Consider the following 115,343-nt stretch of genomic DNA (forward strand, 5'->3'; position numbering starts at 1 on the left):
GTCGATGGTGAGAACCCGCTTCGGTGGCTGGGAAACGATCCAACTCCGCTACGTGAAGAGGAGCGGGACCGCCTGGTGCAAGCCCCACTGGAGCCGAAGATCGACTCCCTGCTCAGTGCGTTGCTTCGGCGGTTCGGATTGTTCGCGACGACGGCCAGGTTGTCGGTGCGGCGGATCGCGTGCGACGAGATCGAGATCGAATGGCGCGAGTCGCCCACCGTAGAGGCGGTGGCGGCAAGGCTGGTGCATGCCGTCGCTGGTCTCCCCAGTGATTTTCCTGTTGTCCTGCAGGGTGATCGGCTGAAGATAGCTGACCTTGATGAGGGCTGGACCGTTGTGCTCGGCAGGATGCGCGTCGACGACATCGGTCCTCTAGACGAGAATGCGGCCGAGGCTTCGGCAAGGTGGTTGGCCTGGAGTAGGGAGATGTCCCGGCCCAACCCGACCTGGCCCCGGTCTCTTGCCGTCGAGCGCTGGGTCATCACCGCGCAGCAGAGTTGAGGCGGAAACCCGCGCTTGCGGCCGATTCGCTGGCGGTAGCATAGCTTGCGTCCTGTGGGCGGAATAGGTACTTGACCTGTGGATTCGTTAGTCAAGAGCGCCAAATGACGTTTCATGGAGGCGCTGTCCGCGCGCGACGATGAACCACTTTGTGACGGCGAGCCCGCCGGCAATCCACCGACGGGCAACCAGACCCAGCGTGCGGGTTACGCGAGTTCCCACAGCCCGGACAGAGCCGACAGGAGCTCTTTTTGCCTGTGGCTGAGCAGATCAGGTGTCCATTGCTGCTCGGCGAGTACCTGGGTCGTCAGGACGAACGGCGACACGCCGTTCTTGGTCGTAAAGTACCGCTGCTTCTTGATGTCGAAGTCGTAGTTACTGGCCTGGGAGTTCTTCCGGCGAGCCAGAAGCGTCAGGTTGGCCAGTCGGTGGACCCAGTACCGACGCTGCTCATCGGTGAACCAGGTTCGCCAGATGCTGTCGGTCATGGGGGACTGCGGCAGGACGTGTTCGACCGTGATGAGCGGGTGGTCGTAGCTGGCGCCGCCGGAGGAGAGAGCGGAGTCCAAGCGCAGCAGCACATAGAGCCGGATCCGGGTGACCGTGTAGATCTCGCCGTCGAGACGGCGTCGCGTGTCCTCACGTTCGTGCTCGTCCAGTCGCAGTGGGGACTGCGGACCGTACAGGTCTGCGTCTGCCTCGATCGCATCGAGCACTCGGCCGTACCGTTCGATCCTGCGGGTGACGTCCACGCGGCGGATGAGCATGCTTGCCGCCAGTCGTTCGAGGTGCACGAGGAAGCGATACACAGCGAAGGTGTCGGTAGCCGGTCGGCTGAGGTAGCTGATCGCCGGCGGGATCCAGTCGGTGTTGTCCAGCATGTTCAGCCAGCGCAGCATGTCGTTGACCCTGTCGGCGCCGGCCGCTGCACGATAGTCCGCGCGAGTGACGACTTCGAAGGCGTCCGAAAGCGGAACGAGCACCTCATCGATGAACCGCTTGCGATCGGGCACCTGTGACAGGACCGAGGACCTGAACTCCTTGAGGATCGACTCGCGGGCTTTGGTCTTGGCGAACACCATGCGGATGTGCGAGAAGAGGTCGGCGAAGTCCGTGCGTCCGAGGTCCTCTTCCTCGGACTCCCACTTGGCGGTGTAGGTCTCTTGGTCCGGTTCGGCGATCGCGCCGATGATCTCGGACTTGAGGATGTCGGTGTGGGTGAGGTCGAGGCCGCGTTCGTTGAGGACGGTGAAGATGCGATAGGCGGAGTCGAAGTCTTGGGTGGAAACCACCACCAGGTAGGTGTTTTGGTAGATGAACGACGCGAGCCGGTGGCAGTCCTCGATGGGGAGCTCACCGAGGCGGTCCAAGAACAGGACCGTGTTGTGCACTAGATTGCGCTGGCTGTCCGGCAGCGTGTCTGTGGCCAGGTTCTGCAGTCGCTCGATCCCGGTCCGTGTTTGGATGTGCTTGTCGAAGAATGGCTGGTCGCGTTCGCGCAAGGTGAGTCTGGGCTGGTCGATCGTGCCCTTGATCGGATCGCCCTTCTGGAACACCCGACTGTCTAACGACGTCGCGAACCCGGCATCGACGTATTGGCGCAGCGCGCTAAGCAACAGCGTCAGGGTTGTCAGGCGTTGCTGACCGTCGACGACCTCCGCTGCTGCGTCGTTCTCCGCCTTCACCAACACGATGCTCCCGAGAAAGTACGGGTCGGTCGTGCCGTCGGACGCGGCCGCGAGCAGGTCGTCGAACATCTCCCCGGCTTGCTCCGCGGTCCACGCGTACGGGCGCTGGTAGCGCGGGATGGTGAAGCGGTATTCGTCGCTGAAGATGTCGCCGACAGGACGCTCGGCAGCTTGGATCTTCGTACCTGACATGAGGATCATCCTTGCACCACGGGCGGAGCCTGTGGGGACATTGGTGCACGGATCGCAAGCGGTGGTGGCCGCATGGCGGTGCTTCACCCTTTTGCCGGAGCAATAAGCCTGGCTGGATCGCCGCTGATGGCTATGGACAGTTGCTGTTGGTGCTCCGGGACCACGGGGCAGGAGGTGCCTCCGTCGGTGACCTTTTGCGCTCCGCGAGGCACGGTAGGTAGTCGCCATCGAAGTGGACATCTGCCGCAAAGGCGGACCACCCGAGCGTGTTGTGGACATCAACCGGGACAAGAGCGTTCGGCCAATCGAGTGTATCGAGGGGGATGGCCGTAACGAGGAGAGCGGCTGTTTCCGACTAGTCGATGACACACAGACAGAAAGCGAGCGCTGGACCTCCAACACGCAGGTTCCCGTCGCTCGCTTGATTGAGCCCCGCCGCTGGTATGGGGCACGATCCGCGGGGGCGATGTGGACGCTTTTGGCGTGCTCGGCGACGTGCTGGAGGACTACAAGTCCTATGTGGAGGGCTTCCTCAACATCAGAGACCCGACCATCCTGGCGAAGGTTGAGCAGGAGGTCGCCAACGGATTGATGTGGCCGGAGCCGTGGCTCGCCCTCAACCCCGCCTTTCAGTCCGGTGGCTCGGTCAGCGACTTGGTAGAGGCAGGGCTTCTCCATCCCGGCTGCCGCGAGATCTTCCGCCGCCGGACCGCCGACGATCCGTTCGGCAGTGAGGTCGTCTTCCACCAACATCAGGCTGACGCCGTACGGATCGCGGCACGCCTCGAGTCGTACGTGTTGACCACCGGCACTGGGTCGGGAAAGTCGATGTCCTACATCGTGCCGATCGTGGACCGTGTCCTGCGTGAGGGTTCAGGGCACGGCGTGCGCGCCATCGTCGTATACCCCATGAACGCTCTTGCCAACAGCCAAGTCGGCGAGTTGGAGAAGTTCCTCGGCCACGACAAGCGCAAGGTCAGCTTCGAGCGCTACACCGGGCAGGAAAGCCCCGCTAAACGCGACGAGATCCTGGCGAGCCCACCGGACATCCTGCTGACCAACTACGTGATGTTGGAACTGATGCTCACCCGGCCCCGCGAGCGCTGCAGCCTCATCAGTCGAGCCGAACACCTGTCCTTTCTCGTACTCGATGAACTGCACACCTACCGCGGCCGCCAAGGCGCCGACGTCGCCATGCTCATACGGCGCCTCCGCGGAGCCATCGGTGCCGAACAGCTCCAATGCATCGGAACCAGTGCAACGCTGGCCGGCCCGGGCACCCGCGAGGAGCAGCGGGCCGAGGTGGCCGCACTGGCAAGCCGCCTGTTCGGAACATCGATTCCCACCACCAACATCGTGGGAGAGTCACTGCGACGGACCACTAGTGGCGAGTTGGACATCAGTTCCCTCGCCGTGAGGCTGGTGTCGCCACCACCGACGACATTCGACGCGCTACGCATCGACAACCTGGCCATCTGGATCGAAGAGACCTTCGGGCTCTGCACGGACGACGAGGGCAACCTGGCCCGCCAGAGCCCTCTTCGGCTCCGCAGCGCGGCTTCGCGGCTGTCTGGCCTCACCCACGCGGATCAGGCCGTATGTGAAAGCGCTATCCGGGACACCCTCCTCGCCGGCTCGCGGGCCCGCGACAGCGGCGGGCGCGCTCTGTTCGCCTTCAAGTTGCACCAGTTCATCGGCAAAGGCGACACCGCCTACGTCACTCTCGACCGCCCCGGGACCCGCTACCTCACCACCCAGTACCAACGCAGCGCACCGCACGGCCCCGCTGGCCAACCTCTGTTCCCGCTGGCCTTCTGCCGCGAATGCGGTCAGGACTACCTCGTGGTCAACCGCGAGAAGGGCGGCGAGCAGTTCACACCACGAGTACTCAACGGTGGAACCGGCGAACAGGCCGAAGCCGCCGGACTGCTGCTGATCACCGACACCGACTGGCCCGACCGGTCCTCACCGGACCTGCTTTCCCTCGTCCCCGACGACTGGATCATCGAGTCCGGGGGAACCCGAGAACTGGACAAGGCCCGCCGACCGCGGCTGCCCCAGCCTATGCGGGTCGACACCTTCGGCACCGTCACCGAGGACGGCATTAGCGCAGCGTTCTTTGAAACGTTGCACTTCTGCCCGACATGCAAAACCAGCTACGAGAGCACCGCCCAGTCCGAGTTCTCCCGCGTCGCCAGCCTGGGCACCGAGGGCCGCGCCAGCGCCGTGACCGTGCTGTCACAAGCAGTCGTGCGCGCTCTGCGTGAGACCGGCGACCTCGATGCTGACGCCCGCAAGTTCCTCGCGTTCTCCGACAACCGCCAGGACGCCAGCCTGCAAGCCGGCCACTTCAACGACTTCGTACTGGTCGGTCTGATCCGCTCAGCGGTCTACCAGGCAACCCTGGGCCAGCAACGGAAATACCCAGACGAGCCGCTCACCGATGACAACCTCGGCCGCAAGGTCGTCGAGTCCCTCAAGGTCGACATCGCCACCTACGCCCGCAACCCCGAAGTCGAGTACGCCGCGAAAACCAAGGTCACAAGGGCGCTGCGCGAATCAGTCGCCTACCGCGTGTGGGCTGACCTGCGCCGGGGATGGCGCATCACCATGCCCAACCTAGAACAAACCGGCCAACTACTGCTGACCTACGCAGGCCTGGATCAGCTGGCTGACGACGACAGCCGGTGGGCAGCGGCGGGCCAGCCGCTTGCCGGCGCCGAACCGGAGACTCGTCAGCTGATTATGCAGACTCTCCTGGACGAGATGCGGCGCAACATCTGCATCGAATCGGCTTATCTGACCGAAGAGCGCTACGAGGACATCAAACGAGCCAGCCAGGAATGGCTGCGAGCACCATGGGCGCTCACCGACGAGCAGGGGGTCTATGCCGCCACCTGCTACCCCGGCGCGCGACCACGCGCCACCCCCGGCATCGGCCGTGACCTCTATCTCTCCGGTCTCGGGCAGTACGGCCGGTGGCTACGCCGGCCGGGCCGCTTCCCGCTTCATGACCATCACCTGACCGTGCGGGACGCCGATGGCCTGATCACCACGCTTCTCACGGTGATGGCGAACGTTGGCCTGCTCGCCAGGATCGAGGAACGCAACCGGCGGGTCGGCTATCGGATACAGGCCGGCATGATCGAATGGCACGCCGGCGACGGCCGACGACGCGCGACGGACCCGATCCGCACCAACGCCGCCGATGGCAGGGTCAATCCCTACTTCCGTCGCTTCTATGCGGAAACCGCTACCGGACTCGCCGGCTTGGAAGCCCGGGAGCACACCGCGCAGGTGCGGCAAGAGGACCGTCAGGAACGCGAGCGCAGGTTCAGCGAGGCCGAACTGCCCGTCCTGTACTGCTCGCCCACCATGGAACTGGGCGTCGACATCAAAAGCCTCAACGCGGTGGGCATGCGCAACGTCCCCCCGACACCGGCCAACTACGCCCAACGCTCGGGCCGCGCCGGCCGGTCCGGGCAGCCCGCCGTGGTCCTCACCTACTGCGCCACCGGCAATGCGCACGACAACTACTACTTCGGCCGCAGCCAAGACATGGTGGCCGGCGCCGTGGCCCCGCCGCGACTCGAGCTAGGCAACCAGGACCTGGTGCGCGCCCATGTCCACGCGATCTGGCTGGTCGTCATCGATCTCGACCTCAAGGCGAGCATGACCGACCTGCTCGATGTCGATCTGCCCGGTCAGCCGTTGCGGGATGAAGTGACATCGAAGATCGCCAACACCGCGATGGCGGCGCGGGCAACAGCCGCGGCGCGCACGGTTCTTCTTGCCACATCTGAAGTGACGAGTGCGCCGTGGTGGCGCGCGGACTGGATCGACGTCGCAGTCAGGGAAGCGCCTCGACGCTTCCAGCTGGCTTTCGAGCGGTGGCGTGGGCTCTACAACGAGGCCCAGGCCGAACTCGACAGCGCCAACGAGGTCCTCAAGACTATCGGTGCATCCGAGCCGGCCAAGAAGCGAGCTCGCGGGCAGATCTCGGAGGCACGCGCGGCGCTGGATCTCCTCAAGGGCGACATCGACGATGTCAACCAGGGCGACTTCTACACCTACCGATATTTCGCCTCCGAAGGCTTCCTGCCCGGCTACTCCTTCCCGCGGCTACCGCTGGCCGCGTTCATCCCGGCCGAGCGTAAGACCCGCCACGGGCAAGGAGATTACGTTCAACGTCCACGGTTCCTGGCAATCAGCGAGTTCGGGCCAGGAGCGTTCATTTACCACGAAGGCGCTCGCTACGAGGTTACCCGAGTAAGCCTGCCCGCTCGTGATGACGGCAGCGGCATCAACCTCACCGAGATCAAGCGGTGCGAAGCGTGCGGGTATCTGCACGATAGCAACGGTGCCACCAGCCACGAGTTCTGCGAGCACTGCGACTCGCCGAGGCTGCTGACGATGACCCGGATGATGAAGCTGCTGGCCGTGAAAACCCGCCGACGTGACCGCATCAGCGCCGACGAGGAAGAGCGCCAGCGGGCCGGGCACGAGATCACCACCGCGATCCGCTTCGAACCCTACGGTGAACGCACCAGCAAGCTCACCAGTCGCCTACTGGCTGTCGACGGCACACTGCTCGCGGAGCTGAGTTACGGAGACACCGCGTTGATCCGCAGGATGAACGTCGGCTTGCGGCGCCGCAAGGACAAGGACGAACGCGGCTACCTCCTCGACACACTCGACGGCAGATGGGCGCGCACCGCAGACTTGACCGCTCAAGACGGCACAGCCACGCCAGGCGGCCCCGACGAACGCATCCAGCGCGTGGTTCCCTTCGTCGAGGACCATCGCAACGCCCTGCTCATTAAACTCGCCCCGCACATCTCCACCGAGCAGCGCATGGCCACCATGTACACGCTCAAACGCGCGGTGGAGACAGAGTTCCAACTCGAAAGCAATGAGCTAGCCGTTGAACCCATGCCCGGGCGGACGGGGAGCACGCCTGGTCGGTGCTGCTGATGTTCGAAGCCGCCGAAGGCGGCGCCGGCGTCCTGCGCCGACTCGCGACCGAAGAGGAACCGATCCGCAAGGTAGCTCGTCAGGCCATCACACTGCTGCACTACGACCCCGACACCGGAGCTGACCGCGGCAAGGCCGAGCACGCAACCGAACCCTGCGCACAAGCCTGCTACGACTGCCTGCTCTCCTACGGAAACCAGTGGGACCACCAATCACTGGACCGCCACCTGATCATCGGCCTACTCCAGGAGATGACCACGGCCACCCTGGACGTCGGCGGCAACGCCGGCGAGGACCGGGCCGAAGTGCTGGCACGGCTGGTACAGGGAAGCAACGAGCTGGAGAAGCACTTCCTCCACTTCCTTGATGAGAATGGCTACCGGTTGCCCGACGCGGCCCAGCAAACTGTCGACGACTTTTACGTCCGCCCCGACTTCACCTTTCATACCCCCGGGGGCGATGTCGCGATCTTCATCGACGGGCCGGTACACGACACCGCCCATCAAGCCAGCAAGGACAAGATCGACCAGGTCAAACTCGAAGACGAGGCAGGCTGGATGGTGCTGAGGTTCCACCACGAAGACAACCGCACCGACGCCTGCGGTACGCACCCCAGCTGGCGCGAAGTTGTCACCGACAATCCCAGCGTCTTCGGGCCAGGTAAGGCGATGTCATGACCAACACCGACTTCCGCCCCGGAACCCTGGTGGCCGCCCGTGGCCGTGAGTGGCTCGTGCTCCCCGGCGGCCCAAGTGGAACGTTGCTGGCCCGACCCCTCGGCGGCCGAGACGACGAGACTACAATCCTGCTGCCCGCACAGGACAACCCAGCCACGGCGACCTTCGACTTGCCGACCGTCGACGACCGAGGCGACGCGGCACGCGCACGGCTACTGCGCGACGCGCTCCGGCTGTCGTTCCGCTTCACCGCAGGCCCATTCCTTTCCTTTGCACAACTGTCAGTGAGCCCCCGCAACTACCAACTCGTCCCACTGATGATGGCCGCCGCCCAGGACACCACTCGGCTCCTCGTCGCTGACGGCGTCGGCGTAGGAAAGTCTGTGGAGGCAGGCCTCATCGCGGCCGAGCTCCTTGCCAGCGGGGAAGCCCAGCGGCTGGCTGTGCTGTGCTCCCCGCAGTTGGCACAGCAATGGCAATCCGAGCTGCGCAGCAAATTCGGCATCAACGCCGAACTGCTGCTGCCCTCCACCGCGAACCGACTCGCACGGTCCGTGCCGTTCGGCTCGACGGTGTACCAACACTATCCGCATCTCATTGTCTCGACCGACTACATCAAGCAGCGCAGTCGCCGCGAGGAGTTCGCGCTGCTCTGCCCCGAGTTGGTCATCGTCGACGAGGTCCACACCTGCATCGCGCCGTCTACGGCGCGCACCTCCAAGGCCCACCAGCGGTACACGCTCCTGCGGAAGCTTGCCGACGACCCGACCCGCCATCTGATTCTGCTGACCGCAACTCCACACAACGGCGATGACGGGGCCTGGCAGTCCCTCATCGGCCTGCTTGACAAGCGTCTCGGCGCACTTCCCTCGGACCTGTCCGGCCCAGACCATGAGGAGAACCGCAAACTACTCGCCCGGTTCCTCATCCAACGCCAGCGCGCCGACATCCGCGAGTACCTATCGGAAGACACTCCCTTTCCGACCCGAGAACACGCCGAGGAGAGCTACACCCTCACGCCGGAGTACCGCAGACTGCTCGACCGAGTCCTAGCCTACGCACGAGAGCATGTCACGGATCCGTCGCTGAGCCGCGTGCGTCAACGCGTCCGCTGGTGGTCGGCCATCGCGCTGCTACGGTCGATCGCCTCCAGCCCCGCCGCCGCCGAGCAAACGTTGCTCAACCGCTCCAAACTCGCTGACCTGGACACCGTTGATGCAGCCGACACCATGGCCAGCCCCCAGGTCTTCGACGTAGACCTCGATGACGCGGCCGAAGGCGAAGACACCGCGCTAGGCGCCGACACCTCTACCAGCGCCAGCCCGGATCTCGCTGCCCGACGACGCCTGCGTGGCTTCGCAGACGAAGCAAAGGCGCTGCGCGGCGTGAAAAGCGATGGCAAGCTCAAGCGCCTCATCGCCATCGTCACCTCGCTGATCAACGACGGATACCACCCGATCATCTTCTGCCGGTACATCCCGACCGCCGAGTATGTGGCCGAGCACCTCGCGGCCGCTTTGGCCAAGCCGTATCCGACTGCACGCGTAGAGGCCGTGACCGGCACCCTCCCACCCGAGGAGCGCGAGTCCCGCGTCGACGATCTCACCATCCACCGCGGACCCCGCGTCCTGGTCGCCACTGACTGCCTCTCCGAGGGCGTCAACCTGCAAAACGGATTCACCGCCGTCGTGCACTACGACCTCGCTTGGAACCCGACCAGACACGAACAACGCGAAGGTCGGGTCGACCGCTTCGGACAACTCGCACCGACAGTCCGCGCAGTCACCTACTACGGGGCCGATAACAAGATCGACGGTGTTGTCCTCAACGTGCTCATTCGTCGCCACGAAGCCATCAAGCGCAGTACCGGTATCTCTGTGCCGGTACCAGTGGACTCGACCACGGTCATGAACGCGATCTGGGAATCCCTCCTTCTTCGCGCCACCGAGCCCGACCAGCTGACGCTCGACCTCGGCGCAGCAACCTCCAGCCAGACCGCCGACGCCGTGCTGACCCAGTGGGTCGACGCCGCTGAGCGGGAGAAAACGTCTCGGTCACGGTTCCGTCAGGCCACTCTCCGGCCCGACGAGGTCGAGGCCGCACTCGCCGACGTACGGCGCTCACTCGGCGGCCCTGCGGACACCGAGCGGTTCACCCGCGACGCGCTGGCACTACTGTCCGGCCAACTCAGCGACACCGCCGACGGATTCACAGTCCGCACCGACACCCTTTCCCGAGCTCTAGTGGATCAACTGCCACCTACCAGGGCAGCGACCCTGACCTTCCACCGATCCCTGCCGGCACCGGTGGGCGAACCACTGCTGACCCGCACCGATCCCACCACCGTGGCCATCGCCCGGTACGTCCTCGACGCCGCGCTCGACCCACTCCCGCCCGACACCGTTCGGCCAGCACGCCGTGCCGCAGTCATCCGGACCACCGCTGTGCACACAGTCACCACGCTGCTGGTGGTGCGCTTTCGCGTCGAGCTCGTGGTGCCCGGCTCACGCGCCACCATCACCCAGGTCGCCGAGGACGCCCAGTTCCTCGCTTTCACCGTCAGCGACGGACACATCACCTGGCTCGACAACACGGACACGGACGAACTCCTCGTCGCGCGCCCCACCAGCAACGTCAGCGATGACCTCGCCCGCCATCAGCTCCAACGCGCCCTCGACCGCATCCCAGCACTGCACGACCACTTCAATGCACTTGGAGCCGAGGCCGCCGCAGCGGCAGTCGAGGCCCACCGCGCTGTCCGCCGCAGCAGTCGCATCGGACTACGCGGGCTCGACGCACGGCACCTGCCACCCGCTGATGTCCTCGGCGCCTACGTCTACCTGCCCGACCGAAGTGACAGGAGCCGGCCATGACCACGCTCTCGGCCTTCCGCTCCGTCCGCACGGTCGGGTCGGTGCTGCCCAGCGACGCACTCGCACGCGCCGTCGATCTGCGCATGCCCGGCCAAGGCGCCGAGGACTACCAACTCACTCCTGGGATGGCCCTCAACGCCGCTGTCGCCCGCGCCTGGGAAGCATCCCTGGGAGCGCACCAGGCGTGGAAGGAAGCCCTCCAACGCCTGCCCGCGGGAGACCCCGCCACGAAACTGACCCGCGACAAATGGCTGCTGCCCCTGCTCTACGAGCTGGGCTATGGCCGTCCTGAGTTCCTGGCGGGAGGCATCGACCTACCCCCGGACTCGGGGAGACCGAGCCAGCGCACTTTCCCATCTCGCACCAGCTTTCCTGGCGTACCGAGGAATCCGCTCCCACCGTGGCAGTGCCGCTACACCTGGTCGGCGCAGGCGTCGCCCTCGATAACCGCACCCCAGGTGTCGCCGCCCGCGCACCACAGTCAATGGTCCAGGACTTCCTCAACCGAGCGCGCCGCTGTCTGTGGGGCATCGTATCCAACGGCCACAGCCTGCGCGTGCTACGTGACGCTTCCAGCCTCACCAAGCAGTCCTACGTTGAGTTCGACCTCGACGACATCTTCGACAACCAGCGCTACGCAGACTTCCGCCTCTTCTTCCTCACCATCCACGCCAGCCGCACCGCCCCCATCCCCGCCCAAACCTCAGCAGCCACCAGAGCAGATGACGACGAAGCGACGACGGACGCTGAGGCCCTACTGCCGGAGAGCTGCTGGCTGGAGCTGTGGCGCACCGCAGCCATCGCCGACGGAGCGCGAGCCCTCGAAGCGCTGCGCGAAGGCGTCGCGGAAGCATTGACACACCTCGGCACCGGCTTCGTGTCCCACCCCGCGAACTCGGCACTTCTGGCGACACTCGCCGCCTCACCCGACGCAGACAAGGACCTGCACCGCGCGTTGCTGCGTATCGCTTACCGCTTCATCGTGTTGTTCGTCGCGGAAGACCGCGAGTTGCTCCACACTGCCAACACCGACATAGCCGCCCAAGCCCTCTACACCCAGTACTTCTCCACAGCCCGCCTGCGAAATCTCGCCACGAGTCGAACCGGCACGCGACACTCCGACCTGTGGGAAGCCCATCAGATCGTCACTGATGCACTAGCCGGCGATGGACTCGACGCCCTCGCCCTGCCCGGACTGGGCGCCACCCTCTTCGCCAGGGACAGCCTGGGAGTGCTCGGCGGGGCCACCTTGTCCAACCGGAGCTTGCTCGCTGCTGTGCGTGCTCTCGCCGAGATCACCGACCCGAAGACGGGTCTGCGGCGGCACGTGGACTATCGCAACCTCGACAGCGAAGAACTCGGCGGCGTGTATGAGGGCCTACTTGCCTATGTTCCTCGTTTCGACCCCGCCGCTCGCACGTTCGAGCTCACTCCCGCGCCCGGCAATGAGCGCAAGACCAGCGGCAGTTTCTATACCGGCGATGTGCTCATCAGTCTCATCCTGGACGAGACGCTGAACCCACTCATCGACGAAGCCCTACGCGTAGAGGATGCCGAGGCGGCATTGCTTGCGCTGACCGTTTGCGACCCGGCATGCGGATCTGGGCACTTTCTTGTCGCAGCAGCTCGACGGATCGCACATGCCCTCGCAGCTGTCCGAACCGGCGAGGCTGTGCCGTCGCCGAAGCATTTCCGATTCGCTCTGCGCGACACAATCGGTCGTTGCATTTACGGCGTCGATTTCAACGATCTCGCCATTGAGATAACGAAGGTTGCACTGTGGCTTGAGGCTTTCGACGGTTCCCGTCCATTCCCTTTCCTGGATGGCCATCTCAAAGTCGGCAACGCCCTCCTGGGTGCAACACCAACGCTACTTCAGCTCAACATTCCCGATGCAGCTTTTAATGCCCTGCCCGGCGATGACAAGCCACGGACAACTGCACTCCGCAAGAGAAATATGATGGAACGTCAGACCGGGCAGATGAGTCTGCTCGACCCTAGCCGTCTGGACGTAGCCACACCCGGCGTCGCCAAGCGGGCACTGGAGTTCGAGGCTGTACCAACCGACACACTAGAAGCTGCCCGCGTGCGGGCCGATGCGTGGCGCCGACTGGAGCATGGAGAGGAGCTTGCAAACGCCAAGCATCTTGCAGACGCATGGTGTGCCGCGTTTATGCAGCCAAAGAGCCGTGACGCCGAATCGAGCATCACGCACGCCACCCTCGTCCAAATCCAGGACGAACCCGACCAGGTTGCACCTGTGACCACTAACCTCATAAAGCGGATCGCGAGACAGTATCGATTCTTCCATTGGCACCTAGAGTTCCCGACCGTCTTCCAGGCACAGGGAGTCGACGTGGTCGACAGCCCTACCCGGCGACCTGGCGGCTTCTCGGCAATCATCGGAAATCCGCCATGGGATACGCTCGGTCCAGACACTCGGGAATTCTTTGGCGATCTCGTTCCAGATATTCGCAGTTTGCCTAAGGTGGACAAGGATGCTCAAATCAAGTCTCTTCTCCAGGATGAGAATTACCAGCTCCGATGGAATCAGCGCCGGCGCGAACTGTCCGCAATTGCCCACTTCCTTAAAGCCAGCGGACGCTACACGATGTACGCTAAAGGCAATCTAGGAAAGGGGGATTTTAACGTTTATCGCTCGTTTGTCGAGTTGGCCCTAACCCACACTGCGGTCGGAGGGTACGTCGGTCAGATTCTCCAATCCGGCATCTATGCTGGCGCAAACGTGAGCGCAATCCGTAAGCAGCTCCTAGATCGTCATAACTGGACCGCAGTCTACGGATTTGACAACAAGGGCGGAACTTGGTTTCCTGGCATTACGCTCGAAAATTTCGGTGCGTACGCCGCGCAAGTTGGCTGTGAAGCCCCAGCGGGGCATGCGATCCGCGCCGCATTCGGCCTGCGTCGACCCGAGGCGCTTGCGAAGGATTTGATAAGTAAAGGCCTAACCGTCACGCCGGCTGATATACGTTTGCAAAACCCTGAGACATACACAATTCCGGATGTTCGCAACCCGCGAACCGCCCATCTCTCAAGCCATCTCTACCGTTGTTGGAAGCCATTTGGAATGAAGCTTGAGGGCGCGCCAAACCGCGACTGCAGCCGCGAGCTGGACATGACTAATGACAGCTCACTATTCCGGTCGAAAGCCCCGGGATTGCCGGTCTATGAAGGTAGAATGATCGACTACTATGACCATCGGGCCAAGGAGTACGTCGTCGGACATGGAAATAGTAGCGTCTGGAGCGAGATGCCGTTCGGATATGCACAAAAGAAGATTTCCCCTCAATGGTACGTCAAGGCATCCGATCTACCTTCCAAGCTTCGTTCCCGATCGGAAATATATCGGATCGGTTTCATGAATATTGCCGACCCGGGAAGGCAACGATCATTCTGTTCGGCTATAATTCCGCCAGGCTCCGTTTGTGGAAACAAGGTCCCAACTCTCTTTTTTCCTGATAATGACTGGTACTTGCCTGTTTATCTTGCAGTCGCCAACAGTGTAGTCATCGATTTCATAGCTCGACAGAAGCTGATGAGTAAGACGATGACGCACAACATTCTTGATAGCCTACCGATCGCGCGCCTGGCCCGCACCGATCGTCGGTGTTCATGGTTGGCGGAACGTGCGTTGACGCTCACCTGCACTAGTATAGAAATGACGCCACTCTGGAACCAGATGGCAGAACTTGGCTGGGTAGAGCCCTGCTCTTCAGCTGAAATACCTGGCGAGAGCAATATTAACAAGAGGCGTCTACTGCGCTCCGAAATAGACGCGTTTGTTGCGCGTGAAGTGTACAAGCTCGGCCGCCTCGATCTGGAGCTAATCCTTGACTCCTTTGTGCAGCTCGCAAGTATAGAGAGGAAAGTTCATGGCGAGTTTCTGACTCAACGGCTTACCTTAGAGTCATACGACCGCATGGCCACTGCAATCGTGCCCTTGGTGGCCAACACCTGATATGACGGTACGACAGACAACACTCTGTGGTTGTCAAGGATATCTGCATGTATTGAAACTCGGTCGCCGTGTACCGTGCCAAAAATCGATGCATAGGCGGTGACCTGTGGAGTTCCAAAAGCGTGCCACCGGTGCTGACCAGAAGTTTTATGCGGCCTGTTCGTACTCGTTAATCAGGCCTCCGAGGAGCCGCTGTCGCTTGATCCGCTGGGAGTTGAGGTGCGCCATCGGGTAGGTCGGCCGAGGTTGGTGAAGCTCGCGAGACCGGTGCGGCCGTCGACTTTTGTCATGTCGGACGTACTCGGCCAGCGTGGCCTGCAGATGCCGCTGGCTCAGGATCAGCATTCCGTCGGTGAACTCGGATCTGACGGGGAGTACGAACCGTTCGGCATAGCAGTTCGCCCGTGGGCAACGCGGAGGAATCGTCACCGTCGTGACGCCCGCGGCCGCCAGGACAGCGTCGAATGAGGCCGCGAACTGGCTAGCCCTGTCGCGGACAAGAAACCTTAACTTACCGACTCGATCACCGAGATCCATCACGAGATTGCGGACCTGCTACGTGGTCCACCTGCCGCCCGGATTGGTCGTCGTGCCGAGGACGTGGAAGTAGCGGCTGCCGACCTCCAGTACGAAGAACACGTAGATCCATTGGAGGAGGAGCGTACAGTCGACCTGGTTGCTTCGGCGCAGCACGGTGGCCTCGGGGTGTAGCACCAGCAACTCGGCGTCCTTGGACGCCAATGAGCGGCCGAGCAACACCGGCAGGCCCACTAGCGTGAAGGAGATCAGGTAGGGCAGACGCGACGCCATGGCTGGCGATCATGCCCTGACCGTTGAACGTGCCCGTCGCTGCAGGTCGGATGCACGAACTGAGTTCCGGAACCCCCGCAGGTGGTAACGGGGCGCCGTTGCTGTCTGGCGATCTAGTATTCTTCGATAGCGAAGAAAGCAACATCGTACACGTCGGGATCGCCATCTCATCCACTAGGATGATCAATGCCCCGAACGAAGCGCTTCGCCGCGCGAGCACGGCACTGGTTAACTGGGAATTAGGGGTAGTACAAGCTGGGTTCGTCAACCATTCAAGACGCTGCGGCCAGTCGGCCCCGAAATATTTGTTCAGAAGGAGCGCCAAATTGTCGCCATCGATGCACTCGAATCGATCATCGGCATTGGCTAGCTGATGTACACCTCGAGTGCAACGACCCGTCGTTACCATAACGCCGCCGCTAGCGTTCTCGTGGCCAACCACGCCGAGTAGGGCGCGCGCTGCCTTCACTGTCACCGGGCGTCGGTACTGCTTACATTCGATGAGCAGCTTTTGCTTTTCGCCAGGATTGGACTTTGTGACGATGACGTCTCGGCCGCCGTCCCGTGTCGGTGGAGTTATTGTGACTGTGAATCCCATTCTCTTGTATAGGTGGGCAACGAGTAGCTCGAATTGTCGAGGACTAATGTTCATTAGTGCTTCCTGGCGCGTCTCTTCGGTTCGATTTATATAATATCCATAAATGACGTCAATAGCATCTCGTAGTCCATCCTTACGTCCGCTCGTTAGGCTGGTTATGTGAGCGCTAATATAGGAATTGATGACGGTTATGGCCTGTCCGGGTGAGTCTGGTAGTAGATCGAGCGCCCATCGTGCGCCTGGTTGCGCGTTAATCGCTCCGAAAGCTGTCAATGGTAGGCGACGGAAGTACTCGTAGCGTTCTTGCAGCTCGTTCAATTTCTCGGGCCAATAGTTTAGCGACCAGAGAATCTCCTGGTCGCTCACGAATGTCGATGAGTCGAACAAGAAGTGGCGGAGCAGTATCCTGACCTCGCGTTCATCGCGGTTGGTGACCGTTGCAAGGTATTCTTGTTTGAGTCTAGGGGTTGGGAATGACCAGGTTTGCAGATTTTCGGGTTGCTTCTTGCTGTCCGGGTCGGTATTGATAACCTCGGTTAGCCAGTCGTCTAGCCGGCCTGTCCAGTACTCTTCAGCGCGAGGTTCTTGGTTTATGTGTACGCGCCTCATTGCTCGGGTTATCGGAGACGTGTCATAGGTCATTGGGGAAACTTCCTGCCTATCTCGGTGCGGGTTTGTAATGGAGTACACCGTTGGGTCTGGCGATTGGTTTCGGGGTTGTCCACGGGATGAAACTCTACCCGAACTTCGTGTACATGCTCGATCTCGCTGAGTGTGGATGTGGCCTACAGTAAGTTTCGTGGAGATTCCGGCGTGTCCGGACACGGCCCACGAGGAGGCGGTGCGGGCGCGTGCCGGCTGGTCAACGACGTCAATGCTGAACATTAGGGCTACAGTGCGACGCTGGGCCTGAGTCGGTTAGACGTATTTCGGAAGGTTCTCATAGTAGCGGTAATGGTCAGCGTCATAATTGTCAAGGGTTCGGTGAACTTGACGTAGTGTGATCTCGAAGCTGTCCCACTGTCCGTCGCTGTACTTGCCCCTATTATCACCGAGCATCGAGGCCAACTGATCCATGGTGTGCGGAGGCTCTTGCACATCCCTACCCCACGGCGGAGCCGCACCGTAGAGGTAGTCAAAGTACCAGGTGAATGCACCGTTCTTATCGTCACAGAACATGGCGCGGGGCCGAATCTCGTGTCCATGTGGGAGGGGGATCGCCGCAACCGCATCCAGCCGCTCGTCGATACTGTTGAGCTGGTACGAAAGCTTGCTTCCATGGCGGTTGGTGAGGCGGATGTAGAACCCGCGCGTGACACCTACGAAACGGTTCGGCGAGTCTGTGGCGAAGACGCGCCACCCGGCGGCGTCGGCGCTCTTGGGCATGAACCGCTGGGCGATGGGCCACCCTCGCGGGCTGTTCAGCATCCTCTCCAACTCCACGCCGTCCCATACATGAACCGGAATTCCCCGGTTCTGCTCGATGGACTCAAGGCGGGTTATCAACGAGCTCGACGGCTGGGTTGAGCACACCAGGAGGTACCCAGCAGCATTGTGCTGCGAGACGGCGTCGACGACGCCACCATCTGCGCCGATGTCCTCGCCGTTGACCGAGCGCCCCGCACCGCCGTTGGCACGAGCTGTGTGCTTGCACGACACGAGCCAACGGCGAACCTTCCTACCCAACAAGGGATCCCCGGGCTCCTCCAGGATTAGATCTCGACCGCCGTCTGCTCCTCTGCCGGACCAGCTGACGCGATAGTCCAGAGCGAGGCACAGTTCGCGGACAAGCTGTTCCAGATCTTCTCCGTCAGCAGACAACTCAGCAAAATCCAGCACTTGCCCAGTCTCTCACCGGACCCCACGTTGGCTTCACCCAGGAGACACCTCCGGCGCACAAGTCTTTCAGTGGTGGCAGGAGGTCCGCTGGGAACGCGAGCACGACCGGGTGTGGCGGATCGAGCACGTCGTCGTCGCGGTCGACCAGATCGTCAAGCTGATCAGAGGACGACATGACAGGGGCCTTGCACACCGATACCCGCTCACCTGGAGGGGACGCGGCTGTCCGCGCAACTCGGCTCGCCCAGCAGATACTCGATGAGGCGCACGGGCCGAAATCACACCATGCCCGCCTCGGACGAGGCGTATACCGGTTCCAGCCGCTTCGGCCGTTCGCTACGGCTGCGCGGGCCGCCGATGGCGGGCGGCAGGTACGCGGCCTGCCGCCACCTGCGCAGCACCTTCCGGCCGTAGTTGTTCGTGCCCGCGATCCGGTCCAGTTCAGCGCCTGTCGGTGTACGGCCCTTGGCTTGTTCGTTCACGTAGTACGCCCACATCCGCTGCTCGGCGGTCGGCTCGGCGGACGGGCGAGCCTCGTCCGAGGCCACCGCGAGACGCACCACCGCCCCGTTCTCGGCACCGGTCTCGCCCGTCTCGGTGCTGGTCTCGCTCGTGCTCTCGGCGCGGTGCCGCTTGAGCGCGTGGTTGAGCAACTCGACCGCCAGCAGCAGCGCCAGCGGCGGGCACGCCGCCACCGCAACGGCGAACACGCTCAGTTCTGGCGCGGCGGCGATGTTCGCGCACAAGGACAAGCAGATCCCGAGCGTGAACGCCAACCACGCCGCCCACCGGCCACCCGCGTGGCGGCCACCACCGGACTTCCACAGCTCGACCGTGGCCATCGTCAGCAGTCCGTCCACGATCAATGGCCAGATGGCGGCTGTGGTGGGGTCCGCGCCGAACCGCAGCGCGAACTCTCGAACATGTCGGTAGGAGGCGTAGGCCGCGCCGAGCGCGACCAGCGCGGTGCAGGCGCATTGCACCCACAGCGTGCGATCCGGCCGAGCAGGTGTTGCCGTGGCGCTCATCGCCGCACACCTCCCGCCGGGCGCCGCGCGTCGTCCGAGTAGCAGCCGACGCAGGCGAACACCTGCGAGCCGGTCACCGACCGGCCCACTGGCACATGCGGAACTCGGACGCGGAGGTAGTCGGCTCCGCAGGCCACGCAGGCCAGACCGTCGGCCTGGACCGGGGTCAACCCGGCGATGATGTTGTCGCCGCTCATCGGGAACCGCCTGCCGCCGGACGGCGGGTGCCCACCGGGCGGATCGTGATCTCGGGTCCTTCGACCAGCACCGAGCGGTTCGTATGCTGATGCGTTTGGCCTACTCGCTCTGGGGACGTGTGTTCGCGGAAAGCGCGAACCGCGTCGCTCGTCATGTCTTCTGGGGACGACCCCCAGACGCCCGCAGGCTCAGGCGCTGCGCGCCTTCGCGGCTCGTGTGCTGATGCGTTTGGCCTGCAGAGAAACGCCTGGTCAGCGTGGTGCGGCCAGGCTCGTCGCCATCAGGCAGCCTGGATCAGGAGCTGAGGGCCTCGGGATCTGTGCCGTGTTCGCGGTCGCGGAAGGCGCGAGGGGTGGTGCCGGCTTCGCGGAGGAAGAACTTGGTGAAGTTGGTGGCCTCGGTGAAGCCGAGGCGGTGGCCGATGGTGGCGGCCGGCAGGGTGGTGTGCACGAGTAGGCGCTTGGCCTCCAGGGTGACGCGGGCGTCGATGAGGGCCTTGGCGTTCTGGCCGGCGGCGGCCTGGCAGAGGCGGTTGAGGCTGCGCGGGGAGTAGCCGATGCGAGCGGCGTAGTCGGCGGTGTTTCTGGTGGTGGAGAAAGACCGCTCCAGTTCGTGCTGGAAGCGGCGGAAGGGCTCGGCGGACGGGGCGGTGGGGCCGTCCTCGGTGGACGGCAAGCGGCGGACGCGTAGGAGCAAGGCGCCGAGTAGTTGCCGGAGCAGCTCGACGGTCAGGGGCGAGTCCGGCTCGGTCACGGCCCGGAGATACTCGGTCTCGAGTTCCTCGACGGCCAGCTGCAAGCTGCGGCGGTCGGGGTCCGGCACGGTCCAGATGGTCGGCCCGAAAGGGCCCAGCAGGGGCTGCGTCCCCTCCAGTCGGGGTGGGAAGGACGGGGCGAAAAGGATCAGGTGGGCGTCCACTTGGCCACGCGGGAGACGCAGGATGCGGCCGGGGGTGACATGCAACAGCGTTCCTGCGGCGCAGTCGTGCTCGACGAAGTCGATGGTCATGGCGCCGGCTCCGCCGGTGACGACGAACAGCTGGTGAAAGTCGGTGCGGTGCACGGCAGTGGCCATGGTGGCGGAGAGCCGGCCGCGCAGCGCGGCGTACTCCACGACCTCGATGCCGAGCTGGGCCCGGTCCGGGTTGCTGAATCCGAACTGGGCGACCGAAGCTTGTCCACTTTTGACCATGGTGGTTCCTGATCCTACCTCGTGCCCCGGCCCCGACGACGCGATTGTTGACGAGTCACCGGGCGGGCACCCAGCCCGCCGGACCGGTTCGAAGGACGACATCGTGAACAACAAGCAACTGGTGCTCGAAGCGGCCGGGGAGCTTTTCGGCAAGAAGGACCCGTCCGCGGTGGACCGCTGGGTTTCCCCCGACTACAAGCAGCACAGCGCACTGGCGGCCAACGGGCCGGAAGCCCTGCGCACCCTCGTCGCGAGCCTGCCGGACGGCTTCCACTACGAACTGGCCCGGGTCGTCGCCGACGGCGACCTGGTCGCCCTGCACGGCACCTACCACGGCTTCGGCCCGACGCCGCTGGTCGCTTTCGACCTCTTCCGCGTCGAGGACGGCAAGCTCGCCGAGCACTGGGACGCGCTGACTCCGGTCGTGCCCGAGACGGCCAGTGGCCGCTCCCAGACCGACGGGCCGACGGAGCCGGACGCCGCCGCGGGCACCGAAGCCAGCCGCGCCCTGGTGGTCGACTTCGCGCGGCGGATCCTCCAGGACGCCGACTACTCGGTGCTGACCGACTACATCTCCACCGAGACCTACCACCAGCACAACCCCGAGGCGGCCGACGGCCTTGACGGGTTCGGCGCGGCGGCCGCCCGCTGGGCGGAGGCGGGCAAGAACCTCGTCTACAAGACGATCCACCGTGTCGTCGCCGAAGGTGACCTGGTCCTGCTGCAGTCCGAGGGCGAGTTCGGCGAGCCCGTCGCCTACTGGGACCTGTTCCGCGTCCAGGACGGCAAGATCGTCGAGCACTGGGACGTCATCGCCCCGATCCCCGGCGAACTGCCCCACGACAACGGCGTCTTCTGACCACGCCACCCGTCCTGACGTACGGAGTGTGGCGTGAACAACGACGATCCGCTCCCGCTCCAGGCCTATCGAGCCGCGATCGACCTGGACCGGCCCTTCGTGCCCGCCGGCCAACCGGTTCCGCCCGACCAGTTGGCCGGACTGGCCGAGACCGCGCTCGCACTGCTCCATCGCCAGGGTGCGGCCCAGCCGAGGGAGGCGCTGCGAGCTGCCCTGACTCGCCGCCACCCCGTGCCGATGCGGCCCGAAGTGCTCACGCTGCTCGACTCACTCCTAGCCGGCGAGCGCGTATCCAGACCGACCATAGCGCCGGAGGCGTTGCCTTCAGTCGCCGAAAACCACCCTGGCAGCGGCTACCCGGCCGCGAAACAGGTCAGCACCTGGCGTGGCGACATCACGACGCTGGGTGCCGACGCGATCGTCAACGCCGCCAACGACACCCTGCTCGGCTGCTTCCGCCCGAACCACCCGTGCGTCGACAACGCCATCCACGCCGCCGCCGGTCCCCGCCTGCGCGCCGACTGCCACACGATCATGACCAGGCAACGGTTCCCGGAGCCGACCGGCACCGCGAAGATCACCCGCGGCTACCACCTCCCGGCCCGGTTCGTGCTGCACACCGTGGGCCCGATCGTCCGTGGGCCCCTACGACCACAGCACGAACACGCTCTCGCCGCCTCGTACCGGGCGTGTCTGGACCTGGCGGCCCAGGTGCCCCAGATCCGCACCATCGCCTTCTGTGCCATCAGCACCGGTGTCTTCGGATTTCCGCCGGCGCCGGCGGCACGGATCGCACTGACCACGGTCGCGGAATGGCTCGACGAAAACCCGGCACGGTTGGACCGCGTCATCCTCGTCTCCTTCAACGCTGCCGCCGCAGCCCTTCACCACGAACTGTTGGCCACATGGACACGATGAACACCTTCCGCACCTGGCTCGACGAATCGAGCCATGTGCTCGTCGCCGCCGGAGCGGGCCTGTCTGCCGCGGCCGGCTACGACTACGGGGACACGCGCCGCTTCGCCGAGCTGTTCCCCGCGCTGCAACGGCTGGGCCTGCGCGCGCGGTACCAGCTGATCGGCCTGCGGCTCCCACCGCCGCTGCTGTGGGGCTACTGGTCGGTGCATGTCAACGACATCCGGTTCGGTGCGGAACCGAATCCGCTCTACCGGCGACTGCGCGCCCTGATCGGCGACCGGGAGTACTTCGTGCTCACCTCGAACGTCGACGGTCTGTTCGCCCGCAACGGTTTCGCCGAAGATCGCGGCTGGACCCCGCAGGGTGACTACGCCCGCTATCAGTGCGAGACGCCCTGCACGGAGGAGACCTGGGCCAGCAGTTCGATCATCAGCCGGGCGCTGGCGGCGTACGACCCGCGCTCGGGCATGGTCGTCGACGACACCGCGATCCCGGCCTGCCCCAACTGCGGCGGCCCCGTGTTCCTCAACGTCCACAAAGGACCCGAATTCGTCGAAGCTCCCTACCGGCAGGCCCATGCCCGCTTCGCGCGCTGGACACATGACCTCGCTGACGACGCCCGTCTGCTGGTCATCGAGGTCGGCGCCGGGCTCTCCACACCGGGTGTCGTTCGCCGGCCCGCGGAGTACATCGCGTACCGCACTCCGGGCGCCCGGCTGGTCCGGATCAATCCGCAGCACCCGGAAGTGCCCGGTGCGCTCGGCGACCGCGCGCTCTCCATCGCCGCCGACATCACGCAGGTGCTCGATCACGACCAGGCCGGAAAGGCGAACCGATGAAGATCACTGCCGCGGTGGTGGAAGAGCGACACGGCGCGTTCCTCCCGCAGGAGGTGGAGCTCGACGAACCCCGCAGCGGCGAGGTTCTGGTCCGGATCGTCGCCACCGGCATCTGCCACACCGACTCGATCACCCGGCACGGCGACCTGCCCTTCCCACTGCCCGGAGTTCTCGGCCACGAAGGAGCCGGCGTGGTGGAAGCCATCGGTCCCGACGTCACCGAGGTTCGCGCCGGCGACCACGTCGTGCTCGGCTGGCCCTGGTGCGGAGCCTGCCGCAACTGCCTCGACGGTCAACCGCGCTACTGCCTGCGGCTGGCCGACCTCCTCGTCGGCGGCGGCCGGCCCGACGGGTCGACCGCGCTCCGCAGGCTCGACGGCACCCCGCTGGCCAGTCACTTCTTCGGACAGTCGTCCTTCGCCACGCACGCGATCGTGCCGCAGCGCGGGCTCGTCCGGGTCGATCCCGGGCTGCCGCTGGAACTGTTGGGGCCGCTGGCCTGCGGTCTGTCCACCGGGGCCGGCGCCGTGCTGAACGTGTTGCGGCCCAACGCCGGCTCCGCCCTGGTTGTCTACGGCGCCGGCTCGGTCGGCCTCGCCGCCGTCATGGCCGCCCGCAACACCGGCGCGACACGGATCATCGCCGTCGACCGCCATCCCTCGCGGCTGGCCCTGGCTCGTCGCTTCGGCGCGACCGACACCATCGACGTCACCGAGCACGATCCGGTCGCCGCGGTGCACGAGATCTGCGACGGCCCAGCCGATTACAGCCTGGAATGCACCGGCGTCGTCGACGTCTGCCGGCAGGCCGCCGACTCGGTCGGCATGCGCGGCGTCTGCGCGCTCATCGGCGGTGCCCCAGCCGACGCGCGGATCCAACTCGACCACCTGTCAACGCTCTGGGGCAAACGAGTGATCGGCATCCTCGGCGGCGAAGGCCGCAGTGTCCCGCTGATCACCACGCTGATCGACCTCTACCGGCAAGGCCGGTTCCCGTTCGACGAGCTCGTCACCTTCCATCCGTTCGCCGAAATCGAGACCGCACTGGCCGCGGCTCATGCCGGCGACGTGCTCAAACCGGTCCTCCGGATGCCCTGAGCTACACCGGTGCGTCCAGGTCGACGGTGATCGTCACGCCGGAGGTCGACACCACGGTCAGCGCCCGGTCGAGGACCGTCAGTTCGCCGATCGGGTTCGACTCGGACAGGTAGCAGACCCAGACGAGTTTCCGGTCGGCGTCCAGCCGGGCGAAGAATCCCTCCGAGCCGTGCGACCCCTCGCCGGCGCAGACGAAGCCGCCGGGCGCGGGGGCCTCCCGGGTGATGTCGATGGACGTGAGCCAATCCGGGTCCTCGGCGAGGAGCTCCGCGAGGTCGATCTCCTCGACCACCCGCAGGGCCGAGCCGTCGACGTCGACCGCGTACGACCGGCCGTCGGCGAAGAACACGCCGTCCTCGATCGGCAGCCGCCCGGCCCGCCACAGCTCCTCGATCTCGCTCATCGCCTTCTCCTTCGCCGGCGGCCGCCGCCACAGGAACCCGGTGGCATCGCGGTCGGCCGCTCGCTGAGCCCGGTGTTCGGCACCGGTCGTCCGTCCAGCCGGTTGCGCGGATCGGTGAACCGCTCCTGGAACTTGTCCGCCCACGTCTTGCCCGTGGTCGACTCCGGATGCGGGTCGTCGGGCCGCACCCGCACCACGCCGACCGGGACGCCGGCCTCCCGAGCCGCGTCGAGCCGCCGGTTGTCGTAGCTGACCAGTTGCCCGTCGATCTCCATGACGTGCACCGGTGACCGGTTCCAGTCCCACTGCCCGGCCCGCATGGCGTCGCTGTAGTCGTTCTCGGTGATCGACCGCTGCGAGAAGTTGATGTCGTTGGGATCCAGGAACTCGATGTCGTCCGAGCCGGTCAGGCCGAGCGCGTCGGTCCACCCGGTCGGGTTGTGCACGTAGCCGTGTGGTGACGGGCCGCCGAACAGGCCGAGCGGGTCGGGGCTGGCGTAGCGGCCCGACACCGGGTCGTAGTAGCGCAGGTAGTTGTAGTGCAGCCCGGTTTCCGCGTCGAAGTACTGCCCGGGGAACCGCAGCGGCGTGTCGGCGCGGCCGGCCAGCGTGCCGATGGCCTGGCCCCACAGGGTCGACTCCTGCCGCCAGGCGATCTCGCCCCGCTCGTCGACCAACTCGGTCGGGGTGCCGACGATGTCCGTGACGATGGCATAGAACCGCTGGTCGACACCGTGCTGCTCGGTCTGGGTGAGCGGGCGGAAACTGGCCGGGTCGAATTCCCACGTCGTGGTGGCGCCGTCGGAGCCGGTCTGCTCGGCGATCACGGCGCCGTCCCACACGAAGTCCACCCGCTCGAGGACCGAATTGTCGGCAGCCAAGCGGAGTTTGGCGATCCGGCGACCCAGCGGGTCGTACAGATAGGACCACCGCGTGCCATCCGGCGTCACCACGGCGACGAGACGGTCGTCGGCATCCCAGTGGTAGCGCCAGGTATCGGGCTTGCGCGACAGCCGTTTGCGTTGCCGCACAACGACCCGCCCCTGCGCGTCGTGCGAGTACCGCGCGTCGCCGGCGGTGAGCGCGAGAGTGCCGCTGTACGCTCGGTCCGGCGAGACGAGCTCGCCGTCGGCGTCGTAGGCGTACTGCTCACGCCGGTTGGCGCCCGCCACGTCCGTCACGCGACCCATGACATCGACCTGGTACCGCTGGGAATTCCCGGTCACGTCGTCGACGGCGACGAGATTGTCGTCCGGTCGGTAGTGGAAGCCCCGACGGGTCACGCGGTCGCCGGACCGCAGCGCCTGCGCGGTCAGCCGGCGGTTGGCGTCCCAGGCCTGATCCAGGACGACGCCGTTGCCCAGGGTCCGGGTGGTCTCGTTGCCGACGGCATCGTGGCCGAAAGACAGCGAAGTCGTGCCGGCGATCAGCTGCGTGGGCCGCGAGTTGCCGTCGTAGCGCCACACACTGTCCATTCCGGACGGTGTGGTCCGGCGGATCCGGCGGCCCGCCGGGTCGTACACCGAGCGGACGGCTCGACCGTTGACCGACTCGGTGAGGACCCGGCCAAGGGCGTCACGGGTGTAGCTCAGGTCGGCGTCGGCGTTGCGGGCCCGGCTCACCTGGCCGACGAGGTCGTACTCGATGGTGGTGACCTGGTCGTTCGAGCGCCGTTCGACGATCCGGCCGAGCGTGTCGCGGACCAGCGTGGTGACCTGCCCGGCGCCGTTGGCCTTGCCGACCAGCTGCCCGGCGGCGTCGTACTGGTACCCGAGCACGCGACCGTTGAAGTCCGTCTCCCGCACCAGGTTTCCGGCCGCGTCGTACTCGTAGCGCCACACCAGGCCCTTGGCGTTGGTGACGGAGGCCAGCCGCAGCGTCGGGTCGTAGCCGAACACCAGACGGCTGCCGTCCGCGCGGCTCTCGACCGCGGGCAGGTTGAAGTGGGTGATCTGCGTGCGGGTGATCCGCCCCATCGGATCGACGTGCTCGACCGCGTTGCCCTCGGGGTCGTGACGCCACCGCTCGGTCGCGCCGTCCGGGCGGGTCCGGCTGAGCATCGTGCCCTCGACGGTCCACGAATAGCGCGTGACGCCGCCGAGCGGATCGGTGATCGCCGACGCGCGTCCGAAGGCGTCACGCGTGTAGCGCGTCGTTGCCCCGGTGGCATCGGTGATCGCGAGCGGGATCCCCACGGCGTCGGTCTCGATACGCCGTGTCGCCCCGGTGGCGTCGGTGACGGCAATCCGATGTCCGCGTTCGTTGTACGCGTAGCGGTTGACCGCGCCGGTCGGATCGGTCTCCGCCACGAGGTTGCCGCGGTCGTCGAACTCCTGCCGCCACACCGCGCCGTCCGGGCCGACGAACGTGGTCACCTGGCCGTGCTCGTCGTATTCGGCCAACGCCTGCGCGCCGTCCGGCCGGGTGGTGGCGATGAGGTTGCCGGCCTCGTCGTAGGTGTGCCTGGTGGTGTTGCCGAGTGGATCGGTCGTCGCCACCAACCGGTCGGAATCCCACTGCTGCGTGGTGGTGTTGCCGAGCGCGTCGGTCCGGGCGACGACCTTGTAGTTGTCGTCGAAGCCGTACGTCGTGGTGGCGCCGAGCGCGTTGGTGAAGACGGTGCTGTGGTCGCCGTAGTCGAAGGTGCCGTTGAGGAAGCCGCCGGAGCCCTCATTGGCGACACACCGGCCCTGCGCGTCGTACGAGTAGCGATACCAGAGGCCGTTGCGGTCGATCCACCGCGTGATGCGGTCGGCGTGGTCGTACTCGAGCTGGAGCGGCCGGTCCGAGGAGTTGAAGATCTCGGTGAGCCGGCCCTCGGCGTGGCCGTACCGCACGACAGTGACGTTGCCGCCGTCCAACCGCATCCGCACTTCGATCGGCCGGTCGTCCTCGCTGAGCACGTCGAGGTGGTATCCGCCGGAATGCCGTACGGCGGTGACGTTGCCCGTGCTGTCGCGGTCGAAATCGATCCGGTTGCCGTTGCGGTCGGTGATCGCGACCAGCGCGGCGACCTCGTCGGAGCCGGCGAAGTGGAGCGTGCGACCGGTGCCCTGCTGAGCGATCGCGAAGCCGGTCTCGGTGCGGGACAACGGCCAGCGCGGGCCCAGCCTTGGCGGCACCGGCTCGTCGGGGTGGGGATAGGCCAGGATCATGCCGTCCTCGGCCAGGAAGACGGCGCCCTGCTCGTCGAACTCCAGCCGCTGGTCCAGGGTGGATGCCCAGCTCGGACCGAACGACCGGCCGGCGCGGTAGCTGGAGATGTGCGTGCGCCGCAGCACCAGCGGCAGCACACCCGGCAGTTCGAGGTCGACGTGGGCCAGCACGACATCGCCGCTGACCACGTCGATCGGGTCGTTCTCGCAGACCCGTTCCGGTTCGGGCGTCTTGGTGGCGTGCAGGTTCTTGGGGCGATGCCGGGTGCCCGGCGCGTTCGTCGTGCCGACCGGGTGCTTCGCGGCCGTCGTGCCCTTGGGCAGATGACCCGGTTCATGGCCCCGATGCAGCTTCTTGAACCCGTTGGCGCCGTTATGATCGGCTTCCTCGTGGAGGTTGGCCGTGGTGTGCAGCCGCTTGCCGGCGCCCTCGACGACCCGGCCGCCCTCGCTGAACACCTTGCCGGTGACCTGCACGCCGCGCCCGAACAGCTTGGAGACCACCGAGCCGATGCCGGAGCGGTCGCCGCCGGCGTGGGAGACGAGGCGCTGGCCGGCGGTCTCCAGTTTCTGGCCGCCCTCGGCCAGCTTGCCGCCGAACCCGCTGAGCTTGCCGCCGGACCGGCGCAGGTGATCAGGATTCGTATGGATCTTGCTCACGGCCGCTGCCCCCCACTGTCCCCGATTGGCGTGCCGAGACTAGCGAACGGCCGGGCCCACCGCCGTCGAGTCACGCCTGGACGAGCGAGGTGGCGGCGGTGGCGACGACGGAGCGAGCGGCGGCGGCGAGGGCGGGGGAGTCGAGTTTCCACTGCTGCCAGAACAGGGGGACGTCCATGTGGCGGGCGGGGGCGAGGTTGACGAGGGTGCCGGCAGCGAAGGCGGGGAGGGCGAGGGGGAGGGGGATGAGGCCCCAACCGAGGCCGCAGAGGACGGCGTCGAGATACGCGGTGGACGAAGGCATCTGGTGGCGGAAAGGGCTGGCTCCGTCGGCGAAGCGGTCCTGGAGCTGGTCGTGGCGGTCGAAGACGATGACGGGGGAACCGGTGAAGGACTCGAAGGGGAAGGAAGGGGAAGCGCAAGCGAGGTAACGGAGGGAGCCGAGCGGCGTGACGGAACAGCCCTGGACGGGGTCGGGGGTGGAGGTGACGGCGGCCATGACGAGGCCCTCGCGGAGGAGCCGGGCGGTGTGGCCCTCGTCCTCGCGGTGAAGCTCGAAGCAGACGTCGGGGAGGCCGAGCAAGGCGGGGAGGAACCACGTGGCGAGGGAATCGGCGTTGACGGCGATGGACAGCCGGGTGGGCTCGCCGGGGGTGGTCATGCCGAGCTCGGCCTGAGCGTCGAGGGAGAGCTGCGCGAGCTGGCGGGCGAAGCGGACCAGGACGGCGCCGGAAGGAGTGAGCTGGACGGGCTTGGTGCGCATGAGGAGGACCCGGCCGGTGCGCTGCTCGAGGGCCTTGATGCGCTGGCTGACGGCGGACGGGGTGACGTGCAGGGCAGCCGCGGCGGCGTCGAAGGTGCCGGCGTCGACGACGGCGAGCAGGGTCTGGACGTGGTCGGAAGGAAGGTCGGCCATCACGGGATCTAATGATACGTAAGAATCATTAGCTGGACTGTCGGCAACCGTCGATTTAGCGTCCGGGGCATGACCAACGTGGTGCTCGTCGTGGCGGCGGGCTTCGGCACCTCACTGTCCCTGATCATGGCGATCGGCGCGCAGAACGCATTCGTGCTGCGCCAAGGGATCCGACGAGACGCGGTGCTGACGGTGGTGGCGATCTGCGGCGCGTCGGACGCGGTGCTGATCGGGCTGGGCGTGGGCGGGGTGGGGGTGCTGGTGCAGGCCTGGCCGGCGGCGGTGACGACGGTGGCGATCATCGGCGGGATCTTCCTGCTGTGCTACGGATTCCTGGCGGCGAAGCGGGCGCTGAAGCCGTCCGGCCTGACGACGGAAGGCATGACGACGGGCTCCCGCCGCCGCGCGGCGCTGACCTGCCTGGCCATGACCTGGCTGAATCCGCACGTCTACCTGGACACGGTCCTGCTGCTGGGCTCGATCGCGGCGGGCTACGGCGCTCTCCGCTGGGACTTCGCCATCGGCGCGGTGCTGGCCAGCCTGTGCTGGTTCACGGCGATCGGCTTCGGCGCCCGGCTGCTGAGCTCCTTCTTCACCAAGCCGTCGTCCTGGCGGCTGCTGGACGGCCTGGTGGCGGCGACCATGGCGGTGGTGGGGATCGGGCTGCTCGTGGGGGCCTGAATTAATCCGTCGCGACGGCGACCGACGTCGATCTAGTATTACGAAGCACTCCCGGTGCGAAGTCCGACGGTTACTTCCTGGTAAGAAGAAATCACACCGCCGGACACGGTGAACTCGGGAGTGCTGATCGCGGACGTGTCCGGTGCGCAGGCGACGGTTACTTCTAATTCACGGGCCGCGGGTTCGAATCCCGCCCGGGCATGCCCGGTAGCTCAGCTGGGAGAGCAGTGACCATACCGTCACCGACTCTGATCTCGGACACGTCCGTGATCGCCGAAAGGGGGTAGGAACAACAATGGCCAAGTTCAACGTGCTGCGTCGGCCCAAGACTCACGAAGGCGGCGTGGCGGTCAAGCGCGACGTCAAGCGGGAGCTGTTCCTGCTCGCCGTGGCGAACATGGTGGGCGAGCAGACCTTCTACGAGACCGCTGACGAGCGCGACAACCGGTTTGCGCAGCTCGTGCGGTCGGCGACGGTCGCGGACCCGGAGTGGACGGCGCGCCTGCTCGGCTGGCTGCGAAACACGGCGAACATGCGCTCGGCGTCGATCGTCGGCGCGGCGGAATTCGCGTACGCGCGGAACGAGCCGGGCCTGACGCGCCAGGTCGTGAATTCGGTGTTGCAGCGGGCGGACGAGCCAGGCGAATTCCTGTCCTATTGGCTTACGGCTCATGGTCGCGCGATTCCGAAGCCGGTCAAGCGCGGTATCGGCGACGCCGTGAGACGTCTTTACGACGAGCGGGCGCTGCTGAAGTGGGACAGTGAGGCGCGCGGCGTGCGAATGGGTGACGTGCTGAATTTGACGCACCCGAAGCCGGTGGAAAGCTGGCAGGGTGCCCTGTTCGCACATGCCCTCGACCGCCGCCACGGAAACGTCGGGGAAATCCCGGCCGATCTGTCGGTGCTGCACGCCCGGGACGAGCTGATGTCCTGGCCGGTGGAGCGCCGCCGCGAGCTGTTCACGGGCGACGCGACCGCGGCGCTCAAGCTGGCCGGCATGACGTGGGAGTCGGTCGCCGGCTGGCTTCAGGGCCCGCTGTCGGCGGAGGTGTGGACGGCGCTGATCCCGACCATGGGCTACATGGCGCGGCTGCGCAACCTGCGCAACTTCGACCAGGCCGGCGTCTCCGACGAGGTGGCGGCCACGGTCGCGGCCCAGCTGGCCGACCCGGAGCAGGTATCGCGGTCGCGGCAGCTGCCGATGCGGTTCCTGTCGGCGTTCCGCGCGGCCCCGTCGCTGCGCTGGGCGTGGGCGCTGGAGCAGGCGCTGAACGCGAGCCTGGCCACCGTGCCCAGCCTGCCGGGCCGCACGCTGGTGCTGGTCGACCGCTCGGGCTCCATGTTCTACAGCACCGTGTCCGCGCGATCCGACCTGACCAGGGCGGATGCGGCCGCGCTGTTCGGCACGGCGCTCGCGCTGCGGGCGGCGAACGCCGACCTCGTGCAGTTCGGCAGCACGGCCCGCCGGGTCGAGCTGCGGGCCGGCGAGTCGGTGCTGCCGGTGGTGCGGGACCGGTTCGCCGATTTCGGTGGCACGAACACGATCGGCGCGCTGAAGCAGTTCTACCGTCGCCATGACCGCGTGGTCATCGTGACGGACGAGCAGCACAACGGGTCGTCGCTGCCGAGCTCGGTCGTGCCGAAGGGTGTGCCGGTCTACACGTGGAACCTGGCCGGCTACGAGTTCGGGCACACCGAGGGCCGCTACACCTTCGGTGGCCTGAGCGACGCGGCCTTCGGCATGGTGCCGCTGCTGGAAGCCGGCGAGCGCGAGGCCTGGCCGTTCTGACCCCCGCGAGTCCCGCTCACAGTCACATCGAATGCGTGAAACGGATTCACGCATTCGATGTGACGCTAGGCGGGACTCGCGGGGGTCAGGGGGTGTCGGTCGGCGGAACTGACGGGTGGTGACCCACAGTGCCAGTGCCAGCGCGCCGAGCATGGCGGTGGCCAGGATGCGCATGTCCACAATGGACGAGTTCACCGCGCCGCCGCCGAAGCCGCCGCCCCCGAACCCGCCGGAGCCAAGGCTGCCGCCACCCGGCCGACCACCGAAGCCGCCAGAACCGTTGCCGCCGCCGGGAAAACCGCCGGTGGGCGGCGTGCCGGAACCGCCGGTGCCGCCGCGAAAGCCACCGGTGCCGCCGGGCCGCTGACCTCGGCCGCCGCCGAAGCCGCCGCCCGATCCCAGTAGGAACGGCAGGTAGGCGAAGAACGAGGCGAACTGCTCCAACACGGGCAGCGCCCACAGCTTGCGCGGCAGGTAGAACGCCGCCACCACGGTCAACGCGTCGGCCAGGAAGAAGTACCGCTCGTGCATGGCCGGCAGGAAGTACGGCACCAGCAGCACGGACACCGTGGCGGCCAAGATGATCCGTGTGGACGACATCTCCACCCGACGCCACCACACGGCGACGATCAGGGCCAGCACCAGGAATCCCGTCACGAGGATCCCGGTGATCCGGATGGCGGACGACGTCACCGACGTCCCGAGGTACTGGTACACGTTGGGGGCATTCAAGGTCAGCAGGTCGAAGGTCCCGGTCTGGGACACGTAGACCTCTAGAAGCTGCGACGGACTGGTGCCGATGAGCAGCGCCGGAATGTCCAGGACCACGTACACCAGGGGAATGGCCAGCAGCGTCTTCCACGGCATGAAACGCAACAGCACCAACAGAAGTAGCAGCGGGAACAGGAACACCGTCTGGAGCTTCAAGGCGAACGCTATGCCGACAAAGACACAAGCCAGCCAGGGACGCCTGCGCAGCACGAAATACACGCCGCCCACGGCGAAAGCGGCGTACATGGCGTCGGCCTGACCCCACATCGAGGCGTTCACGACCACGGTCGGCAGGAACAACGTCAGCGCCCCGGCCAGCACCGGCCACCACTTGCCCGGATAGCGCAGCGCCACCAGCCGGTACACGAAGTACCCGAGCAGGAAGTCGAAGGCCGCGGACAGCACCTTGATCCCGATCAGCGGCGTCACCGGCAGATAACTCAACGCCGCCAACAGATACAGGTAGGTCACGTTGTAGTTGGCGAAGCTGATGTCCTTGAGCGCCGCGAAACCGCCGTTGGAGGCGATGTGCTCGTACCAGGACAGGAAGATCCGGGCGTCCCCCGTCTCGTAGGACAGGAACGCCATCCGCAGCGCGGCGGCGGCGATCACCACGACCGCCACCACGCCGATCCGCGGCAGGGATCGGCGTGGCGGGGCCTGCGGTGCAGCGAGAGCGACCATGCGCTCAAGTGAAGCGGGCGTGACTGAGTACAGCCTGTGAGCGGAAGACGGTTAGCTGGGAACTGTGTGTGAGAGGCCTACACGTTGGCCAGGGCCAGGCTGGGCAGCTTGGCCACGGCGAAGCTGCGCCGCTGGTAGAACCACCAGGTGACGGCGAAGCACAGCACGTAGAACCCGATGAAGCCGTAGAAGGCGTTGTCGGCGACCTTGGTCGCGGCCACCGAGCTGGCGATGATCCGCGTGACGAAGAAGCCGCCGAAGGCGCCGATCGCCGACACGATGCCGATCGCCGCGGCCGCCTCGCGCTTGCCCTTGCGCACGGCCTCAGCAGAATCGACACCTTCAGCGGTGTCGCGTCGAGCCTGGGCCACGAAGATCGCCGGGATCATCCGGTAGGTGGAGCCGTTGCCGACACCGGCCGTCACGAACAGCACCAGGAACGCGCCGAAGAACAGCCCGAAGCTGCCGGACCGCTCGCCGGCCACCACGACCGCGGCGGCCACGCCCATCAGCACGAAGTTCCACAGCGTGACCCGGCTGCCGCCGACCTTGTCCGACAGCCAGCCGCCGGCCGGCCGGGCCACCGACCCGACCAGCGCGCCCAGCCAGGCGAAGTAGGTGCCGTGCACGGTCGGGAACTGGGTCTTGATCAGCAGCGGCAGCGCGGCCGAGAAGCCGATGAACGAGCCGAAGGTGCCGATGTACAGGAAGGACATCACCCAGGTCTGCGACCGCTTGACCGCGGCCGCCTGCGCCGGGAAGTCGGACTTGGCGGTGCTCAGGTTGTCCTGGAACAGGGCCGAGCAGATGGCCGCCGCGATCACGAACGGCATGTAGAACAGGCCGGCGACGGCCAGCCCGACCCCGGTCGCCGCGGAGATCACCAGCGGGATGACCAGCTGCACCAGCGCGGCGCCGAGGTTGCCGCCGGCCGCGTTCAGACCGAGCGCGAAGCCCTTGCGGCTCTCCGGGTAGAAGAACGAGATGTTGGTCATCGACGACGCGAAGTTGCCGCCGCCGAAGCCGGCGGTGGCCGCCGCGAACAGGAAGAAGCCGAAGCTCGCGTGGCTGGTCACGGCCACCGTGAGCAGCGCGCACGGGACGAGCAGCATCAGCGAGCTGACGATGGCCCAGTTGCGGCCGCCGAAGCGCGGCACCGCGAACGTGTAGGGCAGCCGCAGCGTGGCGCCGACCAGGTTGGGCAGCGCGGTCAGCCAGAACAGCTGGTCGACGCCGAACTTGAAGCCGGCGCCGGGCAGCGACAGCACCACCACGCTCCAGATGGACCAGAGCGAGAAGCCCAGGTGCTCGGAGAAGATGGAGAAGATCAGGTTGCGGTTGGCGATGCGGCGGCCGGTCGCCGCCCAGAACCCCGCGTCCTCGGGGTCCCACTGCTGGATCCACTTGTGTCCACCGCGAACGGGTGCCTCGGTTGTCGTCGTCATGTCGCGTTGCAGCCCAACTTCTCGGGTTCGGTGACGGGGTCCTGCTCGGCCAGCCAGCGGGACAGCGCGCAGACGCTGTCCCGGCAGCCACCGCAGCCGGTGCCGGCCAGGGTGGTGCTGACCAGTGCGTCGAACGACCGGGCGCCGGCGTGCCATGCGCCGACCAGCCGGCCCTTGTCCACGGTGTTGCAGCGGCAGATCAGCGCCGACGCCGGCAGGGTGCCCGGGTCGGTGGTCTCGCCGGCGGGCATGGCGCGGCCGAGCAGCAGCGCCATCCGGTCGGCGGGGGCGGGCGTGCCCCGGTCGTGCAGCTGCGTGACGGCGGCGGCCACATCGGGCGCCCCCAACACGATCGCGCCCGTGACCCGGTCGTCACGCAGCACGAGCTTGGTGTAGCGGCCGCGGCTGGGATCTTCCAGCCGGACCACTTCCGCGTCGCGGTCATGCGGTTCCACGTGCACCTCGCCCATCGCGGCCAGGTCCACGTCGCGGGTCTTGAGTCGGGTCACCACGGGGGTGCCCGTGTACCGGATGTCCTCGCCGGTGAGCCGGCGGGCCAGCACCGCGGCCTGCTCCCAGGCCGGCTGCACGAGGCCGCTGACGGTGCCGGGATGCGTTGCGCAGTCACCGATCGCGTACACGTCCGGTGCGCTGGTGGCGAGGAGGTCATCGATGATCACGCCGCGGTCGACGGCCAGCCCGGCCGCCTCGGCCAGCTCGGTCGACGGCCGCGCCCCGGCCGAGACGACGACGAGACCGGCGGCGACCACCGAGCCGTCGTCGAGCAGGAGTCCCTTGCCCGGCAAGTACTTCGTGGCCAGCTGCCCGAGCCGGAACTCGATGCCCTTGGCGCCGAGGACCCGGGCCAGCACGTGTCCGCCGGCCGGATCCAGTTGGCGTTCCATGAGATGCCCGACGGGATGCACGACGGTCACCGCGCAGCCACGGCCGGCCAGTCCACGGGCGGCTTCCAGACCGAGCAAACCGCCGCCCAGCACGGCCACCGGGCCGAAGTCCTTGGCCTGGTTGACGATCTGCCGGCAGTCGTCGAGATCGCGGAAGGCCACGACACCCGGTGCGAGGACGCCGTCCTCGATCAGGCCGTCGGTCGGTGGGATCCACGGCGTGCTGCCGGTGGCCAGCACCAGCGCGTCGTAGTCCACAGTGGATCCGTCGGTGAGCACGACCCGGTGTTCGGCGGGCAGGATCTCGGCCGCCGCGACGCCGAGCCGCAGGTCGATCCCGTTGTCCCGGGGCCAGTCCGGTGAATGCAGCAGCACGTCGTCCGGCGTCATCGAGCCGGCAACCACGTTGGACAGCAGGATCCGGTTGTAGGCCGGGTGTTTCTCCGCGCCGATCACGGTGATCGACGCGCCGGAGCCGCGCAGGTTGTCGGCCAGCCGGGCGCCGGCCATGCCGTAGCCGATGATCGTGATCCTCATGCCGCCCCCAGCCGCACGGCGCACACCTTGAACTCGGGCATGCGGCTGGTCGGTTCCAATGCCGGGTTGGTCAGCAGGTTGGCCCGCTGTGCGCCGGGGAAGTGGAAGGGGAGGAACACGGTGTCCGGCCGGATCGTCGTCACGCAGCGAACCCGGGCGCGAACGGTGCCACGGCGGGATTCCACGAGCGCCCACTGTCCATCCTGGACGTCGAAACGCTGGGCGGTGTCGGGATGCACCTCGACGAACGCCTCCGGACTGGCGTTCATCAGCGCCGGCACCCGCCGGGTCTGCGCGCCGGACTGGTAGTGCTGCAACACGCGACCGGTGGTGGCGTGCAACGGGAACTCCGGGTCCGGCGGCTCGGCCGGGCCGACGTGGTCGACGGCCTGGAAGCGGGCCAGCCCGCCGGGATGGGCGAAGCGGTCCAGGAAAAGTCTTGGGGTGCCGGGATGATCGGCCGTCGGCACCGGCCAGTGCAGTGCCTCGCCGGCCCGCAGCCGGTCGTAGCTGACGCCGGCGTAGTCGGCCGGGCCGCCGGCCGAGGCGCGGCCGAGCTCGGCGAACGCCGTCTCCGGATCGACCGGGAACCGCTCCGCCGGCTGGCCCAGCCGGACGGCAAGGCCGTGCAGCACGTCGAGATCGCTGCGTACGCCGACCGGCGGCGTGATTGCCTTGCCGCGCAGCAGGATCCGGCCTTCGAGGTTGGTCATGGTGCCGCTTTCCTCGGCCCACTGCGTGACCGGGAAGACGACGTCGGCCACGGCCGCGGTCTCCGACAGCACGAAATCCGAGGTGACCAGGAGTTCGAGGGAGTCGAGCCGGTCGGCGATGTGGCCGGCGCGCGGGGCGGAGACCACGATGTTGCTGCCGAACACCAGCAAGGCCTTGGGACCGTTGGCGGTGCCGAGCGAGTCCAGCAGCTCGTAGGCCGACGGTCCAGGGCCCGGCAGTTCAGCGGCGTCGATACCCCACACCCCGGCGACGTGTGAGCGCGCGGCCGGGTCGTCGATCTTGCGGTAGCCCGGCAGCTGGTCGGCCTTCTGTCCGTGCTCGCGGCCGCCCTGCCCGTTGCCCTGGCCGGTCAGGCAACCGAACCCGGAACCGGCCCGGCCGCAGAGGCCGAGCGACAGGCACAGGTTGATCCACGCCGACACCGTCGCCACGCCGGAGGCGTGCTGCTCGGTGCCGCGGGCCGTGAGCACGTATGCGTTGCGCGCGCGGGCAAGCAGCGCAACTGCGGCCCGCTGGTCGGCGGCCGGCACACCGGTGATCCGCTCCACCCGCTGCGGCCACCATGCCGCGGCGATCCGCCACACCTCGTCGAAACCCGTTGTGCGCTCGGCAATGTACTGGTGATCCACATGTCCGTCGGCCACGACCGCGTGCAGCATGCCCAGGGCCAGTGCGAGATCCGTGCCGGGTGCGGGCTGGAGGTGCAGCGACGCGGCCTCGGCGGTCGCGGTGCGCCGCGGATCCACGACGATCAGGCCACCCTTGTCCGCCGCCGGCCGCACGTGCCGCATGAACGGCGGCATCGTCTCGGCGACATTGGCCCCCACCAACAGGATCGCGTCGGCTGCGGCCAGGTCGGCCACCGGGAACGGCAGCCCGCGGTCGATGCCGAACGCCTTGATACCGGCGGCCGCGGCCGAGGACATGCAGAACCGGCCGTTGTAGTCGATTTTCGACGTGCCGAGGGCCACGCGGGCGAACTTGCCCAGCAGATAGGCCTTCTCGTTGGTCAGACCGCCGCCGCCGAACACGCCGACCGCGTCCGGACCGAGCCGGTCCCGCAGCTCGTGCAGGCGCAGCGCCACGTAGTCGAGGGCCTCGGTCCAGCCGACCGGCCGCAGCGGCGCGCCGCGATGCTCGCGCAGCAGCGGCGTGGTGAGCCGGCCGGGGGCGTTGAGCAGGCTCGCGGACGTCCAGCCCTTCTGGCACAGGCCGCCGCGGTTGGTGGGGAACTCGCGTGGCGCGACGGTGGCCTCGGCTCGCTCGTCGCGGACGACCATCCCGCACTGCAGCGCGCAGTACGGGCAGTGGGTGTCGACCTCGACGCGGGCGTCGACAGGCATGTTTACCTCCGACGGATCGCGAGGCTTCGGCGTGGCTCGAAGCCTCTCAACGACAGGGGCGCGACACCGTGAATCCGGCGTAAAGGACCTGTTCCGGCGCCCTCACTGGGGGTGATTGGGGACTGTGCGGCGCGGGCGCACCAATCCCGCCGCCCTCAAGCTAGCAGACCGCACAGCGTCGGAAAAGGGTCCGTGAGGTCTAGATGAAAAGGTTTACATAAACTTGTGTCGGCGTCCGATTTAGCGACAAGAACCAACGCTGGCATGCGTGTTTGTGATTTCCGTCCACAGTTGGCGATCGGCGACCGGCCATTTGTCATTACGGCCATGACTATGTGATGCCGCTAGCCCGTTCGCTCTATTGACAGTGCTTGTGGCCGTGTGGAACCTTCCCTGCACTGGGGCTGGTAGGCGCATTCGCAAGGACGCGGTGCGTTTTCTGCTCCCGTATGCGCGTTTCAACGACAGGAGCACGTGGTGAGCGCACGGCACCGGCCGGCCGACGGTGCGGCCGACGGCCCCGAGTCCGCTGGCGGGCTCGCGACACTGATCCGGCCGGGCACCATTCGCGGCCGGCTGGCGCGCATCCTGGTCTTCTCCCTGGTCCTCGTGCTGGCGCTACTGGGCGTGACGATCGCCGGCCAGGTCGGCACCTACTTCGCCGCCGGCGACACGGTGAGCTCCGTCTCACTGGCGCTGAAGGTGCAGGACTTCGTGCAGGAGGTGCAGCGCGAGCGCGGCCTGACCAACGGCCTGCTCGGCGGCGAGACCCGGTTCCAGCAGTCGGTGCTGTCCCAGCGCACGGCCACGGACAAGGCGCAGACGGCGCTGAACCAGGCGTTGGCCGACGACTCCGCGCCCGGCGCCGCCCAGGTACGTGATGCTTTGTCACGTTTGTCCGGCCTGACGTCCACAAGGGAGAACGTCGACGCCGGGCGGGCCGACCGCAACACCACTTTCCAGTACTACACCACCGGTGTCGCCGCGCTGAACGGCTTGCAGCTCGGGCTGGACCAGGCGCAGGACCCGCAGCTGCGCCGCGGGTTGCAGGCCCTGTACGCGCTCGGCGACGCCAAGGAGTACACCGGCCAGGAGCGAGGATTCCTCAACGGCGTGTTCGCGGCCGACAAGTTCGGGCCCGGCGAGTACGTGCACTTCACCGAGATCCGCGCGAGCAAGCAGGCCGGCCTCACCGAGTACGCCCGCTACGCCACCCAGCCGCAGCAGGCGGCGCTGGACGAGGCGCTGCGTTCCGACAACGCGACCAAGGCCGCCGCGTCGGAGACTATGGCCATCGGCTCCACCCGTGGCCCGATCGACACCAAGACCGACGCCCTCACGTGGTGGAACCAGATGACCTCGGTCATCGACGCCGAGCGCAAGGTGCAGCAGTCGATCGGCGGCGACCTGACCACGCGGGCCACCGACCTCCAGGGCCAGGCCAGTACCACGCTCATCGTCTTCCTCGGACTGGCCCTGCTCGCGGTGGCGGCCGAGGCGCTGCTGGTGATCACCAGCATCCGCTCCATCGTCCGCCCGCTGGCCGCGCTGGCCACCGAGGCCGACGACGTGGCCGGCCGCCGGCTGCCGGCGGCGATCGCCGCCTGGCACCAGCCCGGCGACGTCGAGCCCCAGCGGCCACAGCCGGTGGCCACGCCGCCGAAGGCCGGCGCCGAGATCGCCTCGGTGGCCCAGGCCCTCGACCGGGTCCAGACCACGGCCTTCGAGCTGGCTTCCGAGCAGGCCCTCGTCCGCCGCAACACCACGGAGTCGCTGGCCAACCTGGGCCGCCGCAACCAGAACCTGGTGCGCCGGCAGCTCAACTTCATCAGCGAGTTCGAGCAGGAGGAGCTGGACCCGTCGGCGCTGGCCAACCTGTTCGAGCTGGACCACCTGGCCACCCGCATGCGCCGCAACGCCGAGAGCCTGCTGGTGCTGGTCGGCGAGACCAGCCCGCGCCGCTGGGCCGAGCCGCTGTCGCTGTCCGACGTGATCCGGGCCGGCCTGTCCGAGGTCGAGGACTACCGCCGGGTCGTGCTGCGCCGGGTGGACGAGTCCATGATCATCGGCGCGGTGGTCAGCGAGCTGGCCCACATGCTGGCCGAGCTGATCGAGAACGGCCTGGCCTTCTCGCCGCCCGACCTCGAGGTGGAGATCTACGGCCGCCGGGTCAGCGCCGGCTACATGCTCGCGGTGGTCGACCACGGCGTCGGCATGGCCAAGGAGCAGCTGGCCAAGGCCAACGCCCGGCTGCGCGGCGAGGAGGACTTCATCGTCGCGCCGACCCGCTTCCTCGGCCACTACGTGGTCGGCCGGCTGGCCCAGCGGCTGGGCATCGAGGTCGAGCTGACGGTGTCGCCGGTGAGCGGCATCGTGGCCCGGCTGCTGCTGCCGCCGGACATCCTGGCCGAGGCCAAGACCGACGCGCCGCCCAAGCAGGCCGAGATCACGTGGCCGAGCACCGAGCCGGAAGCCGCCCCGGCACTGGCCTCGACCGGCGTCGGCCAGATCCCGCCGATGCGCACGGAACCGCCGGCGACGCAGCAACAACCGCAACCGGTGCAGCAACCGCAGCCGGTGCGGCAGCCGCCATCGGGGCAGCAGCCCCAGGTTCCGGTGCGCAGCCGGCAGGAACGCCTGTCCGCCACGGTGGTCACGGCCCCGCCGGCCGTCCACGAGCCGCGCGCCGACGCCTCCGTGCAGCGCACCAAGAACGGCCTGGTCAAGCGCAGCCGGAACCGGACGGAGGAGCCGTCCGCCCGGCCGTCCGCGCCGAGCCGCCCGCCCGCCGCGGTGGAACAAGCGCCAGCGACACGGAGTTCACGGTCGCCCGAGGAGGTCCGCTCGATGCTGTCCAGCTTCAGATCGGGCCACCAGCGCGGTGAGCGCGGCCCACTGCCCGCACGAGTCAACACCGTTCCCGAGGAGGAGCCCCGGTGACCGCCGAGGTGCAGCACGCCGACCCGCACACCTTCAACTGGCTGCTGGCCAACTTCGTCCGCGGCACGGACGGCGTCCGCGACGCGGTGGCGGTCTCCTCGGACGGGCTGCTGATCGCCATGTCCGAGGGCCTGGACCGCACCTCGGCCGACCGGCTGGCCGCCCTGGTGTCGGGGCTGTCCAGCCTGGCCAAGAGCGCGGCCCGCAACTACGACTTCGAGGCCCTCAAGCTGATCATGATCGAGATGAAGCGGGGCTTCCTGCTGGTCTCGGCCATCGAGGGTGGCAGCTGCGTCGGCGTGATCGCCGACAGCCAGTGCGACATCGGCCTTGTCGGCTACGAGATCGCCGTGCTGGCCGACCGGGCCGGCGTGCTGCTGACGCCGGCGCTGATCACCGAGTTGAGAGAGACGCTGCGGCGATGAGCGACCAGCCGCGGCTGCCCGACCCGCGCATGATCCAGGTCAACCAGGCCCCGGCCTGGTTCGCGCCGAACACCCCGGTGCCGCCCGCGCCGCCGGCCGAGCCGGCCGACGGGTCGTTCGTCCGGCCGTTCATCGTCACCGGTGGGCGCACCATGCCGCTGCGGGACGACCTGCGGATCGAGACGCTGGTCGTGGCCGACCGGGCGGCGCTGACCGCGCCGCTGCGCTTCGAGCTGCAGACCGTGGTCCGGCTGTGCCAGAGCCCGCAGTCGGTGGCCGAGGTCGCCGCCCACCTGCACGTGCCGCTCGGCGTGGCCAAGGTCGTGATCGGCGACCTGATGGCCGCCGGGCACGTGACCGTGCACCAGCCAACCGAGCTCGCCGTCAGCACCATCGAGAGGATCAGGGACCTTGTCCGGGCGCTCTGACACATCCGTGCACGGGCCCACGTCCGTGAAGATCGTCATCAGCGGCGGCTTCGGCGTCGGCAAGACCACGCTGATCGGGGCCATCTCCGAGATCGAGCCGCTGGTCACCGAGGCGGCCATGACCGAGCGCTCGGTCGGCGTCGACGACCCGGGCAGCCGCAGCGACAAGCACACCACCACGGTGGCGCTGGACTTCGGCCGCATCACGCTGGACTCCTCGCTGATCCTGTACCTGTTCGGCACGCCGGGGCAGGACCGGTTCGTGTTCCTGTGGGACGACCTGGTCGAAGGCGCGCTGGGCGCGGTGATCCTGGTCGACACCGGGCGGATCGAGGACTGCTATCCGGTGCTGGACTACTTCGAGCGCCGGGACACGCCGTTCGTCGTTGCGGTCAACCACTTCCCGGGGCAGCGGGAGTTCGATCTGGACGAGGTGCGGGAGGCGCTGGGCTGTGACGAGTCCGTGCCGCTGATCGCCTGCGACGCCCGCGACCGCGAATCCGTCAAAGAGGTCCTGGTCACGGTCATCGAGCAGGTACTGTTGGCCCGGTTGACAGCTCCACCCCAGGTCAGCGCCACACACTGAGGCAGGTGCCGCATGCGGTACGGGATTCTCGGCCCACTGGAGGTCACCCGTACCGGGGAAACGGTCACGCCCAGCACGCCGCAGCAGCGCACGGTTCTGGCCCTGCTGCTGGCCAACGCCGACAGCTGGGTCTCGCTGGGCACCATGGTGGACGAGCTGTGGCCGGCGCGGACCCCGCGCAGCGCCAGGGTGATCGTCCAGGTCGCGGTGTCCAAACTCCGCAAAGTGTTGCCTGTCAAGGCAATCCGGACAGGACCGTCGGGCTATTTGTTGACGGTTGACGGCGCCGAGTTCGACCAGTCGGAGTTCGTGACGCAGGCGCGGCGCGGGCGTGAGCTGATGGGCGCCGGGAAGTTGGGGCCGGCGCGGGAGTTGCTGGCCGCCGCGCTGGGCCGCTGGCGTGGGGACGCGCTGTGCGATGTGGCCGGTGGGCCCGTGTTGGAAGCGCATGCCCGGTGGCTGACCGAGCTTCGATTATCCACCGTGGACAGCAAGGTGCGGATCGACCTGGCTGCCGGGCGGTGTCACGACGTGATCGCCGAGCTGACCGTGTTGCTGGCCCGTGACCCCGGGCAGGAAGTGCTCGCCGGTTCGCTGATGGTGGCGCTGCACCAGGCCGGTCGATCCGCCGAGGCGGCGGACGTGGTCGACCGCGTCGCCGCTTTCGTCGAGGCCGATCCGGGGCCGGTGCTTCGCCGGCTGGTGACCGATCCCTCCGCGTGGGAGCTGCCGCGGACCGTGGTCCACACTGCCCAGCTGCCGCCCGCGGTGCCGGATTTTGTTGGCAGAGCGGATATTCGGTGCTCGTCGTTGACCGTCCTGTGTGGACCTTCTGGTGGTGGCAAGACCGCGTTGGCGGTGCGGATCGCCCATGATCGCCGTGACGAGTTCCCGGACGGCCAGCTGTTCGCGCAGCTTCGTGGCGTGGCGACGGCCGAGGTGCTGGGGTCTTTCCTGTCGGCGCTGGGCTGCGAGGTGCCGCATGGTCTGTTGGAACGGCAGCAGCTGTTCCGGAGCGTGACCGCCGACCGGCGAATCCTGGTGGTACTGGACGATGCCGCCGGCGAGGCGCAGGTTCGGCCGCTGCTGCCCGGCGGTGCCGGGTGTGCCGTGCTGGTGACGTCACGCAGTCGGTTGTCCGGGCTGGAAGGCGCTGCCGTCGCCGAGGTCGCCGAGTTGACCGAAGCCGAGTCGCTGGCGTTGCTCTCGGCCGTCGCCGGGGCGGATCGTGTTGCCGCGGAGGAGGAATCGGCCAGGGAACTGGTCCGGTTGTGCGGGCAGCTGCCGCTGGCCGTGCGGGTCGCCGGGGCCAAGCTGGCGTCGACCAAGTACTTGCTGGTGCGGGAATTAGTTGAGCGGATGGCCGACGAGCGCCGCCGGCTGGCCGAGCTCAAGGTCGGCGACCTGGACGTGCGGGCCGGCGTCGAGATCGGCTACTCCTCGTGCGATCCCTTGCAGCGCAAGCTGTTACGGCTGCTGGGCTGGTTCGACTCGGTCGACCTGCCCGAGTGGGCCATGGCCACGCTGCTCGACGGGGACCCGTCGGCCGCGCTGGCCGGCTTGGTCGAGGCCCAGCTGGTGGCCGTGACCGGCCGGGATCGCCTGGGACAGCTGCGTTATCGTCCGCACGAGCTGATCCGGGTCTTCGGCCACGAGCGCCTGCTGGTCGAGGAGCCGGCCCGCGAGGCGGCGCTCGACCGGCTGCTCAAGTCCTATTTGGACGTGTCCGTACGGGCCGACCGGCGGCTGCCGACCGGCCGTTTTCCCTTGTCCCCGGCGGAGAAGGCCGCCGATCCCGCCGTGGTCCGGCGGGCCGAGGCCGATCCGCTGGGCTGGCGGGACGCCGAGTCCGCCATGCTGCGCTGCCTGGTCCGGCTGGCCCACCGGCACGGCCGCTGGGCGCTGGCCGGGCGGCTGGCCGAGGTCTGCGCGGCCCGTCCCGGCGACCGGCGGATCGAGGTCATCGGCCTGGTTTCCGCGCGGCACACCGGTGATCGCCGGGCTCAGGCCGTCAGCCTGTGCCGGCTCGGCGATCTGCACTGGAACGCGCACGGCCGGGCCAACCGGGCCCGCGTCTACTACGACATGGCGTGCCGGATCTTCACCGGGCTCGACGACCGGGCCGGGCTCGGGCGCGCGCTGGCCGCCCGGGCCGACATCGACGTGGAGCGCGGCGACATCGAGCGGGCCCAGGTCTGCCTTGAGGACGGGCTGGTCATGCTGCGCCAGGTCGACGACCAGACCGGGCAGGCCGATGTGCTGCGGCAGCTGGGAACCGTGCTGGCCGACCGGGACCGGCCGGCCGAGGCCATCCGCTGCTTCGAGGACAGCGTCCGCCTCGCCCGTGGTCTCGGCGACCGGCGGCGCGAGGCCCATGCCGGCAAACAGCTGGCGGATGTGTTGCGGCGCAACGGTGACCACGATCGGGCCGGCGCGTTGCTCGAGGACGCCCTCGCCGCGAGCATCCGGCTGGCCGACCGGCACTGGGAAGCGCACGTGCTGCGCAGTCTGGGCGAACTGTCCGATGCCGAAGACCCGTTGACCCGGTCACTGGAGATGTTCCAGGAGTCGGGCCATGAGCACGCCACCGCGTATGCCTTGCGGTCGCTGGGGGAGTGGCACCGGCGGCATGGGCAGGACGATCGCGCCGACGCCTTGCTGCGGGCCAGCCTGGTCGTCTTCGAGGGCATCGACGACCGGCGCGGGCGGGCCTACGCCTTGCTGGGGTTGGGGCAGCTCCGACACCGCGCCGGCGACTCCGCGGCCGGCCGCCGGGCCGTCCGGGAGTCGATCACGTTGTTCGCCGGCCTCGGCTTCACCGGCTGGCAGGCCGAGGCCCGCCGCACCCTGCGCCGATTGACCCCCGCGAGTCCCGCTTAGCGTCACACCGAAAGTGTGAAACGGATTCATGCAGTTCGGTGTGACTGTGGGCGGGACTCGCGGGGTTTGGCGTTTAGCGAGTGTTTAAGGCTTCCGGTTTCACTGGCCGCCCCTGCTCGTACCGGAGGAGTGTGCTCATGAAAGCCGTTCTGGTCGCCGCGGCCATCGCCGGATCCCTGCTCACCGGCGCCGGTGCCGCGAGCGCGGCGCCGGCCGTGACCAAGCTGTCCCAGTCGACCGCCGCCTCGGAGCTGCGGGCGGCCGGCATCACCTGGTCCTCCAGCGGCAACTGCACCGACCGCACCAACTCGCACTGCACCTCGTTCGACCAGATCAACGCCAGCACGGTCGACGGCGTGATCACCCTGCGGCACGCCAGCGGCTGCGCCATCAACATCACCGGCGGCACCGAGGTCGGCCACGCCTCCGGCACCTACAGCCACTACAACGGCTACAAGGTGGACATCTCGCACAACAGCTGCATCGACGGCTACATCAAGCGCAGCTTCACCTACATCGGCCTGCGCGGCGACGGCTACCCGCAGTGGAAGGCGCCCTCCGGCAACCTCTACTGCGACGAGGGCAACCACTGGGACATCACCTACTTCTGACCGGTTCGTACGCCGCCCGACGCGGAGGACCGGCCTTCTCGGCCGGTGGGCGGCGCACTCGGCCCCTGCGGCGCAGTCGCGAGCCACGCGGCCGCCGCAGGGGCCATACGCCTTTGTGGTAGCCCGAACTGGACCTCGTGGTGACGACGTGGCACACCGGTAGCGGCGATCTTTGTGGTCACGGGAGCCGTGGCCATCCGGGCCGCGGCCGGACCGCGAGGTTGTGAGCGGATGATCGTCGCGCGCGGACTGACCAAGCGCTATGGATCGGTGACAGCGGTGGACGACCTGTCGTTCACCGTCCAGCCCGGCGTGGTGACCGGCTTCCTCGGCCCCAACGGGGCCGGCAAGTCCACCACCATGCGGCTGATGCTGGGCCTTGACCACGGGGCCGGCCGCACCGAGTTCGACGGGCGCAGCTTCGGTGAGCTGGCCCACCCGGCCCGGACCGTCGGCGTCATGCTCGACGCCCGCGCCGTGCACCCGGGCCGCACCGCCCGGGCCCACCTGCGGATGGTCGCCGCCGGCAGCGGCCTGCCGGCCGACCGCGTCGACCAGGCGCTGGACCGCGTCGGCCTGCTGACCGTGGCCGACCGCCGGGCCGGCGGCTTCAGCATGGGCATGTCGCAGCGGCTCGGCCTGGCCGGGGCGCTGCTGGGCAACCCGCAGGCGCTGATGCTCGACGAGCCGGCCAACGGCCTCGACCCGGAGGGCGTGCGCTGGCTGCGTGACCTGCTCAAGGCCCTTGCGGCCGAGGGACGAACGGTGTTCGTGTCCTCCCACCTGCTCAACGAGATGGCCGTGCTGGCCGACGCCCTGGTGGTGATCGGGCAGGGGCGGCTGGTCGCCGCCGAGACGACCGACGCCTTCGTCGCCCGCAACTCCCGGCCCGAGGTGCTGGTCCGCCCGGCCGACCCCGGCCTGCTGGCCGACCTGCTGGCCCGGGCCGGTTTCGCGGTCGCGCCGCAGCCGGACGGCTCGCTCGTCGTCGCCACGCACGACACCGACGCCATCGCCACCATCGCGATGCGGGCCAGCATCGTGCTCCGTGAGCTGACCGTCCGTCACAGCAGCCTGGAGGACGCGTTCTTCACCGCGACCGCCGGCGCCGCGCAGTACCGTGGGAGGGCCTGACCCGATGCTCGACGCTGTCCGCTACGAACTCGTCCGACTCCGTTCGCTGCGCTCGACGTGGGTGCTGCTGGCGACCGGGCCGGTGATCCAGTTCCTGTTCGCCCTCATCTGGGCCACCCACCACGACATGCCGGTGCAGACCCGGTTCGACAACGCCTTCCTCGGCCTGTTCCTCGTGCTGGCCGTGCTGCCGGCGGTGACCGTCGGCGTGTCGTCGTTCGGCCACGAGTACCGGTTCCGAACGATCGTCACGACCACGCTGACGCTGCGCACACCGACCCGCATCCTTGGCGCCAAGGCGATCACCGTCGCCCTGTTCGGGGCCGTCACCGGGGCTCTGCTGGTCGCCGTGACGTTGCTGGCCGACACCGTCGGCGGCAACCCGTACACCGACGGTGCCGCGATCGGCCAGGCCTTCGTCGGTGCCATCGTGTTCGCCGCGCTCAGCTGCCTGGTCGGGCTCGGCGTGGCCGCCCTGTGCCGCAACTCCGCCGTCGCGCTCGTCGCCATGATCGCGTTCCCGACCATCATCGAGACGCTGCTGCTGTTGGCCAAGGTCGATCCGGCACTGATCCCGTTCTCCGCGGCGGAAAAGCTGGTCACCACCGCCAGTTGGACCTCGCCGCTGGCGCTGCTCGGGCTGGCCGTGGTGTTCCTGGCCGGCAGCTGGGTGACGCTGCGCCGCCGCGACGCCTAGGGTTGCCGGTGTGCTGAGCAAGCTTCGGTCCCGATTGGACAGTCCGTGGGTGGTGATCGCGCGGGACGCCGTGCTCGCCGCGCTTCTCGTGACCCCGACTGTGTCCGAGGCCCACACCACCGGCATCGGCCTTCTGCCCGACGGTCCCGTGGCGGCCGGTGTGGCCGTTGCCGCGGCCGTGGTGGTGGCGGTACGCAGCCGTTTCCCGCGGGCCGTCGCCCTGCTGACCTCGTTGACCATGGTGTTGGACGGCGTGTTCTTCCCGCTCGTGTTCGCCGTGTGGTCGCTGGGCGTGCGGCGGGGCAACACGCGGGACACGTGGCTCATCGCCGCTTGGTGCGCGGTGGCCGTCACCGTGCCGTGGCGGCCCGGGTTCCGGCTGTACTTCACCGACTGGGACCCGCAGTTCCTGCTCCTGCTGCCCGTCTTTCCGGTGATGTTCGTCGGCTTCCCGCTGGTGCTGGGGCTGTGGGTGTGGCAGCGCCGGCAGCTCGTGGCCAGCCTGCGGGAGCGGGCCGTGCAGGCCGAGGAGCAGCGGGACATGTTGGCCGCCAAGGCCGTCACCGACGAGCGGGCGCGGATCGCCCGCGAGCTGCACGACGTCGTGGCGCACCGCGTCAGCCTGCTGACCGTGCAGGCCGGCGCGGTGTCGCTGTCGCCCAACCAGGAGCTGGCCGACTTCGCCGAGGGCATCCGTCAGCACGGCGCGGCGGCGATGGAGGAGTTGCGGGAGATGCTCAGCGTGCTGCGCCGTGAGGACGGCGAGGCCCCGAAACACCCTCAGCCCACGCTCGCCGCCGCGTGCGAGCTGATCACCGAGGCGGTGTCGGCCGGCCAGCACGTGCAGGCTTCGTTGCCGGAGGAGTTGCCGGAGGTGCCCGGTTCGACCGCTCGGGCCGTGTACTGGCTGCTGCACGAGTCGTTGATCAACGCCGGCAAGCACGCCCCCGGTTCGGACATCTCGGTCAGCCTGCGTGATCATGACGGCCGGCTGGACGTGCGGGTCGCCAACACCGTCGGCCTGCCGCGGGCCGTTCCCGTGCCGCGGTCCGGTTTCGGCCTGATCGGCATGCGCGAGCGGGTCGCGCTGTCCGGCGGGACGCTGACCGCTGGTCCGCTGCTGGACGGCGGGTTCGAGGTGGCCGCCACGTTTCCGAAGGAGCCCCGGTGATCAAGGCCGTGTTGTTGGAGGACGAGGAGCTGGTGCGGCTCAGCATCAAGATGATCCTGGAGAGCAGCGGCCGCGTCGAGGTCGTCGCCGACCGTGGCGACGGGGTCGACGCGGTTGAGCTGGTGCGGGAGTTCCGTCCGGACATCGTGGTCACCGACATCCGGATGCCCACTGTGGACGGTCTCGAGGTCACCCGCCGGTTGCAGGCCGCCGGCGACGCGCCGCCCATTCTGCTGCTGACCACTTTCGACCTCGACGAGTACGTCTACGAGGCGCTCGGCGCCGGCGCGGCCGGGTTCTTGTTGAAGGACACCCCGCCGCGTGACCTCATCCGTGGCGTCGAGATGGTCGCCGCCGGCAACGCCGTGCTGGCCCCTTCGGTGTTGAAACGCATGGCCGTCCGGTACTCCGGCGGCATCCTGGCCAAGGAGGCCGCCGCCCAGGCCCGATTGGACACGCTCACCGACCGTGAGCGCGAGGTCGTGCTGGCCGTGGCCACCGGGGCCGGCAACACCGAGATCGCCGCGCGGCTGTCGGTCAGCGAGGCCACCGTCAAGGTGCACGTCAGCCGGGCCATGACCAAGCTCGGCCTGGACAACCGGACCCAGTTGGCCATCCTGGCCTTCCAGGCCGGCGCAGCCGGGTGACCCTTGGTGACTGATTGACCGTTGCCGGGTACAGTCCGTCGACAAGGCCCCCACGCGGGTGCCGCGCGGCGTCGCTCCCCGGCTTCGGTGGCGCTTCTCGCCAGAGGGTTTGTCTTCAGCCCACCGCGTCCCCATTGGAGCGCCGTGCCGGGGCGGCTCGTCCCGAGGACGCCCCCATGCCCCGTCACTCTCCGTTGGTCGCCGCCGTCGCCCGTCTTCGCCGGCCTTACACCGGTGAGCCCCAGTGGGCCGTCGAGCCCGAGGTCGGCGGTGCGTTGGCCGAGCTCAGTCCCCTCGAGTTGGCCCACCTCCTCGGCCAGGCTTCCGGCCCCGTCCCGCCCCGCGTCCGTCGCACCGTCCTGCCCGATGCGCACGATCCCGTCCAGCAGTCCTTGGAGGCCGCCGTCTTCGCCGCCGCCGCCACGATTGCCCGGCCCGTCTTCTGGATGGTCCAGCCCCGTGTGGACCAGCTCCGTCTCTCCGTCATGCCCGATGTGGCGGCTGGGCTCGTCCAGGCCTTGTTCTCCTTGGTGCCGGGGTTGATCGCCCGCCCCATCGGCATGCACGTCTTCTTGGCTCATGGTCCCGGAGTCGTCGTCCTCACCGGCGTCGGCGCCGACCGTTGGGCGTCCTTGATGGACGGCTTTGTTCCTTCCGCCGTCCCGCCTCTGCCGGTTGCGTTGGACCCTTTGCTGAGCTCCCTGCTCCGGCGAGTCTGCCTCTTCCCGTCGCCGCCCAGCGTCGAGGCCGGCGAACTTCGGTGGCAGGACGGCCCTTCCATCGAGTGGATCTCCGCTGCCCTGTCCCACCCCATCACCGGGTTGTCCGTGCCGTTGACCTTGAAGCTGGCCGCTCAGTCGCCCACGAACATGAGATAGCTGCCCGGTGTCCCGGCACATTCCGCGAGCATCCCTCGCAGCGCCCCCACCGCTTCCCGCTCCCCGTCCGTGGTGCACAGGTCCTCCAGCTGCCGCACCTCTTTCAGCGCCGCTTCCGCCTGCTGCTCGTTGTACAGCGTGTCGCCGTAGGGGTCGATCGCCGCCAGCCGGCGATCGCCCCCGAGGCGGCTCAGTGCCGTCGGCAGGTTGTCCGCCGGGTCACCCCAGCGCCGGATCACCCTCGCGGGCCGCCTCCGATGCCCCGGCGGCCGCTCGGTGTACAGAATCAGGTCAATCCCCATGCCGCCCTTCTACCACTCCGCGCGGCCGTCAGCTGCCGGCCCGGATCAAACCGGTCCGCTTCACGGTGGTCAGGATCGGGGTGACTTCGGTGCCGACGCTGCCGTCCAACCCGCCGCCGGTCAGGAAGGCGTACAGCTCAGGCAGATCGGCGGCGGCGACGGCTACCAACAGGTTGGCGCGGCCGGTGGTGGCGGCGGCGAAGCGGACCAGAGGGTGCTGGCTCAAGGCCTCGCCGGTGGCGTCGAGGTCACCGGGGGCGACGTTGAGCCAGAGCAGGGCCTCGCCGTGGATGCCGAGCAAGCCGAGGTCGACCTCGATGGCGAGGCGAAGGCTGAGACCACGGACGAGGGCGTCGAGGCGGCGGCGGGCGGTGACGGGGGAGGTGTCGGCGTGGAGGGCGAGGTCGGTGTAACTGGCCCGCCCGTCGGCGACGAGAGCGGCGATGAGGGCCTCGTCGATGTCGTGGTGAGTGGGCGGAAGCTGGTACCCGACAGGGAAAGGAGGCTTGACGGGCTTGCCGTTCCACAGGAAGGCAGTGGGGAAGACACGGAGCATGGTGTACGAGGTCCACGACTCGACGGCGGCGGTGGCGGGAAGGTCCCGTAGCAGCAACAGGTTCCGGGCCTCGGCACCGGCGAGCATGAACTGGACGCAGATCTCGTCGCCGCCGCCGATGATGTCGACGGCGACGGTGTCGGGTCGGCGGGCGAGCACGGCGGCGACGGCGCGGATGCGGTTGGGGGCGCAACGAATCCGTAGGGCCATGGGCACGATGCCGGGGAAGTGCATGGGATTCCGGACGACGGTGGCCCGGAGGGTGCCGTCCTGGAACAACGGCAGGGCCCGACGAACGACGGTCCGCTCGGAGATCCCCAGCTCCAAGCCGACGGCCCGCCACGAAGCCCGCGGCGAAGCGAGCAACACGGAGACGATACGGCGCTCGGTCTCGCCCAGGATCTGTCGCATAAACGCTAGAATAGACCGATTCATGTCCTAGAACCGGAAGAAAGCTACCCGAGAAAGACCGTATACCTCTAAACCACACCTATGGACGTGAACACGACGACGGGACCGGTCCGAGGCGTCACGACGGGCCAGGTCGAGGCATTCCGAGGCATCCCCTACGCGACGGCGGCAAGGTTCCAACCGCCGACGCCGCCCAAAGCCTGGACGGAGCCCCTGGCAGCCACGAAGCCGGGACCGGCGGCCCCGCAGACGGCGTCCCGACTCGCCTGGATCATGGGGGAACGGGAGCTGGACTGGGCCGAAGACGGCTGCCTGAACCTGAACGTCTGGACCACGGGCCTGGCCACCAAGAAGCCGGTGCTGGTCTGGTTCCACGGCGGTGCCTTCACGAGCGGTTCCGGCGGCTGGGACTGGTACGACGGCGGCAACCTGGCCGGCGACAACGACATCGTGGTGGTGACGGCCAACTACCGCCTTGGTGCCCTCGGCTACCTCTACAAGCCGGAGATCGGCGCGGACAATCTCGGCGCGCAGGACCAGGCGGCGGTGCTCCGCTGGGTGCACGACAACATCGCGGCGTTCGGCGGCGACCCGGGCAAGGTGACGGTCGGCGGCCAGTCGGCGGGCGCGTATTCGGCGCTGTACCTGGCGATCGACCCGGCGACGAAGGACCTCGTGCACCGGGTGGTCCTGCAAAGCGGACCCTGGGCGCTGCCGCCGGCCGATCCGACCGTCGCGAAGGCCAACGCCGACAAGTTCCTGAAGCTGCTCAAAAACCCCGACGCCCCAACGGAAACCGTGCTGGCCACGCAGCAGAAGCTGCCGACCGACGGCCTGCCGTTCCTGCCGGTGCTCGGCGGCGCCGGCTACCCGAAACCGTGGCAGCAGGCCGATCTGTCCGAGCTGGACGTCCTCATCGGCCACACCAAGGACGAAATGGTGGCGTTCGGCAACACACCGGACGTCTTCCAGCCGGGCGTGCACGAGATCGCCAAGGCCAGCAACGGTTTCGCCTATCGGTTCGACTGCACGGGACCGCTCGGCGCACCGCACTGCGTCGAGCTGCCGTACCTGTTCGGCACCTTCGAGGCCTTCAAGGACAGTCCGATGCTCGGTGACGACCGCAACACCGATTTCGGCACGGCCGTGGCCAACTTCACCAAGACCGGGGAGCCCGGCTGGCCCCGCTACCCGGAGTGCCGCCACTTCGTGTGACCCCGCACACCACCCCCGTTCCTGGCACATGCGGTCCGGACTTGCCTCTGGGAGGCAAGTCCGGGCCGCATGTGACTTTTAGAGGGGCGCGTGGGGTGTGTGGGGCTGGTGGGGCCGCCAGCTCTGATAGTTGTGCGAAGCAACAATATCGGTTAGCCTACGTCAAGCAAGTTCCATGCGAGGGGAGGACCAGTGTCCACGGCTCAACACGCCAAGGCGCCGACCAGGACCACGGCCGAGTTAGGGCCCAGATACAAGTGGATCGCACTGTCCAACACCACGTTGGGCATGCTGATGGCGACCATCAACTCGTCCATCGTGCTGATCGCGCTGCCGGACATCTTCAAGGGCATCGGCATCAACCCGCTGTCCCCGGACAACACCAGCTACCTGCTGTGGATGATGATGGGCTTCCTCGTCGTCACGGCCGTGCTGGTGGTCAGCTTCGGGCGCCTCGGCGACATGTACGGCCGCGTGAAGATGTACAACATGGGCTTCGCGATCTTCGCGATCTCCTCGATCCTGCTCAGCGTCACCTGGTTCGACGGTCCGAACGCGGCCCTCTGGCTGATCGGCTGGCGGGTGGTCCAGGGCATCGGCGGCGCCTTCCTGATGGCCAACTCCAGCGCCATCCTGACCGACGCCTTCCCGGCCAACCAGCGCGGCACCGCGCTCGGCCTCAACGCCGTCGCCGCGATCGCCGGCTCCTTCCTCGGCCTGGTCCTGGGCGGCGTGCTGGCCCCGGTGGACTGGCACCTGGTCTTCATCGTGTCCGCCCCGTTCGGCGTCTTCGGCAGCATCTGGGCCTACCTGAAGCTGCACGACAACGGCATCCGCCAGAAGGCCAAGATGGACTGGTGGGGCAACATCACCTTCGCGGTGGGCCTCATCGTGGTGCTGGTCGCGATCACCTACGGCATCCAGCCCTACGGCGACTCCAGCATGGGCTGGGGCAACCCCTGGGTCTACGGCTCGCTCATCGGCGGCGTCGCCGTCCTTGTCGCCTTCGGCATCATCGAGACCAAGGTGGCCAACCCGCTGTTCAACCTGAGCCTGTTCAAGATCAGGGCGTTCACCGCGGGCAACGTGGCCAACCTGCTGGCCTCCCTCGGCCGCGGCGGCCTCCAGTTCGTGCTGATCATCTGGTTGCAGGGCATCTGGCTGCCGCAGCACGGCTACAGCTTCGAGTCGACGCCGCTGTGGGCCGGCATCTACATGCTGCCGCTGACCGTCGGCTTCCTCGTGTCCGCCCCGCTGTCCGGTGTGCTCTCGGACCGCCTGGGCGCCCGCGCCTTCACCACCGGCGGCATGCTGATCACCGCGGCCAGCTTCGTGGCCCTGATCGTGCTGCCGGTCGACTTCAACTACTGGGTCTTCGCGGTCATCCTGCTGGTCAACGGCCTCGGCATGGGCCTGTTCTCCTCGCCCAACCGGGCCGACGTGATGAACAGCCTGCCCACCAACGCCCGCGGCGTCGGCGCCGGCATGACGGCCACCTTCCAGAACTCCGCCATGGTGCTGTCCATCGGCATCTTCTTCAGCCTGATCATCGCCGGCCTGTCGGCCAGCCTGCCGTCCACGTTGTCGACGGGCCTGGTCTCCAACGGCGTGCCGCAGGCCGCCGCCAACCAGATCGCGCAGCTGCCCGCGGTGGGCGTGCTGTTCGCGGCGTTCCTCGGCTACAACCCGATCCAGCAGCTGCTCGGCCCCACGCTGCAACAGCTTCCGGCCGACAAGGCCAGCTTCCTGACTGGCCGCAGCTTCTTCCCGAACCTGATCTCCGGGCCGTTCCAGGAAGGCCTTCAGGTCGTGTTCTGGTTCGCGGTCATCGCCTGCATCGTCGCGGCGGTCGCGTCCTGGCTGGTCGGCAAGCGCAACAAGGCGATCGTGTCGGAGTCGGCCGGCGCGGAGCTCGCGGCAGTCGCCGGCGAGGGTGCTTTCGGTGACGTGGAACTGGTCGAACCGCTGGCGCGCATCGTGTTCAGCGGACGGGTGCACACCCGCAGCGGATCGGGCGTCGGCGGCGCGGTCATCACGGTGACCGGCGCGGACGGGTCGCAGGTGGACCGGGTCCCGGTCGACGGCGACGGCCGCTACGAGCTCAACGACCTGCGCAACGGCAAGTACACGCTGATCGTCACGGCGGCGGGCTACCGGCCGGCGGCCGGCACGGTCGCCATCAACGACGTGCCTGGCGCGCAGGATTTCGAGCTGGCCGGCGGCGGCCTGGTCAGCGGCATGGTCCGCTCGGACGGCATTCCGGTGCCGCTGGCGGCGATCGTGGCCAGCGACGTGGACGGCCACATCCTGGCCCAGGTCGCGGCGGACGAGGCCGGCCGGTACCGGATCGAGGGCCTGCCCGACGGCGACACCGTGCTGACGGCCAGCGCCACTGGCTACGAGCCGACGGCCGAGCCGGTGGGCGTCTCGGCGCTGCGACCGTCCATTGTGGACCTCAACCTGCCGGTGCAGGCCGTGGTGCACGGCGTGGTCACCGCGCCCGACGGCCCGGTGGTGGCCGGCGCGACCGTGACCGCGGTGGACGGTGACGGCCGGGTGGTGGCGACCGCGGTGACCGGGTCGGACGGCAGCTACCGGCTGACCGGGCTGCCCAGCGGCGACTACACGGTCGTGACGAGCGTGTACGAGCCGGTCGCCGTGCGGGTCAGCGCCCGCGCCGGTGAACTGTCCACGGCAGACGTGGTTTTCGGGCGGTGACGTCGTGACGCCCAACGTAGTGCGTTCCAACGACGACATCGCCGGCCGGCTGCAGATGGCGATCAGCGCCATCTCGCACCGGATGAAGACACGCGCCGCGAGCGACGAGCTGACGCCGACCCGGCTGGTCACCCTGGCCACCGTGGCCGAGCACGGGCCGCTGCGCATCAGCGACCTGGCCGACCGGGTCGGCATCAGCGCGGCCACCATGTCCCGCCTGGTGGACTGGCTGGTCGAGCACGCGTTGCTCACGCGCACGTGCAGCACCAAGGACCTGCGGGTCAGCAATGTCGCGCTGAGCCCGCAGGGCGAGGCCCTGCTGGAACGGATGCGCGGCATCCGCACCGGCTACCTCGCCGAGCGGATCAGCCGGCTGCCAGCCGATCAGGTGCGTGCGCTGGCCGACGCGCTCGAGGTGCTGGAGGATTTCGCGACGGGCTCGGAACAGGAGCGGCACTGATGGACTCCTCGCTCATTCGCGGCAGGGTGGTCGGCGCGGACGGCGCGCTGATCGGCCGGGCCGCGCTCACGCTGATCGACGCGGCGGGGCGGCAGGTCGGCCGGACCTCGTCCGAGGTCGACGGCACGTACCACTTCAACGTGGCGGCCAGCGGCGGCCACGTGCTGATCGTGACGGCGCCGGGACACCAGCCGCAGGCTGTCACGGTGATGGTGGCGCCCGACGGCGCCCGCATCGACGTGACGCTGACCGGCACCAGCGGACTGTCCGGCCTCGTGCACTCGGCCACCGGCGCGCCCGTGCCGTCGGCGGCGGTCACGCTGGCCGACGGCCGCGGCGAGGTCGTCGCCTCCCGCGTGACCGGCGCGGACGGCGGCTACTCGTTCGACGACCTGGTCGCCGGCAGCTACACCCTCGCCGTCAGCGCCCCGGCGCTGCGGCCGGTCGCCATGACCGTCACGGTGCCGGCCACCGGCCGTGTTACGCAGGACGTCGAACTGGCCGGCGGCGCGAGGGTGCGCGGTGTCGTGCGGACCAACGGCAGCAGCCATCCCGTCGAGGCGCGCGTAACGCTCGTCGACGCCGCCGGCACGGTCATCGCCGCGACCAGCACCGAGACCGACGGCAGCTACGCCTTCGAGGACGTGCCCGAGGGCGACTACACGATCATCGCGACCGGCTACCCGCCGGCCGCCAGCGCCCTGCGGATCGGCGGCGGCAACCAGAGCCGGCACGACATCGAGTTGAGTTTCTAAAGGGGATTCGCCATGAGCCAAGGCGTCAACGCGCTGGTCCGCACCGGCGACGGCTGGGCCGTGCAGCACGCGGTGCTCACCGTCACCGACCTGTCCGGCAACCAGGTCGCCCGCAGCGGGGCCGACCAGGACGGCGCGGTCAGCACCGCCGCGCTGCCCGCCGGCACGTACACCGCGATCCTCACCGCCGCCGGCTACGCGCCGGTCGCGCGCACCGCGATGGTCACCGCCAGCGGCTCCGCGCCGCTCGGCACCGTCACGCTCAACCGTGTCGGCGGCGTCGAGCTGCCGCCGCCCGGCGTGTGGACCATCGACCCCGCGCACTCCTCGATCAACGTCTCCGCGCGGCACCTGGGGATGTCCAGCGTGCGCGGCCGTTTCGACGCCTTCAGCGGCACGGTCGAGGTCGCGCACCCGGTTGAGCATTCCTCGGTCAGCGCCGTGATTCAGGCCGCCAGTGTCGACACGAACAACAAGATGCGTGACGATCACCTGCGCTCCAAGGACTTCCTGGACGTGGAGCAGCATCCGGTGATCACCTATCGGAGCACCGGTCTCTCCCAGCTGTCCGAGGAGCGCTGGACCCTGGACGGGGAGCTGACCCTCAACGGCATCACCCGGTCCGTGCCGCTGGACCTGACCTATCTCGGCACCGGGCCCGACTCCTGGGGCGGCACTCGGGCCGCGTTCCACGCCGTGACCGAGCTGCACCGCGACGACTTCGCCATCACCTACAACCAGGTGCTGCGGGCCGGTATCGGGGCCATCGGCGCGACGCTGCGCGTGGAGATCGACATCCAGGCGGTGCAGGGCGACACGCTGCCCGGCGCCTGACCGTTCGACCGCGAAGGCCTTCTCCCGTACGGGAGAAGGCCTTTTTCGCACGCCGTGTCGACTACCCGGTGTCACATCGAGTTGGCCTTGCGTAAGACTGCGGTGAGTGACCTGGTGCTCCGACATTCGTTACAGGGCAATCGGTTTATGTCACCTGTAAGTGTGGTCGACCGGCCGAGCACTAGCCCTTGTTGTGACATTGAGTTAGGAATGCCGCCTGATCGAGTCGAGGAAGTGATTGAAGTTGACCCCCTCCAGTGGGCGTCACGAACTGGCGATTCGCGCGATCGGCTGGCGGCTGCGTCGGGTTGCGGACTGGCCGCTGCGCACCAAATTGGCGGTGGTGTTGCTGACGCCCACCGTCGTCGCCGTGGTGCTGGGCGCGACGCAGGTCAGCGCCGAGCTGAGCCTGGCCGGCCAGTCGGCCCAGCTCGCCGGCCTGGTGGCGGTGCAGGGCCGGGCCACCGCCGTCGTGCATGGCCTGCAAGGGGAGCGGGACCTCGCGGTCGTGCCGGGCGCGGCCCGTCCGGACGTGATCGCCGCGCGGGCCCAGGTCGACGGCGCCATCGCCGCGTTCGACACCGAGCTGACGGCCAACCCGGACGTCGCCGCCACGGACGAAGTCGTGACGGCCGAATTGAATCTCGCCAACCTCACCGCGGCCCGGAAGGCCGCCGACACACCCGACACCGGCCGCCTCACGTCGCTGGACAACTACTCCGTGATCATCGCGTCGCTGCTCGCGGTCGGCGTGACCGAGCCCAACGACGCCGGCGATCCGCTGGTCAGCACGGCTGCGGCGGCGCTGGCCGTGGTGGGCAAGGCGATCGAGCAGGTCCAGGTGGAGAAGACCGTGCTGGCCGCCGCGACCGCCGGTTACGCCCTGCCGGCCGGCGGGACCGGCCGGATCCGCGTCGCCGGAGCGTTGGCCGACAACGCGCTGGCCGAGTTGACGCGGGAACTCACGCCCGAGCGGCGGGCCGCCTACGCCGACACGGTCGGCACAACCGCCCTGACCCAGTTGGCCCAACTCCGCGACGATGCGGTGACCCGCATGGAATCCGGGCGACCGCCGGGCTTGGCGACATCGGCGTGGCAGCAGGCCGCCCAGCTGGTGACCAGTCGCCTGACCACGTTCGAGGGCTCGCTGTCCCAGTCGCTGCGCGGCGCGGTCGAGGGCCTGGGCGTGTCGTCACGCACGAGTTCGTTGCGCGACACCGCACTGATCATCGGGGCGCTGCTGCTGGGACTGGCCATCGCGCTGTACTTCGCCGCGACCATGGTCCATCCACTGTGGACACTGCGGCGGCGGGCGCTGGAGATCGCCGAGCACGAGCTGCCCGGCGTGATCGACCGGATCGCCCACGACACCGCCGAGGTCGGCCGGCTGCGGCCGGCCCCGGTCGAGGTCACCACCACCGAGGAGATCGGCCAGGTGGCCCGGGCCTTCGACGAGGTGCACTCGGCGGCCGTGCGGCTGGCCGTCGAGCAGGCGGCGCTGCGGCACAGCGTCAACGAGATCTTCGTGAACCTGTCGCTGCGCACCCAGAGCCTGGTGCAGAGCCAGCTGAAGATGATCGACGTGATGGAGGCCGACGAGCTCGATCCGGACCAGCTCGGCCGGCTGTTCAAGCTGGACCACCTGGCCACCCGGATGCGGCGCAACAGCGAGAACCTGCTGGTGCTGGCCGGTGCCGGGCTGCGCCGGTCGACCAGCCAGCCGGTGTCGGTCACCGACCTCGTGCGGGCCGCGGTGTCCGAGATCGAGCAGTACAACCGGATCACGCTGGCGCCCGCGCCGGACGCGGTGGTGATCGGCTCGGCGGTCAGCGACATCGTGCACCTGCTGGCCGAGCTGCTGGACAACGCCACCTCCTACTCACCGCCGGACACGCCGATCACCGTGGCGTGCAGCGAGGATCCCGACGGCACGCTGCGCATCCGGGTCGCCGACGAGGGCGTCGGGCTGCCGCCGGCCGAGCTCGCCGGGCTCAACCGGCAGCTGGCCGCCGAGGCGCCGCTCGAGGCCGTGTCGTCCCGGCGGATGGGCCTGTTCGTGGTGAGCCGGCTGGCCGCCCGGCGGCGGATCGCGGTGCGGCTGACGGCCAACGTCGGGGCCGGCACGGTCGCCGAGGTCGAGCTGCCGGCCGACCTGCTGCGCCCGGACGAACCCCCGACCGAGCCGGCATTGTCGCCCGGCACCATGGAAGTGCCGCGGCAGCGCAACTTCGCGATGGCCACGGTGATTGCCGCCCGTCGGCACTTCGCCGAACGCCGGTCGTCGCCGGAAGTGTCGGCCGAGCCGTCCGAGGAGCCCGTGTGGCCGGTGGACGAGCCGACCGAGGGCACCCCGATCTACGAGTCCGTCGCCTCGGCCTGGTTCCGGTCGACCGGGCGGCAGCGTGACGACCGCACCTGGCGTACCGACACCGACTCGATCTGGCGCACCGGCGACCCACTCGACAAGCCGGTCTCCGCCGGCCTGACCGCGGCCGGCCTGCCGCGGCGCATCCGGGGTGCGCTGCTGCTGCGCGGCAGCGCGCCCAAGGCGGCGGAGCCGCACCACACCACTGGAAAGGCAACCCCGTGACCTCCCTGAATCTGTCCACATCGGACGAATTCACCTGGCTGCTCAGTTCGTTCACCAGGGGCACGCCCGGCGCCGCGCACACCGTCGTCGTCTCCAGCGACGGGTTGCTGCTCAGCGGCTCCGACTCGCTGCCGCGCGACCGCGCCGACCAGTTGGCCGCGGTCGTGTCCGGGCTGCAGAGCCTGACCAACGGCGCCGCGAACCTGTTCGAGGGCGGCGAGGTCGACCAGACGGTGGTCGAGATGCGCCGCGGCCTGCTGCTGACCATGACCGTCAGCGAGGGCTCCTGCCTGGCCGTGCTGGCGTCGCCGGACAGCGACATCGGCGTGCTGGCCTACGAGATGATGGCGTTGCGGCAGAAGGTCGGGCGGCTGCTCACCCCGGAGCTGAGAGCGAACGTGGAGTCGGCGCCGTGACCGCCAAGATCATGGTCACCGGCGGGTTCGCCGTCGGCAAGACGGCTTTCGTCGCGGCGGCGTCGGAGATCGAGCCGCTGACCACCGAGGCCGAGATCACCGGGCCGGTGGCCGGGTCGTCGGCCGCCAAGTCCACCACCACGATGGCGCTGGACTTCGGCCGGCTCACCCTGGACGGCTCGGCGCTGTACCTGTTCGGCACGCCGGGGCAGCGCCGGTTCTGGTTCATGTGGGACGGCATCGCCACCGGTGCCACGGGCGCGGTGGTGCTGGTCGACTGCGCCCGGTTGGAGGAGTCCTTCGCCGCCGTGGATCACTTCGAGCAGTTCGGCGTGCCTTTCGTCGTCGCCGTCAACGGCACCGGTGATCACGACGAGATCCGTGCCGCGCTACGGCTTCGGCCCTCCGCACCGATCGTGGACTGCGACGTCCGCGAGCGTTCTGCCGTGCAGGACGTGTTGATCGCCCTCGTCGAGCACGCGAGTCAGGTGACGTCATGACCATGAACATGCAGCAGATGTCGATGGGCGCGTGGACCCTCGTGTTGGCCGCCCTCACCTCGTTCGCCGGCTCGTTGATCGGCCTCGCCTGCGCCGCGCGGGCCCATCGCCACCGTGGCCACCGCGTCGCCGTGGTGTGGACGGCGTGCGCCGCCGTCGCCATCGGCGGCGTGGCCATCTGGCTCATGCACTTCATCGCCATGTACGGCTTCGCCGTCGACGGCAGTCCCGTGCGCTATTCGGTGTGGCTCACCGTCGTCTCCGCCGCCGTCAGCGTCGGCGTAGTCGGCCTCGGGCTCTCACTCGTGACCTTGCGCCGAGCCAGCACCCCTCGCCTGATCTGCGCCGGGGCGCTGACCGGCATCGGCGTGGCGTTCATGCACTACCTCGGCATGGCCGCCGTCCGCTTCCAGGGCGACATCGGCTACGACCCCTTGTTGGTCGCCGTGTCCCTGGTCATCGCCGTAGTCGCCGCCACCGCCGCTTTGTGGTTCACCATCGTCGTCCGCGCCACCCTCGCCCGCCTCGGCGCCGGCGCCGTCATGGCCGTCGCCGTCACCGGCATGCACTACACCGGCATGGCCGCCGTGCACGTCGTCATGATCCCCACCCAGACCCTGCCGCCCGCCGTCGACGGCTTCGACCTCGTGTTCCCCGTCTTCCTGGCCAGCGGCCTGATCGTCGCCGCCCTCCTGTGGGCCCTGTTCACCACCGGCACCCCCGGCCTCGACCGCCCGTCGACTCACGCCGTCCGCTGACCCCCGCGAGTCCCGCTTAGCGTCACACCGAATGCCTGAATCCGTTTCACACATTCGGTGTGACGCTGGCCGGGACTCGCGGGGTGGTTAGGCGGGGGCCAACAGCACTCGGAACCTGGTGCCCTGGCCGGGCTGGCTGAGCAGCTCGATGCGGCCGGCGTGGGCCTCCAGGATGGCGGCGGTGATGGCCAACCCCAGGCCGGAGCCGCCGCTGGCGCGGGAACGGGCCTGGTCGGCGCGGTAGAAGCGGTCGAAGACGAGTTTGCCCTGGTCCTCGGGGATGCCGGGGCCGCTGTCGATCACTTCCAGCACGGCGAAGCGGGAGGTCCTGGGGAGGTCGCCGCCGGCTACGGCGACGGCGTGGGTGCTGGGGCGGGTGCGTTCCTGCCGGACGGCGACGCGGACGGCGGCATCGGCGGGGGTGTGGGTGACGGCATTGGTGACGAGGTTCATCACGACCTGGCGGAGCTTGTCCTCGTCGCCGATGACGCGGACGGCGCCGTGCGGGGCCTCCAGGACGATGTCGCGTTCGGGGGTGGCGGCGCGGGCGTCATGCACGGCGTCGGCGGCGACGACGAGGAGGTCGACCTCGGCGAAGTCGAGCGACCGCTCCTGGTCGAGGCGGGCCAACATGAGCAGGTCCTCGACCAACAGCCCCATGCGGATGGCCTCGCTCTCGATACGGGCCATCAGCCGCTCGACGTCGGCCGACGACGGCGCGCCGCCCCGCCGGTACAGCTCGGCGAAGCCACGGATGGAGGTGAGCGGCGTGCGCAGCTCGTGCGAAGCGTCGGCGACGAAGCGGCGCAGTCGCTGCTCGGAGCGGGCGCTGTCGGTCAACGCGGCCGAGATCCGGGCCAGCATGACGTTCAAGGAGGCGCCGAGGCGGCCGGTCTCGGTCCGCTGATCGGTGTCGGCGACCCGCCGGTCGAGCTCGCCGGCGGCGATGGCCTGCGCGGTGTGCTCGATCCGGGTCAGCGGCCGCAGCCCTACGCGTACCACGACCAACCCGGTCAATCCGAGCAGTAGCAACAGAACCGCGCCCGAAGCAACCTCGATCCACGCCGTGTTGACCACAGTGGACTCGGTGTCGCTCAACATTGCCGCCACGGCAACGGTTCCGCCGCCCGGCTGCCACGGGTTCGGCGCCTGCACGGCGACGATCACCCGCCACGTCGCGTTGCCGCTGACGTCATCGGTGGTGAACGGCTGCTGGCCGTGCTGCTTCACCGAGGCGATGGTCATCGTCGGCAGCTGAGGCATGGCGGTCTCGTTGCGGTCCGGCGTCTGGGCGAAGCCGGCGCTGCCGTCCGGATCGAAGAAATAGACCCGGAAACTCGTCGGCAGCGACGGGAAGTTGTTGGTGGGCAGCGGATGCGGCGGCGGCCGGTTGCGGTCGACGCTCTTGGCAACGCTCTCCTGCAGCTGGGCGTCGATCCGGCCCAGCAACGACTCACGCAGCAGGATTCCCGTCACGGCACCGAACAACGCCAGCCCGACCGCGGCGAACGCCAGTAGCGACACCAAAAGGCGGGTGCGCAGCGTCCAGGGGCGGCGGGCCATGTCAGACTTCGGCCCGCGGCAGCCGCAGCGTGTAGCCGACGCCGCGGATGGTGTGCAGCAGCGGCTGACCCGAGCCGTCCACCTTGCGCCGCAGGTACGAGATGTACGACTCGACGATCCGGCTGTCGCCGCCGAAGTCGTAGTTCCACACGCGATCCAGGATCTGCGTCTTGCTGACCACCTTCTCCGCGTTGACCAACAGGTAGCGCAGCAGGTTGAACTCGGTGGGGGACAACCGGATCTCCCGGCCGTCGCGGCGCACCTCGTGCGCGTCCTCGTCCAGCTCCAGGTCGGCGTAGCGCAGCCGGCCGTCGTTGGGCTCGGGATCGTCGAGGGCGTGCGTGCGGCGCAGGATGGCCCGCAGCCGCAGCACGACCTCCTCCAGGCTGAACGGTTTGGTCACGTAGTCGTCGCCGCCGGCGGTGAGGCCGGCGATACGGTCCTCGACGGAGTCGCGGGCGGTCAGGAACAGCACCGGCACCCGGTCGTTGCCGGCCCGCAGCATGCGCGCCAGGGTGAACCCGTCGTAGTCGGGCAGCATCACGTCCAGCACCACGATGTCCGGTCTGACCTGGGCCGCCGTGGACAGCGCCGCCACGCCGGTGTCGGCGGCGTGCACGTCGAAGCCGCTCAGCCGCAGCGCGGCCGACAGCAGCTCCAGGATGTTCGGCTCGTCGTCGACGACCAGGACGGTCGGCGGCGGCGTCACGCTCGGAGTGCCCACCGGCCCAGCATGGTCGGCCAACCTGTGAGGTCGCTGGGAAGAACCTGAGAACAGCGGTGGGACCACCCGAACCGGGGATCCCACCGCGTGTTCTGTCCTATTTGGTCAAACAGTCGTACAGCGTCTGCGTGCCGCCGCCGTAGGCACTGGCCGGCACCACCTTGCAGTTCTGCTGCACCCACTGCGTGCGTTCCTGCGCGACGCCGCCGCCCCGGCCGCCGAAGCCGCCCGCGCCGCCGGCCAGCACGAAGCCGAGGCTGCCTTCGGACTGCCACTGCTTGAGCAGGTCGACGCTGGGCGAGTTGTCGGTGCCCATGAAGCCGCCCATGCCGATCACCGTCACATCGCTGTTGACGATGAACGTCTCGGACGCCATCGCGCCACCCTCCACGGCCAGCTTGATCTTGGCGTTGGGCGCGTTCTTCACCACGTAGTCGAGGATCTTCTTGTCCTCGGCCGTGAGCGTGCTGCCGCCGCGCCCACCGCCGCCGCGGAAGCGCTGCTCGAGTTGCTCCAGCTGTTCGGGCGACAGCTGCTGACCACCGGGGAAGCCGCCGGCACCGCCCTGGCCGCCGGGGAAACCGCCCTGGCCGCCGCCGCGACGGCCGCCGGGCGCGCCGCCGAAGCCGCCGCCAGGCGGACCCGCGGTCGCGAGGCCGCCGGGACCGCCGGCGCTACCCGAGTCGACCGCCGCGGCCGCCGACCACACACCGGGCGCGAGCAACACGGCCACGATGCCGAGCACCGCCGCGACCCGCGCACCGGCCGCGTTCAGCAGCTTGGCCAGCACCAGACCGAGCACGGCGATCGCCGCCACGGCCGCCACCGCGTACCGCAGCCAGCCGTTCCACGACGTGTCCCGCGACACCAGCACCCACGCCCACACCGCCGTGATCACGATGCCCGCCGGCAGCAGCAGCCAGCTGAAGCCGGTCGGCTGCCGGTAATGCCGCCACAGCAGGGCCAGTCCGGCCCCGGCCAGCGCCGCGATCGCCGGGGCCAGCTGCGTTGTGTAGTACTGGTGGAAGATGCCCTGCTGGAAGCTGAACACCAGGCTCAGCACGATCAGCCAGGTGCCCCACATGAACCAGCCCGCGCGCCGCTGGTGATCGGCCGGCAGTTTTCGCCGCCAGGCCAGCACTCCCGTCACGGCCACGACCGCCAGCACGAACAAACCCAGCGGCATCAGCCAGCTGATCTGACCGCCGACCTGCTCGCCGAACATGCGCGTGATGCCGTTGCCCTCGGCAAAGCCACCGAAGCCCCCGCCACCACGGCCGCCACCCGGGAAACCACCGCCGCCGGGGAAGCCACCGCCGGCCGCACCACCGGTTCCGGCACCGGGGCCCGCTCCGCCTGGGAAGCCGCCCGCGCCCGCCCCGCCACCGCGGCCGATGTTCTCACCGAACACCCGGCCCAGCCCGTTGTAGCCGAAGATCAGCGACAGCTCGCCACCGTCCGTGCTGCCGCCCACGTAAGGCTTCGGGCTCGGCCACACGACCGTCAGCAGCACCCACCAGAACGAGCTCGCCAGCAGCACACCACCGGCCGCCAACAGGTCGACGATCCGCCGGCCCCACGAAGCGTTGCGCCCGAACAGATAGCCAACGGCCAGCGCCGGCACGATCATCCACGCCGCCAGGCTCTTGGTCAGGAACCCACACCCGACCCAGAAAGCCGCCTGAAGCAACCACTTCGTCGCACTACGGGCCGTGATGCCGACCTCGACCGACCGCGTGAACGCGTACGCCGCCGCGACACACAACAGCGTCAAAGCGGCATCGGGATTGTTGACCCGGTCGATGGCCACGGTGATCGGCGTCAGGGCCAGCGCCGCCGCGGCGATCAACGCCACGTTCTCGCCGGCCCACCGCCGAACCGTGCGGTGCAACAGAAAGACCGCCGCCACGCCCTCAAGCGCCTGCGGCAGCGCCAACGCCCAGGCGTGCCAGCCGAAGATCCACACCGACACGACCTGTGGCCACAGGCCCATCGGCGGCTTGTCCACGGTGACCACGCCGGCCGGGTCGAACGAGCCGAACACGAAGTTGGTCAGGCCCTGCGACATGGACTTCACGGCCGCCGAGTAGAACTCGTTGCCCCAGCCGGATCCCCAGATGTCCCACCCGTACAACACCGTGGCGCCCAGCAGGATCGCCCCCAGCGCGTACGTACGCCAGCGCGGCCGACGGCCCGGCGACTCGATCTGAGTCGCCGGGCCGGCCGGTGGCGCGGTCGCTTCCGCGGCCGTCGTCATGCGTTTCCTTCCTTGACAGTGTTCTTGAAGACCCAGGCGCGCAGCAGCACGAACCGGGCCGCGGTGCCGATCAGCGAAGAAGCCAGCAGCACCAGTAGTTCCAGCGCCTTCGAGGCAGTGGGGTCGAAGGCGCCGAGCGCCAGCAGCGCGCCCGAGGTGAAGGCGTAGTACAGCGCGAAGACGATCAAACCTTGCAGGTGGACGCGGCCGGTTGAGCCGGTCGAGCGCAGGAAGGTGAAGCGGCGGTTGGCTTCCGTGTTCAACAGTGTCGTCACGGTCAACGCCACGAAGTTCGCCACCAGCGCCGGCCACCACGTGCGCATGATGCCGTACAGCGCCAGATTGGCCACAGTGGACACCACGCCGATCGCCGCGAACGACAGCAGCTGCCACAGCAGCCCGGTCTCCCGGCGGGCCACCACCGCGTCCGGATGCTCGGAGCGGGGCGCCGGCCGCCGCGGCAGGTCGTCCACCCGGGCCGAGCCGGTGGCCTTGGCCCGGGCCACCCGGATCAGGCCGCGGATGTCCTCGGTCGCGGTCTTGGCCACGTGCACCCGGGTGTCCATGTCCTCCACCCAGTCCACCGGCACCTCGTGCACCCGCAGCCCGTTGTGCTCGGCCAGCAGCAGCAGCTCGGTGTCGAAGAACCAGGAGTCGTCGGCGATGTGCGGCAGCAGCCGGCGGACCACGTCGGTCCGGACCGCCTTGAAGCCGCACTGGGCGTCGGAGAACTTGGCCCCGTGCGAGAGCCGGATCATCGCGTTGTAGCAGCGGGAGATCATCTCCCGCTTGGGACCGCGGACGGTCCGCGAGCCCGGGGCCAGCCGGGACCCGATTGCCACGTCGGAGTGCCCGTTGACCAGCGGCGCGACCAGCGGCAGCAGCGCGTTCAGGCCGGTCGACAGGTCCACGTCCATGTAGACGACGATGTCGGCGTCGCTCCAGCCCCACGCCTTGCGCAGCGCCAGGCCGCGGCCCTTGCGGTCCAGATGCAGCACCCGCACGCCCGGGTACTTGTCGGCCAGCTCGCCGGCCACCTCCATGGTGGCGTCGGTGCTGGCGTTGTCGGCCACCGTGATCGTCCACTCGAACGGGAACTGCTCGGTGAGGAAGCCGTGCAGCACCTCGATGCAGCCCGGCAGCGAACGCTCCTCGTTGTACACCGGAACGACGATGTCCACGGTCGCGGTTCTGCCGACCGACCAATGCCCCGAAGCCGTGTCGGTGTCGCCGCGAACGGCCGCTCCACTCATGTCGGACCACCTGACCCCAGTCGCGGTACGGCTCTGGATCGAGCCCACGTTCAGGTATGGCGGTCGTCTGTGCGAGCACGCTGGACGCATCCTTGGAGGAACCTGGGAGTCGGTCACGGCCGGGTGAACATCACCGCCCGTGACCGATCTTTCTCCCGGGACCGGTGAACCGCTCGTGGGTGGCCGTCGTAATCGTGGGCAGCAAGGAACACTTCCTACCCCCGGAGGCTTCTCGTGACACGAGGCCGTCGTATCGCGATCGGTATCGCCAGCGGCCTGACCGCCGTGACCGCACTGACCTGGCTCGGTATCCAGGAGCTCGGGGCCAACCAGTCGGCTCCCGGCACGGTGACGAACGCCGCCGCCCAGTCCCCGGTCACCGTGCAGCTGGGTGACCCGTCCTCGTCCACCCCGGCCACCGGCAGCCCGGCCGCGCCCACCGGCGCGAACCAGGCCGGCCAGGCCGGCGCGCCCGGCGCCAACGCGCTCGGCCCGGCCCAGCTGTCCTCGACCACCATCCCCAAGATGGGCTCGGTCATCGAGGACGGCAAGGGCTTCGTGCTGTACCGGTTCGACAAGGACACCGCCAACCCGCCCAAGTCGAACTGCGTCGACAAGTGCGCCCTGATCTGGCCGCCGGTGCTGACCAACGGCACCCCGGTGATCTCCGGCGTCGACCCGTCGCTGGTCGGCACGGTCGCCCGCCCCGACGGCACCATGCAGGTGACGCTGGCCGGCTGGCCGCTGTACAACTTCTCCAACGAGAAGGAGCCGGGCAAGTGGGCCGGCCAGGCCGTCGGCAACACCTGGTGGGTCATCGACTCGGCCGGCAAGAAGAACCTGACCTGCGTGCCGGCCACGCCGCCGCCGGCCCCGACCGTGCCGGAGCAGGCCCCGCCGCCCGCCGCGAACCCGGGCAGCGGCACCGGCACCGACCCCAACGGCAACAACAACGGGGGCTACGGCAACTCCGGTGGCGGCACCGGCGGCTACTGAGCCTCGCCGCGCTACCCCCGAGCTACGCCACATGCGCTTCCTGTGTGAGCCCTGGTGCCACATAGGAAGCGCATGTGGCGTTTCGGCGGTGAGCCGGGAGCGCGATGTGCCACGTGCGCTTCCTACTTGCGTCTGAACGCCACATGGGAAGCGCATGTGGCGTTTCGGCGGTTGTCAGGCGTTGGCCCAGGACTTGATCTTGCCGCGGACCCGGGTGATGGCGGTCTGGGTGGCTCCTGGCGTGGTGCCGAGCATGCGGGCGATATCGCTGTGCGGATGCCCGTTGGCCACTAAAGCCACCAACTCCCGCTCGTAGGCGGTGAGCCGGGGGAGGGTGGAGGCGACCCAGTCGGCCTCGGCCCGGTCGCAGGTGAGCTCGGCCGGGTCGGCGTCGGCCAGCGGGTCGAGCTTGGTGTGCGAATGGGCCCGGGTGGCCGTGCTGCGGCGGCGGGCTTCGTCGACGCACAGCCGCTTCACGACGGTGACCAGGAAGGGGTGCAGGCGGTCCAGGTCCAGCTCGGAGAAGTGCGCGGCGCGCAGCAGGGCGTCGTGGACTATGTCCTCCGCCTGCCCGCTGCCCGCGGTGTGCCGTGCCGCGATGCCGACCAGTTGCGGTCGGACCTTGGCGCACTCCTCCCAGAACCGGGCCGGGACCTCTGCGGTCTGGCCCGGTGGGTGCTGTCGCATTGCCGTCCTCTCGTAGGCACAACAGGAAGAAGTTGCGAATTCATTGACGTTCGCGAAAAAATCTCCCGTGGCGCACGGCACTGTGCGCCCTGCTTGTGTCTACGGTGTAACAACGTTTGCTGTCACTGCCGGTAGGCCGTTATCTACGTCACGTGACAAAGGGGCGGTCCGGCCGCTTGCTCACCCTTTCGGGTGACGTTTGGTGAGTCCGCCGGTGCGCCGAGCGTAGACCCGATGGAACGACAAGTTCCCCAGAACCAGGTGTCCGGTGTGGTGGCAGGGACCACGCCGGTTGCCTGACCGGTGGGCTGGCGCGGTGGCAGGGACCGTGCCAGCCCATCCTTATATCCAGAGATGAATATCCGGTGATGATTGCCCGGATTTCCTCAGCGGTAGCTCTCGAACAGCTTGAGCAGCAGTCGGTGCAACTCGTCCTGTTCCTCGGCCGTCAGCGGCGCGAGCATCTCCGCGTTCATCCGCTCCACGTCGATCAGCCGCTGCCGCAGCGCCTTCGCGCCGGCCGGGGTCGGCATCACGGCGTAGCGGCGCCGGTCCCGCTCGTCCCGCTTGCGATTGGCCAGCCCGGCCTTCTCCAGGTCGTCCAGCAGCGCCACGAGATCGCTGGCGTCGATGCCCAGCCGCTCGCTGATCTCCTTCTGCGACGACGCGCCGTGGTCCTCCAGCGAGGCCAGGATCATCAGGTGCTGGGCGCGCAGATCGTGCTCGAATCGGGCGACAGCCAGTCGGCGCCATTGCTTGGCCAGGTGCACCACCAGGAAGCTGGGTAGGCGCAGCATCCGTTCCGGTAGCGCCAATGCAGCGGTGCGGTCCGGGGTGCCCATGCCCCCATTGTACGGATTACCCATGTTGGGGCATCCCCACGAAGTGGCGCGGGATGGAGATCGACTGTGGTCTTGATCACATTCGGCTAACGCCGGCCACCCCGTGAAGAGATGTGCATGGTGTCTGTCGAAACAAAGGCTTTCCGCGCACTTGCGCGCAGCCGGGCCGCCCCCGGGGTAGCTTTTCGATGGCCGATCGTCAGGATTCCCGGCCCCGGGGGTTGCTCTCTGCGCCGGATGCCCTAGGCTGGTGCCAGATCGAACAACACAGACCTCCCGTCACCCCTCCCCCTGGTGACGGGAAAACCGGAGCCCCCGTCCTTGACGGGGGCTCCGTGCTTTCCCGGGGTCGCTGTGCTGTCCGCGCACGGAGCTAGTGAAGAACGTTGACCGCCCGAGCCACCACCAGCACCACGATCACCAGCGACACGATCGACTGGGCCATCATCGCCAGCTTGGCCCAGGGGCGCATCGGCAGCACGTCGGTCGGGCTGAACGCGGTGGCGTTGGTGAACGACAGGTACAGGTAGTCCACGTACCAGGGCTCCCAGTCCTTCGGCGCCATGTCCGGGCTGGCCATCTGCGGGAACAGGAAGTCCGGGTACTCCCGCACGCCCATCGCCCGCGGCCCCGGCCCGCCGCGGTCGAACTCCCAGTACCAGAGCGCGAACACGATGATGTTGGTGACGTAGATGTCCGCGCCGGTGGCCAGCAGCTCGACCGCGTTGTCGCCGATGGTGCCGTCCAGGATGTGCCGGATCAGCTGCACGCCGTTGAGCGCGTTGGCCGCGCTGACCAGGAAGCCGACCGTCAGCCCGACCCGCCGCTCGGCCACGCTGTGCTTGCTGATCCGTCCCGGATTGGCGATCAGCAGCGCCACCATGAGCGCGAAGGTCAGCGCCGGCAGGAGCCAGATCGGCAGGAACGTCATGGTCTGCGGCAGCGGCAGCTGGAGGGCCAGCGCCACCGCGATCGCGCTGGCCACCGCCCAGCGCTGCTCGGTCTGCGTCTCCCGGCGCCACGCGGGCATCTCGGCTTGGGTCACGAGAGGCATCCTGACGTGCGAACGGGCGGGGCGTCCGAAGACACCCCGCCCGTCACGGTAGCGGTCGACCAGTAGGTCGCCTCTCGGCGAGTTACGCAGTACGGCTCCAGCCGAACGGTATTCCGTACCCGTGGTTTCAGATGCGGCCCGGGGGACACGTACTGGCCAACCGCTTCCTACAACGGTACGGGCAGTGGTCTTGTTCCCGCATCACTCGGGAGGCGCAAAGGGATGCGTGACCATGATCACGCAACGTGGTCGAACTCGGCTGAACCCGGTCCGGCAGACGGAATTCCGGTCACGAGTGGTCACGCACCGACAGCACGGTGGTGCGTCCCCTTCGGCATCGCCCGGGCCGATGATGTGTTCGGCCGGGCCGGACGCGACCGGTCGGTACCAGCCGGAAATACGGCTTCCGGCGAGTGGGACTGCGTTGACAAATGGTGACCGGTTCGGTGTTGTTGGAGCCATGACCGCCATCGCGAACCACGTGTGTGACTGCGTTGTGTCCGGCGTGTTGCGCTGTCCGCGCTGATCGTCTGACCAGGCAAGAGACGCGCGTCCGAATTGGTGGACTACCGACGAAAGTCGTAGGCCGTACTGCCTAGCGGCTCACACGAATACGCGGTTGGAATACCGGTGTGTGGCCGATCAGAATGGTGGAGTACCAACTCTGCCCTGCGGTTGAGGTACCACACATGAATGATCCTGGCCCGGTTGGACGTGGCGAGCTCCTGCGCTCGGCACGGAACCTGCTGGCGGGCGGCAGCGTGCTGTTCTGCGGCCCCGCCGGCATCGGCAAGTCGACGCTGCTGGGTGCGCTCGCCGACGAGCGAGAGGCCCGCGGCGACACGGTGCTGCGCTGCGCGCCGGCCGAGTCGGATCGAAGACTTCCGTTCGTCTGCCTGATCGACCTGCTCGTGGACGTCGCCGACGACGTGCTCGCGACGCTGCCGCCACCCCTGCGGGCAGCGTTGGACGCGGCGCTGCTGCGCGGCGAGCACCCGACGTCTGACCAGAGTCGGCTCGGTGTGCGGCTGGCCGTGCTCCAGGTCCTCCAGCTGCTGTCCGATCCCGGCCCGGTGCTGCTGGTGATCGATGATCTCCAGTGGGTGGACCGGCCGAGCGCCGAGGTGCTGGCCTTCGTGGCCCGCCGGCTGACCGGCGACCGGCTGCGGGTGCTGGCCGCCGAGCGGGTGCCGGACGGCGAGCAGCCGCTGCACCGCAGCCTGTGCCCGCCGGACGTGGCCGAACTGCCGGTGCCGCCGCTGACTCCGCGCGACGTGGCCCGATTGTTGCTGCGCGACAACGGGGTTCTGCTGCCGCACGGCTCGGTGTCGCAGATCCACCAGCTGGCCGACGGCAATCCCTTCTACGCCTTGGAACTGGGCCGCGCGGTGCTGCGCTCGGGCGTGCCGGAGAGCCCGGGCCGGCCGCTGCCGGTGCCGCGACGGCTGCGCGCGCTGCTGCTGGACCGGCTGGGCGAGCTGACCGAACGGGCCCAGGCCACCCTGCTGGTGGCCAGCGCCGCCACCCGGCCGAGCCTGACTCTGCTGCGCGCCGCCGGACGTCCCGACGCGGCCGCGGATCTGGTCGCGGCCGAGCTCTGTGATCTGGCCGTGGCCGACGACGAGGGCATCGTCCGGTTCAGACATCCGCTCATCCGAGCGGCCATCTACGCCGAGGCCGCCTCGCACCGCCGCATCGACGCGCACGCCCGGCTGGCCGACGTGGTCACCGAGCCGGTGGAGCGGGCCCGGCACCTCGCGTTGGCCAAACCCCATGAGGACGAGTCGGTCGCCGCGACCCTGATGGCCGCCGCGGCGTCGGCCCGTCGGCGCGGCGCCCCCGTGACCGCGGCCGAGCTGGCGGCGATGGCCGCGGACCGAACCCCGTGGGACAGCCAGCAGATCCGTGCCGAGCGGCGGCTGGTCGCGGCCGAACACGCCTGCGACGCCGGTCTGCGGGCCGAGGCACGGACCGCCGCCGAGTCGGTGCTGGCCGACGCGCGCTGCCCGCGGCTGCGGGTGCGGGCCCGGCTTGTCTTGCTGCGCAACGCCGGGCAGGCGCTGCACGACCTCGGCCCGTTGATCGACGACGGGCTGGCCGACGCCGCCGGCGATCCCGAGCTGGAAGCGCCGCTGCGAATGTGGCTGGCCGGCCGGGCGTTGCTCGGCGGCGACACCGTGGAGGCGGCGGTGCAGGCCGCCCGCTCGGCCGAACTGGCCACCGAGGCCGGCGACACGGCGACCGCCGTGCGCGCGCTGACCCGATTGGCACACCTGCAATCCCTGCGCGGAGATCCGGCCGCGCGGGAGACCGTGGCCCGGGCGATCGAAATCGTCGAACGTGATCCGCACGCCGAGTCGTGGGAGCTGGAACGGCACCAGGCCGTGGTCGAGCTGCACGACGACGAGCTCCAGCGGGCCGAGCGGCGGCTGTTGTCGTTGCTGCGCAAGGTGGAGGAGACCGCGGCGGTCGAGGACACCGTCGCGATCATGGTCACGCTGGCCGAGGTGCAGTCCCGGGCCGGGCAGTGCCGCCGGGCCGTGGAGACCGCGCGGCGGGCCATGACCCTGTTCTCCGAGGCCGGCGTCAGCTGCCCGCCCGCGCTGTACGTGGCCGCGTTGGCCGAGACCAACGGCGGCAGCGTCGAGGCGGCCGCGGAGTACGCCGAGCGTGGCGCCCGCGAGTCGGCGGCCGTCGGCGATCAGCTCTACCTCATGCGGAACTTGGCCGTGCTGGGCCAGGTTCAGCTCACCACCGGCGACGCGCCGGCCGCGGTCGAGACCCTGTGCCGGGTCGGCGAGATCGGCCGCCGCATGGACATCCGTGACCCGGCCGTCGTGCGCTGGCAGGCCGATCTGGCCGAGGCGCTGGTGGCCACCGGGGCGCTCGAGGACGCCCGTGAGCTGATCGGCCAGACTTCCAAGCAGGCCCTCGACTTCGGCCGGCACACGGTGATGGCCAACCTGGAGCGGTCGGCCGCGCTGCTGGCCGTCGCCTCCGGTCTGCCCAGCGACGGCGTCGCGCGCTTGCGGGACATCGCCGATGGTCAGGTCGGTCTGGACCGGGCCCGTACGCTCATCGCCCTCGCCGGTGTCGAACGCCGTTGCCGCCGGCGGGCCGCCGCCCGGGCCGCGTTGTCGGAGGCGTACGAGATCTGTGCGGCGATCTCCGCCACGCCGTGGGCCGAGCGTGTCCGTGACGAGCTCGACCGGGCCGGCGCGCAGTCCCGGGCCGACCACACCGTGGCGCTCACCGTTGCCGAGCAACGAGTTGCCGAGCTGGTTCGTGCCGGATCCACCAACCGTGAGGTGGCCGCGGTGTTGTTCATCAGCGTGAAGACGGTCGAGGCCACATTGTCGAGGATCTATCGCAAAGTAGGCGTGCGGTCACGCACCGAGTTGGTGCGCGCGATGGACGTCCCGGTCCCGGTGCCGGCTGCCCGCCAACCCGAGCCCGAACCCCTCCGCAGCCAGGCCGTCTAGCACCCCCGCGAGTCCCGCTCTCAGACACAGTGAATTCCGGTTTCGAGCAGAACCGAGCCGCGGGGCTCAGTTCTGCTCGAGAGCGTGTTTCGGTGTGCCCCAGAGCGGGACTCACGGGGGTTGTGGGGCCGGGCAAGGGTTTCCTCGGTTTCACTGAGGGTGGTCGACCAATAGCGTTTGGTGAGTCCCGATCCTGCCCCTGGGAGACCACAGTGAAGACGTTGAGGATCATCGGCGCGCTGGTTGCGCCGCTTGCCATCGCCGCGGTGGCGGCCCCGACCGCGCTGGCCGCCCCGCAGCCGCGAGTGGCGCTCCAGTCCGATGCGGTGAGCGGCCTGAACCAGGCCCGGTCACTGGGCGAACTGCCGGCGCAGCAGCGGGTGTCGGTCGCGGTCAGCCTGAACCTGCGCAACGGCACGGAACTGGACCGCACCATCGCCGCGGTGAACGACCCGCATTCGCCGCAGTACGGCCACTTCCTCACGCCGGAGCAGTTCACCGCCCGCTTCGGCCCGACCGACGACCAGGTCACGCGGGTGAAGGAATACCTGCGCGGACAGGGCCTGTCGATCGACTCGGTCAGCGCCAACCACCTCACGGTCGACGCCAGCGGCCCGGCCGCGGCGGTGCAGAAGGCGTTCGGCACCACGCTGGCCAACTACCGTGACGGCAAGACGGATCGTCCCTTCTACGCCAACACCTCGGCCCCGACGCTGCCGGCCGACCTGGCCGGCACCGTGCTCGACGTGGCCGGTCTGAACAACCGACAGATCCGCGTGCACCACACCAGGGTCGACCCCCACGCCGGCCCGGGCGGCGGCTTCACGCCCACTCAGCTCAAGGGCGCCTACGACGTTTCGTCCACGTACAACGGATCCGGCCAAACGGTCGCACTGTGGGAGTTCGACGGCTTCCAGCAGTCCAACATCGCCAAGTACGACAGCAACTACAACACCGGCTCGCCCACGCCCAAGGTGCAGCAGGTGTCCGGCGGCTCCGGCCCGCTCGGCGACGGCCAGGTCGAAGTCGAGCTGGACATCGAAGCGATTCAAGCGATCGCGCCCAAGGCCGCCATCACGGTGTTCGAGGCGCCCAACACCGATCAGGGCGAGGTCGACCTGGCCAACGCCATCGTGGCCAGCAAGATCTCGGTCACCTCGATCAGCTGGGGCCTGTCCGAGAAGGGCCGCACCACCGCCGGCATCCAGGCCGTGAGCAACGTCTTCAAGCAGGGCGCGGCGCAGGGCCAGAGCTTCTTCGCCGCCTCGGGTGACGACGGCTCGGACGACAACGGCGACGGCAGCACCACCGTCGACTACCCGGCCAGCGACCCGAACGTGACCGGTGTCGGCGGCACCAACCTGTCCACTTCGACCACCACCACGTGGAAGAGCGAGACCGGCTGGAACGGCTCGGGCGGCGGCTATTCCTCGGTGTTCGCGCTGCCGTCGTTCCAGAGCGGTGTGAAGATCGGCACGAGCAACAAGCGCCAGGTGCCCGATGTTTCCGCCCAGGGTGGACCTACGGGCATTTCCGTCTACACCCAGGGGCAGTGGACTTCGGTGTACGGCACGTCCGGCGCGGCCCCGATCTGGGCCGGCGTCGCCGCGGTCTACAACCAGGCCGCCGCGGCCAAGGGCAAGACCGGACTGGGCTCGGCCAACGCCAAGCTGTACGGGCTGGCCAAGACCAACTTCCACGACATCACCAGCGGCAGCAACGGCGCCTACCGGGCGGGCAGCGGATTCGACCTGGTGACCGGCATCGGCTCGCCGGACACGGGCAAGATCCTCACGGCCGGCATCCAGTAGACCGCAAGCAGTACCCGGCGATCTGGTCGCCATCTGGAAATTTCGACGCGCCCCGTCCGGCCTCCCGCCGGGCGGGGCGCCGCCGTGATCACGCCGTGTTGCCAACCCCTTGCCAGAGCGTGAGCGTTACTCGGCCGCATGGGTGATGACCCCTCACATGTGCCGTTTTCGCGTTTTGCCAGGTCAGAGGGAGAACGCTTTCATTCGGCCCCTACCGAACCTGGCAGTCCGCTGAGTGTTTGCTCCGAACACTGCGTGAAACGGCCACTTCTGTCGCACCATGTTCCGCGTGCAGGACGACCACACGAACAGCAGACTTGCCCTGCTGATGCGCAGACAGCCCGTGCAGGCAAGGGGAGCGGCCACCGTGACCGCGATCCTCGACGCGTGCGAGGCGCTGTTGGCCGAGCGGGACTACGACTCGATCACGACGGCGCGCATCGCGGAGTCCGCGGGCATTCCCATCGGGTCCTTCTACCAGTACTTCCCCGACAAGCGGTCGGTGGTGCGGGCGCTCGCGCTGCGCAGCACCGACAAGTTCCTCACCGAGGTCGAGGAGTACTTCACAGCGGCGCCGGATGATTGGCGCCAGGCTGTGGCCGGGGTACTGGCGGTGCACGAGCGCATGCGCAAACAGGACGCCAGTTTCGGGCGCGTCCGGTTCGCAGAAGTGCTCGACAACCACCTCGAGGACCCGGAAGCCGACCACCGGCGCATGGTCGCCGACCGACTCGGCGCCCTGTTCGCCACGCGCTACAAGGTGCGCAAGGGCGCGGGCTACCGGCTGGCGTTCCTCGCCGCGGTGGAATCCGGCGGGTCACTGCTGCAGATGGCCGACCGGGTGCCCAGCCGGCAGCGACGCCAAGTGGTCGGGACAGCACAGGAAGTCATGACTACGCTGTTGGCCAAGGCGCTCGAGAAGAGCTGACGGCGAGAGGACCCGCGCGCGGATGGCCACCGACCTTTCGAGCTTCCCTCGGATCCAGTTGGGACAGTGGCCATCGCCGCTCCAGCCGTGCCCACGGCTGTCGGGCCGGCTCGGGCCGGCGGTCGTGGTCAAGCGGGACGACGTGAGCCTGCTCGGCGTCGGCGGCAACAAGCTGCGGAAACTCGAGTTCCTGCTGGGCGCCGCCCTGCGTGACGGCGCCGAGCGGGTGGTCACCTTCGGTGCGGTGCAGACCAACCACGGCCGGCTGACCGCGGCCGCGTGCGCGCGCCTCGGGCTGCCGTGCGACCTGGTGCTGACGCGGTCCGTGCCGCGCGAGGGCGAGGCGTACGAGCGGTCCGGCAACATCCTGCTCGACCACGTGTACGGCGCGACCGTGCACCTGGTCGACACCGACGAGGAAGCCGCGGCCCGTCACGAGGAGTTGTTGGCCCGTCACGGAAACGTGGCCTCGATTCCGGTCGGTGGCTCCACCGGCGTAGGGGCACTCGGCTATGTGGCCGCGGTCGCCGAACTCATCGAGCAGTTCGGTGACACCGGCGTGTGGCCGACGCGCCTGGTCGCGCCGCTGGCCAGCGCCGGCACCGCCGCCGGATTGGTGGTCGGTGCGGCCGCTTTCGGCTGGGAGATCGACGTCGACCTGATCGCCGTGTCCCGCCCGGCCGAGGCCGCGCGGCAGGTGCTGCTGCCGATCATCGACGAGACCGCCGCGCTGCTGGACATCGCGCCGCCGCCGCTGGACCGCGTCCGCATCACCGACCGCACCCTCGGTCCCGGTTACGGCCTGCCGACCGAGGATGTGTGGCGGACGATCTCGCTGTTCGGCTCGACCGAGGCGATCACCTTGGACCCCGTCTACTCGGCCAAGGCCGCCGCCGGCATGGTGTCCCTGATCGAGGACGGCTCCATCGGCACCTCCGAGACGGTGTTGTTCCTGCACACCGGCGGCCTCCCCGGCCTCTTCGCCTACACCCCGGAAGCCACCACACATCTGGCCAACTAACGCTTGGAAGGGGGCCTTCCTCCACTCCGAGTGCAGGAAGGCCCCCTTCCAAGCGCACGGTTGGCCGGGTCCGGCTTGCTCGGGAATGGCTCGTGGTGTGAGGTGGCGGGCGTGACAGATACCTTCGACGTGATCGTGATCGGCGCCGGCGCGGTCGGCGAGAACGTCGCCGCCCGGGCGGTGCGCGGCGGGCTGACCGCGGCCCTGATCGAGCACGAGCTGGTCGGCGGCGAGTGCTCGTACTGGGCGTGCATGCCGAGCAAGGCTCTGCTGCGGCCCGGCCATGCGCTGGCCGCCGCCCGGCGGCTGCCCGGCGTGCCGGTCGGCGAGCACCTGGACGCGGCCAAGGTGTTGGAGCGCCGCACCTACTTCACGTCCAACTGGGACGACGCCGGGCAGATCCAGTGGGCCGAGGGCGCCGGCATCACCGTGATCCGCGGCTTCGCCCGGTTGGACGGCGAGCGCCGCGTCGTGGTCGGGGACCGGACGCTGACCGCCCGTCAGGCCGTCGCCGTCTGCACCGGCAGTGTGCCGGTGATCCCTCCGCTGGAAGGTATTGCCGACACGAGGGTGTGGACGTCCCGCGACGCCACCTCGGCCAAGGCTGTGCCGGGACGGCTGATCGTGCTCGGCGGCGGCGTGGTCGGCGTCGAGCTGGCGCAGGCGTGGCGACGCCTCGGGTCCGAGGTGGACCTGGTGATCACGAGCGAGCTGCCGCTGCCTCGACTGGAGCCCATCGCCGGCGAGCTCGTGGCCGATGGCCTGCGTGAGGACGGCGTCCGCATCCACGCCGGCGCCAAGGCCGTTCGGGTCTCCCGTACCAACGGCGAGATTTCCCTCGGCCTGTCCGACGGCACCGTGCTCACCGCCGACGAGCTGCTCGTCGCCACCGGCCGCCGTCCCGCGACGGAGGGCATCGGCGTCGAGACCGTCGGCCTCAAGCCCGGCGAGAAGCTGCACGTCGACGACTCCGGGCAGGTGTCCGGGGTGGACGGTCAGTGGCTGTACGCCGCCGGCGACGTCACCGGCCGGGCGCTGCTCACCCACCAGGGCAAGTACGCCGCCCGCGTCGTCGGCGACGTGATCGCCGCTCGGGCCAAGGGCCCGGTCGAGACGCCGCCGTGGAGCCAGTACACCGCCACCGCCGACCACGCCTCAGTGCCGGCCGTCGTCTTCACCGACCCCGAGGTTGCCTCCGTCGGCCTCAGCGCCGCCCAGGCCTCCGCCGCCGGCATCGACATCCGCGTCGTCGACCTGGACATCGCCGTCGCCGGTTCGTCCGTGCACGCCGACGGCTACCGCGGCAAGGCCCGCATGGTCGTCGACGAGCAGCGCCAGGTGCTCGTCGGTGTCACCTTCGTCGGCCAGGACGTCGCCGAGCTCCTGCACTCCGCCACCGTCGCCATCGTCGGCGAGGTGCCCCTGCACCGCCTCTGGCACGCCGTGCCCTCGTACCCGACGATCAGCGAGGTCTGGCTCCGCCTGCTGGAGGCCTACGGCCTCTGAAGCTGTGAACGGACCATTCCCAAACTCCGAGTAGAGGCCGACAGCCTCCGACCCAAGATCAAGGGACCGATCCTCGCGTTGAACGTCAGGAAGGACCCCTTCCTGACACCGCCGGCAAGATCAAGGGACCGATCCTGGCGTTCAACGTCAGTAAGGGGCCCTTCCTGACATCAGGACAGGGCCAGGTTCAGGGTGTGCTTGGCGATGGACTGGAGGGTGGGGTCGTCGGTGGTGCTGGGGCGTCCGATCCAGACGGTCTCGACGAGGCGGACGGTGCCGCCGGAGCGGTTGCTGGCGAACGCGGCCCGGTCGAAGGTGGTCGGGCCGCCGGGCCAAGGGCGGTCCTTGAGCAGCTCGGTGATGCCGCCGGCGCCGGGCTGCTCGGCCAACGTCTGGAACTGCGCGGCCGGATCGGCGGTGGCGAAGCGGATCTCGGCGACGGCGATGCCAGCCGGCTGGCCGGCGTTCTCGGCGCGGTAGTTCCAACGCCGAAGGTCCACGCACTGGTTCTGGCCCAGCCACACCTGCACGTCCCCGTACGCGTGGTCGGCGCAACGGCTGCCGTCGTCGACACCGTCGACCCTGGTGTAGCCGCCGGACGCCTGCGGCGCGGCGGGGGCGGAGCCGCCGCTGGTGAGGGCGGCGACGATGCTGCCGACGGCGAGGGTGCCGATCAACGCGGCGGCCCCGATGGGGAGCCAACGGCGCTTCTTCTTGGCCGGCGGCTCGACCGGCGCGGGCTTCAGGGCGGAGAAGCCCTCGGCCAACAACTCGGCGGTGGTGAAGCGCTCGTCCGGGGACAGATGAATGAGTAACCCACCGGCCTGCTCGGCGGTCAGCATCGGCGCACCCACAGCCACGTCCCGCACGGCGCCCAACAGGGTTGTGGGCATCGGGTGCAGCACCCGGATGCCGCGATCCAGGTCCAGCTGCGGCTGTGTCACCTGACCGACGTAAGGGCCGACGGCCACGACCAGCCGAACGGGTAAGCCGGTGTCGCGGACCGCCTCGGCCACGGCCTCGGCCGCGCCGACCGCCTCGGCCGCCGGATTGACGGTCGGATCCGGGCCGACGAGCGGCCAGCCGTCGATCTTCCACTGGCCGGCGACCGGCGCGTCCAGCCGCATCGCCGGGTCCGGCAGGTCGACGCCGGCCACCACCACGACGGCGTTGGGCAGCACCAACACCGTGTCCACCGGCCGGGACCGGCCCGGCGGCAGGTAGCCGGCCAGCGCGACGCCGCCGAGCACGGCGTCGCCGCCGCCCCACGACGCCAGCGCCGCCTTCACGTCGGCGGCGACCGCGGACTGCGCGTCGCCCAGTCGCACCAGGCGCACGGCGCCCACCTCCCCAGCTGCTGCGGAACCCGAACGCACAACGGTAACCGGCCCCGATGGTGACGCCATGTCGCGTCCTGTGAGCGAGGTCACCCGTGTCGGTGCCCCCTCGGCCGGGTGATCTCTGACCCGGGATGTGCCGGTTGCGGTGGCGGCCGGTCCCGGATACAGGGCAGAATGGCGCATCGGCTTGATCCGCTGGTGGTCACGGCACGTGTGAGGGCGTAGGGGAAGACGTCCCTCGGCAGGTGCGGAGGTCAGCAGTGAACAACCGTGGCAAGACCAGTGGCGTGGTGTACGTCCACTCGTCGCCGTCTGCGGTCTGTCCGCACGTCGAGTGGGCCATCTCGGGCACCCTCGGGGTCCGGGCCGACCTGCGCTGGTCGGCGCAGCCGGCCGCGCCCGGCCAGTTGCGCGCGGAATGCGCGTGGACCGGCGACCCGGGCACCGGCGCGCAGCTTTCCGGCGCGCTCAAGGCCTGGCCGATGATCCGGTTCGAGGTGACCGAGGACCCCAGCCCCGGCGTGGACGGCGAGCGGTTCTGCTTCGCCCCCGGCATCGGGCTCTGGCACGCCCGCGCCGCGGCCAACGGCGACATCGTGGTGGCCGAGGACCAGCTGCGTGCGCTGGCCGCCAAGGCGAGAACGGGCGAGTCCTTCGCGCACGGCATCGACGGGCTGCTGGGCAAGCCGTGGGACGACGCGCTGGAGCCGTTCCGGCGGGCCGGCGACGGCGCGCCGGTGACCTGGTTGCACCGGGTGGGCTGACTCGTGGCACCCTCGATCGTGTGACCCCGCAGGCTTCGCCCAACCGGTCGACGTTGACCTGGCTGATCCCGATCACGCTGCTCATCGCCGTGTGCGCGCTGGTGGGCGGCCTGATCGCCCGCCAGCTCTACGCCACGTCCAAACCGGTGGACACCAAGCCGCCGGCGTCCGCGCCGTCCGGGCCGACCACGGACACCGGGCACCCCGACGACACCGAGTCGGTGTACTTCACGGAGTTCGCCAAGGCCGACCCCGACGCCGACCAGGTCCAGCGGGCGATCCAGAACTACTTCAACGCCATCAACAAGCGCGACTACAAGAAGTGGCAGCAGACCATGACGCCGGAGGCCGGGGGCCAGACCGAGTCGTACTGGCGCAACGGCTACAAGTCCACCGTCGACAAGGACATGCACATCTACCGGATCGAGGACACCGAGCAGGGCGCGGACGTGTTCGGCTCGTTCACCAGCTACCAGGACCTGGCCGACGCGCCGGACGAGCTCAAGGCCACCTGCGTCCGCTGGAACATGATCTGGCCGATGGTGAGCATCAACGGCGTCTTCCGGATCGGCAAGCCCAGCATCGCGCCGCACGCCTGCGGCACATGAGAAAGGCCCTTCCCGCCGTGGCGGGAAGGGCCTTCTTCGCTACGGGGATCAGGCCTTGGTGAAGGCCAGCGCCACGTTGTGGCCGCCGAAGCCGAACGAGTCGGTGATGGCCGCCGTCAGCTCGACCTTGCGCGGCTGGCCGGCCACGACCTCGTGCAGCACGGCCGGGTCCGGGTTCTCCAGGTTCGCGGTCGGCGGGATCACGCCGTCCCGCACCGACAGCACGGTCGCGATCGCCGCCACCGCGCCGGACGCCCCGAGCAGGTGCCCGAGCGAGCCCTTGGCCGCGGTGAGCAGCGGGTGGTCGCCGATCGCCCGGTGGATGGCGATCGACTCGATCGTGTCGCCGACCGGGGTGGAGGTGGCGTGGCAGTTCACGTGGCCGATGTCCTCGGCCGACAGCTCGCCGCTGCGCATGGCCGCCTGGATGGCCCGCCGCTGGCCCTCGCCCTCCGGGTCGGGCGCGGTGATGTGGTGCGCGTCGGAGCTGGTGCCGATGCCGGCCAGCCGGCCGTAGACCTTGGCCCCACGAGCCTTGGCGTGGTCGGCCCGCTCCAGCACCACGACGCCGGCGCCCTCGCCGAGCACGAAGCCGTCGCGCTCGCCGTCGAACGGCCGCGACGCCTTCTCCGGCTCGTTGTTGCGGGTCGACATGGTCCGGGCCTGCGCGAAGCCGGCCATGGTGATGCCGGTGATGCACGCCTCGGCGCCGCCCGCGATGATCACGTCGGCCTCGCCGCTGCGGATCATCCGGTACGCCCAGGCGATCGCCTCGGCGCCGGAGGCACAGGCCGACACCGGGGCGTGCACCCCGGCGCGGGCCTTGGCCCACAGCCCGACGTGCGCCGCCGGGCCGTTGGGCATGAGCATCGGCACCGTCAGCGGAGACACCTTGCGCAGGCCGGCCGTCTCCAGCAGGTCGTCCTGCGCGAGCAGAGTGAGCGCGCCGCCGATGCCGGTGCCGATGATCACCGCGAGCCGCTCCGGGTCGACGGCGTTCTCATCGAGGCCGGCGTCGGCGTAGGCCTGCCGGGACGCCACCATCGCGACCTGCTCGCTGCGGTCCAGCCGCCGGGCCTCGACCCTCGGCAGGATCTCGGTGGGTTCTACCTTGAGCTGCGCGGCGATCTGCACCGGCAGCTCGTACTTGTGCACCCAGTCCGCGTCCAGGGTCGACACCCCGCTGCGGCCGGCGAGCAGGCCGTCCCAGGTGGACGCGACGTCCCCGCCCAGAGGGGTCGTCGCGCCGACACCGGTGACGACGACGTCGACAGAGCTCACTGCGCCTCCGCTCTACAAGCGTTTCGTTCTACGACAGCTCAGGCGTGGCTCGCGATGTAGGTCACCGCGTCGCCCACGGTCTTCAGGTTGGCCAGCTCGTCGTCCGGGATCTTGACGCCGAACTTGTCCTCGGCCTGCACCGCGATCTCGACCATGGACAGCGAGTCGATGTCCAGGTCGTCCACGAACGACTTCTCCACCGTCACGTCGTCCACGGCGACACCGGCGACCTCTTCGACGATCTCGGCCAGGCCGGCGCGGATCTCCTCGTTCTCCACCTTGTCGTTCCTTTCGTAGTGAATCCCGGCGGCGCGGCCGCGCCGCCGGAAGCGTGTCGGCCCGTCACGGGCAGATGGCCACCTGGCCGGAGTAGGACAGCCCGGCGCCGAAGCCGACCAGCAGCATCATGTCGCCGCTGGAGATCCGGCCGTCGGCCCGCATGTGGTCGATGGCCATCGGGATCGAGGCCGACGAGGTGTTGCCCGAGTGCACGATGTCGTCGGCCACCACCATGTCCTCACGGGCGCCGCGCGCCCGCAGCTTCTTGGCGATGTGCTCGACGATGCGCAGGTTGGCCTGGTGCGGCACCAGCACGTCGATGTCGGACAGCTTCACGCCGGCCGCCTCGACCGCGCGCTCGGCGATCGGCGCGATCTGCGTGGTGGCCCAGCGGAAGACCGACTGGCCCTCCTGGAAGATGTGGCCGTTCTCGGTCAGCCCGATCATGTCGACCAGGTCGCCGGAGCTGCCCAGCACGGCCGGCGCGATCAGCGGCTCGTCGGCCGGGCCGACAACGCAGGCGCCCGCGCCGTCGGCGAAGATGATGCAGTTGCCGCGGTCGGACCAGTCCACCCAGTCGGTGAACCGCTCGGCCCCGATCACCAGCACCCGCTCGGCGCTGCCGCCGCGGATCATGTCGCTGGCCACGGTCAGCGAGTACGGGAAGCCGGCGCACGCGGCGTTCAGGTCGAACGCGGCCGGCGACCGCACGCCGATCCGGTCCGCGGTCTGCGCGGCGGCGTTGGGGATGTTGCCCGGCATGGTGCAGGTGGCCACCAGGACCGTGTCGATCTGGCCGGCCGTCACGCCCGAGTCGGCCAGCGCCTTGGCGCCGGCCTCGACGGCCATGTCCACCAGCGACTGGTCCGGGTCGGCCAGCCGGCGCTCGATGATGCCGACGCGCTGGCGGATCCACTCGTCGTTGGTGTCGACGCCCATCGCCGCGATGTCGTCGTTGGTGACGGTCCGGTTGCCCTGCGCGCTGCCGAAACCCAGCAGCCGCGTGCCGGCCGGCCCGGTGCGACCGATCAATCCGGGTCGCTCACTCATGCGGACACCGCCTCCACTGCCTTGTCCAGGTCCGCCGGGGTCTTGACCGCGATCGGGTTGGTCACGACGCCCTTGAGCTGCCGCTTGACCAGACCGGTGAGCGCGCCGCCCGGGGCCAGTTCGATGGTGGTCGTCACGCCGGCGCGGGCCAGCGTGTCCATGCACAGGTCCCAGCGCACCGGCAGGGTCACCTGGGCGACCAGCCGGCCCAGCATCTCCGGGCCGCTGGTCACGACGGAACCGTCCGCATTGGACAGCAGCGGCCGGATCGGGTCGGCGGTCTTCACGCCGACGGCCCGCTCCCGCAGCGTGTCCCGCGCCGGGTCCATGTAGTGGGTGTGGAAGGCGCCCGCGACCTTCAGCATGATGACCTTGGTGCCGGCCGGCCGCTCGTCGGCCAGCTTCTGCAACGCGGTCAGCGAGCCCGCGGCCACCGTCTGGCCGGCGCCGTTGCGGTTGGCCGGAACCAGGCCGTACTCGTCGAGACGGGCCAGCAGCTCGTCGGCCTCGCCGCCCATCACCGCCGCCATGCCGGTCGGCTCCAGCGCGCATGCGTCGGCCATCGCCCGGCCGCGCACCGCGGCCAGCGCCACCGCGTCGTCCATGGACAGCACGCCGGCGATCGCGGCGGCGGCCAGCTCGCCGATGGAGTGGCCGGCGACCGGGGCCGCGTTCGGCACCGTGACGCGACGCTGCAACTCGCGGAAGGCGACCAGCGTCTGCGCCACGATCAGGGGCTGCGTGACGGCGGTGTCCTTGATCTCCTCGGCGTCGGCCGTGGTGCCGAGCCGGGCCAGGTCCAGGCCGATGGTCTCGGACCAGCCGCCGACCAGCTCAGCCACGCCGTCCAGCTCGAGCCACGGTGCGAGCATGCCGGGGGCCTGGGACCCCTGTCCGGGGGCTAGGAGCGCGATCACCCGCCCACTGAACACGGTCGCGGCGGCGTCATGTGATGTCGCCACCGACGAAGTCCGGTGGTCAGCGTTGTAGAAACCCTCCAAAGGTTGCCGGAATATGTCCACTGAGCGGCCGGCTGGGTTGTCGAGGCCGTCGCACTGGACCGCTGAGGCGCTCCTCACTCCCCGATCTTGCCGCTACGCCGGTCGGCCTACTCCAGCCCCCGCCCACTGTCAACCCCCCGATGCTTGGAAGGGGGCATTCCAGCACTCGGAGTGGAGGAATTGCGCGTTGATCATGCGCTGATCACCACAGGCCGCGGGCCTTGGCCAGGCGGCCGACGGTGAGGGCGATCCGCAGCACGAGGGCGTCGCGGGGGTCGTTGGCGTTGCGGCCGGTCAGCTCGGAGACCCGTTTGAGCCGGTAGCGCACGGTGTTGGGGTGCACGAACAGGTTGCGGGCGCACGCCTCGAGCACGCCACCGGTCTCGAGGAAGGCGTCGACCGTGGCCATCAGGCCGCCGGTGGCCTCCTCGAGCGGACGGGCGATGCGGTCGATCAGCTGCCACTCCGCCTCCGGGTCGCCGGCCAGCGCCCGCTCCGGCAGCAGGTCCAGCGATCGCACCGGGCGGGGAGCGGTCGGCCAGCCGACCACGGCGCGCAGCCCGGACAACGCGTCCGAGGCGCTGCGGTGCGCCTCGGCGATGCTGTCGACCGTCGGGCCGACGACCACCGGGCCCGGCCCGAACGCCTCGGCCATCTTCGGCAGCACCTCGTGGCTCTCGTCATCGGAGCCGCCCAGCACGACCACCAGCCGCGAGCCCTGCACGCTCAGCAGCACCGGCCGGTGGATGCGGGCCGCGCGGCTGCGCACGTCGAACACCACCCGCGTCGGCTCGGTCGACATCGGGTTGCCGACCAGCACCGTCGCCTCGGCCGTCTGCTGCCAGCCAAGGGCCGACGCCCGGGACAGCAGCGACTCCTCGGCGTCACCACGGACGATGCCGTCCACGATCAGCGCCTCCAGCCGGGCGTCCCAGGCGCCACGGGCCTCGGCCGCGGCGGCGTAGGAGGTGGCCGCGGCGAAGGCGATCTCCCGGCCGTAGCGCAGGACCGCCTCGGTGAGCTGGGCTCGCTCCTTCTCGTCGGCGGCGATCTCCGGCAGCATGCGCTCGAAGACCTCGAGCGCCACCCGGACCAGCTCCACCGTCTGGCGCAGGCTCACCCAGCGTGACATGTCCTTGGGGGCCGAGCGGAACGCCTCCGCGGTCAGCCGGATCGCCTGCTTGTTGTCCCGCAGCCAGGACACGAAGCCGGCGACCCCGGTCTGGGTGACCATCAGCACGCTGGCCCGCTGGTCGGCCGGCAGCCGCCGGAACCACGGCAGCCGGTCCTCCATCTCGCCGATCGTGCCGGTGGCCAGCCGGCCCGACGCGTGCTCGAGCCGGCGCAGCGTCTCCGCGGACAGCGAGTCCCACGCCAGTTCACTCATGGTTCCCAGCTTCGCACGCCACCCACCCGTACGAAGGAACAACCGGCTCGTGCCGGGAAATCGCCCCTATGTTCGGTGGGGTCGTAGCCTTGGAGGAGGTCGTCTTGCGAAGACTGCTGCCCGTCGCGCTCAGCCTGCTCACCGTGTTCGCGCTGGTCACACCGGCGCACGCGGAGCGGGTCGTGTGGGCCCCGTGCCCCGGCGCGCTCGCCGCACTCGAATGCACCACGCTTTCCGTTCCCCTCGACCACGCGAATCCCTCGCAGGGATCGATCGCCGTGGTCGTCAGCCGTCGTCAGGCGTCCGATTCCTTGCACCGCAAGGGAGTTCTGCTGATCAATCCCGGCGGTCCCGGCGGCAGCGGGCTGTCCATGCCGCGCTACATCGCCGACCACACCCCGTTGGGGCAGTACTACGACCTGATCGGCTTCGACCCCCGTGGTGTCGGGGCCTCGACCGCCTTGCAGTGCTTGAAACCTCTTGGCCTGGCGTCGTTGGATTCCCGTCCCACGGATGACCAGTTCGCTTTGTGGGCTGCCGATGCCCGTCAGTCCGAGGACGCCTGCGCGCATGCCGGCGGTGGCATCCGGCCGTTCGTCAACACCCGGGACACCGCGTACGACATGGACCAGATCCGTGAGGCGCTCGGTGTTGCGAAGATCAATTACCTGGGCTATTCGTACGGGACCTATCTCGGGGCCGTGTACGGCAGCCTGTTCCCCGACCGGCTGAACCTGTCCGTTCTGGACTCGGCCGTGCATCCCGAGTGGATCTGGCGGCAGCAGTTCCTGGAGCAGGCCGCGGCATATCGGTCTGATGTGGACGCTTGGGCCACGTGGGTCGGCGACCGCAACGGCGCCTTCGGTCTCGGTGTCGGCCGGGACGCCGTGTTGGCGTCCGTCGAGCAGATCGCCGGCGCCGTGGCCAAGTCTCCGGTCGGCAAGTTCAACCGCAGCGTGCTCGACGGCACCGTCGGCGAGGGTGCCCGCTACCGTCCTTTGTGGTCGGATCTTGCCCAGGTCCTCGCTTCTGTCCGTTCCGGGGCTTCCGTCGCCGACGCCGTCGACGCCGGCCTCGCCTTGGCTCAGCGGGGCCTCTCCACCATGAAGGCCGGCGTCTTCGACACCGTCACCTGCGAGGCCGATTGGCCTTCGGACCTTTCGACCTATTACCAGGACATGCGCGTCTACCGTTCTTCTTTCCCTTACGGCTACGGCGTTCTTCGCGCTGCCCCCACCACGTGCACCTACCGCTCCTTCTCTCCCGCCTCCCCGCCCGTTCCCTTGTCCCGCACCGGCTATCCCGTCGGCGTCGTCGTCCAGGCCGAGGGTGACACTCAGACCGCGTACGCCGGCGGTCCCGCCATGGCGCAGCGTCTCCGTGACAACCTCATCACCGTTTCCGACGAGGGCATCCATGGCCTGTACGCCAGCAACCCCTGCGTGACCGAGAAGATCAACCGCTACTTCCTCGACGGCGTGCTCCCCGACAGCTCGTCGGTCTGTCCCGGCTCGCCCCGCCCGTCCGTCCCCGCCGACGCGGCCCCGTCTCCCACCCGCGCCGCCACCCTCGGCCAGTCCGTGACCGGCTACCTCTCCGCCCTGGCCCCCTTCTAACCCCCGCGAGTCCCGCTCAGCGTCACACCGAAATGCTGAATCCGTTTCACACGTTCGGTGTGACTGTGGGCGGGACTCGCGGGGGTGGGTATGCCGGAGGCCGCCCGCGCCGAGCGCTGGGCGGCCTCCCTCTCCCCGGTCCCCACCGGTGTGTCCACTGTGGATCACGCCGGGCCTCGGCGCCACGCGAATCCCCTTTCGGGCCAACCGTGTCGAGTTGCTCCACACTGGACACTGCGAAACCATTCGGCAATGGGCGATCAACTCAGTCAGGGGCTGGGCGACGCGTGGGCGCTGATCACCACGTTCGTGCCCAAGCTGCTGGGCTTCCTACTGGTGCTGCTGGTCGGTTGGCTGGTGGCCAAGGCGCTGTCGAAGGCCGTGGAAATCCTGCTCAACAAGGTCGGCTTCGGCCGGCTGGTCGAGCGGTCGGGGCTCGGCGGCCCGAAATCGCCGGTGGACGCGGGCAAGCTGATCGTGCAGCTGGTCTTCTACTTCGTGCTGCTGATCGCGCTGAACTACGCGTTCGCGGTGTTCGGCGCGGGCAACCCGGTGAGCGACCTGCTCAACCAGGTCATCGCCTACCTGCCACGAGTGGTGGTGGCGATCATCCTGGTGCTGATCGCCTCGGCGATCGCGCGGGTGGTCCGCAACCTGATCACGGGCGCGCTGGCCGGCCGTCAGTACGGCCGGCTGCTGGGCACGGTCACGTACGCCTTCCTGCTGGCGCTGGGCATCATCGCGGCGCTCAACCAGCTGGGCATCGCGACCACGGTGACCGAACCGATCCTGATCTTCGCGCTGGGCACGGTCGGCGGCATCCTGGTGGTCGGTGTTGGCGGCGGCATGGTCCGGCCGATGCAGTCACGGTGGGAGCAGTGGCTGACCAGGGCCCAGGCCGAAGTGGCGACGCAGCCGACGAACCCGTCGACCCAGGGCGCGCCCTGGGAGCGGAACCAGCCTCCGGGCTCGGAGACGCCGACGCCGGCCGAGGGTTTCCCCGCCCGGATCAGTCCCAGCCGGAGTGACCTAAATCCCTGCGGAATACCCGGCCCCGGGGCATATGTTCTCCAGAGAGGAGAAGTGCGCTCCGGGGCCTGGTGAAACTCCAGACCGGCGGTACAGCCCGCGAACCGCCCCCGCAAGGGGGTGGCCGACCTGGTGAGATTCCAGGGCCGACGGTGACAGTCCGGATGAGAGGCGCGCACCACGCCTGCCGTTGGCGTGCGCCCGAACAAAGGCCCCGGACCGAAGCCGGAAGGGGCTGACCAGGTGAACTGGTTGCTGGAGCACGGACTGACGCTGCTGGGCGAACACATCTCGTTCGCGGAGCTGCTGGGCCAGATCGGCGCGGTGGCGGTGGTGTTCCTGGCCCAGCGGCGCACGCTGTGGACCTGGCCCGTGCAGATCGCCGCGGCCATCCTGCTCTTCTCCGTCTACACCTCGGCCCACCTGGGCGGACTGGCCCTGCGCCAGGTCATCGTGCTCGCCATCTCGGGATACGGCTGGTGGGCCTGGACCCGCCGCCGCGACGCCGAGTACGGCGTGGTGGTCCGCCGCTCGACCTGGCCGGAGCTGGGCGCGCTGGCCACGGTGTTGGTCGTCGGCACGGTCGGCATGGCCCTGCTGCTCCAGGCCACCGACGCCTCCTGGGCCCCGTGGCCGGACGCCGCGATCTTCATCGGCACGGCCGTGGCCTACGGCGCCCAAGGCCTGCGTCTGGTCGAGTTCTGGCTGGTCTGGCTGCTGGTGGACGCGATCGGCGTGCCGTTGCAGATCGCGTCGGGCCTGTACTTCAGCGCCAGCGTCTACATCGTCTTCACGTTCTTGGTGATCAAGGGCTGGCGCGACTGGACCCGCAGCGCCAAGGTCAGCGCCTCACTGGCTCAGACACCAGTCGGCAACGCCAGCGTGTGACGCGAACCACACAGTGACATTGGCGCCGCCTCCGGCGGCGCGGGCTCGGCCCCTTTGGGGCCCTGCCTCGCCCTTGCTGGATTTTTCGAGGCCCGCATCGGCTTGTGTGGTGGGGCGCGTCGGGTGGCGGACCTCGAAAAATCCAGCAACCGTGCGAAGCAGGGGCGGGGCCGAGCCGACTTCGGGTTGGCGGCTCGAATTCGCGGTGGTGCGTGCACCCCCAGCGGATGGTCGTCGTCGGCCATCAGCGATGAGTCGTAGCGCAGCCCGAGCTCACGGATCACCGCCAGGGTGTCTTCGCTGAAGTCCCAGGACGGCGTGCGGAGCCCGACCGGCCGGGTGCCGCTCAGCCGTTCGAGCGTGTCGGCAGCGCGGAAGGCAAGCTCGCGCTCAACGCCAGGCGGCAGCGCGGTGTTGCGCTCGTGGATCCAGCCGTGAAGGGCGACTTCGTGCCCGCCCTGCACGTACGCGTCGATGTCGGCCGGATGCAGCAGCGCCGACACCGCCGGCACGAAGAACGTGGCCGGAATTCCGTGCGTGGCCAGCAGGTTCAGGATCTTCGGCACGGCAACGCGGCTGCCGTACTCGCCCTGCGACAGCTGGCAGGGGCTGAACTCCCCGTCCCGCAGCGGAATCGTCTCGTGGTCGGAGTCGAAGGACAGCGCCACCGCCGCCCGACGGCCGTGCGGCCAGCGGTCCGGGCGCAGGCTGCGCCCTGCGCGCACGCGGCCGACTTGCTGCTGCCAGACCGTTTCCGGCCATTCCCAGGGCTGTCCGGTCACCATGCGCAACAGGTTAGCCCCGTTCACACCTTCGACTGACCAACTGTGGACAACTCGCCAAGTTCGCCTAACGTCGAGGACGGCCCGACCGCGACGGAGGTGAAACTGTGCTGTCACAGCAAGAACGTCTCACCTTCCTGGCCGGCGGCCTCGCCGCGCTTCGTGACGGCAGTGCGCCGACGTGGACGCAACTGGGCCTGGCGCAGCCGAAAACCGGTCTGTACGGCGAGATTTCGCTGGCAGTGCGAGAGATGCTCGCACAGGACCGGATCACCGACTTCTTCTTCATGCACAAGCCGCCGGGCCTGCGGGTCAGGTTCGCCGCCGCGCCGGGCCGTGAGTCGTGGGTGCGGGCGGAGATCATGCGGCTGGCCCGGCGCTGGCACGAGGACGGCCTGGTCGACGGCGTGGTGCCCGGCGTGTACGAGCCTGAGGCCTTCCTGTTCGGCGGGCCGTCGGCGATGCACCACGTGCACCGTCTGTTCACAGTGGACTCGTTGGCCTGGCTCGATCATCACGTGCGGCCGGTGCTGCCGGCGTGGCTGCTGTCCATGCGGCTGCTGCGATCGGTGTTCGGCGGCCTCGGCCTGTGTTGCCAGGCGTGGCCGCGCGTGCGGGACACCTGCGGCCGGCGGGTGACAGTCAAGGACGACGCCGTCACCATGGCCTGCGCCGAGCTGCGGGCCGTGTGGGAGACGACGCGGGCGCCGGCCGAGCCGGCGGCGCGGAGCTGGCGGGTGGCGCTGGAGCGGGTCGGCGGCGACGCGGCCGAGGCGGCGGCCTACTACGTGGTCTTCCACTGGAACCGGGGCCGGCTGAGCTCGGTCCGGCAGGCCTTGATCACCGAAGCGCTGGCGGGCGCATGAGCGTGCTGCTGCGGGTCGGTGGGCTGCCGATGCGCCTGTGGACCGCCGCCGGCAACCCGGAACTGGTCGCCGAGCTGCGGGATCTCATCGCGGAGGAGGCCGCGTACGGGGCGTACGCCCGTGCACTGGCCGACTGGCTGGGCACGGTGATCCCGCAGTTCGAGGACCGGTCGGAGCTGCTGGCGCTGCGCCGGGACCTGCACAACGGCCGTCCGGTGTCGAGCGACCTGCCCGAGCTGGCCCGGGCCACCGGCTGGTCGACGGCCCTCGGTCTGCGCCGTGCGGCGGTGAACGAAACCCTGCTTTTGGAGCGTGAGAGGCTACGAAAGCTGCCTTGGTCGCAGGTCGACGAGGCCGTTGCCCGGGCCGTGCCGGATCTGGTCGGTGATCTCTCGCGGCGGGTCGAAGCCGGCGAGAACTGGGGTAGCAAGCGTTTGCGACAGCGCTCGGAGTACCTACTTCGCATGATCGCCCGCGGCGCGGCCAAGCCGACGCCGCGCGGCTGGCTCGCTCACGTCGCCCAGGCCGAGGTGGCCGAGACGGCGTCGTGGCCGGTGCTCGGGTCGTGTTCGGCCCAGTGGGTCAGCAACATCAACGCCGACCGAAGACCGACCGAGCTCGACGGCGCCACGATCACCCTGAACGGGCTGAACTGGGTCGACGGGGATCGGCTGCGCTGCTGGTCCGCGAGCCGTGTGGTGGAGGTTCGGCGGACGCCGCTGGTGGACGCCATCCGCAACGTGGTCGCCGACGGCGTGCACGATGTCGACGAGCTCGTCCGCCGCCTGGCCCCTTCGTCAGCCGATGTCCTGCGCGGCTTCCTGCGACACCTCGTCGACCTTGGCGTTCTCCAGCTCTCCCGGCCGTCGCGCTCAAGTTGGACCGTTCCTCTCGACGGTTTCGTCGACGTCTACCGCCGCGTCTCCGGTGCCGTGCCCGCCGATTTCGTCGCTCGGACCACGCAATTGGCTTTGCAGGCGCTGCGCTTGGTCGACGTCTTGCCGCGGCCCGCCGATCACCCCATCCTGTCGCTGGTCGGCTCCACGCCACGTGCTGTCACCGACCTTGTCGCCGAGTACCTCGCCGCCGACCCCGTCGAGCCCGCCCATCGTCGAAGATCGCCCGAGCTGCCCGAAGTCCTTACCCCGCAGCTGCTCGACGAGATGGGCCTGCCGCCGGCCGAGCTGCCCGAGTGGCCGTTGGACTGTTTGGTCCGCCCCATGACCACTGGTGCCGTGCTGGAGGCCATCGCCCCCGCCGGCGTCATCGACTCTCGCTTCGCTTCCGCCTTCACCTCGCTCGGCGGCGAGCCCTCTTCGGTCCGCTCCTACCGGGAGTTCCTGTCCCACAAGGCATCCTCCGAGGGTGTGCGGCCCATCGAGATCCTCGCACCGCCCCTCGACGACCGTGCCGCCAACGCCGTCCGCCGGCCGACTTATTGTCCACTATGGACAGGCGACTCCGACTGCTCCGGCTACCTGCCGGTTGCGGGTCGATACCTCCCCTTGGACCGCATCACTTTGCGCCGCTCGGGAAGCCGCATCATCGCCGAGGACCCTTCCGGCACCGTGTTGTGGCCCATGCACCACGCTACCCGAACCCCTGTCGGCCCTTGGGGCTTGGTCGTCACCTTGCTCACCGCCTCCGCGCCACGCGGGCCGTCGATCTCCTTCGGCAACCGGATGGCCGCCTTCCCGGACCGGAACTTCTTGCCGCGGATGGAAATAGCCGGCGGCCTTGTCCTTTCCGGTCGACACTGGCGGATCCGTGCTCCGCGGTCCTTTCGCGACCTGGTGGCGCTGGATCTTCCACGCTTTGTCTTTGCCCGCAACGGGGGCAAGCCGCGGCCGGTGGACCTGCACAGCCTGGCCGCCGTACGCGACCTGGCCCGGCTGGGCGAGGAGATCGTGGTCGAGGAGATGCTGCCGGACCCGGATCACCTGCCGCTCAAGGACGAGCGCGGTGAACCGGTCGCGGGGCAGCTGCTGGTGCGACTGCCGCACCGACGAGCCACCACCGCGTCGGCGGTGGGGAATCAGGAAGGGGACAGTGGATGGAATCCGTCTTGGCCGTCACCGAACTGGACCGTCTCATCGAGGAACTGGACACCCGGATGACCGAGGCCGCCCCGGAGGGCCGGGCGCCGGACTCGGCGATCTGCTCGCTGGTCGGCTGCGACATGAGTCACTGGCACTGCTGAGTCGGACGCGAGGCACGCCGGAGCTGGGACCGTGTGTGCTCGCGACGCTGCTGGCCGCCTCCGCGGATGGTGACGTGCGAGCCGCGGTGAGGATGGCGGTGCCGCAGTGGCTGGATGCCGCCGTGCGGCCGATGCGAAGCGTCGGCCTGCACGGCGGCATGACCGGCACGCTGTTCGGACTGGAGCTGCTGAGCGGCCTCCATCCGCCGGTTTCCCGCCTGGCGCACCGGGTCCGAGGCTGGCTGGGGGAGCGGCGGTTCGAAGAGTTCGATCTGATCGGCGGCACGGTCGGGGCCTGCCTGGCGGGGTGTCGGCAACCGGTCTGGTTCGAAGGGGAGGACACCGGACTGGCCCATGGGGCCGCCGGTGTGCTCCTTGTGTCGCTGCAGCCGGAGTTGATTTCCTGGCTGCTGAAGCAGTCCTTTGTGGACCAACAACGGCAGGGTTGGTGCTACGGCATTCCCGGCATCGCCTGGGCGCTGTGGACGGCCGGCGCGCGGACCGAAGCCGTGCGGCTGGTACGCATTCTGTGTCAGACCTTCGATCCCGAGCTCAATCTGTACGGTGAGCCGGCCGACCGGCTCGGGATCTGTCACGGTGCCGCGGGTGTGCTGCTCATCGCCGACGCCTTCGCCCGCGAAGGCGTGTCGGGGGCGAAGGTGCTCAGTGATCTGATGCAGACGTACCTGGTGGAACGCCTGGATTTGGTGGCAGGGCTGGACGACACGCTGCTCCGTGGCGGAAGTGGCGTGCTCGCGGCGTTGCTGACGGTGCGGGGTGCCGACCGGCGCTGGCTCAGATGCCTTGGCCTGCGCTGACTTTCAGTGCGCGGCGATGAGCTGGAGGGCGGCCAGGCCGACGAGCAGGGCAGGGCCGCGTAGCAGCTGACGGATGAGGTGGACGGGGACGGCGCCGAAGCCGGTTTCGAAGATGGCGCTGCCGCCGCCGTAGTCCATGGGCGGGCGGGTGGCCATGGCGTAGACCACGAGCACGGCACCGGCGGCGGAGATGACGACGGTGACGGACGGGGCCAGCGGCAAGGCGAAGGACGTGAGGGCGCACCACACGATCGCCCCGACGGCGGGCAGCACGAGGTGGATGACCTTGAGGGACGCGTCGGTGCCGCCAAGGGAACGGCGCAGGGCGGCGGAGCCGGCGATGGTGCGCAGACCGCCGGCGAGGCGGTCGGCGGCGAGGTAAGCGGCCAGCAGCTGCACGGGACCGACGGCGATGGGCGGCAGCGACACCGCGGCGAAGAACGGCACGGGCAGCAGAGCTGCCCACACGGCGATGGCGGCGGGATAGCGGCGCAGCCGGGCGACATCGGCGAGGACGAAGGCCAAGGCCCGGCTGCCGCGCAGGCGTACGGAACGGACGCGGCCGATGCGGCGGGCCCGGCGCAGCATCAAGGCGGCGGACACAAGGGACAGGTCCAGCCACGCCGAGGAGACGGCGGCAGCCTGCACGAGATCGGTGCCGGCGGACAACGCGCCCCGGTGCAGCCGCGACAGCGACGTGTACCCGACGGCGAGGGCGGCCACCACGAACCCGATTGCGGGCAGCGGGACGCGGTCGATCGGCACGAACAGGGCCGGCACGTCGAGCTGCAACGCCACGACGCCGCCCATCACCACCGCGACCCCGAGCAACACGCCGAAGCCGATCCGGAACTGCCGGAGCTCCCGGGCACTCCGCTGCGCGCCGGCGGTCAGGGAGGCCAACGCCACGCCGAACTCGAAGCCGAGCACTCCGGTGACCGGCAGGTTCACCAGCCAAGGCGGGTAGATCGCCGTCAACCCACCGGCCAGCAGCGCCCCGCCGATGCCGGCGATCACCAGGGTCCGCACGTACGTCGGCAGCAGCGCCGACCGCCGGTCGACCGGACTGGCCAGGATCCACGTCTGAGCGGCCGCACCGGCCCAGATCGGCCCGACTGCCAGCAGCGCCTGCCCGAAGGCCGCTACGGCCGCCACAGCCAGCGCCAGGGCCATCCACGACTCCGAGGCGGCGGCGTGCGGGACCGGCGGCACGGACAGCGCGGGCACCGCTCGGGTCTTGATCACGGCCTCGGTCACCAGCCCGCCGGCCATGCCCACGTACAACGCGGTGTCGGACAGGTCGTACAGCCGCCGGAAGAACGACCACGGCTTACGCCGCCGCCGCATGGCCCGCAGCTCGGACCGAACCCGGCCAGCGGTGACCGCAGTCACAGCCCAACCTCGATGTACACGTCGGCCACGGCCTCGATCAGGTCCGGGTCGTGCGAGGCCATCAGCACCGAGCCGCCGTTGGCCTTCTCGGCGTTCAGCCGTGACGCCAACCACGCCCGGCCCTCCACGTCCAGCCGCTGCTCGGGCTCGTCCAGCACCAGCAGCGACCGGGGTCGCACGAAGCACGAGGCCAGCGCCAGCCGCCGACGCTGACCGGACGACAGCGTGGCCGGCAGTTGATCGCGCTGCTCGACGATGCCCAGCTCGGCCAGCACCGCCTCGACCACGTCCGGAGACTGGCCGTGGGCCAGGGCACACAGCGCCAGGTGCTCGCCGACCGACAGGTCCGGGAAGAAGTCCACGTCGTCCAGCACGCAGGCCATCGCCGCCCGGGTGTCCGGCGACGTCTCCGACACCGGGAAGCCGTTCAGCGTGATCCGCCCGGCGTCCGGCACGTCGGTGCCGGCCACGCAGCGCAGCAGCGTCGTCTTGCCGGACCCGTTGGGCCCCACCACCGCCGCGCCCTCGCCCGGCGCCAGCTCGAAACTCAGCTCGTGCAGCACCAGCAGCCCGCTGAAGCCCCGTGTCAGCCCGTCCACCCGCAACACTCGAACCCCCCGAAGATCAAGGGACCGATACTGGCGGTGAACGCACAGGTTGGGCCCCTTACTCGCGTTGAACGAGAGTAAGGGGCCCTTCCTGACACAAACAGGCGGGTCAGGCGGCGCCGGAGTCGGTGGTGGAGGGACCCGCGGCCTGCGGGTCGTCCAGCCGGTACCGGCGGGTCGCCTCGACGACCTTGGCGTGGTCGATCTCGCCGCGACGGGCCAGCGCGGTCAGCACGCCGACCGCGATCGACGGCGCGTCCACCAGGAAGTGGCGGCGGGCCGCCGGCCGCGTGTCGGAGAAGCCGAAGCCGTCGGTGCCCAGCGACACCATGTCGGTCGGGACCCACGGGCGGATCAGGTCCGGCACCGCGCGCATGTAGTCCGACACCGCGACGACCGGGCCGGCCGCCTCGGACAGCACCTGCGTCACGTACGGCACGCGGGGCTCGGCCTCGGGGTGCAGCATGTTGTGCCGGTCCACCTCGACGGCGTCACGGCGCAGCTCGGCCCACGAGGTGGCGGACCACACGTCGGCCTGCACGCCCCACTCCTGCGCCAGCAGCTCCTGCGCCCTGATCGCGTCCGGCATGGTGACGCCGGAGACCAGGATCTGCGCCCGCGGGCCGGTGGCGCCGGGGGCCGTCTGGTAGCGGTACAGACCGCGCAGCAGGCCCTCGACGTCCAGGTTCTCCGGCTCGGCCGGCTGCTGCACGGGCTCGTTGTAGATCGTCAGGTAGTAGAAGACGTTCTCCGCGTTGTCGCCGTACATGCGGCGAAGGCCGTCCTTGACGATGTGCGAGATCTCGAACGCCCAGGCCGGGTCGTAGGCCACCACGGCCGGGTTGGTCGCGGCCAGCAGCAGCGAGTGCCCGTCGGCGTGCTGCAGGCCCTCGCCGGTCAGCGTGGTGCGGCCGGCGGTGGCGCCGAGCACGAAGCCGCGGGCCATCTGGTCGGCGGCCGCCCACAGGCCGTCGCCGGTCCGCTGGAAGCCGAACATCGAGTAGAAGATGTAGATCGGGATCATCGGCTCGCCGTGGGTCGAGTACGACGTGCCGACCGCGGTGAACGACGCCGTGGAGCCGGCCTCGTTGATGCCCTCGTGCAGGATCTGGCCGTGCTCGCTCTCCTTGTACGCCAGCATCAGCTTGGCGTCCACGGAGGTGTAGAGCTGCCCGTGCGGGTTGTAGATCTTCTGCGACGGGAACATGGCGTCCATGCCGAAGGTCCGCGCCTCGTCCGGGATGATCGGCACGATCCGGCCGCCGATCTCCGGGTCCTTGATCAGGTCCTTGATCAGCCGGACGATGGCCATGGTGGTGGCCACCTCCTGCTTGCCCGAGCCCCGGCGGATCGTGTCGTAGACCTTGTCGCCCGGCAGCACCAGCGCGGTCGACTTGCCCCGGCGCTCCGGCACGAAGCCGCCCAGCTGGCGGCGCCGCTCCAGCACGTACTGGATCTCCGGCGAGTCCGGCCCCGGGTGGTAGTACGGCGGCAGGTACGGGTCGCGCTCGAGGTCGGCGTCGGTGATCGGGATGCGCAGCTCGTCCCGGAAGAGCTTGAGGTCCTCCAGGGTCATCTTCTTCATCTGGTGCGTGGCGTTGCGGCCGGCGAAGTGCGGGCCGAGGCCGTAGCCCTTGATGGTCTTGGCCAGGATCACCGTCGGCTGGCCGTTGTGCTCGGTGGCCGCCTTGTACGCCGCGTACACCTTGCGGTAGTCGTGGCCGCCGCGCTTGAGGTTCCAGATGTCCTGGTCGCTCATGGCCGCGACCATGTCCTTGGTCCGCGGGTCGCGGCCGAAGAAGTGCTCACGGACGTAGGCGCCGTCGTTGGCCTTGTACGTCTGGTAGTCGCCGTCCGGCGTGGTGTTCATCAGGTTGATCAGCGCGCCGTCGCGGTCGCTGTGCAGCAGCGAGTCCCACTCACGGCCCCACACCACCTTGATGACGTTCCAGCCGGCGCCGCGGAAGAAGGCCTCCAGCTCCTGGATGATCTTGCCGTTGCCCCGGACCGGGCCGTCCAGCCGCTGCAGGTTGCAGTTGATCACGAAGGTCAGGTTGTCCAGGCCCTCGTTGGCGGCCACGTGGATCAGGCCGCGCGACTCCGCCTCGTCCATCTCGCCGTCGCCCAGGAACGCCCACACGTGCTGCTCGGACGTGTCCTTGATGCCGCGGTCGCGCAGGTAGCGGTTGAACCGCGCCTGGTAGATCGCGTTCATCGGGCCGAGGCCCATGGACACGGTCGGGAACTCCCAGAAGTCCGGCATCAGCCGCGGGTGCGGGTACGACGGCAGGCCGCCGCCCGGCCCGGCGTGCGAGTACTCCTGGCGGAAGCCGTCGAGGTGCTCGGCCGACAGCCGGCCCTCGAGGAAGGCGCGGGCGTACATGCCGGGGGAGGCGTGGCCCTGGAAGTAGACCTGGTCGCCGCCGCCCGGGTGGTCCTTGCCGCGGAAGAACCAGTTGAAGCCGACCTCGTACAGCGTCGCCGAGGAGGCGTAGGTCGAGATGTGGCCACCGACGCCGACGCCCGGCCGCTGCGCGCGGTGCACGGTCATGGCCGCGTTCCAGCGGATCCAGGCCCGGTAGCGGCGCTCGGTCTCCTCGTCACCGGGGAACCACGGCTCCTGCTCGGTGGGGATGGTGTTCACATAGTCCGTGCTGGTCAGCGACGGCACGCCCACCCGGCTCTCGCGGGCTCGCTCCAGCAGCCGCAGCATCAGGTAGCGGGCGCGCTGCTGCCCGGCCCCCTTCAGCACGCCGTCGAAGGACTCAAGCCACTCCGCGGTCTCATCGGGGTCGATGTCCGGGAGATGGGCGGCGAGGCCGTCGCGGATGACCCGGACCCGCTCCGGGGTGCTCGCGTTGCCAGCGCCGTTGCTCTGCGGGGCCAAGGGGTCTCCTCGCCTGGTGTGTCGACTCGTTCACGTCCATCCTCCCTCATTCGGCGCTGGCTGGTCGCCATGTGTCCGTGCTACCGATCGGTAGCCTTCTCGCGCGCGCGTATAGGAGGTAAGTAGAGCTTGCCTGATGCCCCGAACGGGTGGCAAAGCGGGGTCGTTTCCCTGGACCGTCTTCGGTGTGTCACGGTGTGGGTGGTTGCGCAGGTGGCCACCCTCAGTGTTCGCTGTGCGCGACCGGTGTTGAATACAGCTGTGGCGACTGACCCCAGTCGCCCTACTGGCATAGCTTGGAGGAGTGGAAGCCGTGGTGGCCGCGGGAGACGCTGGCAAGGTCGGCGTCGCCGACAGGCTCGGGATCGAGCCGGACATGGTGGTCCAGGAGATCGGTTGGGACGAGGACGTCGACGACGACGTCCGCGCCGCGATCGAGGAACGGATCGGCAGTGACCTGCTCGACGAGGAGTCGGACGAGGTTGTCGATGTCGTGCTGCTGTGGTGGCGGGACAGCGACGGCGACCTGGTCGACACGCTGATGGACGTGACCGGGCCGCTGGCCGAGGACGGAGTCATCTGGGTGCTCACCCCGAAGACCGGCCGGCCGGGCTACGTGGAGCCCAGCGACATCGCCGAGGCGGTGCCGACCGCCGGTCTCGCGCAGACCCTCAACGCGAACGTCGGCGACGACTGGGCCGGCATCAAGCTGGTGTCGCCGAAGTCGGCCAAGGCCAAGCGCTGAGCCCTCGCCCGGTGGCCTAGGCTTGGTTGCGCAACTGCCGAGCCCACCGGGAGGGAACGCGAGCATGGCGCTGGAAGTCGGTACCGAGGCCCCCGACTTCACGCTCCGGGACGCCAACAGGGAAGAGGTCGCCCTGTCGTCGTTCCGCGGCGTGAAGAACGTGCTGCTGGTGTTCTACCCGTTCGCCTTCAGCGGTGTCTGCACCGGCGAGCTCTGCCAGGTGCGCGACGAGCTGGCCGAGTACCAGAACGACGAGGTGCAGGTCCTCGGCGTGTCCGTGGACACTCCGTTCAGCCTCAAGGCGTGGGCGGAGAAGGAGGGGTACACCTTCCCGCTGCTGTCCGACTTCTGGCCGCACGGCGCGACGGCCCAGGCCTACGGCGTGTTCAACGACAAGGCCGGCATGGCCCTGCGCGGCACGTTCCTCATCGACAAGCAGGGCGTGATCCGCTTCGCCGAGGCCAACCAGCCGGGCGAGGCCCGCGACCAGGAGCAGTGGAAGCGCGCGCTGAAGGCGCTCTGACATGTGACAGACGACACCCGGACCGACTTCGTCGGTCCGGGTGTCGTCGTGTTCACACCTGTGGGCACAGCAGGTTTCGAACCTGCGACCCCCGCCTTGTAAGGGCGGTGCTCTACCCCTGAGCTATGCGCCCGTGATCACAGAAAATCCTACACGGTCTGTCACAGGTCCTTGCCCAGGCCTGTCTTAGCTCCCGACACACCGTCGGCTGCTGAGACGAGGTTTTCCCGATGGACACGTTGGACGATCTCCGCCGCCATCTCCAGTGGGCGATCGAGCTGGAGCACTCGACGATCCCGCCCTACCTGTGTGCGCTGTACTCGGTCGATCCGGGGCGCAATCCCGAGGTGGTCGAAGTCGTGGGCAGCGTCTTCATCGAGGAGATGCTGCACCTGGCGCTGGCCGCCAACCTGCTGAACGCGGTGGGCGGGCAGCCGCGGATCGACGATCCGGCGCTGCTGCCGGCGTACCCGCATCCGCTGCCGCACAGCGACGGCAAGGTGCAGGTGCACCTGGACCCGTTCGGCCCGGAGGCGCTGGAGCTGTTCCTGAACATCGAGCGCCCGGCGTCGGCCGATGCCGCACCGCAGACGGATCATTACGGCACGATCGGCCAGTTCTACGCGGCGATCGAGGCCGGCCTGCGCTCGTTGTGCGAGCGGCTGGGCGAGGACGCCGTCTTCACCGGCGACCCGGCGCGCCAGGTCGGCGAGATGCACTTCCGCGGCGGTTCCGGCGGGGTTTTCCCGGTGACCGGCCTGAAGTCGGCGTTGGCGGCGTTGGCCGAGATCGTCGAGCAGGGCGAGGGTGCGGCGCGGACCGAGGTGTGGGACGGCGAGCTCGACGTCTTCCACCCTGACCGTGAGGAGGTCGCGCACTACTACCGGTTCCAGGAGCTCAAGCACGGTCGGCGCTACCAGGCCGGCGACACCCCGCAGACCGGTCCGACCGGCGACGTGATCGCCATCGACTACTCGGCCGTGCAGCCCATGCGCCGCAACCCTCGTAGCGCCGACCATCCCGAGGACAGCCCGATCCGGGCCGCCCAGCAGGAGTTCAACAACGCCTACTGCCTGCTGCTGTACCTGCTGCACGAGGCTTTCAACGGCACCCCGTCGCAGATGGGCGCGGCCGTGCACCACATGTACGTGATCAAGTCGCAGGCCCAGCAGCTGATGGCGATGCCGACGGGGGACGGGAAAACCACCGCCGGCCCGACCTTCGAGTACGTGCCGCCGGAGCAGCGGCCCTAACCCAGCAGCACCGGCAGTTCCCGGTGGCCGTTGGACAGGAATGACCGCATCGGCCGCAGCTCCTCCTGCGGCACAGCGAGTGTCAGCCCGGGGAAGCGGGTGAACAGCGCCTCCAACGCGATGGTCGCTTCCATCCGCGCCAGCGGGGCGCCGAGGCAGTGGTGCACGCCGTGGCCGAACGAGACGTGCTGCTTGATGTCACGGGCGAGGTCGAACTCGTCGGCGGTCGGACCGAAGGCGGCGGGGTCACGCCCGGCGGCGGCGTAGGCGGCGAGAATGGCGTCACCGCGGGGAATCACGACGTCGCCGAGGTCGATGTCCTCGACGGCGTAGCGCAGTGGCAGGTAGGGCACGGGTGCCTGCCAGCGCAGGGTTTCCTCGACGACGTCGGCCCACGACCGTCCGCCGGCCAGCACCGCCGCGAGCTGGGCGGGATGCGTGAGCAGCGCGGTGATGGCCTGGTCGATGAGGTTGACGGTGGTCTCGTGCCCGGCGGTCAGCAGCAGGATCAGCGTGTCGACGACCTCGGCGTCGGTGAGCGCCGGATAGCGGTCCGACGAGGCCTGGATGATCGCCGTGGTCAGGTCGTCGCCGGGCCGGGATCGCTTGTCCGCGGCCAACTCCGTGAAGATGCGGTACATGTCCTCGGCGCTGGCCGCGGCCTCGGCCGGCGACCGGGTGGTGTCGAAGACGGAGTCCACCACCCGGCGCAGGTCGTCCCGCCGGTCCTCGGCCACGCCGAACAGCTGGCAGATCACCTCGACCGGCAGCCGGTAGGCGTACTCGGCGCGCAGGTCCGAGCCGGGAGTGAGCTCGTCGAGCAGGCCGTCGGTGAGGCGCTCGAGCCACGGCCGCAGCTCGGCCGTCCGCCGCGCGGTGAAGCCGGCGGCCACCAGCGACCGCAGTCGCTGGTGGTCCCGGCCGTAGGCGGTGAACATGTTCCGCACCGACACCCAGATCCGCAGCGGCCAGTCCGCGGCGATCTCCCCGGCCCGCCAGGCCGCCCAGTGCAGCTCGGGATCCTTGGAGATCCGGGGATCGAGCAGCAACGCCTTCAGCGTCGCCAGGTGCGGCACGGCCCAGGCCCGCACGCCGCCGGGTAGCTCGACCGGCACCGCGGAACCGCTGTCCCGCAACCGTTTGCCCTCGCCCTGGATGTCCGCGCCGTCGACGTCGAGTACATGCATGCCGCCATGCTGCCCCGCGCGATCGGCGCCGACATCGGCCGTGCGACTACGAAATCTGAGCCGTCCGGTCAGGCCTTGGCCATGATCAGGTCGGCCAGCGCGGTCTGACCGGCCTTGTTCAGGTGCAGCACGGCATCCGGCCCCTCCTGGCCCGGCGCCAGCGCGTCGAAGCCGCGGTAGAACGGCGTTCCGGCCTGGCACAGCGAATGCCCGGCGAAGGTGCTGTTGAGGTGCACGGAATCGGCGGCGTACTCGCTGACGAAGGCCGTGTCGATGCCGCCGAGGTGAGCCCGGTAGGCCGTGTCCTGCAACGTCTTGTTCAGCTTGCTGGCCAGCGCGTTGCCCTCGGTCCGCTCCTGCGCGCTGAACACCGAGGCGTCGCAGATCGGGTCCAGCTTGCCGTCGGCGTTGGCGTCCGGCGACAGCTGGCTGCCGTAGGCCGACAGCACGATCTTGGCGTGCGGGCTGCGGGCATGGATGTCCTGCAACAGCTGGCCGACGTTCTTGGCCATGTCCGGCAACTTCGCCGTGATGGCCTGTGTCGGCGCGCCCGAGCAGTCGGCCTGGATGCACAGACCGCCGTAGGCGGCGTAGCCGATGTCGTTGGTGCCGATGGTCAGCAGCACCACGTTGGTGTCGACCTGCAAGGCGTCCAGCTGCGGGCCCTGGCCGAGGAAGTCCTTGTACAGGTCGGAAGTGGCCGCGCCGCTGCAGGTCACGTTGGTGAACTGCACGCTGGTGCCACGGGCCCGCACCCGGGCCACGATCTGCTCGGAGTAGGAGTTGTTGCTACGCCAGCAATTGCCCTCGGTGCCGGGCTGGTAGTCGCCGGCCCCGGTGCCGGACGCGTACGAGTCGCCCATGGCGACGACGTGCAGCAGGCCGATGTCGGCCGACGCGGCCGGGGCCAGTGCCGTGATCGCGGCGAACGCGGCCAGGGCCGCGATGGGAAGTCGCTTCACCTTCGCTCCAGTGCTCGAAACGGGTGGACCGCCCGGCGACGTCGGCCCCATGCACGCCATCGCCAAACGATCACCACCGTACCGGGCGGAAGCGAGTCACACCCCCGAAACGGCCGAACTCCCGGGATTCACGGCCCCGACCGACGCGTACACAGTGGCCTGTTCCAGCGCACGAACCCGCGGCAGCACCTCGTGGCAGAACGCCGGCATCCCGTCGCCATGGCCCAGGAACTGGCTGACGCCGGCCCGGCGGTACTCCATGATCGCCGCGGCCAGCTCGTCGGGTGTGCCGACCAGGGCCAGCCCGAGCGGACCCAGGAACGGCATCGCCCCGGTCCACAGATACGGCCGGGGCCAGTGGTCGGCGTCCTCGGCCGGCGACGCGCACCAGCCGCCGGTCAGCGCCACCGCCTCGGCGGTCAGCAGTCGGAAGCGTTCCCGCACCGCGTAGACGTTCTCGCCGGCGATCTCGGTCAGCGCGTGCGCGGCGGCCACCGCCTCGGCCCGGGTTCGCCGGCACACCACGGAGAACAGCAGTCCGACCTCGCGGCCGGCGGCGCGCACCCGTCTCCCGCGCCCGGCCACCACGGCAGGCTCGGCAGCGAGGAGCAGCAACACGTCGCCGTGTCGGACCGCGAGATCGGACGCCGGGCCCGAACTCCCGCTGAAATACAGTTCGGGCCGATCCAGTTGGACGGGAATTCGCCGATCCCGCCACAACGCGTCGCACACCGACCAGAACTCGTCGTGTGCCCGGAAATCACTGTCGTACGGACAGGTTCCGAGCACACTCACCCGCCCGTCGGTGACCGATGAGAGCGTGTTCACCTGTCTGACCAGATGGATCGGAGACTGCATGTCGGTACGGGGGCAGATCATGAATCCGATGGCCTTCGTGGCCGCCGAGAGGTGGGCCGCCAGTGCTATACCGTCCGGCCGATGGAATGCCGACGGCAGCAGCATGCGGTCGATGCCGCCGTCCTCGGCCGAACGGCAGAATTCCACCGGATCGCCTTCGGCCGGCAGCATCCAGTGGAACCGCGTCGGCGTGAGCACGGCCATCGCCACCCCCAGGAGGTCCGGTAGTCGAATGCTAGGTCGGGCCGGTCTGCCCCGGTATGGCGTGTTCTCCCTAGTACGCGGTTGACGTGAAGGCGTGGCGGCTGCACCGTTGGCAGGAATGCTCTGACCCGTTCGTGCCAGTCCGTTCGATGTTATCGACGGCTGCGGTGAACAAATACCTAGGTAATCGTCAGTCTAATTGTTGCCGGTTGCACGCACCGCTGCCATACTCGGCCGCCGTCGAGTGGATTCTCGTTGACCGCCACCAACGTGCCACATGATGCACCCCTTTCTCGGTAAATAGCGGATGGACCCTACGAAGAGGTGCCCGATGCAATCGATTTCATCCGATGACTTCGGGATCTCGACACTGGTCTGGACGCCCGCACTGCTGGTGCTTTTGGTCGTATTGACCGGCCACTGCCGCGGGTGTTTTCTGCGTTTACCTCGTCGGGGGCGGCGGAGGGAGAATCGGCAATGCTTGCACATCCCCAGGTGAACGTCGTCCTCCAGCATCAGAACCGGCTGGTCAGAGAACTGCTGGCGACGCACCTGACCCGGGAGCCGGGCATCGCACTGGCCGGCACCGTGGCCTCGGCGCCGGAACTGGTCCAGCTGTGCCACCTGTGCCGGCCGGACGTGGCCGTCTTCGAGGCGGACACACCTAGGTGGAGCAACGAGCGGCTGGTGTCGCTGCTGCTGGAGCCCGGCCGCCGGCTCCGCATGGTCGGCGTGCACGAGGTGCTGCCGGCGGCGTACGTTATCCGCGCCTACGAGTCGGGCATCAGCGCGCTGGTGTCCTACACCCGCGGCCTGGACGCGCTGGTCGCGGCGATCAAGGTGCCGTCGGCCGCGGTCGAGATAACCCGGCTGGACAAGGGAACCCGGCAGGCGCTGACCACTCGTGAACTCGAGGTGCTGTATCTGATCAGTGCCGGCTACGCGCCGCGGCAGGTCGCCTACGAGCTCGGCATCAGCCTGCACACCGTGGAACACCACAAGCAGCGCATCTTCGCCAAGCTGGACGTGCACAACCAGGCCCACGCGGCGGCGAGCGCGACTCGGCTCGGGCTGATGGCCTCGGTGATCGAGCTGCCCCGGCAGAAGGGCGGGCAGCTGCGGGACCTGCTGCGGGTGTGCGTCACCGGGCGCACCGCCGGCTGCCTGATCGCCGACCGGGTGCGGCGGATCCTCGGCGAGCACGACATTCCCGTGGTCGCCGAGGACGAGCAGGGCGTGGCCACCGTGCTGATCGACCCGGAACCCGAGGACTGGCAGGCGGTTGTGGTCAACCGCTCGGTGCCGATCGTGGTGGCCAGCCGGAAACTACCGCACCAATACGTCCTGGAAGCGCTTTCCGGCGGTGTCACCGTGCTGCCGGCGACCCGGGTCGACGGCTTGATCGTGCCGGCCGTGCACGCGGCCAGCCAGGGACATCTCATGGTGGACGCGGCCCATTCCCGGTCCGTGCTCGGCGGTGCTCGCGGGGCCGACCGGACGTGGTGGCGCTGGCAGCTGTCGCTGACCCGGCGGGAACAGGAGATCATCGCGTCCATCGGCCGTGGCCACTCGGCCAAGCAGACCGCCCGCCTGCTCGGGATTTCCGTGCGCACCGTGGAAAACCTGCAGAGCAGCCTGTTCCGCAAACTCGGTGTGCACAGCAAGGCGGCGGCACTGGCCGCGGCCCAGGATCTCGGACTGCTGGAGGAGCCTAGCTGAGCCGGAACGACGAGAGTTGGCAGTCGTGGTCGACCTGACTGAACTGATCCTGGTTCAGGCGCTGGGTCACGCCGTCGTCATAGGTCCAGCCCGAGCCGAACGGATCGGTGGCGTGCACCTGCGCGCCGTGGCTGGTCAGGCAGGTCATGTAGGCGTGATACTGGTCCAGATAGTGAGGATTCCTCGACTGGTCCAGTTCCGGCGGCTGCAACGGAAGCTTGTTCCGGCACGCCTTCGTGGCGTTGACCGAGGCCGGGCTGGTGTCCTGCATGTCCGGGTTGTCGGCCCCGGCGCCGCCGCCGGGCGCGCCCGGCCCGGCGTGCTGGTCGGTGCCGTCACCGCGCAGCATCACATGCCCGTTGTCCTTGAGGCACACGTTGTAGTTGTGCCAGGCCGCGTTGACATCCGCCTGGGAGCTGTCCATCCTCAGCTGCGGCCGCTCCGCGTTGTCCGAAGTGGACGGTGAGCTGGTCGCCGTGCCGTTGTTCGCGGTCGTCAGCGAGGCGACCTGTTGCGACTGGGGCTGACTTCCGCACGCGGCCAGCGTGAACGCGGCGACCGTGGCACCGGCGTAGACCGTGAACCTCATGGCCGCCACCATCGCAGCCAAATGTGTGGAACCTGTCAGCGAGTTGTGCTGCCACGGAAAGCGGTGCGGTAGGCGGTCGGCGTGGTCGCCGACTCGCGGGCCAGGTGCAGCCGCAGGTTGGCCGCCGTGCCGAGGCCGCAGCGCCGGGCGATCTCGTCGATCGGCAGACCGGTCGCCTCCAGCAGCCGGCGGGCCTCCAGCAGGCGCTGCGCGGTGAGCCAGCGTAGCGGCGTCAGGCCGGTCTCGGCGCGGAAGTGCCGGGCGAAAGTCCTTGGCGCGTAACCGGCATGGCGGGCCATGTCGTCCACAGTGGTCGGTTCGTGCATGCGTTCGACCACCCAGGCGCAGGTGTCGGCCAGGCCGGCGCCGTCCGGGATGGGCCGGTCGACGAACTGGGCCTGGCCGCCGGACCGGTGCGGGGCGACGACCATGCGGCGGGCGACCCGAGCAGCGTGGTCGGCGCCGTGATCGGTGCGGTACAGATGCAGGCAGAGGTCGATCGCCGCGGCCACGCCGGCGCTGGTCAGTACCTCGCCTTCGTCGACGTACAGCACGTCCGGGCGGACGTCGATCTTCGGGAAGCGGGCGGCGAGCTCGTCGGCGTCCCGCCAGTGCGTGGTCGCCGTGCGGCCGTCCAGCCGGCCGGCCGCGGCCAGCGCGAACGCCCCCGTGCAGACCGAGACCATGCGGCCGGTGGCTTCGCGGAGGGCGTCGAGTACCGGTTCGGGCGGGGCGTCCAGGGGGAAGAATCCCGGCACGATGACCGTGTCGGCGCTGGTCAGGGCGTCGAGGCCGGCCGTGGCCGTGATGGTGAAGCCGGTGGTCGTCGGCACCGGGCCGGGGCGTTCGGCGCAGACCGTGAACTCGTAGCGGTCCTGTTCGTCGCGGTGCCCGAAGATCTGCGCCGGCACGGACAGGTCGAAGGCGACCACGTCCGGCAGGGCCAGCGCGACGATCCGGTGCATGGCAGAATCCTAGCGAAGTAGGGCAGTCCTGCCACTCGTTCGGTCGGGTCCTCGCTGCGAGGGTGAGGGGCATGGACATCGGCTCGCTCGTCTTCGACGACATGGACCAGATCGACTTCACCGGCCCGTTCGAGGTGCTGTCCCGCCTGCCGGGCTCGACCTACCGTGTCTACGGCCTCACCGGGGCGCCGGTGCGTGACGTGCGCGGATTGACGATCACACCCGACGCCGCGATTGCCGACGCGCCCGCACTCGACGTGCTGCACGTGCCCGGCGGGCGCGGCATCGACGTACTGATGGAGAACGAGGAAGTGTTGGCCTGGCTGCGAAAGCAGAGCGGCAACGTGGTGCTGTCGGTGTGCACCGGTGCCCTGCTGCTCGGCGCGGCCGGGCTGCTGGCCGGCCGCCGGGCCACCACGCACTGGGCGTCGCACCACCTGCTGGCCGAATTCGGGGCCGAGGCCGTCGACCAGCGGGTCGTGGTCGACGGCGACTGGATCTTCGCCGCCGGCGTGACGTCCGGCATCGACGGTGCTTTGACGCTGGCCGCCCGGCTGTGCGGAGACGAAGTGGCGCAAGGACTTCAGCTGTACATGGAGTACGCGCCGGAGCCGCCGTTCCAGGCCGGGACGCCGGCCACCGCGCCGGCGGCCGTGCTGGCCCGGGCGCGGGCCGATATGGCACCGGTCACGGAGCGGCGGTTGGCGGTGATTGGCCGGATAGTGTCGGGGCATGCTCAGCCTTGACGATGTCCAGGACGCGGCGGCCCGGCTGAAGGGAATCGCCCACCGCACGCCGGTGGTGCGGTCCCGTACGCTCGACGGGCGGGCCGGCGCCGAGGTCTTCCTCAAGTGCGAGAACTTCCAGCGCATCGGGGCGTTCAAGTTCCGCGGCGCCTACAACGCTGTGTCCCGGCTGGCTCCGGAGCAGCTGGCGCGGGGCGTCGCCGCCTACTCGTCCGGCAACCACGCCCAGGCCGTCGCCCTGTCGGCTCGGGAATTCCGCAGCACCGCGGTGATCGTGATGCCCGAGGACACGCCCCAGTCCAAAGTGGACGCCACTCGCGGTTACGGCGCGGAGATCGTCACCTATGACCGCTACACCGGCGACCGGGTGGCGATCGGCAATGCCTTGGCGCAAGAGCGCGGTCTGGCGTTGATTCCGCCGTACGAGCACCCGCACGTGATGGCCGGGCAGGGCACCGCCGCGCTGGAGTTGATCGAGGAGTCCGGCTCCTTCGACACGCTCGTCGTGCCCATCGGCGGCGGCGGACTGATCGCCGGCAGCGCCACCGCAGCCAAGGGGCTCGACCGTCGGATCCGGGTGGTGGGCGTGGAACCCGAGTTCGGCAACGACACCAAGCTGTCGCTGGCCGCGGGGCACCGGGTGTCAGTGCCGGTGCCCCGGACCATCGCCGACGGCCAGGCCGCCGACACTCCTGGCGAGCTGACCTTCGCCGTGAACCAGCGGTTGGTCGACGACATCGTCCTCGTCACCGACGACGAGATCCGCGCCGCCATGCGGTTCGCCTTCGAGCGCCTGAAGATCGTGCTCGAGCCCAGCGGCGCGTCGTCACTGGCGGCCGTGCTGCGGGGCGATTTCACCGGCCGGGTCGGGGTGATCCTGTCCGGCGGCAACGTCAGCCCCGAGCGGTTCGCCGAGCTGCTCGGCTAGCAGCCGACGCCGCCCGGCTGAAGCCAGGCAAAGGCGGCGAACCGCTGGCCCGGCACGTCCGATTCGGTGAAGTAGCCGCCGAACATCTGCGTGCTCTGCAGGCGGTTGGCGAAGTAGAGCGTGTAGGTCTGTGTCACGCCGCCGAAGCTGAGCGGTCGCACGAAGGTCAGCGTGTGCGTGGTGGCATCCCAGGTGCGCTGGGCGATCGGCTCGGTGCGGCCGAGTTCGTCGTAGCGCAGCGTGATCTCCGGGACCTGGCATGAGGTGAACTGCACGACCATGCGGCCGGTCCAGCCGTTGCCGTTGAAGCCGTAGCCGCCGACCAGGCCGTCCGGCAGGGAGTCGTCGGCCTTGAGCGACTTCAGCCGTGGCGTGCCCAGCGGCAGATAGTCCTTGGCGTACACGCCGTAGCTCTGCCCCGGCACGTCGCTCTGGGTGAAGAACCCGCCGAACACCGGGGAGTTCGCCTTGTGGTCGCCCAGGTAGAGCGTGTACGTCTGGCTGTTGTTCCAGGCCAGCGGGCGGGTGATCGTCAGCGTCCGGCCCGACCAGCTGCCGCTGAGCCGTTCGTCACGGCCCAGTTCGTTGTAGTGCATGGTCACCGCCGGCGCGCCCGAGGCCGAGTTCGACACGACAAGTGTGCCCGCCCAACCGTTTCCGTTGAACGCGTAGCTGCCGTCGATTGTGGACGTGGCGGCCGACGCGGGCACGCCGACCGCCACGATGGCGACCGTCGCGGCGGCGACGGCCAGGGTTTTCAGGGACATGCCGGCATCTTCGCCATCGGCGGTGGCCCCGGCAATGTCCCTAGGTGCAGACCTTTTCTTGCACCACAACAGTTTTGTGTCGGCGACACCCGGCCGAGCGCGGGGGCCGGGTGTCGCTCGGTTTCGACGCTACGCCGAACGGCCCACCGTGCACCCCGATGCCGACCGACCGGCGGAACGCTTCTGCCTGAACGGACGCCGGCGCAGCCGCGCGTCGGACAGAACCGGCCGGCGGCCCGGCCAAATTTATTAGGCATTATTGACATTCATCCGATGTTTGGCCAGGCTGCGGGGCGACACCCGGATCGCTTCAGGAGGTCGACGATGACCGAGTCAGCTGGCCACACCCGGCGGGACGCGCTCCGCCTCGGCGGCGCTTTGGGCGTAGCTGCCGCGATGACGGGCCTGCGGCCGTTCACCGCGCAAGCCGACCCGGTCCGTCCGGCGGACGCTCACGTGGTGTCCGACACCGACGCCACGGCGCTCTGGTACCCGGCGCCGGCCGAAGAAGGTCGGATCATCGAGCAGGGCCTGCCGGTCGGCAACGGCCGGCTCGGCGGCCTCGTCGGCGGCGACCCGGGCAGCGACTTCGTCTACCTGAGCGACATCACGCTCTGGGCCGGCGATGTGAACGACGTAGTACAGGACGACGGCCAGCTGAACTACGACTCGGTGCATTTCGGCAGCTACAGCCAACTGGCCAGAGTCGGCGTCGACATCCCCGCGCACGCCCTGTCGGCGGTCAAGGACTACCGGCGGCGGCTGGACCTGAGCAACGGCGTCGTGACCGCGAGCTACACGTACAAGGGCGCGCACTACCGGCGCGAGGTGTACAGCAGCCACCCCGACGACGTGCTGGTGATCCGTCTGACCCAGACCGGCGGCGGCAGCTACACCGGCTCCGTGTCGCTGGCCGGCACCCACGGCGAGACCACGACCGGCTCTGGTGGCGCGATCTCCTTCGCCGGCACGCTCGGCAACGGCCTCAAGTACGCCACGGTTGTCACGGCCAGCGCCAAGGGTGGCAGCGTTTCCTTGCAGGGCAACAAGGTTGCGTTCTCCGGCTGTGGCGAGGTGCTGATCGTCGTGAGCGGCGGCACCAACTACGCCGCCACGCCCGCGACCGCTTTCAAGGACGCCGCCGTCGACCCGCTCACCATCGCCCGGCAGAAGGCGTCCAAGGCCGCCGGCGTGGCCGGCGGCGTGTTGCTGGACACGCATGTCGCCGACTACCAGGCGTTGTACAACCGGATGACTGTCGACTTGGGACGGTCGTCCTCGCAGCAGCGGTCCCTGGACACGTGGGCCCGGCTGTGGCAGCGCGGCGGCCCGCACGCCGATCCCGACCCGGAGTTGGAGGCCATGTACCTCCAGTTCGGCCGGTACCTGGTGATCTCCGGTTCGCGGGACAGCCTGCCGTTGAACCTTCAGGGTCTGTGGGTGTCCAACAACAACCCGGACTGGTACGCCGACTACCACACCGACATCAACGTCCAGATGAACTACTGGCTGCCCGACCGTGCCGGCCTTTCCCAGTGCTTCAACGCTTTCGCCGACTACTGCGTGTCCCAGCTTTCATCGTGGACGGCCACCACGCAGAAGGCGTTCAACGACTCCCGCAACCGTTTCCGCAACAGCAGTGGCAAGATCGCCGGTTGGGCGGTGGCCTTCTCCACGAACCCGTACGGCGGCAGCGGCTGGTGGTGGCACCCGTCCGGCAATGCCTGGCTGTGCAACAACCTTTGGCAGCACTACGAGTTCACCCAGGACAAGGCGTACCTGACCAAGATCTACCCGTTGCTCAAGGGGGCCGTGCAGTTCTGGGAGGCGCGGCTGATCGAGAAGGACGGCAAGCTCTACGACGACCATGACTGGTCGCCCGAGCAGGGGCCGCAGGACGGCATCGGCAACACGTACTCGCAGGAGTTGGCCTGGGACCTGTTCACCCACTATGAGGCGGCCACTGCCGTCCTCGGTCAGGACCAGGATTACGCTCGCGCCATTATTGCCATGCGGGACAAGCTTTATCTGCCTGTTGTCAGCCCGAAGACCGGGTGGCTGGAGGAGTGGATGTCGCCGGACAACCTGGGCGACACCAAGCACCGGCATCTGTCGCCGTTGATCGGTTTCTTCCCCGGCGACCGGATTCGGGTCGAGAGCAGCCCCAAGGAGATCATCGACGGCGTCCGCAACCTGCTGACCGCTCGCGGCACGCAGAGCTTCGGCTGGGCCTGCGCGTGGCGATCGGCTTGCTGGGCCCATCTGCGTAACGCCGACAAGGCGTACCAGATGTTGCTCACCGTGATGACGCCGTCCGTCAACTTCGGCAACGGCAGCGCCCCCAACCTGTTCGACATGTACTCCTTCGGCGAGCGCACGACCTTCCAGATCGACGCCAACTTCGGCGCGCCCACCGCCATGCTGGAGATGCTCGTCCAGTCCCGCCCCGGCCAGATCGACCTGCTGCCGGCGCTACCCGCCGCGTGGGCCCGGTCCGGCCGCGTCACCGGCATCGGCGTCCGCGGCGGTTTCACCCTCGACCTCGAGTGGCGTAGCGGCAGGGTCACCGGCTTGACCCTGCACAGCGTCGGCGGCACCAGCACCGTCGTGAAGTCCGGCACTTGGCAGCGCGCGATCACCATGGCCGCCAACACTTCGCAGAAGGTGATCTAGGCACGCACAACAGCAGGCGAGTGGCCGGGCGGGATCTCACCGCCCGGCCACTCGCCTGTTCTTTTCGATCTCTGGCCGTTCGGCTTTCCGTCACGGTACGACGCGGT

At 69.0% G+C, this 115,343-nt stretch carries 91 protein-coding genes, 2 tRNA genes, 3 pseudogenes and 1 riboswitch (1 of these 97 only partly in view); of the genes and pseudogenes, 55 read left to right on the forward strand and 41 right to left on the reverse strand.

Translation table 11 applies throughout. The annotated features are described in order from the left end of the window. Positions 1-501, forward strand: partial view of a hypothetical protein gene (locus M3Q35_RS44630; protein ID WP_273938649.1) — the final stretch only. Its footprint begins 603 nt before the window's first position; 501 of the gene's 1,104 nt are visible here — the last part of the coding sequence; its start codon lies beyond the left edge, outside the window; the stop codon is at positions 499-501. Between the two features lie 206 nt (positions 502-707). On the opposite strand, the gene M3Q35_RS44635 is transcribed toward M3Q35_RS44630, so the two are convergent. Further along, entirely contained in the window at positions 708-2,381 is a 1,674-nt protein-coding gene (locus tag M3Q35_RS44635; protein WP_273938650.1) for a DUF262 domain-containing protein, read from the reverse strand. Between the two features lie 483 nt (positions 2,382-2,864). On the opposite strand from M3Q35_RS44635, the gene M3Q35_RS44640 reads away from it, so the two are divergent. The 4 genes from M3Q35_RS44640 (at position 2,865) to M3Q35_RS44655 (ending at position 14,884) form a co-directional block, all read left to right on the forward strand. Further along, positions 2,865-7,355, forward strand: coding sequence for a DEAD/DEAH box helicase (locus M3Q35_RS44640; RefSeq protein WP_273938651.1), 4,491 nt, complete (start codon positions 2,865-2,867; stop codon positions 7,353-7,355). Continuing rightward, positions 7,346-8,032, forward strand: a complete 687-nt coding sequence (locus tag M3Q35_RS44645) for a hypothetical protein (RefSeq protein ID WP_337960533.1) — start codon at positions 7,346-7,348, stop codon at positions 8,030-8,032. The genes M3Q35_RS44640 and M3Q35_RS44645 overlap by 10 nt, the downstream gene beginning before the upstream one ends. Next, a complete protein-coding gene (locus M3Q35_RS44650; RefSeq protein ID WP_273938652.1) occupies positions 8,029-10,905 on the forward strand; it encodes a helicase-related protein in 2,877 nt (958 codons plus the stop codon). Before M3Q35_RS44645 ends, M3Q35_RS44650 begins: the two co-directional genes overlap by 4 nt. A 400-nt stretch (positions 10,906-11,305) precedes the next feature. Continuing rightward, positions 11,306-14,884, forward strand: coding sequence for an Eco57I restriction-modification methylase domain-containing protein (locus M3Q35_RS44655; RefSeq protein WP_273938653.1), 3,579 nt, complete (start codon positions 11,306-11,308; stop codon positions 14,882-14,884). Between the two features lie 147 nt (positions 14,885-15,031). On the opposite strand, the gene M3Q35_RS44660 is transcribed toward M3Q35_RS44655, so the two are convergent. Together M3Q35_RS44660 and M3Q35_RS44665 are read right to left on the reverse strand one after the other, a co-directional pair. Then, a complete protein-coding gene (locus M3Q35_RS44660) occupies positions 15,032-15,421 on the reverse strand; it encodes an integrase core domain-containing protein (RefSeq protein ID WP_273938654.1) in 390 nt (129 codons plus the stop codon). A gap of 18 nt (positions 15,422-15,439) precedes the next feature. Continuing rightward, positions 15,440-15,694, reverse strand: coding sequence for a hypothetical protein (locus M3Q35_RS44665; RefSeq protein WP_273938655.1), 255 nt, complete (start codon positions 15,692-15,694; stop codon positions 15,440-15,442). A gap of 50 nt (positions 15,695-15,744) precedes the next feature. Between M3Q35_RS44665 and M3Q35_RS49090 the strand changes: the two genes are divergently transcribed. Further along, positions 15,745-16,068 (forward strand): NlpC/P60 family protein, encoded by a 324-nt coding sequence (locus M3Q35_RS49090; RefSeq protein WP_420704736.1) that lies wholly within the window; start codon positions 15,745-15,747, stop codon positions 16,066-16,068. On the opposite strand, the pseudogene M3Q35_RS49095 reads toward M3Q35_RS49090, so the two are convergent. The 5 genes and pseudogenes from M3Q35_RS49095 to M3Q35_RS44685 form a co-directional block, all read right to left on the reverse strand. After that, a pseudogene (locus M3Q35_RS49095) lies at positions 16,020-17,177 on the reverse strand (restriction endonuclease); the annotation flags it as partial. The gene M3Q35_RS49090 and the pseudogene M3Q35_RS49095 overlap by 49 nt on opposite strands. Positions 17,178-17,210: 33 nt before the next feature. Beyond that, positions 17,211-18,131, reverse strand: coding sequence for a restriction endonuclease (locus M3Q35_RS44670; RefSeq protein ID WP_273938656.1), 921 nt, complete (start codon positions 18,129-18,131; stop codon positions 17,211-17,213). A gap of 278 nt (positions 18,132-18,409) precedes the next feature. Next, the gene (locus M3Q35_RS44675; RefSeq protein WP_273938657.1) at positions 18,410-19,159 is read right to left on the reverse strand and encodes a DUF2637 domain-containing protein; all 750 of its coding nucleotides are present in this window, start codon (positions 19,157-19,159) and stop codon (positions 18,410-18,412) included. Beyond that, positions 19,156-19,356 carry a hypothetical protein gene (locus M3Q35_RS44680; protein ID WP_273938658.1) on the reverse strand — a complete coding sequence of 67 codons (201 nt, stop codon included), beginning with the start codon at positions 19,354-19,356 and terminating at the stop codon, positions 19,156-19,158. The genes M3Q35_RS44675 and M3Q35_RS44680 overlap by 4 nt, the downstream gene beginning before the upstream one ends. Positions 19,357-19,651: 295 nt before the next feature. Further along, positions 19,652-20,548 carry an AraC family transcriptional regulator gene (locus M3Q35_RS44685; protein ID WP_273938659.1) on the reverse strand — a complete coding sequence of 299 codons (897 nt, stop codon included), beginning with the start codon at positions 20,546-20,548 and terminating at the stop codon, positions 19,652-19,654. Positions 20,549-20,651: 103 nt separating this feature from the next. Between M3Q35_RS44685 and M3Q35_RS44690 the strand changes: the two genes are divergently transcribed. From M3Q35_RS44690 to M3Q35_RS44705, 4 genes are read left to right on the forward strand one after another with little or no spacing between them, the layout of a single operon-like run. Then, a complete protein-coding gene (locus M3Q35_RS44690; protein WP_273938660.1) occupies positions 20,652-21,407 on the forward strand; it encodes a nuclear transport factor 2 family protein in 756 nt (251 codons plus the stop codon). Between the two features lie 33 nt (positions 21,408-21,440). Then, positions 21,441-22,325, forward strand: coding sequence for a macro domain-containing protein (locus M3Q35_RS44695; protein WP_273938661.1), 885 nt, complete (start codon positions 21,441-21,443; stop codon positions 22,323-22,325). After that, positions 22,313-23,164, forward strand: coding sequence for an SIR2 family NAD-dependent protein deacylase (locus tag M3Q35_RS44700; RefSeq protein WP_273938663.1), 852 nt, complete (start codon positions 22,313-22,315; stop codon positions 23,162-23,164). The genes M3Q35_RS44695 and M3Q35_RS44700 overlap by 13 nt, the downstream gene beginning before the upstream one ends. Continuing rightward, complete coding sequence (locus M3Q35_RS44705; protein ID WP_273938664.1) at positions 23,161-24,261, forward strand: NAD(P)-dependent alcohol dehydrogenase; 1,101 nt, start codon at positions 23,161-23,163, stop codon at positions 24,259-24,261. The genes M3Q35_RS44700 and M3Q35_RS44705 overlap by 4 nt, the downstream gene beginning before the upstream one ends. Before the next feature lies 1 nt (position 24,262). Here M3Q35_RS44705 and M3Q35_RS44710 read toward each other — a convergent pair whose 3' ends face one another. The 3 genes from M3Q35_RS44710 to M3Q35_RS44720 form a co-directional block, all read right to left on the reverse strand. Then, positions 24,263-24,664, reverse strand: coding sequence for a hypothetical protein (locus tag M3Q35_RS44710; RefSeq protein WP_273938665.1), 402 nt, complete (start codon positions 24,662-24,664; stop codon positions 24,263-24,265). Continuing rightward, a complete protein-coding gene (locus M3Q35_RS44715; protein WP_273938666.1) occupies positions 24,661-28,479 on the reverse strand; it encodes a DUF6531 domain-containing protein in 3,819 nt (1,272 codons plus the stop codon). The genes M3Q35_RS44710 and M3Q35_RS44715 overlap by 4 nt, the downstream gene beginning before the upstream one ends. Positions 28,480-28,549: 70 nt before the next feature. Further along, positions 28,550-29,395, reverse strand: coding sequence for a LysR family transcriptional regulator ArgP (locus M3Q35_RS44720; protein ID WP_273944710.1), 846 nt, complete (start codon positions 29,393-29,395; stop codon positions 28,550-28,552). 69 nt (positions 29,396-29,464) lie between these two features. Between M3Q35_RS44720 and M3Q35_RS44725 the strand changes: the two genes are divergently transcribed. From M3Q35_RS44725 to M3Q35_RS44735, 3 genes are all read left to right on the forward strand, one after another. Then, a complete protein-coding gene (locus tag M3Q35_RS44725) occupies positions 29,465-30,076 on the forward strand; it encodes a LysE/ArgO family amino acid transporter (protein ID WP_273938667.1) in 612 nt (203 codons plus the stop codon). 136 nt (positions 30,077-30,212) lie between these two features. Then, a tRNA-OTHER gene (locus M3Q35_RS44730) sits at positions 30,213-30,278 on the forward strand. 93 nt (positions 30,279-30,371) lie between these two features. After that, the gene (locus M3Q35_RS44735) at positions 30,372-31,865 is read left to right on the forward strand and encodes a TROVE domain-containing protein (protein ID WP_273938669.1); all 1,494 of its coding nucleotides are present in this window, start codon (positions 30,372-30,374) and stop codon (positions 31,863-31,865) included. A gap of 609 nt (positions 31,866-32,474) precedes the next feature. Here the strand turns inward: M3Q35_RS44735 and M3Q35_RS49100 are convergent. From M3Q35_RS49100 to M3Q35_RS44760, 4 genes and pseudogenes are all read right to left on the reverse strand, one after another. Then, a pseudogene (locus tag M3Q35_RS49100) lies at positions 32,475-33,320 on the reverse strand (glycosyltransferase 87 family protein); the annotation flags it as partial. Positions 33,321-33,397: 77 nt separating this feature from the next. Then, positions 33,398-34,765, reverse strand: a complete 1,368-nt coding sequence (locus M3Q35_RS44750; RefSeq protein ID WP_273938673.1) for an MFS transporter — start codon at positions 34,763-34,765, stop codon at positions 33,398-33,400. Continuing rightward, complete coding sequence (locus tag M3Q35_RS44755; RefSeq protein ID WP_273938674.1) at positions 34,762-36,207, reverse strand: FAD-dependent oxidoreductase; 1,446 nt, start codon at positions 36,205-36,207, stop codon at positions 34,762-34,764. Before M3Q35_RS44755 ends, M3Q35_RS44750 begins: the two co-directional genes overlap by 4 nt. Further along, positions 36,204-38,285 carry a molybdopterin oxidoreductase family protein gene (locus M3Q35_RS44760; RefSeq protein ID WP_273938675.1) on the reverse strand — a complete coding sequence of 694 codons (2,082 nt, stop codon included), beginning with the start codon at positions 38,283-38,285 and terminating at the stop codon, positions 36,204-36,206. The genes M3Q35_RS44755 and M3Q35_RS44760 overlap by 4 nt, the downstream gene beginning before the upstream one ends. 477 nt (positions 38,286-38,762) lie before the next feature. On the opposite strand from M3Q35_RS44760, the gene M3Q35_RS44765 reads away from it, so the two are divergent. The 11 genes from M3Q35_RS44765 (at position 38,763) to M3Q35_RS44815 (ending at position 50,682) form a co-directional block, all read left to right on the forward strand. Then, positions 38,763-41,225 (forward strand): sensor histidine kinase, encoded by a 2,463-nt coding sequence (locus M3Q35_RS44765; RefSeq protein WP_273938676.1) that lies wholly within the window; start codon positions 38,763-38,765, stop codon positions 41,223-41,225. Further along, complete coding sequence (locus tag M3Q35_RS44770) at positions 41,222-41,650, forward strand: roadblock/LC7 domain-containing protein (RefSeq protein WP_273938677.1); 429 nt, start codon at positions 41,222-41,224, stop codon at positions 41,648-41,650. Before M3Q35_RS44765 ends, M3Q35_RS44770 begins: the two co-directional genes overlap by 4 nt. Next, positions 41,647-42,078, forward strand: coding sequence for a DUF742 domain-containing protein (locus tag M3Q35_RS44775; RefSeq protein ID WP_273938678.1), 432 nt, complete (start codon positions 41,647-41,649; stop codon positions 42,076-42,078). The genes M3Q35_RS44770 and M3Q35_RS44775 overlap by 4 nt, the downstream gene beginning before the upstream one ends. After that, entirely contained in the window at positions 42,062-42,664 is a 603-nt protein-coding gene (locus M3Q35_RS44780; protein WP_379793706.1) for a GTP-binding protein, read from the forward strand. The genes M3Q35_RS44775 and M3Q35_RS44780 overlap by 17 nt, the downstream gene beginning before the upstream one ends. A 12-nt stretch (positions 42,665-42,676) precedes the next feature. Then, positions 42,677-45,544, forward strand: coding sequence for an AfsR/SARP family transcriptional regulator (locus tag M3Q35_RS44785; RefSeq protein ID WP_273938680.1), 2,868 nt, complete (start codon positions 42,677-42,679; stop codon positions 45,542-45,544). Positions 45,545-45,681: 137 nt separating this feature from the next. Then, complete coding sequence (locus M3Q35_RS44790) at positions 45,682-46,155, forward strand: hypothetical protein (protein WP_273938681.1); 474 nt, start codon at positions 45,682-45,684, stop codon at positions 46,153-46,155. Positions 46,156-46,386: 231 nt separating this feature from the next. Next, on the forward strand, positions 46,387-47,289 hold the full coding sequence (locus M3Q35_RS44795) for an ATP-binding cassette domain-containing protein (RefSeq protein WP_273938682.1): 903 nt from the start codon (positions 46,387-46,389) through the stop codon (positions 47,287-47,289). Positions 47,290-47,293: 4 nt separating this feature from the next. After that, positions 47,294-47,986, forward strand: coding sequence for an ABC transporter permease (locus tag M3Q35_RS44800; protein ID WP_273938683.1), 693 nt, complete (start codon positions 47,294-47,296; stop codon positions 47,984-47,986). Positions 47,987-47,996: 10 nt separating this feature from the next. Further along, positions 47,997-49,157, forward strand: coding sequence for a sensor histidine kinase (locus tag M3Q35_RS44805; RefSeq protein ID WP_273938684.1), 1,161 nt, complete (start codon positions 47,997-47,999; stop codon positions 49,155-49,157). Then, on the forward strand, positions 49,154-49,804 hold the full coding sequence (locus tag M3Q35_RS44810; protein WP_273938685.1) for a response regulator: 651 nt from the start codon (positions 49,154-49,156) through the stop codon (positions 49,802-49,804). The genes M3Q35_RS44805 and M3Q35_RS44810 overlap by 4 nt, the downstream gene beginning before the upstream one ends. A 176-nt stretch (positions 49,805-49,980) precedes the next feature. Further along, positions 49,981-50,682, forward strand: coding sequence for a hypothetical protein (locus tag M3Q35_RS44815; protein WP_273938686.1), 702 nt, complete (start codon positions 49,981-49,983; stop codon positions 50,680-50,682). Here M3Q35_RS44815 and M3Q35_RS44820 read toward each other — a convergent pair. Next, positions 50,658-50,984, reverse strand: coding sequence for a hypothetical protein (locus M3Q35_RS44820; RefSeq protein WP_273938687.1), 327 nt, complete (start codon positions 50,982-50,984; stop codon positions 50,658-50,660). The two genes, M3Q35_RS44815 and M3Q35_RS44820, sit on opposite strands and share 25 nt — an antisense overlap. Before the next feature lie 28 nt (positions 50,985-51,012). Beyond that, positions 51,013-51,951 carry an Lrp/AsnC family transcriptional regulator gene (locus tag M3Q35_RS44825; RefSeq protein WP_273938688.1) on the reverse strand — a complete coding sequence of 313 codons (939 nt, stop codon included), beginning with the start codon at positions 51,949-51,951 and terminating at the stop codon, positions 51,013-51,015. An 81-nt stretch (positions 51,952-52,032) separates the two neighbouring features. On the opposite strand from M3Q35_RS44825, the gene M3Q35_RS44830 reads away from it, so the two are divergent. The 10 genes and pseudogenes from M3Q35_RS44830 to M3Q35_RS44870 all read left to right on the forward strand — a co-directional run bounded on the left by M3Q35_RS44830 (position 52,033) and on the right by M3Q35_RS44870 (position 62,197). Continuing rightward, positions 52,033-53,166: a carboxylesterase family protein gene (locus M3Q35_RS44830; RefSeq protein ID WP_273938690.1), complete on the forward strand. Its 1,134-nt coding sequence runs from the start codon at positions 52,033-52,035 to the stop codon at positions 53,164-53,166. A gap of 288 nt (positions 53,167-53,454) precedes the next feature. Then, positions 53,455-55,131, forward strand: a pseudogene (locus M3Q35_RS44835) (MFS transporter); the annotation flags it as partial. Between the two features lie 27 nt (positions 55,132-55,158). After that, a complete protein-coding gene (locus M3Q35_RS49105) occupies positions 55,159-55,884 on the forward strand; it encodes an MSCRAMM family protein (protein ID WP_379793822.1) in 726 nt (241 codons plus the stop codon). A 4-nt stretch (positions 55,885-55,888) separates the two neighbouring features. Continuing rightward, on the forward strand, positions 55,889-56,344 hold the full coding sequence (locus M3Q35_RS44840; protein WP_273938692.1) for a MarR family winged helix-turn-helix transcriptional regulator: 456 nt from the start codon (positions 55,889-55,891) through the stop codon (positions 56,342-56,344). Continuing rightward, positions 56,344-57,099, forward strand: coding sequence for an MSCRAMM family protein (locus M3Q35_RS44845; RefSeq protein WP_273938693.1), 756 nt, complete (start codon positions 56,344-56,346; stop codon positions 57,097-57,099). The genes M3Q35_RS44840 and M3Q35_RS44845 overlap by 1 nt, the downstream gene beginning before the upstream one ends. 12 nt (positions 57,100-57,111) lie before the next feature. Then, positions 57,112-57,933 carry a YceI family protein gene (locus tag M3Q35_RS44850; RefSeq protein WP_273938694.1) on the forward strand — a complete coding sequence of 274 codons (822 nt, stop codon included), beginning with the start codon at positions 57,112-57,114 and terminating at the stop codon, positions 57,931-57,933. A 244-nt stretch (positions 57,934-58,177) separates the two neighbouring features. Next, a complete protein-coding gene (locus tag M3Q35_RS44855; RefSeq protein ID WP_273938695.1) occupies positions 58,178-60,523 on the forward strand; it encodes a sensor histidine kinase in 2,346 nt (781 codons plus the stop codon). Continuing rightward, complete coding sequence (locus M3Q35_RS44860) at positions 60,520-60,939, forward strand: roadblock/LC7 domain-containing protein (protein WP_273938696.1); 420 nt, start codon at positions 60,520-60,522, stop codon at positions 60,937-60,939. The genes M3Q35_RS44855 and M3Q35_RS44860 overlap by 4 nt, the downstream gene beginning before the upstream one ends. 11 nt (positions 60,940-60,950) lie before the next feature. Further along, a complete protein-coding gene (locus M3Q35_RS44865) occupies positions 60,951-61,439 on the forward strand; it encodes a GTP-binding protein (RefSeq protein ID WP_273944711.1) in 489 nt (162 codons plus the stop codon). After that, complete coding sequence (locus M3Q35_RS44870; protein WP_273938697.1) at positions 61,436-62,197, forward strand: MHYT domain-containing protein; 762 nt, start codon at positions 61,436-61,438, stop codon at positions 62,195-62,197. Before M3Q35_RS44865 ends, M3Q35_RS44870 begins: the two co-directional genes overlap by 4 nt. An 87-nt stretch (positions 62,198-62,284) precedes the next feature. On the opposite strand, the gene M3Q35_RS44875 is transcribed toward M3Q35_RS44870, so the two are convergent. The 4 genes from M3Q35_RS44875 to M3Q35_RS44890 all read right to left on the reverse strand — a co-directional run bounded on the left by M3Q35_RS44875 (position 62,285) and on the right by M3Q35_RS44890 (position 67,994). After that, on the reverse strand, positions 62,285-63,760 hold the full coding sequence (locus M3Q35_RS44875; RefSeq protein WP_273938698.1) for a sensor histidine kinase: 1,476 nt from the start codon (positions 63,758-63,760) through the stop codon (positions 62,285-62,287). Between the two features lies 1 nt (position 63,761). Next, entirely contained in the window at positions 63,762-64,484 is a 723-nt protein-coding gene (locus M3Q35_RS44880; RefSeq protein ID WP_273938700.1) for a response regulator transcription factor, read from the reverse strand. Between the two features lie 97 nt (positions 64,485-64,581). Next, positions 64,582-66,741: an ArnT family glycosyltransferase gene (locus M3Q35_RS44885; RefSeq protein WP_273938701.1), complete on the reverse strand. Its 2,160-nt coding sequence runs from the start codon at positions 66,739-66,741 to the stop codon at positions 64,582-64,584. Then, on the reverse strand, positions 66,738-67,994 hold the full coding sequence (locus tag M3Q35_RS44890) for a bifunctional glycosyltransferase family 2/GtrA family protein (protein ID WP_273938702.1): 1,257 nt from the start codon (positions 67,992-67,994) through the stop codon (positions 66,738-66,740). The genes M3Q35_RS44885 and M3Q35_RS44890 overlap by 4 nt, the downstream gene beginning before the upstream one ends. 234 nt (positions 67,995-68,228) lie before the next feature. On the opposite strand from M3Q35_RS44890, the gene M3Q35_RS44895 reads away from it, so the two are divergent. Further along, entirely contained in the window at positions 68,229-68,990 is a 762-nt protein-coding gene (locus M3Q35_RS44895) for a hypothetical protein (RefSeq protein WP_273938703.1), read from the forward strand. 174 nt (positions 68,991-69,164) lie between these two features. Here the strand turns inward: M3Q35_RS44895 and M3Q35_RS44900 are convergent, their stop codons facing one another. The 3 genes from M3Q35_RS44900 to M3Q35_RS44910 all read right to left on the reverse strand — a co-directional run bounded on the left by M3Q35_RS44900 (position 69,165) and on the right by M3Q35_RS44910 (position 71,564). Next, positions 69,165-69,677 carry an RNA polymerase sigma factor gene (locus M3Q35_RS44900; protein ID WP_273938704.1) on the reverse strand — a complete coding sequence of 171 codons (513 nt, stop codon included), beginning with the start codon at positions 69,675-69,677 and terminating at the stop codon, positions 69,165-69,167. Positions 69,678-70,063: 386 nt separating this feature from the next. Further along, positions 70,064-70,519, reverse strand: coding sequence for a MarR family winged helix-turn-helix transcriptional regulator (locus tag M3Q35_RS44905; RefSeq protein WP_273938705.1), 456 nt, complete (start codon positions 70,517-70,519; stop codon positions 70,064-70,066). 373 nt (positions 70,520-70,892) lie between these two features. Next, positions 70,893-71,564: a hypothetical protein gene (locus tag M3Q35_RS44910; RefSeq protein ID WP_273938706.1), complete on the reverse strand. Its 672-nt coding sequence runs from the start codon at positions 71,562-71,564 to the stop codon at positions 70,893-70,895. A 698-nt stretch (positions 71,565-72,262) separates the two neighbouring features. Here M3Q35_RS44910 and M3Q35_RS44915 point away from each other — a divergent pair. From M3Q35_RS44915 to M3Q35_RS44935, 5 genes are all read left to right on the forward strand, one after another. Further along, positions 72,263-75,055, forward strand: coding sequence for a helix-turn-helix transcriptional regulator (locus M3Q35_RS44915; protein ID WP_273938708.1), 2,793 nt, complete (start codon positions 72,263-72,265; stop codon positions 75,053-75,055). Between the two features lie 212 nt (positions 75,056-75,267). Next, positions 75,268-76,866: a S53 family peptidase gene (locus tag M3Q35_RS44920; protein WP_273938709.1), complete on the forward strand. Its 1,599-nt coding sequence runs from the start codon at positions 75,268-75,270 to the stop codon at positions 76,864-76,866. A 289-nt stretch (positions 76,867-77,155) separates the two neighbouring features. Then, entirely contained in the window at positions 77,156-77,794 is a 639-nt protein-coding gene (locus M3Q35_RS44925) for a TetR/AcrR family transcriptional regulator (protein WP_273938710.1), read from the forward strand. Positions 77,795-77,816: 22 nt separating this feature from the next. Continuing rightward, the gene (locus tag M3Q35_RS44930; RefSeq protein ID WP_273938712.1) at positions 77,817-78,815 is read left to right on the forward strand and encodes a D-cysteine desulfhydrase family protein; all 999 of its coding nucleotides are present in this window, start codon (positions 77,817-77,819) and stop codon (positions 78,813-78,815) included. A 102-nt stretch (positions 78,816-78,917) separates the two neighbouring features. After that, a complete protein-coding gene (locus M3Q35_RS44935; RefSeq protein WP_273938714.1) occupies positions 78,918-80,321 on the forward strand; it encodes a dihydrolipoyl dehydrogenase family protein in 1,404 nt (467 codons plus the stop codon). Positions 80,322-80,491: 170 nt separating this feature from the next. On the opposite strand, the gene M3Q35_RS44940 is transcribed toward M3Q35_RS44935, so the two are convergent. Continuing rightward, complete coding sequence (locus M3Q35_RS44940) at positions 80,492-81,658, reverse strand: hypothetical protein (RefSeq protein ID WP_273938715.1); 1,167 nt, start codon at positions 81,656-81,658, stop codon at positions 80,492-80,494. A 263-nt stretch (positions 81,659-81,921) separates the two neighbouring features. Here M3Q35_RS44940 and M3Q35_RS44945 point away from each other — a divergent pair, with 263 nt between their 5' ends. After that, the gene (locus M3Q35_RS44945) at positions 81,922-82,425 is read left to right on the forward strand and encodes a DUF3145 domain-containing protein (protein ID WP_273938716.1); all 504 of its coding nucleotides are present in this window, start codon (positions 81,922-81,924) and stop codon (positions 82,423-82,425) included. A 20-nt stretch (positions 82,426-82,445) separates the two neighbouring features. Next, on the forward strand, positions 82,446-83,033 hold the full coding sequence (locus tag M3Q35_RS44950) for a hypothetical protein (RefSeq protein ID WP_273938717.1): 588 nt from the start codon (positions 82,446-82,448) through the stop codon (positions 83,031-83,033). A gap of 48 nt (positions 83,034-83,081) precedes the next feature. Here M3Q35_RS44950 and M3Q35_RS44955 read toward each other — a convergent pair whose 3' ends face one another. The 5 genes from M3Q35_RS44955 to M3Q35_RS44975 all read right to left on the reverse strand — a co-directional run bounded on the left by M3Q35_RS44955 (position 83,082) and on the right by M3Q35_RS44975 (position 88,031). Beyond that, on the reverse strand, positions 83,082-84,314 hold the full coding sequence (locus M3Q35_RS44955) for a beta-ketoacyl-[acyl-carrier-protein] synthase family protein (protein ID WP_273938718.1): 1,233 nt from the start codon (positions 84,312-84,314) through the stop codon (positions 83,082-83,084). A gap of 38 nt (positions 84,315-84,352) precedes the next feature. Then, the gene (locus M3Q35_RS44960) at positions 84,353-84,592 is read right to left on the reverse strand and encodes an acyl carrier protein (RefSeq protein ID WP_273938719.1); all 240 of its coding nucleotides are present in this window, start codon (positions 84,590-84,592) and stop codon (positions 84,353-84,355) included. Between the two features lie 64 nt (positions 84,593-84,656). Then, the gene (locus M3Q35_RS44965) at positions 84,657-85,643 is read right to left on the reverse strand and encodes a beta-ketoacyl-ACP synthase III (RefSeq protein ID WP_273938720.1); all 987 of its coding nucleotides are present in this window, start codon (positions 85,641-85,643) and stop codon (positions 84,657-84,659) included. After that, positions 85,640-86,575, reverse strand: a complete 936-nt coding sequence (locus M3Q35_RS44970; RefSeq protein WP_273944712.1) for an ACP S-malonyltransferase — start codon at positions 86,573-86,575, stop codon at positions 85,640-85,642. The genes M3Q35_RS44965 and M3Q35_RS44970 overlap by 4 nt, the downstream gene beginning before the upstream one ends. A gap of 271 nt (positions 86,576-86,846) precedes the next feature. Next, complete coding sequence (locus tag M3Q35_RS44975) at positions 86,847-88,031, reverse strand: PucR family transcriptional regulator (protein ID WP_273938721.1); 1,185 nt, start codon at positions 88,029-88,031, stop codon at positions 86,847-86,849. A 104-nt stretch (positions 88,032-88,135) separates the two neighbouring features. Here M3Q35_RS44975 and M3Q35_RS44980 point away from each other — a divergent pair, with 104 nt between their 5' ends. From M3Q35_RS44980 to pnuC, 3 genes are all read left to right on the forward strand, one after another. Then, positions 88,136-89,647, forward strand: coding sequence for an alpha/beta fold hydrolase (locus M3Q35_RS44980; protein WP_273938722.1), 1,512 nt, complete (start codon positions 88,136-88,138; stop codon positions 89,645-89,647). A 252-nt stretch (positions 89,648-89,899) separates the two neighbouring features. Continuing rightward, positions 89,900-90,751 carry a mechanosensitive ion channel family protein gene (locus M3Q35_RS44985; RefSeq protein ID WP_273938723.1) on the forward strand — a complete coding sequence of 284 codons (852 nt, stop codon included), beginning with the start codon at positions 89,900-89,902 and terminating at the stop codon, positions 90,749-90,751. After that, a riboswitch (FMN riboswitch) is annotated at positions 90,730-90,856 on the forward strand. It overlaps the preceding gene by 22 nt. A 63-nt stretch (positions 90,857-90,919) precedes the next feature. Further along, positions 90,920-91,564: a nicotinamide riboside transporter PnuC gene (gene pnuC, locus M3Q35_RS44990; protein WP_273938724.1), complete on the forward strand. Its 645-nt coding sequence runs from the start codon at positions 90,920-90,922 to the stop codon at positions 91,562-91,564. Here the strand turns inward: pnuC and M3Q35_RS44995 are convergent. Beyond that, positions 91,534-92,349 carry a polysaccharide deacetylase family protein gene (locus M3Q35_RS44995; RefSeq protein WP_273938725.1) on the reverse strand — a complete coding sequence of 272 codons (816 nt, stop codon included), beginning with the start codon at positions 92,347-92,349 and terminating at the stop codon, positions 91,534-91,536. The genes pnuC and M3Q35_RS44995 overlap by 31 nt on opposite strands. Positions 92,350-92,453: 104 nt before the next feature. On the opposite strand from M3Q35_RS44995, the gene M3Q35_RS45000 reads away from it, so the two are divergent. The 3 genes from M3Q35_RS45000 to M3Q35_RS45010 all read left to right on the forward strand — a co-directional run bounded on the left by M3Q35_RS45000 (position 92,454) and on the right by M3Q35_RS45010 (position 96,230). Further along, positions 92,454-93,212 carry a thiopeptide-type bacteriocin biosynthesis protein gene (locus M3Q35_RS45000; protein ID WP_273938727.1) on the forward strand — a complete coding sequence of 253 codons (759 nt, stop codon included), beginning with the start codon at positions 92,454-92,456 and terminating at the stop codon, positions 93,210-93,212. Further along, a complete protein-coding gene (locus M3Q35_RS45005) occupies positions 93,209-95,329 on the forward strand; it encodes a lantibiotic dehydratase (RefSeq protein WP_273938728.1) in 2,121 nt (706 codons plus the stop codon). Before M3Q35_RS45000 ends, M3Q35_RS45005 begins: the two co-directional genes overlap by 4 nt. A gap of 118 nt (positions 95,330-95,447) precedes the next feature. Further along, positions 95,448-96,230, forward strand: a complete 783-nt coding sequence (locus M3Q35_RS45010; protein WP_273938729.1) for a lanthionine synthetase LanC family protein — start codon at positions 95,448-95,450, stop codon at positions 96,228-96,230. A gap of 3 nt (positions 96,231-96,233) precedes the next feature. Here M3Q35_RS45010 and M3Q35_RS45015 read toward each other — a convergent pair whose 3' ends face one another. From M3Q35_RS45015 to aceE, 3 genes are all read right to left on the reverse strand, one after another. Further along, the gene (locus M3Q35_RS45015) at positions 96,234-97,622 is read right to left on the reverse strand and encodes a DUF6297 family protein (protein WP_273938730.1); all 1,389 of its coding nucleotides are present in this window, start codon (positions 97,620-97,622) and stop codon (positions 96,234-96,236) included. After that, positions 97,619-98,221, reverse strand: a complete 603-nt coding sequence (locus M3Q35_RS45020; protein WP_273938731.1) for an ABC transporter ATP-binding protein — start codon at positions 98,219-98,221, stop codon at positions 97,619-97,621. The genes M3Q35_RS45015 and M3Q35_RS45020 overlap by 4 nt, the downstream gene beginning before the upstream one ends. A 118-nt stretch (positions 98,222-98,339) precedes the next feature. After that, positions 98,340-101,117, reverse strand: a complete 2,778-nt coding sequence (gene aceE / locus M3Q35_RS45025; RefSeq protein WP_273938732.1) for a pyruvate dehydrogenase (acetyl-transferring), homodimeric type — start codon at positions 101,115-101,117, stop codon at positions 98,340-98,342. A 313-nt stretch (positions 101,118-101,430) separates the two neighbouring features. Between aceE and M3Q35_RS45030 the strand changes: the two genes are divergently transcribed. Next, positions 101,431-101,862 (forward strand): DUF3052 domain-containing protein, encoded by a 432-nt coding sequence (locus M3Q35_RS45030; RefSeq protein WP_273938733.1) that lies wholly within the window; start codon positions 101,431-101,433, stop codon positions 101,860-101,862. A 64-nt stretch (positions 101,863-101,926) separates the two neighbouring features. Further along, complete coding sequence (locus M3Q35_RS45035; protein ID WP_273938734.1) at positions 101,927-102,385, forward strand: peroxiredoxin; 459 nt, start codon at positions 101,927-101,929, stop codon at positions 102,383-102,385. A gap of 61 nt (positions 102,386-102,446) precedes the next feature. Here the strand turns inward: M3Q35_RS45035 and M3Q35_RS45040 are convergent. After that, positions 102,447-102,518 (reverse strand) — tRNA-Val (locus M3Q35_RS45040). A 97-nt stretch (positions 102,519-102,615) separates the two neighbouring features. On the opposite strand from M3Q35_RS45040, the gene M3Q35_RS45045 reads away from it, so the two are divergent. Further along, positions 102,616-103,638, forward strand: coding sequence for a ferritin-like domain-containing protein (locus M3Q35_RS45045; protein ID WP_273938735.1), 1,023 nt, complete (start codon positions 102,616-102,618; stop codon positions 103,636-103,638). Here M3Q35_RS45045 and M3Q35_RS45050 read toward each other — a convergent pair. The 3 genes from M3Q35_RS45050 to M3Q35_RS45060 form a co-directional block, all read right to left on the reverse strand. Then, positions 103,635-104,825, reverse strand: coding sequence for a cytochrome P450 family protein (locus M3Q35_RS45050; RefSeq protein WP_273938736.1), 1,191 nt, complete (start codon positions 104,823-104,825; stop codon positions 103,635-103,637). The two genes, M3Q35_RS45045 and M3Q35_RS45050, sit on opposite strands and share 4 nt — an antisense overlap. Positions 104,826-104,893: 68 nt before the next feature. Next, positions 104,894-105,787 (reverse strand): SGNH/GDSL hydrolase family protein, encoded by an 894-nt coding sequence (locus tag M3Q35_RS45055; protein ID WP_273938737.1) that lies wholly within the window; start codon positions 105,785-105,787, stop codon positions 104,894-104,896. Positions 105,788-105,883: 96 nt separating this feature from the next. Further along, positions 105,884-106,849, reverse strand: coding sequence for an LLM class flavin-dependent oxidoreductase (locus M3Q35_RS45060; protein ID WP_273938738.1), 966 nt, complete (start codon positions 106,847-106,849; stop codon positions 105,884-105,886). A 687-nt stretch (positions 106,850-107,536) separates the two neighbouring features. Here M3Q35_RS45060 and M3Q35_RS45065 point away from each other — a divergent pair. Then, positions 107,537-108,568 (forward strand): LuxR C-terminal-related transcriptional regulator, encoded by a 1,032-nt coding sequence (locus M3Q35_RS45065; protein WP_273938739.1) that lies wholly within the window; start codon positions 107,537-107,539, stop codon positions 108,566-108,568. On the opposite strand, the gene M3Q35_RS45070 is transcribed toward M3Q35_RS45065, so the two are convergent. Next, a complete protein-coding gene (locus M3Q35_RS45070) occupies positions 108,561-109,157 on the reverse strand; it encodes a hypothetical protein (protein ID WP_273938740.1) in 597 nt (198 codons plus the stop codon). The two genes, M3Q35_RS45065 and M3Q35_RS45070, sit on opposite strands and share 8 nt — an antisense overlap. A 35-nt stretch (positions 109,158-109,192) precedes the next feature. Next, positions 109,193-110,122, reverse strand: a complete 930-nt coding sequence (locus M3Q35_RS45075; RefSeq protein ID WP_273938741.1) for a GlxA family transcriptional regulator — start codon at positions 110,120-110,122, stop codon at positions 109,193-109,195. Positions 110,123-110,193: 71 nt separating this feature from the next. On the opposite strand from M3Q35_RS45075, the gene M3Q35_RS45080 reads away from it, so the two are divergent. Continuing rightward, complete coding sequence (locus M3Q35_RS45080; RefSeq protein WP_273938742.1) at positions 110,194-110,868, forward strand: DJ-1/PfpI family protein; 675 nt, start codon at positions 110,194-110,196, stop codon at positions 110,866-110,868. After that, positions 110,855-111,796: a threonine ammonia-lyase gene (locus M3Q35_RS45085; RefSeq protein ID WP_273938743.1), complete on the forward strand. Its 942-nt coding sequence runs from the start codon at positions 110,855-110,857 to the stop codon at positions 111,794-111,796. The genes M3Q35_RS45080 and M3Q35_RS45085 overlap by 14 nt, the downstream gene beginning before the upstream one ends. Here the strand turns inward: M3Q35_RS45085 and M3Q35_RS45090 are convergent. Beyond that, the gene (locus tag M3Q35_RS45090) at positions 111,793-112,563 is read right to left on the reverse strand and encodes a hypothetical protein (RefSeq protein ID WP_273938744.1); all 771 of its coding nucleotides are present in this window, start codon (positions 112,561-112,563) and stop codon (positions 111,793-111,795) included. The genes M3Q35_RS45085 and M3Q35_RS45090 overlap by 4 nt on opposite strands. Before the next feature lie 324 nt (positions 112,564-112,887). On the opposite strand from M3Q35_RS45090, the gene M3Q35_RS45095 reads away from it, so the two are divergent. After that, positions 112,888-115,236 carry a glycoside hydrolase family 95 protein gene (locus M3Q35_RS45095; RefSeq protein ID WP_273938745.1) on the forward strand — a complete coding sequence of 783 codons (2,349 nt, stop codon included), beginning with the start codon at positions 112,888-112,890 and terminating at the stop codon, positions 115,234-115,236. The last annotated feature ends 107 nt before the right edge of the window (positions 115,237-115,343 follow it).

The organism is Kutzneria chonburiensis (assembly GCF_028622115.1).
Taxonomy (GTDB): Bacteria; Actinomycetota; Actinomycetes; order Mycobacteriales; family Pseudonocardiaceae; genus Kutzneria; species Kutzneria chonburiensis.

Excerpts from the sequence above, each read along its gene's own strand:
- M3Q35_RS45070 (WP_273938740.1), bottom strand. The coding sequence starts at position 109,157 with ATGAGGTTCACGGTCTACGCCGGTGCCACGGTCGCCGCGTTCACGCTG.
- M3Q35_RS44870 (WP_273938697.1), top strand. The coding sequence starts at position 61,436 with ATGACCATGAACATGCAGCAGATGTCGATGGGCGCGTGGACCCTCGTG.
- M3Q35_RS44825 (WP_273938688.1), bottom strand. The coding sequence starts at position 51,951 with ATGCGACAGATCCTGGGCGAGACCGAGCGCCGTATCGTCTCCGTGTTG.
- M3Q35_RS44815 (WP_273938686.1), top strand. The coding sequence starts at position 49,981 with ATGCCCCGTCACTCTCCGTTGGTCGCCGCCGTCGCCCGTCTTCGCCGG.
- M3Q35_RS44820 (WP_273938687.1), bottom strand. The coding sequence starts at position 50,984 with ATGGGGATTGACCTGATTCTGTACACCGAGCGGCCGCCGGGGCATCGG.
- M3Q35_RS44975 (WP_273938721.1), bottom strand. The coding sequence starts at position 88,031 with ATGAGTGAACTGGCGTGGGACTCGCTGTCCGCGGAGACGCTGCGCCGG.
- M3Q35_RS45045 (WP_273938735.1), top strand. The coding sequence starts at position 102,616 with ATGGACACGTTGGACGATCTCCGCCGCCATCTCCAGTGGGCGATCGAG.
- M3Q35_RS44830 (WP_273938690.1), top strand. The coding sequence starts at position 52,033 with ATGGACGTGAACACGACGACGGGACCGGTCCGAGGCGTCACGACGGGC.
- M3Q35_RS44760 (WP_273938675.1), bottom strand. The coding sequence starts at position 38,285 with ATGCCTGTCGACGCCCGCGTCGAGGTCGACACCCACTGCCCGTACTGC.
- M3Q35_RS45075 (WP_273938741.1), bottom strand. The coding sequence starts at position 110,122 with ATGCACCGGATCGTCGCGCTGGCCCTGCCGGACGTGGTCGCCTTCGAC.
- M3Q35_RS45085 (WP_273938743.1), top strand. The coding sequence starts at position 110,855 with ATGCTCAGCCTTGACGATGTCCAGGACGCGGCGGCCCGGCTGAAGGGA.
- M3Q35_RS44665 (WP_273938655.1), bottom strand. The coding sequence starts at position 15,694 with ATGGCGTCGCGTCTGCCCTACCTGATCTCCTTCACGCTAGTGGGCCTG.
- M3Q35_RS44995 (WP_273938725.1), bottom strand. The coding sequence starts at position 92,349 with ATGGTGACCGGACAGCCCTGGGAATGGCCGGAAACGGTCTGGCAGCAG.
- M3Q35_RS45050 (WP_273938736.1), bottom strand. The coding sequence starts at position 104,825 with ATGCATGTACTCGACGTCGACGGCGCGGACATCCAGGGCGAGGGCAAA.
- M3Q35_RS44785 (WP_273938680.1), top strand. The coding sequence starts at position 42,677 with ATGCGGTACGGGATTCTCGGCCCACTGGAGGTCACCCGTACCGGGGAA.
- M3Q35_RS49090 (WP_420704736.1), top strand. The coding sequence starts at position 15,745 with ATGCACGAACTGAGTTCCGGAACCCCCGCAGGTGGTAACGGGGCGCCG.
- M3Q35_RS44985 (WP_273938723.1), top strand. The coding sequence starts at position 89,900 with ATGGGCGATCAACTCAGTCAGGGGCTGGGCGACGCGTGGGCGCTGATC.
- M3Q35_RS44685 (WP_273938659.1), bottom strand. The coding sequence starts at position 20,548 with ATGGTCAAAAGTGGACAAGCTTCGGTCGCCCAGTTCGGATTCAGCAAC.
- M3Q35_RS45060 (WP_273938738.1), bottom strand. The coding sequence starts at position 106,849 with ATGGCCGTGCTCACGCCGACGCGGTTCCACTGGATGCTGCCGGCCGAA.
- M3Q35_RS44915 (WP_273938708.1), top strand. The coding sequence starts at position 72,263 with ATGAATGATCCTGGCCCGGTTGGACGTGGCGAGCTCCTGCGCTCGGCA.
- M3Q35_RS44900 (WP_273938704.1), bottom strand. The coding sequence starts at position 69,677 with ATGCGACAGCACCCACCGGGCCAGACCGCAGAGGTCCCGGCCCGGTTC.
- M3Q35_RS44865 (WP_273944711.1), top strand. The coding sequence starts at position 60,951 with ATGGTCACCGGCGGGTTCGCCGTCGGCAAGACGGCTTTCGTCGCGGCG.
- M3Q35_RS44930 (WP_273938712.1), top strand. The coding sequence starts at position 77,817 with ATGGCCACCGACCTTTCGAGCTTCCCTCGGATCCAGTTGGGACAGTGG.
- M3Q35_RS44775 (WP_273938678.1), top strand. The coding sequence starts at position 41,647 with ATGAGCGACCAGCCGCGGCTGCCCGACCCGCGCATGATCCAGGTCAAC.
- M3Q35_RS44675 (WP_273938657.1), bottom strand. The coding sequence starts at position 19,159 with ATGAGCGCCACGGCAACACCTGCTCGGCCGGATCGCACGCTGTGGGTG.
- M3Q35_RS44705 (WP_273938664.1), top strand. The coding sequence starts at position 23,161 with ATGAAGATCACTGCCGCGGTGGTGGAAGAGCGACACGGCGCGTTCCTC.
- M3Q35_RS44710 (WP_273938665.1), bottom strand. The coding sequence starts at position 24,664 with ATGAGCGAGATCGAGGAGCTGTGGCGGGCCGGGCGGCTGCCGATCGAG.
- M3Q35_RS44875 (WP_273938698.1), bottom strand. The coding sequence starts at position 63,760 with ATGGCCCGCCGCCCCTGGACGCTGCGCACCCGCCTTTTGGTGTCGCTA.
- M3Q35_RS44635 (WP_273938650.1), bottom strand. The coding sequence starts at position 2,381 with ATGTCAGGTACGAAGATCCAAGCTGCCGAGCGTCCTGTCGGCGACATC.
- M3Q35_RS44795 (WP_273938682.1), top strand. The coding sequence starts at position 46,387 with ATGATCGTCGCGCGCGGACTGACCAAGCGCTATGGATCGGTGACAGCG.
- M3Q35_RS44725 (WP_273938667.1), top strand. The coding sequence starts at position 29,465 with ATGACCAACGTGGTGCTCGTCGTGGCGGCGGGCTTCGGCACCTCACTG.
- M3Q35_RS45035 (WP_273938734.1), top strand. The coding sequence starts at position 101,927 with ATGGCGCTGGAAGTCGGTACCGAGGCCCCCGACTTCACGCTCCGGGAC.
- M3Q35_RS44660 (WP_273938654.1), bottom strand. The coding sequence starts at position 15,421 with ATGGATCTCGGTGATCGAGTCGGTAAGTTAAGGTTTCTTGTCCGCGAC.
- M3Q35_RS44885 (WP_273938701.1), bottom strand. The coding sequence starts at position 66,741 with ATGACGACGGCCGCGGAAGCGACCGCGCCACCGGCCGGCCCGGCGACT.
- M3Q35_RS44700 (WP_273938663.1), top strand. The coding sequence starts at position 22,313 with ATGGACACGATGAACACCTTCCGCACCTGGCTCGACGAATCGAGCCAT.
- M3Q35_RS44720 (WP_273944710.1), bottom strand. The coding sequence starts at position 29,395 with ATGGCCGACCTTCCTTCCGACCACGTCCAGACCCTGCTCGCCGTCGTC.
- M3Q35_RS44965 (WP_273938720.1), bottom strand. The coding sequence starts at position 85,643 with ATGAGTGAGCGACCCGGATTGATCGGTCGCACCGGGCCGGCCGGCACG.
- M3Q35_RS45080 (WP_273938742.1), top strand. The coding sequence starts at position 110,194 with ATGGACATCGGCTCGCTCGTCTTCGACGACATGGACCAGATCGACTTC.
- M3Q35_RS44750 (WP_273938673.1), bottom strand. The coding sequence starts at position 34,765 with ATGACGACGACAACCGAGGCACCCGTTCGCGGTGGACACAAGTGGATC.
- M3Q35_RS44800 (WP_273938683.1), top strand. The coding sequence starts at position 47,294 with ATGCTCGACGCTGTCCGCTACGAACTCGTCCGACTCCGTTCGCTGCGC.
- M3Q35_RS44755 (WP_273938674.1), bottom strand. The coding sequence starts at position 36,207 with ATGAGGATCACGATCATCGGCTACGGCATGGCCGGCGCCCGGCTGGCC.
- M3Q35_RS45090 (WP_273938744.1), bottom strand. The coding sequence starts at position 112,563 with ATGTCCCTGAAAACCCTGGCCGTCGCCGCCGCGACGGTCGCCATCGTG.
- M3Q35_RS45095 (WP_273938745.1), top strand. The coding sequence starts at position 112,888 with ATGACCGAGTCAGCTGGCCACACCCGGCGGGACGCGCTCCGCCTCGGC.
- M3Q35_RS44650 (WP_273938652.1), top strand. The coding sequence starts at position 8,029 with ATGACCAACACCGACTTCCGCCCCGGAACCCTGGTGGCCGCCCGTGGC.
- M3Q35_RS44845 (WP_273938693.1), top strand. The coding sequence starts at position 56,344 with ATGGACTCCTCGCTCATTCGCGGCAGGGTGGTCGGCGCGGACGGCGCG.
- M3Q35_RS44905 (WP_273938705.1), bottom strand. The coding sequence starts at position 70,519 with ATGGGCACCCCGGACCGCACCGCTGCATTGGCGCTACCGGAACGGATG.
- M3Q35_RS44850 (WP_273938694.1), top strand. The coding sequence starts at position 57,112 with ATGAGCCAAGGCGTCAACGCGCTGGTCCGCACCGGCGACGGCTGGGCC.
- M3Q35_RS44735 (WP_273938669.1), top strand. The coding sequence starts at position 30,372 with ATGGCCAAGTTCAACGTGCTGCGTCGGCCCAAGACTCACGAAGGCGGC.
- M3Q35_RS44680 (WP_273938658.1), bottom strand. The coding sequence starts at position 19,356 with ATGAGCGGCGACAACATCATCGCCGGGTTGACCCCGGTCCAGGCCGAC.
- M3Q35_RS45005 (WP_273938728.1), top strand. The coding sequence starts at position 93,209 with ATGAGCGTGCTGCTGCGGGTCGGTGGGCTGCCGATGCGCCTGTGGACC.
- M3Q35_RS44790 (WP_273938681.1), top strand. The coding sequence starts at position 45,682 with ATGAAAGCCGTTCTGGTCGCCGCGGCCATCGCCGGATCCCTGCTCACC.
- M3Q35_RS44890 (WP_273938702.1), bottom strand. The coding sequence starts at position 67,994 with ATGAGTGGAGCGGCCGTTCGCGGCGACACCGACACGGCTTCGGGGCAT.